Below are 112624 nucleotides of genomic sequence, written 5' to 3' on the forward strand. Positions count from 1 at the left end.
AGCTCGCTCCGGCTTCTCCGCGCAAAGAGTGAGCAGACAACCAACCTGCGTGGCCACGCGCATCGATTTTGAAAGTTGAAGCAGCAATGTCACCCTTTCACAAGGTCGCGCTCTTTATCGACGGACCCAATCTTTATGCAACCGCAAAGACGCTGGGCTTCGACATCGATTACAAGCGCCTTCTCAATGAATTCCAGAGTTGCGGCACGCTGCTTCGTGCGTTCTACTACACGGCGATCATCGAGGACCAGGAGTATTCGGTGATCCGTCCGCTGATCGATTGGCTCGACTACAACGGCTACACCGTCGTTACCAAGGCCGCCAAGGAATTCATCGACGCGAGCGGCCGTCGCAAGGTGAAGGGCAATATGGACATCGAACTCGCGGTCGATGCCATGGAACTTGCCGAGCACATCGATCAGATGATCCTCTTTTCCGGCGACGGCGACTTCCGCTCACTGGTCGAGGCCGTGCAGCGCCGCGGCGTCCGGGTCACCGTCATCTCCACGATTGCGAGCCAGCCGCCGATGATCGCCGACGAGCTACGCCGCCAGGCGGACGAATTCATCGACCTGGCACTATTGAAGCTGAAGCTGGGTCGCGATCCGTCCGAACGGTCAGGCCCACATCAGGAGGGCCGAGGTTCGAAGATCGCAATGTCGGAGAGCCTCTGAGCGATCTGCCGACGACTGACAAGCCGGCGGAAAGCAAACACCTTGCATAGCAGCGCTGTTCGGGAGTCGAACTGGAATCTTTTGAGCAGTGAGAGAATACGGCCCGCATACAATCAGGTAGGTCCATAACACGAAGCAACGTCACCATCGACGCGGATGCGGTGTCCGCTACCAAGATCGATCTCGATGATGCCCTGGCTCCCCCGTCGACGCGCCGGCGCCGTCATCAATGGCGCGTCGGCCACATCCGGCGGCGGCACAGACGGCCCAATCTCGACCGGCACTAACGGTGCTATACTCGTCTCACTGTGCTTGCAAAGCTCTTTGCGCCCACCTGAAGAGCTGGCTCGCATGAAGGCCGGCGCCATGCGAGCCAGCTCGGAAACATTGGCTCCAGGCTCGAGCGATGCTGCAACTAGCCGTTCCTTTTCATCCTGCGACCACCGACGCCGCCCCTCGACCGATGTGATCACCTCGGCCAAGTGCTGGGCACCGCCGTCGGAGCCTGCGAACAGCGCATTTTCCCGGATCTAGCGCTCGACGGGGTTGTTGTTGAGCTCGATAATCAAGCGAATTTGGAACTCACGGCGCGGGGCGCGAACAGTTCGCGTTCAGACGGCCACAGTGGCGACGTCGCGACAAGCGCGACGTCGCCCAATCAACCGAATATCAGTCGGCGTCGTGGCAATCGTCTTTGTCGCGGCCGCAGGAGCCGCGCCCGTCTGCGCGCTCGTCGTGATCGAAGTCGGTACCGGGGGTGAACGAGATGCCGCGAAGCACTTCGCCAAACCGGGCGCTGCGCGTCGTGGCGAAGCTTTCGTCCGCTGGCAGCGTTGTTGCGGCGATCTTGTCCGTGATCATCACGAGCTTGTTTGGGTCGGCGCCCTGGTCGCCGCTGCCGCTCACGGTCGAGGTGATGGCCCAGATGGTCGCGGTACCGTCGTGATTGACGCGTCCGGTAAGGTTGCGGAGGCCATCAGTCGCCGGTGACCAGGGCAGGCCGGTCACGCTGTTGGTGCCGGTCGGATAGTTCTCGACCGTATAGGGCACGCCAAGGCCAAGACCGGCCTGCAGCGTATAGGCCAGCGTCCATAAACCGGTCGTGCTGTTGAACACCCACTTCTGCAGCCCCGCAGTGGTCTGGGCAGCGGCCGCGGTATAGCTGCCGGAAGCGTAGGTCGCGGTGCCGTTGCCCTCGTCCGCGACATAGAGCGTCTTGGCATCCGCGAACCAGACGCCGAACGGGAAGTTGGTCGCGGTCTTGGCGAGATTGGTCGGAAACCCCTTCAGGACGCACATGTTGTAGGGCGCGACACCAAGCGTCTGCAAATTCGCGGCGTTGTAGGCGATCGGCGCGATCGGCAGCGTGGCGGTCGCACTTGGCAGCCCAACGCCATTGGGACAGGCCAGCGGCTTGCCCTTGGCGTCGAAGCCGGAATTGTCGATGAAGTAGACGGTGTTGATTCCGTTGCCACCACTGCCCTTCGTCACATAGATGACATTGTTGAAGACCGTGAGGCCGCGGAAATTGGTGTCCTTCCCGGTCTTGTCGGCCTTCAGGCCGAGCTGGGTGACGTTGAAGCTGCCGACCGGCGTTGGCAGGCCGGGATCGGGCTGCTGGGCGAGCGGAGCGCGCGCCTCCTGGTGCCGACCTCGTCGAGGCCCATGAGCCGCGAGTAGCCCGGCACGTCAGCCGCGACGATGGCTGCCAACCTGCGTCCGACCCTTTCTGATGCGCTGACGAGGTCGCCGGCACGCTCAAAGGGCTGACCCAACGCCGCGCAATCCTCGACAGGTTCATTGGGGAACACAGGGGCCGCATTGCGAACACGGCCGGGGGGGCAAGTTCGGCGCTTATTTAAAGCCGAGCAGGGTGCACTGGGGACCGAACCGTTCACGATTGAAATTAGGGAGTCTTCAGACCGTCCAACGGGGGCGATATCGGTTTGCGGCCAAGTCGGGAGAGAGAAGAAGCAGCCACCACCAGCACCACCAGCAACAGAATCAAAACCGCTCGATTTTCGCGTAAGGACTCTTGTTCGACGCCGAATCTACAAGTTGCGTCAAATCTTAACGAATTTGAAGGAAAGCTGGACCCAGATATCACCCGTGGGCCCGGCAATGGATAGAAATCAGCAACTCGGCGAACTTTGGATGGAGGCTTTGGCCGCCGAGCGAGGCGTCGCGGAGAACACGGTCGAGGCCTATGACGATCATCTCAATTGCTATTTTGGCTTCCTCGATTCACGTGGACTGACGCTTGACCAGGTCGATGGTCAGGTCGTGTCCGACTACTTGCAATTTCTCTTCGAAGCGGGCTTCGCCGACAAGACCATTGAAGGGCGGCGTGCGGTCGTCAGAGGTCTGCATCGCTTCCTGATCGCCGAGGGTATAAAATCCGACGATCCGACAAGCCAACTTACACCCATGCGACGGAAGCAGACACTTCCTACAGTGCTGTCGGTCGCTGAAGTCGAAAAGCTTCTGACAACGGCGCATTCCTTGGCGGAGCAGCGTGCCAAGGGGCTCTTTACCCAGGCAAGCCATGCTCGCCGAGCCGCCTTATTGGAGACGTTGTACGCCAGCGGGATGCGCATCAGCGAGGCTGTCCGCCTACCCGCAAGAGCGGCACGGACAAAGGTCCAGTTTCTCCTGATCAAGGGCAAAGGCGATAAGGAGCGGCTTATTCCGCTGAACGCGAAAGCTCTGGAAGCAATTGCTCGATGGCGCCAGCTGGCCCAAGAATACGGGACGAGCTCGGGGACGTGGCTATTCCATTCGGTGCGGGACGGAGGCAGACATCTGACGTCGCGGTCGGCCGAACGCGAGATTAAAGAAGCCGCTGCAGCGGCAGGCCTCGCGAGACCGGACGACGTGACACCCCACGTCCTCAGGCATGCTTTTGCCACCCATTTGCTGAACAACGGGGCGGATCTGCGCTCTATACAGACAATGTTGGGTCACGAGGACATCAGCACCACTGAAATCTACACGCATGTTTCGACCTCCCGAGCCATGGCGATGGTGATCGACCTCCATCCACTTAATGACGACGCGATCGAGACCTCGCCTCTGCCCCATTGCTAGGCAAGGAGTCGTTATCCCGCGAGGCATTTTATCTCGCTCCGCCCTCACTGTGCATCGCTGCGGCTCTCTCGGACACCGAGAGCCAGGCGGCGGTCGTGACCGCGGTTGATCGATCAGCGCTCGTCGGATCTATTGGCCGTGATACGAGTACACCGTCGATCTCCCTCAGTTGACGATGGTGAAACGCCGATCGAGGCATTGCGCCTTGCGGCACCGAGCTGCAGTGTAGGGCCATCATTAGAGGCTCCTATGATGTCTGTATCTCTCTTTGACCTGGTTGAACGCGACGGAAAGAAATTCACAGTTTGCGGCGCCGCAGCTGGCGGCCGGGTAAGGCTCATCGAGAAGTCTTGGCCGGTCGAATTTGGAGAAGTAGGAACGTTTGTTCCCCCGTCGGTGGTTGAGACGAAGGTCGATCTAGTTGAAGTCCTCGAGCGTGGTCAGGATCGACTGCTCGCAGTCGCGGACCTGTTGGTGGTCGCCGACGATAACGCGGCCGCACGCCTGACAATCGACTGGAGCGACGTCGAAGCGGCCTTGATGGCCGCATCCGAGGTTCTCCCCTCGAACCTCCTGGTCCTCAATCTGGACAAGGGGGAATGGCAGCTTTCAGAAGACGTTCCGGATGAGATGCTTCTTCTGGCCAATCCAGCGGCGCTGATCATTGCGACCCACGCAATCGGCGGTGGTGACGCCAATCTGTCGGATGTGGAAAGGGCCATCGACTTCGCGCGACAGGCCATTGCCCAGTTCAGGGGAGATGCGCCCCTTCCCGCCGCCTGATCCTGAGCGCTGTCACCATGGAAATGGAAATCGAAATCCCCTATTCGGTGACCGGAGTTCTTCCGCAGCGGCGAAATAGCGTCCAAGGTGCCGCATCCTTTCGGAAGTCATACGATCTCCGGGAGATTGCCGATGAAGTCGAACTGCCTCCCGCCTATACCTTGACGCGGCTCGGCTCGCTACTGAGTCTTAGTAGGAACGTGGAGAGGCATGACGTTCGCGCGACAGCGATCCTTGATGGACGTCCTTGGATGGCCGTAGAATTTGATGGGGCGCAACCTCCTGAGGTCGTCTTCCGTTACCTTCTGACCAAGGCGGTCCGACGTCGCGTTTCAAGATTCGTGGGGCTGAACAGGGAAGGAGCTGATCCGGTCGACCCCTCCAAATTTCGCTCAATCATCACGGATAGTCGGCTTCAAAGCGAACAGATCGCGGATGAAACCATCTCACGAATGATGATGTGGCGTGGGCAACTGTGGCAACGGGACGTCATTCCGATGTATGCCGTTCGTGTCGGCGATCGTCCTGACGTCAGCGTCGTCCCCTCCTCCAGTGCCCGGTACAATTTCTTTGATCACTTCCTCCCTGAAGACCGTGGGGCGGCCATGGATCTGTTCGCAAGTTCCGGCGGGAATGGCGAACTGCCTGTGATCACCGCAGGCGACGAGTTTTCGTACGAGCGCGAGATGTATCGCCCTCTGATTGCCCGGTCTGCCAAGGACCTGATCGAGGCAATGGAGGACGGCATCTACGCAGACTGCGTAGGCCGCTGGCGCCTCCGGCTTGGCGGAGAAAAGCTTCTCAAGGCGGCTGAATTGATCGAGTCCCGCTATGATGACGAGACCCTCCCCTTTGGCGATCTATCGCAAGCCCTCCAGGCGATCTTCAGCGTCGCGGCGGATTTGCGGCCCGCCCCCGACGACGGTCTGACTGCCGCCACCGCCATGGCGAGACATCGAATCGACACCCTCCTGCGCTTGCTGTCCGCCGAGCAGGCCAATCAATTGGCGCCCACACCTCGATGACCAAGACAGTCACCATACCTGCTCGTTTTATCTACCAGGCAGAAGTTCTGCCAGCGAGACACCGCGTCTCCAAACGGGCGCATATCGCTGAAAAAATCGAGTTCACGTTGGCTGCGCCTGCTCCGGGCAACTACGAGTTTGACGCCGTCATCGTCGAGCCGCGGCCAGGCAAGGACGCGGCTTTCCATTTCGCCGGCTGGAACGGCCGCCTTTGGCGCAGGGCAGAAGCTCCCTTCAGCACGCTTGAAACCTATCGGAGCACGTTTGCTGACCTGGACAAGTTCCTGAAGGATGACGATCCGAAGGTCGACCCGGTGATCATGGCTGCGCTCAAGGGCGCAAACCAATTTGGCACCCTGCCCCTTCACGGACAGATCATCAAAGCCGAGGAATTCGACGGCGAAATCTCGTCGTCCAACCGCGAGCAGATGCTGGCTCGTCAGCAGGAGGCGACGCGGCATATCGTCAGTCTGGATGGCGTGATTCATCACGCAGCCCATGACCCGATCTGGTATGCAATCGACGGCGGCGAGCAGGCAGAACTGCAGATCATGCTGCCCGTCCACAATGCCCATCACGGGCAGATCCACCTGCGTGATGGCGGGCCGCATTGCTACAATAATCTTTCATCAAGAACAGCGTTCCGGCTTGATCGTCTCGATGAAGCGCGGGAATGGCTTACCATGACCCGTCCCGGTGCAGCAGTGAGCGTTTCAGGCTCGGTGAAACGTTTGGACGATCGCTACCTCAGCCGGAACGACCTCGGTTACGAGCTCAGGGAGCACTTGCGCGGATCGATTCCTTCCGGGGAATTGCTTTCCCACCTACCACCGATCGCCGGCGCCTCCTGGAAGGCCGTCCAGGACGCCGTTGCCACGGTAACTCCGTACGACAACGGCGCCCTGGACACAGACCAGGACAACCTTCTGCAGCATGTGCGCACACTGGGGCAAGCCGTGGAAGCGCTTTTCCCGCCGGCTCACCTCGTCGATCAGAGGGTATCGACCCTGGCTGCTATCGATCGGCTCCTCCGCCGTGCGGAATTTGAGCAAGCAAAAGCTCTCCACGCGGCGAGAGATATGCTCGCCGGACTAGCCGATATCAGCTGGGCACCGCAGGTCTAGATCGCCGAATACTTCCTTCGCCTCGTTGGGCCGCGGTGCCATAAACGGATATCGGGTCTGCACATAGGCAAGGGAGACGGCCGTCTCCTGGATCATAAGGCCAACGGCCTTGGTCAAGCCGGGGTACATCACCGGCGTCGCGAGGGTTTTGGCGAGCAAGACGCGCCGGTAGAACGCATAGTGTTCCGCGCGCGGCGTCGCCAAGCCGTATTTGGCTCCGAAATGGAGCGCGGCCGCAATGGCCATGCGCGAGACGAGATAGGGCAACTCGGGAATTCGATCCGCGATCACCGGTTCCGCCACGAAGCGGTTTGGATCACAAATGAAGTTGCCAGCGTCGAGGTAAGGCGCGAGCAGTTCCGGGAAGGTCACTCCTGCGGACGACCTGCGCTCATTGCGCGAGATCATACAGATACGGATGGCCCCAACCAGGTGATCATCGTACCGCATGCCAATGCTGCAGGCGTTGGGCTGCTCATCGAAGGCATCGCAAAGCATGCCGGTGCTGTTCGGCTCGATGGCGCCCTCCTTGAGGTAGGCACGATAGCGGAGGCGGTAGATCGCTTCCTTCTCGGCATCCGTCCGCGCAACGGCGTAAGTGGTGTGATCGAGGGCATTAAATGCGCGCTCCGCAAATGTCCTCTGTGGATTACTACCGACATACTGATCCATCCCGCGCCCCGCCGAATAAAGGTTAAATAAGGGTTAAAGCGAGCTGAGAAGTAACACCCTCCGGCATGGGCGAAAAGATAAAACTGTAATCGAATCCTTGGAAAACTGTGCTGAGAATTGAGCGAGATTGATCGCGGAATAGATTCGAAGGAGTGCACGTCGTTCGGCCGGCATCAGCGTAATGCCGGAGGCGATGAAGTCGCTGTGCTCGCGAAGGCATGCGGCCATATGGTGTGTGCCGAGGTATCGCGGCGCGACCCCAAACAGTTTTCTTCGGAGGTTTCCTAGGCGAGCATCGCAGCCTTTCCGATGCTCGCCTGTTTGCTGGCGGAGGTCGCGCGACCCGGGAACAGGTGCCGCATGTAGACCTCGCGCGCGGCATCAATGCCGCAACGATGGCCAGAACAGGGTATTAATCCGATACCGCATCGTGGGACGTCGTCTACCCGCGATGCCGAACGTTTAGCGCGGCCCCATGGCGTAGGTCGGCAATCCGAGCTCGGCCCGGATCTCATCCACCTTGGCACCGAAGACCGCCTTCGCCTCCGCTTCGCTCTCGCTGATGTCTTCCATGCTGGATGATCCGGCGGTCGGCTTTTCAGGGTCGCAGTCCCAATGGATCGCCAGAGAATACTTGGTCGACGACATGTGGCCCGGCGCAATTAGGCAAAGCTCGACAAGCATATTGTCGGCCTCGATCCGTTCGGCCGCGACGATGCCTTCGTATCCCATCCGCTGGACGGTCTCAGGGTCGATCCGAAGTTGGGTCATGCCGTGGTTCTCAAGGGTTCGGTTTGATCCGATGCTATTTGCCCTCGAGGAAAGTGGCAACGGTTGTCACCGGGATAGCGCAGCCGACCTGGCGTCACGTTCGGGGTCCTGGCAGTCTCCCATTCGATTTGCCACGACGAGTTCGGCCCGCGGCAACGCTCCCGTCTTGAGCTCGTTCAGTTCTGTGTACGCCTCATCGCTCGTGACCGTGATCGTCGTGCTGACCGGCCCCAGGACATCGCAGCGATTGGAGAATTTGTACGTGTTGCCGAGCTTCTCTGGCTTGGCGGATACGCACTTCCCGATCGAGGGCGAAGAGAAAGTCCCTTTCATGGCAACGGTCGGGTCAACGCAAGCGGTCAGTTCCCTGGTGTAGAGCCGTTGTTTCAGCCGTTCGCTCACCACGAGGTCCATCGTCCGAACGAAATGCCAGCGTCCTTTCTTGAAGCTCGGACCAGCGAAGGGTTCGGCGGCCGTCGCCCCCTGACAGGCTGCGATCGCCAATAACGCCACGACGACTGCGGATGTGCAACTGCGGGAGAACAGGAAAGTCATTGTGCCCCTAGTCATCTGAAGGCCTTGCAGTAGCGCCCGGTCGAGAAGGTCCCGGAAGGACACGGCTCTCCCTTGATTTTCGGGAAGGCGACAGGGGTGTCTTTGTGGAGCGCCTCGCAAAAACGACCGAGACCAACGTAGCCTGTCGGGCAAGTGCCGTTCCTCAGGATGCCCGCTGTGCCGTCAACCTTCGGTGTCGGATAGGCGCCCTCAGCGGTGACCATCGCAGTGGGGCAAACCAAGACCGGCAGCCAGCCTATCCAATGGGCTGTTCTCAAAGTCGTTCCTTTGAAAGACGGAGACCCAGGAGCGCGCCGGTCAGTCCCGATGAGGTCATAAGTCCAAAGGCTGCACCAGCGTTGCAGCCGCAAAGCTTCAATGTGCAAGCTACCAAATAACGCGGCGAGGACGATGACCGTGGCAGATGCAAGCATCTCTCACCTCTCTCGACCCATCATCCGAACCACATTCGGCCGACAGGACCGCTATCGAGGTGAGTAAACGTTGGGTAGTGACCTATGCCACCGAGCCTAAATAGTTGCGCAACATTCGCAACTTGCGAGGAGTTGGCCTTGGGGATAACCAGGTCCATCGCCCTCGCCTTGAGGTGGAAGGATTCGGGAGCGGCTCGATATCCCATCTTGCGCAGCAGTTCGTTGGTGCGCTCGGTCCTGAATCCCGAATTGATCTGGATGTAGCCGTCGCTGTCAAAATAGCGCTGCAGGACATAGGCCGCTGCGTAGAGCTTGCGGTCCATCTGCACGACCTGCTTGTCGCGCCAGTCGCGGAAGATCCAGTGACAGATCATCACGCTGCGTTCATTCCATTCGCCGCCATTGAACAGGTCGACCGAATATTTCTCCTCGGTGTGCGGGTTGAACACCCGAAACGGCACGGATAGCCCCTCGGCGGAGGCCTCCGACACGATGAACTGAGAAAGCATTGCCCCAAGCGGGATCGCGCCGAGGCCGGCGGACCGAATGGCGTTCGCTACGCCGGCACGAAGCGCCAGAAGCCCTGCCCCACGCAATGCCGGCGGCAACAACTCAACGGTAGCTGCGCGTCCTGCGGCCGCAGCAAGCGTTCCGAGCACGGAACGTCGCGAAACCAAAGGATCCATTCAAAACCCCCAGAAATCGAATCCTTGAGAAGATCGGTGGACGCTAACACGAATTTTGTGGAATGGGCCAGCCTGGAACGCGCCTTGTCCAAGGATTCGATGTTAGCTGAGGTCCATGACGAACACGGCGAATAGCGCACCTCTTTCCGAGCGGATTGCCATCTTGCGGGCTGGGGATCCCTGGCGGTACCCGACGTCCCTGTCGGCACTCGCATGGATTTTCTGTGGATCAGGTCAGGCCCTGAGCTGGCAGAGCGGGCGGCTGGTCGACGATGGGGTCGGCGACCCCGACCAGCCGTATTTGGCCCCGGATGCGATCGAGGCCCTCGGCGCTGGCCGGGCACCTCTGCCCCTGTCTAACAGGCTGGCGGAGTTCCTGCCGACGCCAGGAATGATCGTGCCGTCCTTGCATACCCGGGACTTCTGCCCGCCGGGCTCGCTGCCGGCAGCCAGGATTCCTTTCGAAGCCGATCATGAACACCTTGCTGGGTCGATTATCGTTTGCAGGTTTATGCTGTCCTGCGCCGCGCTCTTGATCGAACCGGCGGGCGTGCCGCGCGGACGGATACGCACATTGCTGCGGTCATCTCTGAATGCTGCGTGCCTGATCGCGTCGGAACGGACGTGCGAGGATGCGGTTGCAGCCGAGGCTGAACGGCTCTTGCAATCGTCGAATACCGCTGCCGCTGGCGCTCCGTCGGAATTCGTCGACCCGATGCTTTCCGGAGATGGTCGGTGACTGAGCTAAGCTACCCGGTGGCCGTCGTCCGCATGACGGATCGTGTCGATTTGACGCCGGATTACCGTGGCCACGATGCGAGGGTCGGTATTGTCAGAGAATTCGCCGGTAAGGTCGTATCCGGTCACTTCGAATCGGCCGGCGTCATCGACCGCGGATCCCGACAGCCAGGCGACCTGGGAATCTCCCTCTCCGGGAATCTCCTCCGAGACCTGCACGGTGATATTTCCCTCGTCGGTCTCTCGAATGATCGAAGCTCTGAGCCTGGCTCCTCCTCGCGCCGGCAGCAGCCAGGTCGCGCCTTTGGCGACCTCTTCCGCGGTCACCCCGAGCAGTTCAGCAAGTTCAGCTTCGGACAGGATCATCAGCAAACTCCCCCTTTTGGGATGATGCCCCCAAACTGCGGCCGCGTCGAGACCCGGCTAACCGCCACGACCAAGGATAGCACAGCCAATGGTTAAGAACGTAGATCGTAGGGCAGTCCTTGGCGGTCTCGCCGCCGCTGGCGTGACGCTCGGCTGCGCAAGGGCCCAGAATCTGGTGATGCGGCCACCCGGATCGGGAACGGATCCGCGCTACATCCGCTATTCCCAGGCCGGACCCTATAGCGGAGGCGACAACCAGCGGGTCTTCACCATACCTGATCTGGGCTTCCGGGCCGCCGTGCACGTGCCACGGGCGGCCGAGGCATCGTTGGTTGTCTTCTCTCACGGCGCGCTTGCCGATCCGCAGGTTTATCGACCCCTGCTTAGCCACTGGACCTCTCACGGATTTGCGGTGGTAGCCCCGATCCATGATGACTCGGCGATCGAGCGTGGTCTGAGCGCCCGCCGAGAGGACCCTCACACCGGCACGCACTGGGAGCTTTCTCGGTTGCTCGGCGACCCCGAGTCCTGGCAGCTGCGCACCAACATGTGCTCGGATATCCTGAATGCGACCGAGGTGATCTCGAAGCTGACTGGCTGTCGCCTTCTAACAAAGCAGCCGATCATCGCTGGACACAGCCATGGGGCATATTGCGCGCAGCTGATCATGGGTGCCAGCGCCCAGGTTGGTGATGGCAAAACGCTCACCGCGACCGACAGTCGGTTCGCCGGCGGCATGTTCCTGTCTCCACAAGGCGAAGGCATCATGGGTCTTACGGAGACGTCCTGGGCTGGCCTGGACCGTCCAGGGCTGTCCGTGATCGCGGGTCACGAAATCGATACCAACGGCCAAGGGGTGAACGACAAGATGTCAGCGTTCCAGCGGTCCACGGCTCCCTACCAGCACCTGGCAGTCGAGCGGGATGGCGACAGGGACATGTTCACCGGCCAGGTGACGGCGACCACCCAAGATCAACAGATGCGCTTCGATGACCTGAAGGCTGTCACGACGGCTTTCCTGTTGGGTTATGTGCGCCACGAGGAAGCGGCGTTCGGTGACCTCTATGGTCAGTGGATGTCGATTGCGACGTCGAACCGGATGATGATGGCGAGCCGGTGAGTTTTGCCGCGTGGAGAAGCGAGCATTGCCAAACGGACCAAATTGGCGCGGAACGGCTGGTGCCAAACAAAGCTCAACGAAGTGCCCGCGGGCCCGGGCAACTAAAAGAGAACTTTTCTTTGTCAACGGTTGCCATGACAAGGCTGTACGGCGCCATTTTCCTTTCATCACAGTAAGCCATCGCCTGCCTCTGGGCCTGTTCACGGCGTGAATTCGCGAGTTCCTCATTGAACCGAGGGCCAGGGACGGGCGTTTTATCGAGGAATGACACCGCTATTCCACCGAAGAACACCAGCGAAAAGATGAAGACCGGCAAGGGATTTCGGGCGGTGGCATTGCTCAGGATCAAACTGAAGACTTTCAACATCGGAATTGGGTCCCGTACGGTGAGCAAGGATCCCCCAACATAACACCCGCCTGTTAAAGGCCGCTGTAGAGCGCGAGAGCAATTACACATTCAATATTTGCGAAGGATTAACTAGTCCTTCGGGCCGCCAGGTCGTTGCGCGCACCTATTGTCACGCCAGGCGCGCGTCAGTCGAAGCAAATTTGTTGACGAGAACCTGTGGACGGCAATCGAATCCTTGGAAATTGACTGGACCTCTCCGCCGAGCCGTGAGCACCTGACCCCGTCAACAAATTTGGAGCTGGCGTCTCGCCGGCCATATCGAAGGGGGCAATTCGTGAAGCGTTCTTTCCTCATCACCGCGGCGGTTTCCGTCCTTTTGGCGTCCCCGGCGCTCGCCGGTGATCTCGCGGCGGCTCCGCCGGAAGCGCCGATGGGATCCATCGTTGCGACCGCCCCTGCGGCTCCGCCCGCGCCGCCGCCGATCGTCAAGGCGGCTCCCCTTCCGACGGTGGATTGGACGGGCTCGTTCGTTTACGGCTTCGGCGCCTATGCCAACGGCGACGTCAGCGGTGACGACCGTAGCTTCACCGCTCTGAACCGCTCGCTCCGCCCGTCGACGGACGGCTTCCTCGGTGGCGTCGGCACCGGGTTCAACTATCAGTACAATCAGTGGATCTTCGGCGTCCTCGGCGACATCGGTGGTGGCCAGATCAACGGCAATCGCACCGATACCGGCGTGCTCTCTGCTGGCCAGGCCAACGGCTTCTTTGGTGTTCCCAACGGTACGTTTGGCGGTCCGACCTCCGTCTCGGCCCGTATCGAATCGTCGATGAACTGGATGTCCACGGTGCGTGGACGGATCGGCTGGAACTGGTTCGACTCGCCCTACATGTTCTACGGCACCGCCGGCGTAGCTTTCGGCGACATGAAGCTGCGCGCCAGCGCAACCGGCAACGACGGCATCAATCCGGCCCAGAGCTTCCTCCTTGTGGAAAGCAAGACGCTCGTCGGCTATGCGGTCGGCGGGGGCTTCGAGGCCATGCTCGATCGTAACTTCTCGGCAGGCGTCGAATACCTGTACACGAGCCTGCCCAAGGAGACCTACTTCTCGGGCAAGCTGTCGAGCCCGATCAGCGCCGGCTTGGACGTTCACCAGGTTCGCGTGAACCTCGGATACCATTTTTAGAGTCGTCTTTTCGAGAATCTAGTTCCGCTTCTAGGAGTTTTTGGGGATCTCCGAAGAAGTGGTTGGGGGCGGTCTCTTCAATGAGGCCGCGACTTGGGGCGGGGTACCGGGCCGCCGGAGGCGAAAGCTTCCGGCGGCCCACCTCTTTCAGCAGTCTTCGCTGTGGTCGTAGACGGACCTGAGCGTTTCGGGATCCATCTTCATGACGTCGCACTGGCGCCGCCCGTTCTTCCGGCTGTCGTTGGGCACTTTGATGATTCCGACCGTCGGCCGCTCGGTCCCGACTGAACTCGATACCGTCGTAGCCCCTCGCGAATTGAAGCCCTTCAGGCCAGCTCCCGCCGCGGGCTCCTGATATTGGAAAGCGGCCACGATGACACCCACCATTGAAAGCACGGCACAAGCGGCCGCAATCCACGGTCCCGGCGAGCTCTTCTGCTTCCGGACCGTGACGACGCGTTTCTGCACAGTTTGAGGCTGCTGGGTCGTGCCTCGACGCTCATGATAGCGGGTCAGGAAGACCTTGAACTCCCGGTCGATATCCACTGCGGTCATGTTGATCTCGGTGATCGCGGGCGGCGTGGTCTGACGGCCTGCCCGGTTGACCAAACGCTGATGAAATACGTCGGAGCCTCGGTCGGCCTCAACCTCGAACAGCATGATTGTGCCGTTACCGCCGACGATCGCGTCCTTCACGGCGTTGAAGCGCTTGTTGGCGGTGATCTGATCGCGATGCATCGAGTCCAGCCACCAGGTCTGACTTGCGGTATAGCCCTGACGGGTGAACTCCCTGAACGGCAGCGTCCAGACCACGTCGTAACGAACCGTGGTGGATGTCTTTGAAGTCGCCGATGTCTTCTTTGTCACCATGTAATCTAATCCTTGGATAGCCAACGTAATTCTCATGTGTTGAGATAGCGTTAATCGCCGTAAGGGAATTCTCCACAACCCGAAACTTGCTTTCTACCGCTGAACTGAATCCTTCTGAGGCGGGGGACAAACGTCACCCTCGGCAACCGCGGTGTTGCGACTTTCCAGCCGCTCTCTTAACCACCTCAATGTGAATTGCACGGGCAATCGCGCCGTTTAACTACTAGGATGGTTCGCCTTTCCCATGTTTGACCTGATCGAGATCGGCACCCAAGTTCGCGCAAATCGCAAGGCTATGAAACTGTCGCGCGACGAACTGGCGGCTTCTTGCCGCGTCCACCGGAATACGATCGCGTCTCTCGAGACCGGCAATGCCTCGGCCATCCAAGTCAATCTCCTGCTGCGGATCATGAATGCAGTCGGGCTCGATCTTCGCGCCACCGTGCTGAACGGCGGCCGGCCGACGCTGGAGGACGTTGCACGGGAAAATATCGAGTCGGAGGAGGAAGTCGGACATGCTCCGCGTATGGGCTGACGGTAAACCTGTTGGACTACTGGACCGGCATGGGCATCGAGGGGCGACCTTTGTCTATGATCGCGGGGTCGAACCGACAAATGCCGTTTCGCTGACGATGCCGGCCCGCTCAGCGTCGTGGAACTTCGACTTCGGCCTGCTACCGATCTTCGATATGAACCTCCCGGAAGGGGCTCTTCGCACGGAAATTCAGCGGCGTTTCGCCAAGGCGACCGGCTCGTTCGATGATTTCGATCTGATAGCGGTCGTTGGACGATCGCAGATTGGCCGTCTGCGACTGACCCCGCCGGACGTCGCGCTTGACGAGACCGTCCCCTTTACTGCGATCGACGAGATCCTGTCGTCGCGCCGTGGCAGCGATCTCTATGACTATCTCCTGGATCGATATGCCGGTGTGTCCGGCGCGTCCGGCGTCCAACCGAAGGTTCTCGCCCGAACCGGCGAAGAGAAAGACTCGAAGCTCACCGTCAAGGGCGCCACGCACATCGTCAAGGTCTGGAAGCCGGGTGAATTCCCGGAGCTCGCAGCCAATGAATGGTTTTGCCTGGAGGCTGCCCGCCGTGCTGGACTGGAGGTGCCGCGAAATGAGCTCTCGGCGGACGGCAGTGCTCTGGTCGTTGAGCGCTTCGACCTCAACGATGATGGCACCTACCGTGGCTTTGAGGATTTCTGCGTGCTCAATGCGCTGCAGACCCGCGACAAGTACAATGGAGGCTACGAGACGCGAATCTTTCGTCGCGCCGCTGAATACGTCGGCGCCGATCCCGCCTCTCGGCGGGCGACCCTGCGGGGCTTGTTCCGGCTTTTTGTTCTCAATTGCGCCGTCCAGAATGGTGACGCCCATTCGAAGAACTGGGGGTTGCTCTACGACGATGTCACTGGCGTCGCCCGTCTCGCCCCGGTCTATGACGTCGTCACCACCACGGTGTACGTTCCGAACGACAAGATGGCTCTGTCACTCGGCGGCTCGACGAACTGGCCGAATGTCAAAAAGCTCACCCAGCTCGGTCAGACCCGGTGCGACCTCACCCCGAAGGAAATTGGCGAGATACTCGAGCAGACCGCGGATGCGGTCACCGAGACAGCGCCCCGTCTTGCGGCCTGGTTTGCCGACCGCGGCGATCGGGACGAAGTAGGACGGCGAATGCTGATGGCCTGGGCCGACGGGGTTCGGCATAGCCTTGGCTTTGACGCCAGGTCTGTCTCTGTCCGGCCGATCGAGGAATTGCCCGCGCAGCCCTCGCCTTAAGGCTCAGCTGATCCGGACCTGGCCGCCTGAAGCGGACAGTGACGCTCCGGCGTGATGTGCAAATCCCGCGAGGGCTCCGCCGAATATGAACATTGCCACCAGGATGGCGATGAGGATGCTCACGCGCCGTGAGATCTGTGCGAAGGCCAGGATTTGATGAGCACCGAAGCCACAGAGCAATCCGCATACAGCGAACAGCATGATCATTATTGGAGGCATTTTCTTCTTGAACTCTAGTAGGAAGCCAAAGGACTCGACTATGGATGATGATTGTTATCCTTAACGTCGTCCTTGAGCCTTGTCATGAGAATTTGAGCTGCTTCCGCGACAAGATCCTCAACCGCTCCGGATTTCCATACGGCCTTGATCTGGTCCCTGCTGTTTGAGGAGAGGCGGAACTTCTCTTCGATCTCGTCAAACAGCAGGCGGGAGTACCCGCCGTCCGACAGGTAATACTCGCGCGAAGTGACGAACTTCGTGAGATCTTCAAAGAAGCTCGCCTGATTGTGCGCCATGTGCGCGGCATCGCTCACCGGCCTGCCGGTGAGCGTGCAGTCAATTCGGATCAGCAGTTCGCGCAGACGGTCGGCAGTCATTGTGTGTATTGGCTCGCGAGGTCGTTGGCGGTACCCCAGGTCCATTTCACCGAGGCGTTCCAGTCGGCAAAGCCCTGGTAGGGTTGCCAGGCTTGAGGCGGGGCGCCGATCGGGGATTGGTACATCCAGATCCACAGGTTGGCATCCGTGACGTTGCCGGTCATGGTGGCGCCGCCGCCAAAGCCCCCGCAGGCATCCGCCGGCTGCAACACAGGATCGCGCTTGATCACATCGGTGCCGGTATCGGTGTTCGGCACCACCGTCATGCTGCAGCCGATCGTCGTTGTGGCCGAGGCCTGGACCTGGTTTTTCCAGATGTCCCAAGTGTAGCGCTCCGTCAGGTTGGCTGCCCAGCGGTTCAGGTCGTGGTATTTAAAATTCTGCCACCAGCGCGCCGGCGACACTCCGTTCTGCTGGGTGGAAACGGGGTCGGCGTCGATCAGGCCCAACCCGAGCGTCGCAAATGCCTGGGCGCGGCGGTCGGCCTTGTTGAGGTCCGCGTCCGCAATGCAGTCGCCACCCCAGTACAGCATCAGCCACACCCACGCATCCGGGTTGGTCGGCAGGTCATAGATCGAGCTGTACGCCCCGCTCGAGAGACCCTGGGCGACCATCCAGGGCGAGACGTCATCGGCCGGCGGCAAAATCATGCAGACGGTTTTTCTGGGCGCCCGAGGTGCGGCCGACATAGGTGACGAGACGCGACCAGCCGAGCTGGTTGGTGGTGTCGGTAATACTCACGAGGTCATCGTCACACCAGTTCTCGCCGGTGGCCGAACAAAGCTTGGTGGCGGCCGCGTGCCAGAACACAGAGGGGTCAGTCCCTGGGTTGCGGTCGAGCACCACGATCGGGTAGCCGGCGATACCCTGCAGCGCGTTGATCAGGCTCAACGTCGCTCCTGTCATCGCGGATGTTAGTACCGAAGCCGCCATAACCCCTGCCCTCTCTGCTTTGCTATCGCAGCGCCTGGCTGCCGGCGCCGAAGATGTCCGAGTTGATCCGCGATCTAATGGCATCGGCAAACGCCTGATCGACCGCCGAGATGTCGGAGCGGTTCATGACGGCCGCAATGCCTTGCTCGAGCTCCGAAATCCCCTCGGCGCTCATACCGCTGCCTCGAATGTTTAATTGATTGAACCGGCGTATCACCATCTGCATGCGCTCGTGCGCGAGCCGCGGCGGAATGGCGAATCCGTCAATCTTCGCGACGACATCCGTCGAACGCTTCGGCTCCTTGTCATAATCTTCGCGCGCATCGGCAACGGCATTCACCACCTCCACGATGCGCGAGGTGATCCCAAACGTGCGCTCTTGCGGGATTTGGAATTTGCCGATGGCGTAGACCGCCAAGGCATTGGCGCAATCCGAGGCAAAGTTGGAGGCCGCTCGCAAATCCTTGGCGGACATTTCGAAGAGAGCTCCTCCGAAGACCTCGGCGGCATTGGAGGAGAACGATTTCGGCTCAAACCGCCAATCGAGTAGCTTCGGACAGGCCGGAATACGCATCACCGTTCTCGGGGTCTCGGCGGCATGTCGGACGGCTTGGGAAAAGCCTTCAATCACCGGCATGACGTAATTCCGCGCCTGGGTGATCTGGTCTTCCCAGTCCTTGTTCCACACTGTCGTGCCGTTCTTGCGAGACTGATAGGCGTCGCAAGCCTTGGCGGCCGTGAGGATACGGTCGAAATCCTCGGCCCGCCATTCGAGCGTGTTGCGACCGAGCACGTCCGACTGGAATGTCGACAGCTGGGTCCGGATCGACCATGATTGATTGGCTGCCAACACCTCGCATGCGCGCATTTCGGCCTGCGGCGACATGCCGGTCTGGGCCCTGGCGCCGCTCAAGAGCGCTGCTGACACGGCAAGGACAAGAATTGACGTCTTCCACATGGGGGGCCCCCTACATCTGAGGCGGCTTGGTAGCCGGATTCGGCGGTAGCGGGCTCTTCTGCGACTTTATCCCGATGGCCGATGTAACCTCGCCCATGAATGCCTCCTGGATGTACCTGCCGGCGTAGAGCGCCCCGGTTACCACGATCGCGGCGATGATGAGGACGCCGATCGTCCCTCTCGACCCTCTGATCCTTCTGGCCATGCGTCCCCCTAAGAATGCAAGGATTAGAATACAGAAACTACGGCGCGCCGAGACGACGAGCAAGGTGAGACGCCTCGCCCTCCCGCATTCTTTGATAGACGTCTTCCTTGCGTGCCATTTCCCGTCGGAAGAGCTCTTCGCCCGTCCGGTTCGGGAAGGCGCGTCCGTCATCGGTGACGAAGGCCAGTCCGCCGATCCTCTCCGGAGCCACGCCGGCCTCGTTGCCCACCCGGAAAACCGGTTCAGCGCCGCTCAGATGGCCGGCCAGGTGGGATAAATCCACGATCCAGTCGTCAATTCCGTTCGTGCTTTCCCAGTCCTCGCGATCAGCCTCGAGAAGCAGGCTGAGCTGGGTCTCGTCCATCCCGTTGACCAACCGCTGACGCTCGTGGATCCGGCGCGCGACCTCGTCCTGTAGGGCGGTGCCGGAATTGCGGGCGATTTCCACCGCAAAACCCTCGTGGAAGATCATGTGGCAATCGGAGCAAACCGCCATGAGCCGATTGAGTCGCTGGAGCCCGACGCCGGTCGACGGATCCTCGACCGTCCAGTTCCAGGTCTCATGGCATTCGACGGGGCCACGGTTGGTCGACTTCAGGACATTGCTTGCGAACCAGCCGCCTTTGCCGCCGCCGCCGCAGACAATGCAGCGACGTCCCGCGGATTCATAGGTGGCAAACCTTACCCGGTCCCAGGTCTCGCGGTCGAACATGGACCAGACGTTGTGCCGGGCGGCCCGCGCAGGGACCGGCGGAAAGTGCAGTTTGGCTCCGCCGGGCCTGTACGCGAGCGGCAACATGCGCGCGAAAGGCTTGAGATCGTCCTGGGGCGTCAGGAAGACCCGGCTGCCTGACGTCACGGTCGTGTCCACGTGAGCTCCCTTTTGCTGGGCCTGCCGTTCGAGCGAAAGAGGAATAGGGAGAAAGATCTTCACCTCGGGCTTGCGAACGACCGGCCTGATCGGAATGACCTTCGCGGCGTTCGACTTCACGCGAGCAACATCACGCTCGTGATCACGCCAATCCCGCAGGACCTCGATGAGTTGCTCGGCGATCGCGAGCAGATCGCGGACCTTCATCCGACCCTTGCTACGGGGCATGGTTGCAGCACTGGAGCATGCCGTTCGGACACGGGATTTAAGTTCAAAAGGCGGGATGCCGTACGCCGCGACCTCGATGGCATACTCTTCGAGCCGGCTGACGACCTCCAGGCACCTTCTCTCCAGGCGTGAAGCCGATGTCAGCTTCCGGTCAACGTCAGAAACCTTTTTGAGGCGCTCACCCCGGGTGATCCGCGCACTTTCCAACTGGCGGCGCGCCGGCCGGACCAACATGGGGCCAACCAGCGGAACTCGCTCAAACGGCGCCCGGAGGGCAACTGTCATCCTGGCTTCGCGCAGGGCGTCCGTGGCCTGGGCAAGCCGAAGCTGCGCGGCCTTGCGGTCTCGCTTGAACTTCCGACCAACGCCTCGCGCCTCGACGGCCACCGTCGAAATGACTGCGCCGAGTGCCGCGCAGGCTTCGGTCGCCCCAACGGCAAAGGCATTCGGCGCGTGTTTCATGGGTCCACCTTCTCCGGAACCTGGCAAGCGTCAATAGCCGGTAGTCCTCCGGAGCCGCGTTAACCCTGAGAATTTGATCGCACGCTTTGTGCGAAGGATTCGATAGCCGACCGCCTCATTTTGAGGACAACGACGGGGACAGTGTGGATACTTGTATTGACCCGTTGATCCACATGCGGCAACGATCCGGAACAACGCAGTGAGGGGGCTTCCAGAGCCGCCCAGGCGGGCTGGAGCAAGGAATGCGACATCGTTTGTCGATTGGGAATAAAGGATTCGTCTACGGTGTCTGCGTTGCCGCCCTGCTTCCATTGACGAGCGCGCGAAGCCAGGGCCCCAACGTAGCCATGCAGCCGCCGGCCCCGGTGGTGGCGCCGACATCACCCGCAGCCGCAACTCCCCTCCCCGTCGCACCGGCGACCATCAAGCCTGCGGTTCCGCCCTCGATGGAAGAGCGAGAGGATCCCTTTTCTCCGTCACCGACCGATGCCGAGCGCCGCGCCGAGGACGATCGCCGCGTTCGCGAGCTGGTCCAGCCGATGATCAATCAGATGCGCGATGCCATCAGCCAGGGCATGGGCGCTCAGATCGACCAGAGCATGCAGAAGGCGCTCGAAAGCATGAAGCGCCCGGAGGCCTCGATTCCCGGGGCGGGTCCGGGTGGCGCGGTAAAGGCTGGCGGTGAGCGCGCCGCCTCCCCCGAGCAGCAAAAGGAAGAGGAGGCTGAGGCGCGGGCTCAAGAGCAGTACGCCAAGGCGATGGCGCTCGTTGAAGATCCGGATCCGGCGAAGCGCAGCCTCGGGCGCGCGCTACTGGAGCAGTACGGCCGCAGAATCATGCCGCGCTGGTCGTCCGGCAGCGGCGTCTACTTCATCGGCTGCGTCAACAGGAAGCGGATGTACCGCGACAAGTTCGGCGACGTCTTTATTTCGGAATTCTGGTTCGACGGCTCTGCCGGTGCAGGAAATACAACAGGGGGTTCGGGTGTCACACAGACAACTGCCGCACGGCAGCCACAGCAGCGCGTCGCTTCGGGTGCTACGGGCGGGCATGGTTCGGCCCTGGCTGTCGATCCTTGCGCTGACTAGCATCGCGCTGGGTGGCTGCGCTCTTCCGAAGAGCGAGCAGTTGCCTTCGCCGACGGCGCTGAAAGACCAGCATGCGGCCAAGATGGCTCTTGACCAGGGCATTGCTGTCGAACGGATCCGCGTGCCCCGTGACAGCTTCAAGCCCAACCGGCTTGCGAGCCCGCTCCCGCTCAAGATGCGCTCGAAGCCCATTGAAGTGAAGTTCGGCGCCGGCGGAACGCTGGGCGACCTCGTGCAGTCGCTGTCCGTGCAGGACATCCAGATCGGTTTCAAGTTCAACGAGATCGCCGAAGGCGGATCGGGCGTAGGCGGGTATGGTCAGTCGGGAGGTTTCGGTTCGGGTGGCCGCAACAGCCGCAACAATGGGGGCATGAACGGGTTCGGATCCAATAATGGGTTCGGGAGCGGCGGTTTTGGCAACAGCGGCTTTGGAAATAGTGGGTACGGCGGTAACTACGGCTCCAATTCGTCTGGAAGCAACTACGGTCGTTCGAACTACGGCAGCTCGAACTACGGGTCCAATAGCTACGGCTCAACCACCTACGGCGGCGGTATCGGTAGTGGCAATGGTCTGTTCAACAACGGCAACCAATACGGCAGTGCGTTCGGGAATAACCGCCTCGGCGGCACGAACGGGCGCAACAATTCCAACGGCGGCTCGCTCCTTGGCGGCCGCGGCGTCGGTCAGGGCGTAGGTCAAGGACAGGTGGTCGACCGGCAAGAAGTGATGCTGCAGCGTCGGCTGCCGTTCACTCACTATTCAGGCACCGTTGGCGGCCTGATGGACTCCTTGCGGAAGGGCCTCGGCGTCGTGGTCAGCTACGAAGACGACATGGTGTTCGTCTCGGATCGCGAGAGATATTCGGTGACCCTGCCGCAGAACGAGGATGTCATCGGCGCGGTTGCCGATGAAATCCGATCGCTCGGCGGCGAAGGGATCGTCCCGTCGGTGCGTGGCGGCCGCATTATCTATTCCGCCTCCCCGGCAACCCAGGACTCGGTGATCGGGCCCTACCTCGATCGCCTCGCGCGCAATATGGCGGTCATCAACGTCCAGGCAGCCGTCGTTTCTCTGTCTTTGACCGACACGACATCGACCGGCTTTGACTGGTCGAAGTTCCAGGTGGCGCTCGAGGGTCGCAAGAGCCGTCTCACTCCCTCGACCAGCACCACGGACACCACGTCCAGCAACAGCACCAACGGCAATACCAACACCAACACGAATACCAACAGCAGCACCGGAACGAGCACGTCCGCCTGTTCGAACACCTTGCCGACGACTGGCTCTCCGCTCGATGCAACCGGTTTGTGCGCGATCGACCCCGGCTCGGTGGTCAATCTGAGCAACGCCGGCCTGGTGCTCGGGAAGACTTCGCTCGGCAATTATTTCGGGACCTACGGTGCCTTGTCGGTTGCGAGCGCGATCAATTTCCTCTCGCAGTTCGGCAACGCCAAGATCGATCAGAACGTACAGCTGAAGACCCTGTCAGGCACCGACGTGAACTTCCGATCGGGCCAGACCGTTCCCTACGTGTCTGGTGTTGCGGCAACCACGACCGCCAACTCATCGAACGTGACCGGCTCCTCGGCGACCGATAAGGTTGACACCGGTCTCACCGTCGCGATGACCCCGTATTACGACGCAGACACGCAGCTCGTAACCATGGAGGTGGCGCTCAGCCTGCGCTCGATCCTGCAGTTCGTGCAGCTGAACGCTGGTAATCAGCTCGGCACCTTCACGCAGCCCCTGACCCAGGACCAGGAGCTGACCGACATCGTGCGTACCCCCGCCGGTCGCACGATCGTCATCGGTGGCCTTCAGATCGACAATGAGCAGTTCAACGGCTCGGAGCCGGTTGGCCTGCGCAACCTCTTCGCTAACGCCGGCACCACTCCCGACGTTCTCTCGGGACGCAGCCAGCAGATCAAGCGCGACGCCCTGTTCGTCATTCTGCGCCCCACGGTGCAGGTCTTCGTGCCGGAGGGACGCTGATGGCGCTGTTCGCTTCCAAAGAAGCGGCTCCGGCCGAGAAGAAGCGTCGCCCGGCGGTGATCGAACCGCCGTTGACGGTCATCATCGGTTTTTCGCAGACGGGCTCGGCGCGCGACGCCGAGGGTGTCGCGAAGAGCTACATCAACAAGAACTTCGCGGCCGACATCTCATGGTATGCCGTGGCGCCGTTTTCAGGTGGCTATCTCCACGAAGTGCACCAGGGCGGTAACGGCATATCCTACCTTCCCGAAGTGCTCGAAGTGCTGAACGCCAATACGACTTCCGGCATTGCGCGCATTCCTAGTGGAACGCGGGTGATGGAGGTCTCAATGCGCGACGGCCGCCCGGTGCCGTTGCTCCTGTCGGAATCCGACTCCCGCCAGTTCCTATCCCATTCAGAGAACTTCCCCTTGCCGTCTGGCAAGATGAACGAAGCCGTCAAGTCCGGGCTGTTGTGGGTTCATGCCGGCATCGTCGGGATGGTCGTCGGAAGCGTCCTGCTGTTCGGGTCCATCGGCTACTACTTCATGTCCACCTCGAATGAAGTGTTATCGAAGCAGACCCCGCCCGAGCAGCTGCCTCACCGGCAGTGGGAAACGGTCCGAAGGTTGCGCACCGATCAGTACGTCAGCCGCCTGAAGTTCGAGAACAATCGTTGGTCGGTTGATTTTGCGGACTCGCCGGCAGATCCGGCGCGTTCCGTTGTTCGCGCTCCGGTGCAGCCGATACCCTCAACTGCCCCCGCGCCGCCCGCTCCGCCGTCGCCGCCCGCTGAACCGCCGCACACCCAGGCGCCTTCAGCTCCGAATGGTCAGATAACGGCTGTCCCGGCTGCACCCCTGCCTCTTGGTTCACCGGCCGCGACGCCACGTCCTTCCTTTCCAGCGTCGTCCATCGCTGTGATCAAGCAGCTTGGCCGCCCGATGGGGTCCACCCCTCCATCGACCGCATCGGCAACGCCTGCTGGTGCGCCTGGACCAATCTTGGCGCCAACACCTCAGCCGTCGGAGCCTAAGAAACCATGAAGACACGTCGTATCGTTCAGGGCCTGATCCTGCTCGCGGCGGGGGTCGTCTTTGGCGTAGTTGGCCTTTTGATCATCCACACTGCCAAGGACCAGACGCGGCTCGCGGAACAAAGCTTCCAGCGCGCCGAGGACACCTGCCGCGATAGCGCAAACTCGCTAGTGCGCTCGGTTGGCGGCCAAGGGCTGATCAAGGAAGTCAAGGACGGAGAAACCTGGGAGATCTCGTTGCGCTCGATTGGCGACAAGCGGATGGCGCTCGCCGATTCCTCCACGGTCGTTACCGCTTGTCCGACGAGGGCGCTCGAATACTACTGCCTGGGGCCGGCCTGTGGCCCGCAGGACAATCGACCCATCCATGCAGGCCGGCAGAACTCGGCGCTCATCATGCGGCTGACCTTGCGTCCCGAGGTCCCACTGGAACGCGTCGCCAAGCTGAACGCGCCGGCGGCAACGTCCGCGACCCCAGCACCAAATCTGCCTCCAGACGCGGCCCAACCCAAGCTTGCGCCGCGTCCGCCGCAGCCCGTCAAGCCGCCGGCACAGAACGTCCGCCCCCCTCTTCCTCAACAACAGCCCCGTACGATCGGCTCGCCGGCGGCTCTTAACGGAGTGATTTCACAATGATCCGGAACATGGTCGGCCGCGCGAACTTTTTCTCCATCGATTTCGATTCCAGGTCCGCCCGAATTGCGGACTGGGTTCTATCGGCAGCTTCGATTGCCTATGCCGTCTGGCTGCTTTGGAGCGGAGACACCACCTATGGCGTCGTTGCCTTCGCTATCGGCCTGATCGGCTGCTGGGCTTCCTGGTATCGCCCCCTCCCGCGGATCCAGCGCAAGCTGCGGTCTCGCTTTATCAAGCGTCGCGTCTGAGGCGGATCGATGAATCTGCATAGCCCACCGCCGCCTGAAATGCTGCCGGTCCCGGCCAGCGGTGGCATGCCCACGGCCAACAGGAAGCCTCTGCTTCTCGGTCAATATCTGCTGCAGAAGAATCTGATCTCCGCCGACGCTCTGCATTCAGCCTTGATGGAGCAGTCGGTCACCAACGACCGGCTTGGCGCCATCCTCGTTCGCACCGGTTTCCTTTCGTACAAGGACCTGATCGATGCGCTCCTGTACCTCGATCCTGCGCGCATTGCGACTGAACGCGTGGTACGCTCGCGGCTCGATCCAGGACTCCTTGAAGAACATCAGATCATCCTGACGGCCGAAACCGAGTCGGAAATCTACGTCTCAACGATGGGAAGCGAGGCGGTCGTCGCCGAGATCGTTCAGAAAGGTTATCCGGAAAAGAAGATCGTCTTTACGTCGTTCGCACCCGACAATCTCGATGACTTCGTCAATCGCGCCCGTGCGACGGCGTCCGTCAACGAAAGAGGAAGCGAAGACGAAACCCTTGATCGGCTGGTTCATCAAGCTATCTCAGAGGGCGCCTCCGACATCCACATCGAGCCGAAATACAAGTCGTATTCGGTCTTTTTCCGGCGCCTTGGCGTGCGCCGGCATGTCTATGAAGGCCGTATCGGCGAATATCAGACGATGACGGCGCAGATCAAGGACCGCTCCCGCATGGACCTTGCGGAACGCCGGCTCCCCCAGGACGGCGGCTTCCAGGTGGACTACGCGGGCAAACTGATCGACTTGCGCGTGGCCACAGTTCCGTCGGTCGAGGGCGAAAAGGCGGTGATCCGAGTTCTCGATCCCGACCGCGTGCAGCCACAGCTTTCCTCACTCGGGATCTCCCGCCTCGAAGAGTGGCGCAAGGGCTTCAACCAGATGTACGGGCTGTGCCTGTGCTGCGGCCCAACCGGTTCCGGCAAGACGACGACGCTCAACGCCACCGAACGCGAAGTCGACCGCTTCGGGCGCTCGATCTATACGGTTGAGGATCCGGTCGAATATCGGGTCGACTATGCAACTCAGGTCGCCATCAACGAGCAAGTGGATCTTAGTTGGGCGCGCGCGCTCCGAGCATTCATGCGTGCAGACCCTGATGTGATCGTTGTCGGCGAAATTCGTGACGAACTCACCGCCAAGATGGCTGTTCGGGCTGCCGACACGGGGCATCTCGTGCTCGCAACCCTGCACACCGGCGACATTATCGGCTCGATCTCGCGCCTGAGGGACCTCGACGTCCCGGAGAACCACCTGATCTACCTGCTCCGCTCAGTGCTGGTGCAGAACCTCGTGCGAGGGGTCTGTCAGACCTGTCGCGGCACCGACCCGCATAAGAAAGCAGAGCCGGATTGCCCGAAATGCTTCGGAACCGGATACTCGCATCGCACAATCGTCTCCGAATGCGCCACCTTCTCCGACGCGGAAGACTGGCTACGGGTGATCGAAGGCCACCGCTCGTGGCCGACCAAGCTCGACGATGCCATGGCAAAGCTTGACCAAGGACTCGTTGACGAACCGGAGCTGCGACGCGTATTCGGTTCAGCGATCGATACCTGGCGGCAGAAGAGAGGGCTCAAAGAGCTCCGGTAAGGGTTGGTAATTTCGAGATGGCCCAGTTGCTACTCACCGTTCTTGCAGTTGCGCTGTTGGCCATCGTCGCCACGGTGGGCATTTCCTACATCAACTACGGCACGGCACGCGCGCAAATGGTTGCCCAGATGGCATCCAGCGGCTTCTTGGCCTGGGAGCAGGCCTACGTCACGTATCGCGTCGCAAATCGCGCCTCACCGGCGACTTCCGATGAGCTCGCTCCCTACCTGGCAATCCGCAGCGTCAAGGCGCCGGTTGGTTTCTCCTGGACTTTCGGTTCGGATGGCAGCGGAGCCTTCGTCTGCCTTTTTGGCAATGTCCAGTCGGACGTCGAGTATGATGGGCTCCTGCGACTGGGCAATCCGGCCTCATCGACATCCGTTCTTCCGTCGGGGTCGATTTCCCTCGGCCAGACTTGCGGGAGCAATGCCTCCGCATCGGCGGGTCAGCCCCTGGCTGTCACCTACCGGCTGACAAATTGAGGCAAGCATGAGTCGCTATCTCGCACGCGTAATCACCCGCAATGGGGTCGAGCTTCTGGAATTGCAGGCGTCCGAGCGCTCGCAGGCCGAACGCTTGGCCGCACGCAAGGGCACGGTGCTAGACGTCAGGAAGCGCCGTGGCTTCGATTTGTCCCCCGGCATGAACGCGGCTGACCGTTATACCTTCATGGTGCGGCTATCGACCATGCTTGGGTCGAAGGTCGGCACGGCGGAATCATTGCGACTTCTCTCGCAGAACTTCGGCGGGACGATCCGCAAGGCCGCTAAAAGCATGCTGACCCGGGTCGAGTCGGGGTACGATCTGCCAACGGCAATGGAGTTCGACAGAAAGAACTTCCCCGCCACGCTGACGGCCCTGGTGAAAGCCGGAGGCGCCGGCGGGCAAACCTGGCGCGCCCTGAAGGACGCCGCAGACTTCGAATACAAGCTTTCCCAGCTTCGCAAATCGTCGAACAAGGGCATCTGGTCCGCGCTGATCTCATTCTTGATCGCCGGAGTACTCATGGTCACGACGACGCAGATCTTCGGCCCCTGGGTGCTCGACAATCCGATGTTCGCGGGTAGCGCTGACGTCCAGGTAAAATGGGTCGAGACCGCCGGAAACATCCTGACTGTCGTGATGGCCGTAATGCTGGCGGTCCTCGGCGGCTTTGTGTGGATGGCGACGATCGGGCGTCAGCTGTTCCCGAACTTCTTCGACCAGATCATCGTGAAGATCCCGTACTATCGAGAACTCGTCCTCGCGCAGAACAATTATGTCACGCTCTACAAACTCGGCTTGCTGGTCAGATCGGGGGTGCGGATCGAAGAATCCCTCCAGCTTACGTGGGAGGGCTGTCCGCGCGGCGCGCTGAGGACCGACCTGCAGAATGCGCTGACTGCGGTTCGCGGCGGCCGTTCCTGGGGCGCGACGATGGTCACCCTGCACTCCACCGACCGCGCCGCTCTTTCCGCGTCGGCCGATCGGGACGATGTGGCGCGCACGCTGGATGTCTTGGCTACCCAATACCGTGACATCTACGTTCAGCGCATCTCGTCGTTTTCCCCGGCGCTGCAGCTCGTAGCCGCTCTCTTCATGTCGCTAGCATCGGGCGTCCTGTTCGGTGAAACAGTACTGCCGATGCTTCAACTTTCCGCCGGCATAGCCGCCGGTCATTGAGCATTCCGCTCGGGAGCGACGGCTAGCCCCGTGGCCCGCTTATCTATCCGCACATCGCGACCACTTTCCCGTCAGACGCCATACCGGGCGACGCCGAAGTCGACGGCCGACCGGTCCGGCGGCGACCAACACAACGAGCTGTCCACAAACGGGATCAGATCAAGTCAGGTCGCCCTGGTGCCGAAACGGTCAGCCCGGATTCAGTGAATATCCGATCACGCTCTACCTTGCAGTGGAAGGCCGGTAGTCCGCGAGACCCTCATTGGAGTCTCGGTGCATCTCGCCCGCTTGAGCTGCTGGAGCGCGTGGTGCGGAAAATTTCGCCGGCGCGCGGTTAGTTGGTTTCGCCAGATTGGCCGCATCGATCGCCGGTCAGCCGCGGCTATGCCTCTCAAGCTTCCCTCGGGTCACCTTTCTTGTGGCGACAAAATCGTTCTTTCCACGACGTCCGCGCCATATTTTTTTCACCGTTGCTCAGGGCTTGAAGATAATCAAATCCTTGGAAAAATCCGTGTCTGTTCTGTGACTTGCACCTCTCCACAAAGATATTTTGCCTGTCGCAATCTGCCAACATACTGAAAATACGGCTTTTTCTGACAATTGGCCGCTTGACTTTAAGGCGACGTTAAACGAATCCTTGAAGCCAGAGAGATGCACGTCCAAGGAATTCTCCGGCCGACGCTAACGCAACTCTCGCCAACCCGGACCGTAGATACGGTTCGCCATTGAGAGGACTTCCACAACATGTTCCAGCTGATCGTCTCCGTCATCGCGATTGCCCTGGTTGCCATTCTGGCCGCTGCTTCGATCTACTACGGTGGTTCGGCGTTCACGTCGTCCAACACCAAGGGTGCGGTGGCTGCCCTGATCAACTCGGGTGAGCAGATCGCCGGCGCGAACGCGCTCTACAAGGTCGACAACACGGTCGACGTTGACACCATCGATCACCTGCAGCCGGTCTACCTCGCTGCTGCGCCGACCGCTCCGAAGTTCGCTTCGGGCGCCTGGACGATCACTCCGGCTGTGACCGGTACGACCCCCGTCGCCGGCTTTGCGTCGATCGATCTGTCGACCACCAACGCCTCGACCGCTGACCAGGTTTGCGCCGAAGTCGTGAACCAGGGCGGCAGCGACGACCGCACCGGCACGTCGGCTGCTCCGAGCAAGGTGTTCGGCTGCGTCAAGGTGGGCGGCGTGGCTGCCTTCGCCTATAAAATGTGACAACTTTACTCGATTTCGATCGAGTGGAGCTGAGATCAGGAAGGCGGGCTTCGGCCCGCCTTTTTCTTTCTAGGCTTGATTGCTGGAGCGACAAACGAATCCTTGGATGGCGACGCCGAATGTGGCTATTGTCTGTTGAAGGTAAGGAATCGTTAGCATAGCATCGGACTCTACCGGGCGACCTGCGACGGCTGCCCCGCGAACGGAGAAGCACAATGTTTCAGTTGGTTACCGGCGTCATCGCCATCATTCTGGCTGCGCTCTGCGCTATCATGGCGCTGTGGTACGGCGGATCGGTCTTCACCGACAATTCCGGCAAGGCGATGTACGCCAAGTACCTGAACGGTGGTCAGCAGATCCAGGCAGCTGTGCAGCTCTACACAAGCCAGAACGGGGTCTTCCCGAGTGGCACCAGTCAGCAGATTTTGAACTCGCTGATTGACGGGAATTACCTGTCGCAGATCCCGGATGGCAGGTGGATCATTCAGGAAGACAAGTTGGTCCGTGAGTTGCAGACTAATGATCAATGTAAGGCGATCAATGTCGCCGCGAACTACGACCCTTCGACTTTGCCGGCTGGAATGAATGGTTGCCCGCCCTGCGCCGATGACGCGTACAAGACCTGGCCCGCCTGTAATTCCCCCACCCAGTTCTGATTGGCTTCGCCTCAGATTTTAGACGACGACACCGACAAGAGACGACGAATAAAACCTCCGGTCGCTCTTAAGACCCCTCAGGATGCCCCCTGAGGGGTCTTTTTCATAGGTCTACCGAAGACCGCCTTATCGCTCTCCGGTACGAAGGATTTGATAGAAAGAGATAGATACGACGGACGCAATATTTCGAGCCGTGCGCTCGAAGATTTCGGCTATTCTGGCGTGTAACCTCGGGCCACCGCATCGGGCTTCAGGTTGCCCCCACGGCCGCAATGAGATCGAAACCGATGACAGAGGCTTATTGACGGCAGATCGCGCTGCTGCGTCCAATCGAGCATCGCGCCGAAGATTTCAGCCATTTGAACATCGAAAACGGCCCCAAGTGCTGCCTACTCGCCTACTGGCTTGGCACTTCCGAACAAATGGCGCGCGCGGTCCCGGGTGTTGAAGGCAGATTTGGTGCCGGATCTGGCCCGATCGACGCGACCGCGAACTTGCATTGCCAATCCGTCGGAAGGTTCGAGGCGTTTGCCAGCGCGCCGCTCTGGGTGATCACCACGACGCCGTCAGCGACCGCGTTTGCCTCACACGATCCGGACGAAGCAAACCAGGACTTTCCAAGGGTTATTGGCGGCCCACCAGCCATGCATTGCGCAACGCATGGAGTGCCGGTACAGGAAGTTTCCACGATCCGCTGGTCCCCGGCGCCGAAGGCCACGGGGAAGGTTGCTGACGTGCCGTTATAGGTCACGATGGATGACGGATTGACGGTCCCGAACCTGCCGCCACCGGACAGCTGGAGCCAGGCAATTCCCGAACTCGTGCCCGAGGTCCGGAGCTCGGTGCCATCGAAACTGGCAACGCCCCCGTTCAAGGAAATCGCATAAGGCATTGAGCCGCCGATCGGCTTGTAGGATGCGGTCTCGCGGATGACGAGATGGCCGCCATTGGCGTCGATCGCAGCGCGTCCTGGCAGGCCGGTTGCGTCCGCCGGGACGGCAACGACCTGGGTCCCGGCGTCAAGAAGCACATCGGACCCTTCGGCAAAGACGTAGCGCAGGTTCGTTCCGTACACCCGAACGTGCGCTCCGGGCTTCGCCCAAAGAGAGACCCCCGGCGCCATGGTGATTCCTTCGATGGAAAGATCCGCATCGGTTGCCAAAGGACCTGCGCCGCCGGAGCTCGCCAAAGTGGTCGCACCGGCCCCCTGGCCTATCAGCCTCAGGGAGTGGCCGGCCATGCGGATTGGACCGCCTGCAAACGACGACAAGTCGAGCTCCGATGGTGCGAGATTATGGACGTCGCTGGAAAGGGTTACGACGGCCGCCACCGGGCGCGTCGCCTTCCATTCCGCGAGCGCATCCGACAATGTCGCAGGAGACGCGATTGACCCGCCATCACCACCTCCGGCTGCGGTTGCGAAGCGAACCATGGTGGATGGGATTGGTAAGCCGGCGCGAGTGGAAACGTCGTCGGTGACGGCCACTACCGAGCCATTGGCGGCGCGGAAGACACTTCCATTCCAGGAAATTTCGTCGCAGGTCGGGGTGATGTCACTTCCGGGCAAAGGAGAAATGACAAAGGCCAGCACCTGCGGGACTGCCCCATTATCCGACGGATTCCCGGGCCTGGCTCCCGAAACGACGTAGGATTGAGGACCAGCATCCGGCGAGGTCAAATCGTGGACCTGCACCGACCCGTAAGGGAGTCCCTCCCCGGACGCAGTCGCGGCGATCGCTCCTCCCACGGGATTCGGGGCGTAGGCGCAATATCGGTAGGCAGCACCCCACGGCGTCCGGGCATTGACAGTAAGCCAGGCGGGCAAGGAATCTCCTTGTGGCGTCGGGGCGAAAAGCTGAGAAACATATCCCCCAGTGGTTGGAAAGGTGATACTGCGGATATTGGCTCGTACCAGTGCAGCAAGACCATCCATCTGGGATACGTTGCGTCCGACCTGGGTCAGCACCTGTGTTGACTGGACCGAAACCCAGACGGCATAGGCCCCCATACCCGCCATCAGGACGGAGATAATTGAGAGGATGAAGATAGCGATCACGGTTCGGCCCTCCAGCCTCGCAACTCGTTATCGCCAGTTGTCCGGGAATTCGGTAATCGACGCAAGCAACGGAGCACCTTAGACGACGGCTTTCGCCCGCTTTCCCCGACTCTCCGGAAATTGTCGCTTTCCGCAATCGGCGGCGTTAACCACCGGGGAAAAAGAATCCTTGGACTGCGGTGGCAAATGGAAAAACGCTCGACTTCCCCTACACATGGGAGGCAAATATTGACTTTCGTCTAAACAGTGAAATGATTACAAGAAAAAGTACTTTTCCGTCTAAAAGCAGAATACAGGAACCCCGACATGGCCACTTCAACTTCCAAGGCAAGCCGTACCGTGCGCGGTTCGGACTCCAAGTCGTCGACGACGACTCCTTCGGTCGCTCCGGCGACCGCTGGCGCCGCCGCTCCCAAGAAGCGCGGCCCGAAGGTCGGCGCTGCTCCTGCGGCCCAGACCAAGCGCTCCAAGAAGCGCGTCCTTAAGGCGACACCGACCCGCGTGACCAAGAAAGCCGCTGCCCCGCCGGCGGTCAAACCTGCTGAGCTGGTCGCCGCTGCGCCCGCTGTCGAGCGCTTCTACGTCACCATGGAAGGAAAGACCGCCCTCCTCCACCTCGGCAGGAAGTCCCTTCCCGCGAAGGCAGCCACCAGCAAAGCCATCCTGAGCATGATGCTCGAGCTTGAGAACCCCAAGCGACATGTCACGCTCAGTGGTTCACCGCAGGCGGCCGGTTCGATGCCCAAGGAAGTCGAGCAATACTTGGAGATCTACAAGAAGCCCGACATGCCGAAGGCCAAAATGACCCGGAAGTATTTCCGCGATCATAAGCGCTGGGGATATTCCCTCGCGCATGGTGGACAAGAAGTCGGCCAGCTGGTGTACGACTCCAAGCAGGTCTGGGCACTTTTCCCCACCTCCAAAGAGCTGGAGAAGGCCGGCATGGAACCCTCTGTCCACAGGAATCCTGTCGGAGCGTTCGTCCGGTTGACCACCACGTGGCATGAGGCGCTCACGCCGGACAAACGCCAGCACGCAGCCGCCTGATCCAAGGATTGAGGGCCAGTGGGAATCCTTCCACTGGCCCTCAACATTTTGAGGCCACCAAGGATCCGATTGATGTGGCTTCCAAGTATTACTTTCCACAAAACGTTTATTTGTTCTTGTTTTGGTCCTTGAAATCCAAGGAAAGCCAAATTTTTTCAATTTTCCTGCCGGAATCATAAAACCAAATCGCTCCGCCGCGCATATAGAACTCAGACGCAACTGAAAGCCTTGTCGGATGTTAACCGAGCAACAAGGACTTGTATGCAAGACCCCGGCATCACGATTGATAGGAGCTCGCCATTATGGCCCCCGCTGACACCGACAACGAAGTGCTGAAGGCCTACCTTTCAAACAACAAGGTTTCGCCGAAGGAGCTGCCCGACGTCATCAAGATGTTCGCTTCGCTGTCGAGCACCCCGGCCCCCGCTCCGGTCACGACCCCCGCCAAGGTGACCAGGTCGACGGCGAAGGATTCGACCGCCATCTCCACCGCCAAGGCTCCGGCCGCGACGAAGGCCAAGGCGCCCGCCGCGCCGGCGGCGCCCCCGAAGACCAAGCAGCCCAACAAGCGGACGAACAAGGCCGACGCCAAGGCAGCGGAGAAGGCCAAGAAGGTCGCCGCCGAGAAGACGAAGGACGCTGCCGCCGAAAAGACCGCGGCGCGGAAAGCCGAGCAGGAGCGCAAGGCCGCGGCCCAGGCCGAAGCCAAGGCGACTGCCAAGGCCAAGAAGGCTGAAGCCGCTCAGGCGAAGAAGCAGAAGAAGGCAGCCGAGCGCCAGGCTGAACGCGAAAAGAAGGCCGCCGCCAAGGAAGCGGCCAAGGCCAAGAAACTCGCGATCCAGAAGGCGAAGGAAGCGGCCGCAGAAAAGGTCGCGGCGCGGAAGGCCAAGACTGCAGCCCGGGCGGAAGCCAAGGCGGTTGCGAAGCAGAAGCGAGTGGCCGCCCGCCAGGCGGCCCGCGACGAGAAGGCGGCCGCGAAGCTGGCTGAGAAGGAACGGAAGGCGGCAGCCCGCCAGGCGGCGCGCGAACAGAAGGCCGCAGAGAAGGCGGCAGCCAAGGCTGCCAAGCTCGCAGCGAAGAACACCGGACCGGTCATGCCGGCCCCTCGGGGCGACAACGCTCCCTTTATGTTCGAGGCCCCGATCGCGACTGCGGCGATGCGTAAGGCCAGTCCGCCGGAGCAGCGCATGCTCGGCGTTCGGGCCGCGAACGATCCGTTCGTGCCGATTTCGGACAGCGTTCAGCGCGACTACATCGTCTGCCTGGAGGATGGAAAGCGCCTGAAGATGCTCAAGCGCCACATTCGAGCTTCGTATGGCTTCTCTCCCGAGACTTATCGGTCGAAATGGGGCCTTCCCGACGACTATCCGATGGTGGCGGCGGGCTACAGCGCAGAGAAAGCGAGCTATGCGAAATTTATGGGCCTCGGAAGTACCGCTAATAAGGCTAAAAAGCATACGACTGCCGCGAAGCTTTCCAAGCGCGCTGTCGGCGTCTGATCTGAGATAACGAATCCTTGTCAACAAGGCCGCGCACCTGGGCGCGGCCTTGTTTCGTTTTTCAGCTTTATAAGATTTCCGTGAATCCTTGATCGCCGGCCGCTTGTTCCACTCCAATGCGCCTTGCATGATGGCGGGGTCATTGGGGAGCATGGCAAGCCAAGTGTCGGAAACGGCAGTTGTACAGATAGGCGAAGCTGTTGATCAGGCCGCACGGCGCAAGACGATCCAAATCGTCACCGCGGCGCTGAAGCGTGCGGCCGTAGAGATTCAGAGCCTGCCCAATCCCAACCTGCTCTTTGTAGGGCTCTGGCACGCCGCGATCAGCAGTCTACTGATCAACATGGATGCCGCAGACGTCGCAGACGTTCTCGAACATCGAAGCGAAAAGCTCCTTCCGGCTTCGCCAAGTATCGATCCGGCCGCAGAGGACGAGCGACTGCGACAGATCAGTGACATCGCCGCGGTAATTTCGGCAGAGCTCGAGGTGGCGTTTACCGCCTGCGAGGCGGTCGGACTCGAGGAGCAGTTCCCCGAGTCCGTGCTCGATAAGGCGATCGAGATGCTTGAGCCCCGCTGGGGCGCCGACCACCTGCGCGCCGCGATGGCGAGCCAGGTCGCGCTGATTGCAGCTGGCCTGGGTGCCGTATTTCCCGCGAGCGAGCCCGCGCCGTCGGTCCGTTCTCTGCCGGCAAGCCGCCGCGAACCCAGCGCCGGTCGGCCGCGGGCCGCCGTCGTTCGGGTGGAAGCTGACGTAAGCGGAGATCAGCCCCTTTGGGCCTATGCGATGGTCGTCACGGCCGCCGACGGAAGTTCACGAGAAGATCTCCATGAGGCGCGTTGCCGGATGCCGGGAGCGAACCTGGCCCGAACCTTGATGGCGGGCGTCCTTGCGGCGCTCGAGACGATTTCTTGCGAGGGCCCCGGTGCGCACGTTCTGCTCGAGACATCGCACAACCCCTTTCTTCTGCAGGCGTCGTCCCCGGCGGCCCGTCCGTCAGTCGATGGCTCCGGCTGGGAACGGATCGAGCGTCTCCGCGAAACAATGCAACTCGACTTCCGTCGGGCTCAGCCGGATCAACATCAGGAAATCGCGGCTCGTTGCCTGAAATTGCTCAGGCCGGCCCATTGACCGGCGTTAAGCTGGCGTCGCCTGATTACGGCCGACCGCCGCCGCGATGAAGCCTGCTCTTGCGTCTGGATGGCGAACGCGGCGTGGTTCGAGGACGTTTCGAAGCAGGAATGTCCCGGTCAGATGGAACGCGTCGCATAGATCTTCGGGCCCCAACTCGCACCCTGCTCCGTCCGGCCGAAGAAACGGTGGCAAGCGCAGCATGCGATCATGCCAGGGCTCTCCGGCCGTTCTCGACACGGCACCTCCGGTCTTTGGCGAAACATAAACGAGGTCGCTTGTGGAGCCCGTGGCCGCGCAGCGGTCGAGCGCGAGCCCGAAGCCAAGTTCGGAGAGCATAACCATCTCGAACCTGACGATGTGGACCGCCGCCGCTTTCGGATCCTCGAAATGGTCGAGGATTTCTCCCAACGTATCGAACAGGCCAGGCTGCGGATCACGCTCTGGGAGCAACCTGACAAGGGTTGCAAGATAGGTCACGCCATAGACCGTGTGCGGCGACCACAACAGGCCGGTTGCCCGGAACTTGCTCACGTCGACCGCGGAATAGGTACCAAGATGCTCCTCCAGACGCGCGCGCCAGGTGACGCTGACGCCATTGCCTGGCTGCAGCAGCGGCCGCATGCTGGTGCCGGCTCCGCCGCGCACCAGCCCCAGATGACGGCCGTGATGCCGTGTGAAGAGCTCGACAATGGCGCCGCTCTCACCGTGCCGCCGCGACCCCAGGACGATGCCCTCGTCAGTCCATTCCATGGCCGCAGTCTACAAGGATTCGATAAATATGGACATCGCCGAAACGGCTCATTAATCCCAACGATTGCCGATCCGGATAAACGCGCACAGATCGGGGAAAAACCCTTTCTTGGTGCTACCCAAACGTTGACGAATCCTTGGTGTGCTGCAACGTTCCTTTTTGTTGGGGGACCCTCGGGTCCGGGATTGTTCCGGGGGATACGGAATGCGACCGCTTATCATTGTTTCAGTGCTGGCCAACGCGTGCCTCGTCTCGGCATGCAGCAGAGACATTTCGGGGGCCGTGGACAACCCGCCCCTGTTCCCGATCGAATCGGTGCAGCCGGCGGACGCCTACTGGCAGGAAGGCGCCTCCCACGCAACCGGTCATGGACTTCTCCGGAATGAAGAGGCGGCAGTCGTCGAATACGAGCGCGCGGCCGAGCGCAACGACGTGCGTGCGACGGTCGATCTTGGCATGATGTACGCCCAAGGACGCGGTGTCGCGCGCGACTACGGCAAAGCGGTCTCGCTGTTCCGGCGCGCTTCGGACGCCGGCTCCGCGGCCGCCAAATACAATCTCGCGCTCCTCCATCTGTCAGGTGAAGGCGTCTCTGTTGATCCTGCGCAGGCGGTGTCGCTGCTTCGGAGCAGCGCGCGCCAGGGTCACCTCAAATCCATGACCTTGCTGGCTGAGCTACTGGAAACCGGCGCTGCACCTCCGCGCGATGCCGGCGAGATTTCTTATTGGCGCCGCGAGGCGGCCTCCCGTGGCGATCGCGGCGAGATCGCCCGCATGGTCGACCCTGCCTATCGGTCCGATCCGCGCAGACCCGTAGTTACCGACGCCGTCAGGCGGATGGTCGCGGAAAGCTGTCGTGAATGCACGGCGCCAGAGATTGATCGTTCGACCCGCGAATATGCCTTCGTGACCACGGGCCGCAACGCCGGGACGATCTACCAACTCGCCATCCGCAATCGAGACGGCGACGGCATTCCGCGCGACCTTCGCGAGGCGGCCCGCCTATTCGCGGTCGCATCCCAGATGGGACATGCGCCCTCACAATACGAGCTCGCGAGGCTCCGGATCGATGGCATCGGCGTCGCGCGCGATTATCGCGAAGCAGAAGCCTTGCTGATCGCGGCATCACGTTCCGAGGGCAGTGAGGCCCGGCAGGCTCGCGATCTCCGCCGGCGGCTCGAATACTCCCTGTCGCGCAGCGAAATCGATGACGCCATGAAGCGAGCCGACCTCAGGCAATTCGGCGACATCGATCAGTACGGTCGTCCGCGCTGAAGGTTCGCATGTATTCCGTTCGTGTATCGTTCAGTTGCCTCCTGATTGGCATAACCGGCGCCCTCGCCGGCCTGGTCAGTCCATCGATCAGCCACGCCACGGAAGGTCCGGCGCCTATCGTCGAAGCCCTCCGCACAGCGGCAGCCAGCAAGACCTGCGGCCGACACGAAGCGGCCCTTGCCGGCACACTCGAGCGGCTCGGCAAGATGTCGATCCCGCTCGATGGCAAGTTGGTCCTTGTCAATATCGCGGCCCGGACCCTGGCCGCCTATGACAATGGCGAACCAGCGATGGAAAGTCGCGTCGTCATCGGTCGCGAGGGCTGGAAGACCCCGGACCTGTCGACAACGGTTGACTACGTTCGGGTCAATCCAACCTGGACAGTTCCAGAGAGCATCATCAAGGCGAATGGTTGGCGCGCCAAGCTCAGGTCCAACCCGGGCTGGTTTTCACGGAACGGCTTTGATGTCGCGGTCGGTGGAAAGACCATGGATCCCCGAGATGGGGCGTCTTTGGCCGGAGCGGCAACCTTCATTCAGCGTCCCGGGCCGGAGAATGCGCTTGGTCGGCTGAAGGTGGGCCTCGCCAATTCCGGCGGCATCTATCTCCACGACACCAACGATCCTGACGCCTACGAGCGGAAGGGCGTGGAATCCCACGGCTGTATCCGCGTCGAAGGCATCAACGAGCTCGCCGGCTGGATGCTTGGCAAGGACAAGTCGGAAGTCCGGGACCTCATTGAGAGCGGAGACCAGGCCAACCGGAAGCCGGCTGCGCCCATTCGAGTCGTCGTCGGATACTTCACGGCGTGGCCGGATTCTGCTGGGCAGGTTCACTACTACCGCGACTTTTACCACCGCGATCCACTGCCCGCTCCGTGCGACGCGCCGGACGGAATTGAGACCCCCTACGGCAACGAGGACGGCGCATCGACCGCGCCGGCGGGAGACAATCAATGGCCCTCGGAATGAACGGCGTACGCCATACCATGGCGAGAGGCATGGACCTTATTGGCGACGCGGCAAACGTCGGCCTGCTGATGTTCGTCCTGGCCGCGACATGGGCGAGCTGGCTCAAGACCCTCGCTGCTTACCATGCCGCCGGCGGCAAGCCCTGGCTTCCTCGATCGGAAGAGGATGTCCGCTACGCCATCACGTCGGTCAGAATGCTTCTGATGGACCAGCAACGCCGACATTTCGTCTGGGACTTCGCGGCCAACTGGCTCATGACCTGGACCTGGCTGGTCATCACTATCGCGCTTGCGCTGTTGTGCGTCGCGGGCCTGCGGTGGGCATGGGTCCGTCTGCGGGACATTATTGCGGGCGTCTAGCGTGTCACAAGTTGCCCTTTGTCACTGGACTCATTCGCGGTTCGGACAACTGACGCATAGCCCTTGCGGCTCGCAAGGATTCGCTTCTTCATGGGTGACGTGAGACGGACTACCCAGGGCGAATGAATCACAGCGCTGCAGACCTGATTGAGCGGCTCGAAAGCACCCTTGTGGGGCTCGGCACTGACTTAGCTGTGCTTTCGGCGTCCGCGGGACTGTCCGCTTCGACGACCGCCCGGATTTTGCGTCTCGATTACGACCCGCCGATCGGCGAGGTCATGACGCTTGCACGCTGCGCCGGGATGGCTGTTGCAGTCGTTCCGAGCTCATTCTCCGTGAGCGAGGAAAATGGGACAGTCCGCGCGCGCGGCGCTGAAACGTTTGCGGCGCAGGATCTGCTTCGGTTCAGGGACGTCTTTCGGGGTTACCGACACGCGATCGGTGTCAGCCCGACCAGGCTTGCCCAACTCTGTGATGTCAACGAAAAGGCTTTCCGGAGGACCGAAGGCGCGACACGATCTCCGTCACTCGGGCTCGCGTGTGACTGTGCCGAGCCGCTCGGGCTCACCATTGCTCTTGTTCCGGAATCGCAGCTGCCGGCCGTCGCTACAGCCGTCGAGGCCGATCGCAAGCGGCGCGCACCACGCCTTGCGTCGGAACTCGAGCGTTCGCTTCCGCCACCGACGGATCTTCCCGATGCCGTCCAGGCACTTGCGGCGATCCTCACGGACATCGCGGACCACCATGATCTCGGGGTACGGCAGATCGCCGCCGCAACGGGAATTGAGCTCGCAACACTGACCGGTGAACGGCGTCGCACAGGACCCCGCGCGCTTCGCCTCAATGCGATCGGATCATTGCCGACAACCGTTCGCGTTGCTGCATTTCTCGGCTGCGAACTGATAATTGTTCCGACCGGAGCGACTGACGAAGTCGCGCAGCTCGTTACGCAGTTCCCGCCCCGGCCAAGGGCGCCCGACGCCCGCGCGCTTGACCGCAGTGTTGAGCTGCAGCTCTCGACCATGCAGGCAGCGATTGAGCGGGCCCGCAGCGACTTGGCTCGTGCTGCGGCTTCCGCCAGCGACGTCCGCCAGCTCGATCGGATTGGCAGTTCGTTACGACATGCACATACGGCGCGCCTGTCTGCCCGCCTGATCGAGCTTGGATTCACGTTGATGGCCGTCTCCTCAGAGATGTCCGCCAAGGCGAGGCGGATTGCCGAGCGTGCCCGCTGGTCCCCTCGAAAGGACATGCGGAAGGAGGACCGGGAGACGACGGAGACGCGAAATCGACGGCTCACGGAGCGTTTCATCGTACGGCTGGAGAATGCCTGCCGCCATCACCGGCGGGGGACCACGGATCTCCCGCAGACCCGAACTCCCCTGCAGGTCGTCCTGGAACGCCTGAAGGAGTTCGATCTGGCGCTCGATCTGATTGATGTCGCTACGCGCGAGACCGTTTTGCGCTACCGCGGCCGCGATGCCGGAGAATTGGTTGGCCACATTGTCGGTCTTCGCATCAAGCGAGGCTTTTCTTTGCACTCGCTTGGCGCCGGCGTGCAACTGACGCACGCGGCTGTCCGGCGCGCCGAGAGGCCGGAGGCGCGCCGGAAAGCACTGCTGTCTTCGGTGCTCCGTTATGCCGAAACTATCGGACTGGACCTCGTTCCCAGCCGGCCTTGACCTCTGCGGGCCTTGGCCAGGTCTTAAAGGTTGAGCCGGAAGCGACCCGTCGATCACGGCTACAAGTCACCCGGGCACTGCATGGAGTCCAGCATTAGCGATTGCGGGGATATCGAAACATTGAAATTTGCGGAAACATTCAAGATAACGTATTCGTAATCGAATCCTTGAAGTGTCCCATAATTTTAGTTGAGCCCCCATGTTCACAATGATCCGTAAGTCTGCGACTTCGCTCTTGATTGCGGCGATGGTGTTGACTCCGACCCTCTCGGAAGCCGCCGGATATCCGTATTTCAGGATGTATGGTCACGGCGGGCAGATCGTTGATGGCGGACAGCCGCAGCCTGGCTCGCTGGGATACGCCATTCAAGCGCCGGTCAGTCCGACCGTCGGCGGGGCATTTTCAGGCACTTCGCAGGTATCAGGCGCGGTCGGCGCCCCGACATTCTCCGTGCAAAGCGGATCGCTGCCAGCCGGCACAGCTCTGAACTCATCAACTGGCGCGATCACGGGGACGCTCTCGGCCGCGGGCACATACTTCGCGACATTGAAGGTCGTGGACACCGTCAATTCGTCCGGTTTTGCCGATCTCCAGGTGGTGGTCTCGCCGGTGTTGACGGCAGGATGGGCTCCGGCCGCCGGCAAGGTCGCTGAGATTTACGTCCCAACCGCTCCGACCGCGTCTGGCGGTCGTGCGCCATTCTCCTATTCGCTGTCGGGCGTTGTGCCCGCTGGTCTCGTGTTCTCACAGGCGAGCGGGCTATTGACCGGCACGCCCACTGCGGAGGGATCTTATTCGCTCTCCGTTACCATCATTGACGCTGATGGCCGTTCGGCATCGACCGGAGTGAAAACACTAAGCATCGCGCCTGCTGACATTACGGTACCGACGGATCCCGCGTTGACAATTTCCGGCACACCAGGAGCCGTTGCTCAGGTCGGCGTCGGATATTCTGCCCACTTCTCCGGAATTGGTGGCACAGCCCCTTACGTCTTTGGTCTCGTCGCTGGCTCGCTGCCTCCGGGGCTTACTTTGTCGCCGGACGGCGTCATTTCTGGTGTGCCGTTGGCCATGGGCACCTACTCGGGCCTCCAGGTCCGTGTTACCGACGCGGCATCGACAAGCTCACTCTCTGCCATGTTCTCGATCGATGTGCAGCCCGAGCCGCAACTCCTGATCTCTGGAAATCCGGCCGGTACGGCATGGGTGGGCTCGAACTATTCCGCTACTTTTACCGCCCTTGATGGCTCTGGAGCAGGATATTCGTTCTCACTTGCATCTGGCTCTCTGCCGCCGGGCCTGTCGCTTGCAAAGGCGAATGTTGCAGAAGTGCAGATCGTCGGCACACCAACCCACGTTGGCACCTATTCCGACATCGTCATCCGTGTGACCGACTCGCATTCCAATGTTGCAGATTCTCCCCCGTTCTCCATCGTTGTGGCTCCGATCGCCGGCCAGCCCCTGGCGGTAACTGGAGCGCCCGCGGCCAACGGCGAGATCGGGTCTGCCTACCTGGCTAGTTTCTCAGCCTCCGGCGGCACCAATAGCGGCTATTCTTTCTCGATCGCGTCGGGCGCTCTTCCCGCGGGGCTCTCGCTCTCGCCGCTGGGATTGCTTTCAGGCACGCCTTCGTCGTCGGGCACTTTCAAGTTCGCGGTTGCGGTTGCGGATTCCTCGGGGGATCAGGCGCAGGCTTCCTATTCGATTACGATTTTGGACGCACTGACGGCGCCGACGGGGACATTTGCCAACGGCGAAGTTGGCCTCTCCTATACGAGCGCCGCCCCTTCTGCGCACGGCGGACTTGTCCCTTACGCCTGGTCACTCGCCTCGGGTTCGCTTCCGGCAGGTCTCTCGCTCGATCGGGCAACGGGGATGGTCTCCGGCCTGCCGACCACAGCAACCGCCGTTGTCTTCACCCTCCAGGTTACGGACGCGCTCGGCGTCGTTTCTCCGGCCTCGTCGGCGATGTCGCTCGCGATCAATTCGGCTCTCACGATTGCCGGCTCGCCAGCAGCCAAGGGTGAGGTCGGCGCCAGCTACGCGGCAACTTTCTCGGCCTCCGGCGGCACCGGCAGCGGCTATGCGTTCTCGGTCGTGTCGGGTGCTTTACCCGCGGGGCTGACGCTTTCGCCCGCCGGTGTCCTTTCCGGCGTACCGACGTCAGCGGGTAATTTTGGGTTCACGGTAGTCGTGACTGATCCCTTGGGAGGGCAGGCACAGGCTTCCTATTCGATCACGATTTTGGACGCACAGACGGCACCGACGGCGGCGTTCGCCAATGGCGAGGTCGGCGTTTCTTATGCGAGCGCTGCTCCGTCCGCACACGGCGGGCTTGCCCCTTACGCTTGGTCACTCGCTTCGGGTTCGCTTCCGGCAGGGCTCTCGCTTGACGCGGCTACGGGCGTTGTGTCTGGCCTTCCAACCACGGCGTCTTCCGCCGTGTTCACGCTCCGCGTCACGGATGCGCTCGGGATTGTATCTCCCGCATCCTCGCCGCTCTCGCTGACGATCAATTCGAGCCTCACGATTGCCGGGACGCCTGCAGCCAACGGTGAAGTTGCTGCTCCCTATTTGGCGACCTTCACGGCCGCCGGCGGGACCGGCAGCGGCTATGTGTTCTCGATCGCATCGGGGGCGCTGCCTGCCGGGCTGACGCTGTCAGCCGCTGGCAGTCTCACCGGCTCGCCGATCGCATCCGGCACCTTCGGCTACACGGTGGCCGTGGCTGACTCCCTCGGAGGACAGGCGCAGGCTTCCTATTCGGTTACGATCCTGGATGCATTGACGGCTCCGACGGCAGCTTTTGTCAACGGTGACGTCGGCGTCTCCTACCTGAGCGCGGCGCCATCTGCGCACGGTGGACTTGCGCCTTACGCCTGGTCCTTGGCGTCCGGCACTCTCCCTGCCGGGCTATCGCTCGACAGTTCGACAGGCGTGGTGTCCGGCATGCCGACCGCGGCTTCGACGGCTACATTCACCCTCCGGGTGACTGACTCGCTCGGGATTGTATCTCCCGCGTCCTCGCCGCTCTCGCTGACGATCAATTCGGGCCTCGCGATTGCCGGATCGCCCGCGGCCAATGGTGAGGTCGGAACGTCCTACTCGGCGACCTTCACGGCCGTCGGCGGCGCCGGGAGCGGCTATGTGTTCTCGATCGGATCAGGAGCGTTGCCTCCGGGCCTGACTCTTTCGCCAGCTGGAAGTCTCACCGGTACGCCGACGGCCGCCGGTGGCTTTAACTTTACGGTCGCGGTTGCTGATGCCTTGGGAGGACAAGCGCGGGCGTCCTATTCGATTACGATTCTGGACGCCTTGACCGCGCCGACTGCGACGTTTGCCAATGGTGATGTCGGCGTTTCCTATGTGAGCGCGGCTCCGTCTGCGCACGGTGGACTTGCACCCTACGTCTGGTCACTGGCGTCGGGTTCGCTTCCGACAGGGCTCTCGCTCGACGCTTCGACGGGCGTTGTGTCTGGCCTCCCGACCACAGCGTCCACCGCGGTCTTCACCCTTCGTGTCACGGATGCGCTCGGTGTCGTTTCCCCTGCTTCCTCGCCAATCTCCCTGAAGATCAATCCGGCCTTGGCGATTGCGGGATCGCCCGCCGCCAACGGCGAGATGGGCGTCGCCTATAATGCAAACTTTTCTGCTTCCGGCGGCGCCGGTAGCGGCTATGTGTTCTCGATCGCATCGGGAGCGCTTCCTGCCGGGCTGACGCTGTCAGCGGCGGGAAGTCTCACCGGCACGCCGACCGCGTCCGGCACCTTCGCCTACACGGTGGCCGTGGCTGACTCCCTGGGGGGCCAAGCGCAGGCCTCCTATTCGGTCACGATCCTGAATGCGTTGATGGCACCGACGGCGATCTTCAACAACGGTGAAGTTGGCGTCTCCTACACGAGCGCCGCTCCGGTAGCCCATGGCGGACTTGCTCCGTACGTTTGGTCGCTTGCCTCGGGTTCGCTGCCGACAGGCCTCTCGCTCGACAGTTCGACGGGCGTGGTGTCCGGCATGCCGACCGCGGCTTCGACGGCTACATTCACCCTTCGGGTCACCGATGCGCTCGCCGCCGTTTCTCCCGCTTCCTCGACAATCTCCTTGAAGATCAACCCGGCCTTGACGATTGCAGGGGCGCCGGCGGCCAACGGCGAGGTGGGTGTCGCTTACACTGCAACCTTCTCTGCTTCCGGCGGGAGCGGGAACGGTTTCGTGTTCTCGATCGCGTCAGGTGCTTTGCCCCCGGGGCTCGCGCTCTCGAGCGGCGGCGTTCTCTCGGGCGTGCCGACATCAGCCGGAAACTTTGGGTTCACGGTTGCTGTGGCTGATGCCCTGGGAGGCCAGGCTCAGGCCCCCTACTCCATCGCAGTGTCGGTCGCGCTTACGGCGCCGACCGGGACGTTCGCCAACGGTGAAGTTGGCGTCTCCTACACGAGCGCCGCTCCGGCGGCCCATGGCGGTCTTGCTCCGTACGTCTGGTCGCTTGCCTCCGGTTCGCTCCCGGCCGGGCTCTCGCTCAATAGTTCAACGGGCGTGGTGTCTGGCATGCCGACCGCGGGCTCTACCGCGACGTTTACTCTCCAGGTCACCGACTCGCTCGGTTCTGTTTCGCCGGTCTCTTCGGCGATCTCGCTAACGATCAATTCGGGCCTTACAATTGCTGGGACGCCTCCGGCCAACGGTGAAGTTGGGACCCCTTATTCGGCGACCTTCTCGGCATCGGGCGGTACCGGCAGTGGCTATGTGTTCTCGCTCTCGTCGGGAACTCTGCCTGCAGGGCTTGCGCTGTCGACGGCTGGAAGCCTCACTGGCACGCCGACGGCATCTGGCACCTTCGGCTTTACGGTCGCGGTAGTGGACGGCGCGGGTGGCAGAGGTCAGGCCTCACATTCGGTCACCATCTCTGATGCCCTGACGGCGCCGACGGCGGCGTTTGCAGGCGGCATGGTTGGCGTCTCCTATACGAGTGCGGCTCCCGCGGCGCATGGCGGATTGGCGCCCTACAACTGGTCGCTGGCGTCGGGTTCGCTGCCGGCCGGCCTCTCGCTTGATGGTTCGACCGGTATCGTGTCGGGCGTTCCGACCACAGCGTCGACTTCGGTGTTCACGCTTAAGGTAACGGACACACTCGGGGTCGTGTCGCCGGCTTCTTCGACGGTTTCGGTCACGATCGATCAGGTGCTCACAATTTCGTCGGGGACGTATGTCTTGACCGTCGGAAGCGCTGCGAACCTCACTCCGGCCATCGCTTCCGGAGGTTCCGGGAGCTACACGAACTATGCCGCCATCAACGGCACCGGTACGCTAGCGGCGCTCGGACTTTCCTTCAACTCGTCGGGCACCATCACGGGTACTCCGACAGCCACCGGATCATGGACTGGATCGGTCGTGGTGACCGACAGCCACGGTCACACCGCCACCTCGGGACAGATCACGATCTATGTCGATCAGCCGCTTTCCGTCTCCGGAACGCCGGCGGCCGGACAGGTCAATTCGTCGTATAACTTTACTTTGGCGGTTTCAGGTGGCACCGGCACCTATCCGACCTATTCGGTTGCTAACACCACCGGCACACTCGCCGCGCTTGGCCTTTCGTTCTCGGCTGGAAAGATCACAGGCCCGCCGTCGGCGAGCGGCACCTGGTCCGGTACGATCACCGTTACCGACAGCCACGGAACGAGCAAGACATCGGGATCTCTGACGATCAAGATTGACCCGGCGCTTGTGATCTCGGGTACGCCCGCACAAGGTAACGCGGGTGTGGCTTACAGCTTCATTCCCGCGGTTTCGGGCGGCTCCCTCAGCTACGCAAACTATGCGGCGGCGACAACGTCGGGTTCGCTCGGAACGCTTGGTCTCGTCTTTACGCAAACGAGCGGCAAGATCTCCGGCAGTTCGCCGGTCGCCGGCAGCTGGACCGGCACCATCACCGTAACCGACAGCGATGGCAATACGGCTACCTCTCCATCTTTGACCATTCAGATTGTCGGCCCGCTCACGATCTCCGGTACGCCAACGACGGGAGCCGTGGTAGGCAGTACATACAACTGGACGCCGGCGATTTCCGGCGGAACCGCGCCCTACACGGTGTCCTACACCACGTCCAGTGGCCCGACACTGACGTCGATGGGCCTGTCGTTCTCGGCAACGACCGGCACTATCAGCGGCAATCCAATGTCTGGTGGTGTCTGGAACGGTACGATCTCGGTCACCGATGCGGCCAATACGACCGTGGTATCATCCGCGCTGTCGCTATCCGTTGCAGGCGCCGCCCCCACCATTTCAGGCGGTCCGTTGAAGACGCCCTGGGCTCCCAATGTGGCAATGCCCCCCGCAACATTCACGGCCACAGGCGGTGTTCAGCCCTACACGTGGTCGCTGGTGGCTGGAACGACTGCGGTGCCTGCCGGCGTCTCGATCAGCTCATCCGGTGTTGTCTCCGGCACGCCGACGGCCAATGGCACCTATAACTTCAACGTCAAGGCGACTAACGCGACGGGCGGCCAGGCAGGCACAATGCCGGTCTCGCTGGTGGTGTCGTCGAGCGCATTCGTGACCACGTCCAATGGTTATGATGGGCTCACGGTCTTTCGGTGGCCTGGCTTCCCCGCGGCACCCTTGTTTACGCCGTCAGCTTATAATGCCAGTGGGTCAGTGACCTGGACAATGACTGGCCAGGGAGCTTCTGGACTCAGCATCAATCCATCGACTGGCGCTGTCTCCGGTACGTTGTCCTCAACTTACGGGACCTATCCGCTCACGGTAACAGGAACGGATTCAGCATCGCATACCGCGTCCTTTTTGGTGACCTTAGACATCAGTCATCGTAGCGGAAGCTCTGGTACCGATCCTTTGAACGCAACGATCTACTTGAACGGCGTCTCGTGCGGCACCGGTACGGTAGGAGCGGCGACTTGTACTGGTACGCTTACCGGGGCGAATTCGACGCTGGAACTTGTCTATCCGAATAACGTTCAGTCGTCGCAGGTAGTCTTCAACGCGACCACTTGGCCTTCGGCAGTCAATCTTGAAGTGTCGTACGGAGATGGTGTGAGCTACTCGACTTGCGCGACAGGAAGCGTTTCGAGTGGCACTCCGAGTCTCAGCTGTTCTGCGGGGGTCACCATGTATGCGACACATTATCGGGTTCGGGTGATCTCGATGACCGGCTCGATGAGCAGCCCGGGATTGAAGGTGAACGCTTACTTCGACCCGCCGTGAGCTCGGCCCCAAAGCGAGATCCTCTTGAATCAATAATACGGCCCGGACAACGTCGTCCGGGCCGTATTCGCAGCCCAACGTCGATCGATATCGTGGATCCGGAACCTTGAACCCGGCTGATTTTAGCGCCTGGCGATCACACAAATTTGGATTCGGAGCTCAATGCCATCGATCCAGACCTATGCTCACGCCGCGCGCTCCATCCCTTTTCGCGCCGGCAGGCGCGTTTGTCTAAGCGTTGATGATCTTCCGGCTTGCTGGGCGGGAGCATAACGTCGATGTCGAACTTCATGATCAGGAGCCCAATATGTCCGAACTCAACCGCCCGGCACCCTCGCCGCGCACGAGCCCCGATTTCGACGGGATGATCCCGGGCGAGGACAATCGGACAGAGTCCGACCTTGAGCAGATGACCGATGCGATCTCCGATCGCCTGGAGTACGCGCTGCCGCGAACTGGCCTGACCCCCCAGTTGAAGCTGATGATGGCGCGGCTCCGGCACGCCCGTGATGTCGGTCCGACGCCGTTCCAGCGACCTGGCGACCAGCTGTTGCGTTTCCTTGCTGCAGGCGCCCCGCTCGCCGTGCATGTGCCGCAACGTCCGATCCCAGTCCCCGTTCCGCCGATGCCGCGGTTTCGCTGAAAATCCGATGCGTACGGAAAAACTTGTTGCAATGGCCCTCTATCAGGCCGAGGTCGTGACGAAGCGACGGTCCTCGCAGCGGCGCGACGTCGTCTGCCATGCCGAGTTCGAGGTTAACCGCATCAAGCAGTGTGAAGCCGTCTTCGATGCGCTAGTAGCCACCGGATCCCGTTTTTGGGGTAATCCGTCGACGGGTCCGGTTTCCTATCTGGGCTACGATGGGGCACTCTGGCAGCCATTGCTGTCCTGGACCCGAGCCGGGCACGTTCGGGTCAGCATCGACGCATTCCGTGAAAAGCTCCGCCAATCGCCAACCAGCGATGCCCGTCGCTCCGGAAATTCAGACCCGATGAGGGAAGCCGACGATCCGGACGTCGGTTTTGCCGAGCAACATTACTATCCACAGCGAATGGTAAGCGAAGAGACATTCGACGGAGCGATCTACTGGACTAACAAGGCTCGCGCGCTCCAGCTGCAACAGGAAGCTGCCCAGCGCCTCCTCCTGATTGTGGGGGACGTGGTCTATCGCAGGTCCCTCGGCCCTGTCTGGGTCACATCGGGCCCAAAGAGCTATCGGCACGGCGCAGTCATGCTCAGGCAGCCCGATAGCTCAGACTACCACGGCGACACCTTCGCTCCTACTAAGCTGCAGCTGGCAAAGAGCTGGTGCGAACGCCGCTGGGGCGAATGCGTTGTGTCCGGCTCGATCGAGTACCTTGACGAGAGATTCGTCGATGACCGTCTTTATGGTGCGCGGCTGGTCGATCATTGGCTTGCCAAGCTCGTCGACAATGGTGCGAGATTTCTCCCCTATTGGCCGTCCGATGCCGTCTTGGACTACCTGGCTCTTGCGCGCGAGATGCGCACATCCAAGCCGTTGAAGATCTTTGGCGTCCGCGATCCCGGAACAGTCCGGGCGCTCGCCGCCGCGTTGCGGCCGCACATTGCCGCCCCGTCGGTTCCAAGCGGTCTTCGGAGGGTCGCGAAAGATTTACTCGCCGATCTTGATTACCTGACGGCCCTCTCCGAATTTGACCGGAGCCTCTTTGGAGGACTCAATCCGAACCAAGCAGAAGACCTGGCCGAGCTCGCGGTCGCGCCATAAGAGAGATCAAGACTCTCGATTCAATGAAGTCCTCTCGAAACGCGGTCGCTCTCCGCGGCGCCTTGCTAAGCTCGGTCGCTCGGAGAAATTGCCCAAACAGAGGAGCGTTTCCTTGACCAGACAGAGCTCGCCTGGCTGATCTTCCATTCGGGTTTAGACGGTTGCATTTGTCCGATCGCGATCGCGCCTGGCAACCGGAGACCCTACTGGAGTTCGGCGTCAGCGACCCGACATCGACTTGTCAGCGCTCGAGATATTGCGCCCCACCTCGAGCCGAGTACCGTGCCGCTTCATCCGCGCAAGACATCGATTGAGATGGTCCAGATTGACGCGCTCCTGGATCTGGAATCCGCCGCTCCGGCCCTCTTTGTCGCCTTCGGAACTTGCAGCCCTCGATGAACTGGACACGGTCACTCCCTGACCGGCTGCTCAGGCGGCCTGTTGCTCGATCTTCCGCGGCTGGACCGATAGTTCCTTGAGGATCGTCCCGGTCTGGTCGACCTCCTGGAGCACGACATCATAGCTCCAGAGATCCGCCAGGTGCTGCAGCACCTTGATCGCGTCGTCCTTGGAAAGCAGCTTCCCGTTGAGGACATGATGCCGCAGCAGGAGCTTGCGGTCGCCGGCGAGATCGACGTCCACCACCTCGATATTCGCGTCGGCGAAACCAACGTCATAGTGTCTGGCCAGCTGCCGACGCACCCTCCGGTAGCCGCGTTCGTCATGGATCGCATCCACGCGGATCCCTTTGGTCTCCGCCGGATCGTCGTGAAGGTGGAAGATGCGCATCTCCCGGATAAGGCGCGGGCTGAGGTACTGCGCAACGAAGCTCTCGTCTCGGTAATGCTTCCATACATCTCGAAGAACGGACATCGGGTCGCCGGTGCCTGCGATATCCGGGAACCACTCGCGATCCTCGTCGTTAGGCGATGTTACGATCCGCTCGATGTCACGCATCATGGCGAAGCCAAGCGCGTAGGGATTGAACCCGGAGAACCGGGGATCGTCGAACTTGGGCTGGAAGACCACGTTCGAATGGGAAGACAAAAATTCCAGGAAGTTGCCGTCCGAGATCATGCCCTTCTCGTGCAGGCTCGTCATGATGCGGTAGTGGACGTAGGTTGCCGTCCCCTCGTTCATGACCTTGGTCTGGCCCTGCGGATAGAAATATTGCGCGATCTGCCGGACCAGGCGGATCAGCTCCCGCTGCCACGGACGCAGCCGTGGCGCCGATTTCTCGACGAAATAAAGGAGGTTCTCCTGCGGAAGACCAAGCAACTGCTTGCGGCGATCGACATCGAGCTCAGCCTTGCTTCGATGCGGTCCCGCGGGCACAGTCCGCCAGAGATCGTTGAACGCGGTTTCCTCGTAGCTGCGCCGCTCGAGCGCGCGCCGTTCCTCATCCCGCAGGTCTGCCTTCTTCTTTCCGGGATAGCGGTGCACGCCGTGCGTCATGAGAGCGTGGGCGGCATCGAGGGTTCGTTCGACGGCGGCCTTGCCGTATCGCTCCTCGCAGCTGGCCACGTACTTCTTCGCAAAATCGAGATAGTCCAGGATGCCTTCCGCATCGGTCCATTGCTTGAAGAGATAGTTGTTCTTGAAGAAATGGTTGTGGCCGAAGGCTGCGTGCGCGACGACGAGAGCCTGCATTGTCGCGGTATTCTCCTCCATCAGGTAGGAAATGCACGGCGACGAATTAATCACGATCTCATAGGCGAGTCCCATCATGCCCTTTCGATAGGATGCCTCCTGGTAGGCGAACTGCTTCCCGAAGGACCAGTGCCGATAGTAAAGCGGCATGCCGACTGAGGAATAGGCATCCAGCATCTGCTCGGCGGTGATGATCTCGATCTGATTGGGATAGAAGTCGAGACCGAGCTCCTCGACGGCCACCTTCTCGCAGGCGTCATGGATACGCTGGAGCGTCGGAAAGTCCCAATCCGCCGAGCGGTACAGCAAATTGTCGGACGCCATCAGCCTGCCCTTTCCATTTCGCGACGCTGAAACAAGTCCCGGAAGACCGGGAAGATGTCGGATCGTTGGGTGACCTTGCGCATCGCAAGCGGAGCGCCGCCTTCGACCAATCTGGCATAGAGCCCCCAGAGAGCCGTTTCGGTCGAATAATCGCCGTGCATATAATGTCCTGCGTCGGGATGCCCGACCTCAAGATAGGCGAAATACTGCACCGTTGGCAGGACAACGTCTTTGACCAGCTTGGTGATCTCTCCGCTCTCGGAGAACCCGGTGTCGCCATCCGAGGCCTGGGCAACATAGATATTCCACTCGGGAGCTGCGAAGCGCTTCTTCACGATCTCGGCCATCGTCGCAAGGGCCGGCGATACCTTGGTCCCTCCTGTCTTGGGATCGTAGAAGAAGGTCTTCTCGTCGACTTCCTCGGCGGTGTCGGTGTGGCGGATGAAGACGATCTCGACGCGCTTGTATTTCCGCGTCAGGAATACGTAGAGCAGCATGTAGAAGCGTTTCGCCAAATCCTTCATGGTCTCGGACATGGACGCCGACACATCCATCATGCAGAACATGACGGCCTGGGACGCTGGTCTTGGGACACAATCGAAGCGGCGATAGCGGATGTCGATCGGATCGATGAAGGGGATCCGGTGCACCTTGGCTCTCAGTGCCTCGACTTCGTCGATGAGCACCGACCTGCGCTCATCGTCGGTCTCGGAAGCAATGGCCGTTTCGAGCTCAGTCATTCGCTCTTTGCTTGGCCTGCCGAGCGCGATCCGGCGGGTCATCGCTCGACGCACCGTCCGGCCGATCGAAATGTTGGCCGGCGATCCCGACGTCGAATATCCGGCACGTTGCGGCCGTTCTGCTTCCGCTTCCGCCAAGGCTCTCTTGGCAAGGTCCGGCAGCTCGAGATCGTCTAGGAAGAGATCCAGAAACTCCTCCCGCGTCAACACGAAGCGGAAAGCGTCCTCGGCCGTGCCCTCTGCAGCATTCCTGCCCTGCCCGGTGCCACCATTGCCCTGTCGCGGCAGGTAATCGCCTTCGACGAACTTGCTATTGCCCGGCAGCACCATGTCCCGGACGCCACCTTCGCGATGGAAGCGCGGTTCATCCATGCCTCCGATCGAAATGGTGACCTCGCCGCCCTCCAGCACATCCTTGATGTTGCGATCCTGGGAAGCCTTCCGTACGGCGTCCCGAACCGTCTCCTTGGCCCGACGCAGGAAACGCTGCCGGTTCTCAAGGCTCTTGCCCCCAGGGTTCAGACGGCGGTCGATGAACTGCATGACGTCCTCCCGACGAGTGCTAGCCGGCCTGCTTCACCCGCATGTACCATTCGACAAGACGGCGGACCTGACGCTCGGTGTAGCCGCGCGTGACCATCCGCTGGACGAAGTCAGCGTGCTTCTTCTCGGTTTCGCCGTCCTTCTTCGAACCGAACGAGATGACCGGGAGCAGATCCTCGACCTGCGAGAAGATCCGCTTCTCGATCACCTCGCGAACCTTTTCGTAGGAGGTCCAGCTCGGGTTCTTGCCGCCATTGTGCGCCCGCGAACGCAGCGAGAACTTGACGACCTCGTTGCGGAAGTCCTTCGGGTTGGCGATGCCGGCCGGTTTCTCGATCTTGGTCAGCTCCTGGTTCAGGAGCTCGCGGTTCATCAGCTGGCCGGTGTCGGGATCCTTGAAGTCCTGGTCCTCGATCCAGGCATCGGCGTAGTCGACATAGCGGTCGAACAGGTTCTGGCCGTAGTCGGCGTAGGATTCCAGATAGGCCTTCTGGATCTCGTTGCCGATGAACTCGGCATAGCGCGGCGCGAGGTCGGCCTTGATGAATTCGAGATAGCGCTTCTCGACCTCGTCAGGCAGCTGCTCGCGCCGGATCGCCATCTCCAGCACATACATCAGATGCACCGCGTCGGCGCCGACCTCTGTGGTGTCGTGATTGAAGGTCGATGCCAGCACCTTGAAGGCAAAGCGGGTGGAGACGCCGTCCATGCCCTCGTCGACGCCGGCGGCGTCCTTGTATTCCTGCACGCTGCGCGCCTTCGGATCGGATTCCTTCAGGCTCTCGCCGTCATAGACCCGCATCTTGCCGAACAGCGTCGAGTTCTCGTGCTTGCGCAGCCGCGACATCACCGAGAAGCGGGCCAGCGTTTCCAGCGTTGCCGGCGCGCACGGCGCGGCGGCAAGCTCGGAGGTCTGGATCAGCTTCTCGTAGATCTTCTGCTCCTCGGTGACCCGCAGGCAGTACGGGACCTTGATGACGCAGATGCGGTCGATGAAGGCCTCGTTGTTCTTGTTGGTCTTGAAGCTCTGCCACTCGGCTTCGTTGGAGTGCGCGAGGATGATGCCGGTGAAGGGAATTGCACCGATATTCTCGGTGCCGATATAATTGCCTTCCTGCGTCGCCGTCAGCAGCGGGTGCAGCATTTTTATCGGCGCCTTGAACATCTCGACGAACTCGAGCACGCCCTGGTTGGCGCGGTTGAGGCCGCCGGAATAGCTGTAGGCATCCGGATCGTTCTGAGCGTAGGTCTCGAGCTTGCGGATGTCTACCTTGCCGACCAGCGAAGAGATATCCTGGTTGTTCTCGTCACCGGGCTCGGTCTTCGCGATCGCGATCTGGCGCAGGCGCGACGGCATGATCTTGACGACCTTGAACTTGGTGATGTCGCCCTTGAATTCCTCGAGGCGCTTGTAGGCCCACGGGCTCATCAGCCCGTTCAACCGGCGCTTGGGGATGCCGTACTGCTCTTCCAGCATCTTCCCCATGCTGTCGGGATCGAAAAGACCGAGCGGGCTCTCGAACACCGGGCTCAACTCGTTCCCGGCTTTCAACACGAAAACCGGATGAGCCTCCATCAGCGCCTTCAGGCGCTCCGCAAGCGAGGACTTGCCGCCGCCGACCGGTCCGAGCAAATAAAGGATCTGTTTGCGCTCCTCGAGTCCCTGTGCGGCATGACGGAAGAAGCCGACGATCCGTTCGATGGCGTCCTCCATGCCATAAAAGCCGACGAACGCCGGGTACATCCGCACCGTCCGGTTCATGAAGATGCGGCCGAGACGCGGATCCTTGGCCGTGTCGATCGTCTGCGGTTCTCCAATGGCGGCGAGCAGCCGTTCAGCGGCATTGGCGTAACGGAGCGGTTCCGATCGGCAGCCTTCAAGGAACTCTGCCATCGACATTTCGGTTTCGCTGCGCGCTTCGAAGCTACGGGCGAAAGCGTTGAACAGAACATCGTGATGCATGGCTGCGAAACCTCTTCACTTGTTACGGTGTCCGACCGAATGAACCGGCCGGCGCTTCATCAACGATTGGACGCCCTTCATTGGCCATGCGGCAACGTGCAAACCGCAGGAACCCACAGCCCATCAACAGGCATTGTAAGAAAAGCTATCGGATCCTTCGGAAAGGTTAAAATCGAATCCTTGGAGCTTCTTCGACGTGAATCCTTGAAATCGCGCGACTTTCTCGCTTCGCTCGCCCCGAAAGCGCTACTCTATCCGTAATCTTGCGGGCAAAAATTGCACATTTCTCCGAGTTTCTTGGGTAACGTTCCGACATGCCGCCGCCCGTGTTACTTCCTGGCTATGGCATCCCGGCCGTCAGCTTCGATCAAACCGTAGAACGTCATGGCAAGCACTGTCAGTTTTTTGGGGGATTTCATCTATCAGGCGGACGCCAAAGTGCGTGGCGGCCGTGTCGCGCGGCGCTTTGACGTGGTCGGCCGCCACGAGTTCACAATTCCTTTGCTGAACCCGAACGAGGTCGATCGCGACGCTGTCGTGATCCGGACAGACGGTGGCAAGCGAACCATGCACATGACCGGCTGGGACGGGAGGCTTTGGCTCCCGATGGAAGCGCCGCGTCTATTGGCTTCAGAGGCTGCAGTCCCGCTCGACGTCAGGCGTCTGGCGGCCGGCTGTGTGTTCGACCCTGAGGCGCGACACTCGTTTCTTCGCGAAGATCCGATGCTGCTCGGAAATCGCTTATCCGTCGGACGCCTCGCGCCGCACAAGAAGTTCGATCCCGAACCCGGTACCACGATCAACGAGGCCACGTTCGCCGGGCAATTCTACTGGACAAACAAAGTCGCGGCGACGAGGCACTACGAGGATGCAGCAAGGAACCTGATCGTTATCGGAGAGACCGTGTATTGTCACACGCATCCACCTTGCTGGGCGGTCGTTGCTGGAGAGGACGCTCGCACATTCCTTTCCGTGCCCAGCTACCTCATTAACGACACCGCAGAAGTGATCCCGGAGTGCGGGGTCTATAGCATGCACAATCTCGAGACGTTCGGACTGCTCAACCGTGATTTAGCAGAAGCCATGACCGGCGACCGCCCCTTCCATGGCGAGGTCATTGCCTTTGACCGGACCTATGTGGAGCGCGACGATCTCGCCTGGCAAATCTATCCGCGGCTTTGGTTCTTGAAGGCCTGGGGACACAAGTTCTTCGACGACCTTAGCGCGGACGGTGTCCGCAGTCTGAAGGTACTTACCGATCTCTGGCGAGCGACCGATTTCCACGACCTGTCACCTTTGACCCGTAATCGGCAGGACATCCTCGCTCATCTGTCTCAGCTCGTCGATGAGCTGAAGTGCCGCCCGATGCCCGCTGTTCGGTTAAGTTGGCGAGATGGGATTGTGTCCCGTTTCGAAAAGGTCCTGCAAGCCAGTCGTCGTCCGGAGTTTGCCAACAGTCTCCCCGAACTATCGCCTGACGACGCCGAAGCACTCGCGACCATGGCGTCAATCTGAGGAAGGCTATGACCAATACGGTAAATATCGTCGGGGATTTCGTGTATTCCGCGGACGCCAAGCCGAAGGGAGCTCGCCTCGTCCGGCGTTTGCTGTTCCGTGCGCCGACGGAATACGCGTTCAGGAGCATCACATCAGCCGACGCGCCTGTTGCCCTTGAGGTCGAAGCGCACGATGGCAATGCTATTCGCAACCTCTCTTACCGGGCCTACGATGGCCGTCTGTGGCTGCCGGCAAGCCATGACGCCAATCCGCAGGCCTATGCAGCTCTCCTCGCTGATTGGCCGCGGCACGGCTGGAATACCACAGATGCCATCCAGGAGCTCGGCCAGGAGCGCTTTAAAGAACGACGAAGCCACGATGCCATTCTCAACGCTCATGTCCCGGGCGAAGAGCCATCCTGGCCCATGGAGCGCTGCTGGAGCGAGAACGAGTTTGCCGGCCGCATCTTCGATTCAAACCGGACTGAAGCTGAGCGAGCGTTCCTGAAGGCCGCCTCCGACCAGATATTCGTTGATGGGACCCTTCATCGTGCATTTCCCGCGCCGGTATGGGTTGTCGATCACAACACCGACGAGGCCTCGATCTGCCTCTATGCCCCTTCACCAAATCGGGAATTCTGGTCTGGCCACGTTCCGAACTACGGCGGGGATCTCCAGCACAGGGTTTGGCTCTCCTACGGAGACGCGTTCTCCCATGAGCGTCACGACGATGCTCTGGCTTGGGCGGCCGCCTATTCGCGATGTACCGGAGGCGTGGCAACCAGTGGCCGCATCATCGTTGACCGCGGTGGCTACGAGCCGACGCCGATCCTCGGGTTTGCGGCCCTCGCGAAGATGCGAGAAATCCTGCAATGGTCCATCGAGCTCACGGCGCATCTTACTCCTGAGGCCATTGCCGCCTGGGGACGCCTCAATGCCGCATACAGAGGTGTGACAGCGCACGATCCCGGCGCGGCCAGGGATTGGCCGGCCGTTTTTGCAGATATCCGGACGCTGGTCGCTCCGTTGCGAGAGGCCTTTCTCGCCACCGACCTCTATCGCTCGCGCGAGGCGTTGTTGGATGCAGCCGAACGACTGTTCACTCGTTCGGCGTTTGATGAAACACGTGCACCATTGCCCCGAGACGCCGCCCTCGCATCCTTGGCTACGTGATCAGTAGAGAGCGGCGAGACGGCCCTTCAGGACCAAGGTGCTGTGCTTCGCTTTCCGTAGTGGAAAGCCAGCTGTATAGGCGGTGGATTGCTTCACGCCGTGAGATCATGAAGGATGACCGAGACACTGATTGACATCCCCTTCTTCTTCGAGGCCCAGGCCGTCAGGCGGCACTGCCGGAACGAGGAAACCACGCTCCTGCGGGGCTCCGTCCCGATCGCTTTCCCGTGCATCGAGGATCAGGATGCGCCAGTCGCACTGGAAATCTCCATTCGCCACATCAGTGAGCCAAAGCGAGCCGACAAACAGATGCATTGGCGGAGAGATGCGCGCTCATATCTGCGGCCGGTCAACCTCCATGTCGGCCCCAGCAACCCGCCGCAGACCTTCGATTACAGATCCGAAGGCAAGCCTGCGACGGCCGGGCTCCTCGGCTCCCTCTTCTCGTTCAATCCCGAGGTCCATGTCCGTCGCGAAGAACTCCCCAATCGATGGGTCTTCGCTGGCCACCCGAAGCTCTCCGACATTCGTTACGACGGGCAGCGCCACACCGATTTCTCTCCATCGCGAGTGATGACGACCGACGCCTACGGTCTATTCGTGCGTGAGTGGAAGGCAACCGGAGAGCCGGCCGCCGCGATCGACGCGATCCGCTCGGCAGAGCAATTCGCGTTCGTTGCTGGGATCTTGCACCGGCGTGTGCCGCCGCCGGTGTGGCGCCTGTCGAACCTGTACCCCAATCTCGTTCACGGAGAGGATATTGAAACGTCTATCCGAGGCCCATACGGAATGAGCGGCACCTCTTTTCTCTGGCCGACCACGCTCAGCAATGACTTCGGCAAGCGCCTGGCCGCCGGCGGGGAGACGCTTTCCAGGCAAATTTCAGCGAGCGTCGAATATCGCTTGGATCCCGATGAGGACGCTGATCTCGCAGCCGTCGGACGGCTCATTCTCAAATCCATGCACGAAGACTTCAAGCGGCTAGTTCCTTACCTGACTGACGAGAATCTTGACCGCTTCAAGATTGTTCGTGCCTGCTACGACGCGCCCTTGCCGCTTCCGCTGACAAGATACCTCGAAGGATTCGAGTGCCTCGCCGACATGCTCCCGGATCCAGCCTTTGAGCTCGAGCCTCGCCACCACAATCCTCGTCGGTCATTGTCCGCGCAGGTCACGCACTGGCGCCGTTTGCTTCGTGCAGCCGTCCAACCGATATTGGACCCTTCCGAGGAAGAGGCGCTTGCTATTCTCGCGAGTTGAAAGGTCTTCATCATGGCGGGAACTCTCATTCTCGATTTTCCTTTTTGCTATAAGGTCAGCGCAGTCCCCGTCGGGTGCCGGCGCGCCAGACCCAAGGTGCTGCGCGACACGATACCGGCCGAGGTCAAGCTGCTGTCGACCTCGGAGGCTCCTGTCCGGCTGCAAGCGGCACTTACGTTCGCGCACAATTCGATGGCAACACAACACATCACCCTTCGCCATGACGGGTCGGGCTATCTTCGGGCCGTCGCTAACTTGCCGGCCAGGGCCGGCGGCGAGCCTCGACCGTTCACGTTCGACGACTTCGAGCGGATGCTGCGATGGGAGGCAGATCCCTGGGCCGCGGTGCATGGTGAGCTTGATTCCCCGAGCGCATTTCTAACAACACGAAGTGTCGAGCTTCGGGCATCCAGTGACCACGGCTACATGCCAGCTTTCGCAAGCGTTAGTCCGCAAGACCTTCCTCACCTCCGAACAATTCGCTCCATCGGTTCGTAAGTGGGAGGTGAACGGTCACGAAGCCGCGCGTATGGCCGCCATTCGGATGGCGTCCGAGTTCGTCTTCATCGACGGACTTCTGCACCGGCGAGTAGGCCCGCCAGTCGCAGTTTCGGCGAAGAACGGTTATCCGATACTAATCCAGTCGGATCAGTATGCCGAGTACCTCGCCGCGCTCGGTCCGGAAGCAAATTTCCTTCCCATCCAGCACGCTGACCTGCTGTTGTGACCCTGGTGTTCCTCAATTCAGGATTGAAGTTGACGCGCCATTGGAGACGGCCGACGAGCAGGCCCTCTCGTTTGTAGCAAAAACCATCGTTCCTCAACTTAAAGACGTCCTTGGTCCAGCCGTGGAGGAAATGTCGGCGACCGGAATGGAGGCATTCCGGGTCTGGCGAGCAAATCTCGGCGACGCGCTGGATGGCGATTTCAACGCTTGCCTAAGGATGATGGAAGCCCTGCGGATCATGGCCTACGATCAAACGTTGTTCGACGGAGAACTTTCTCGTAATTTTAGAGAGCGCTCCCGGCCAAAGGTCGACTTGTTCGATTCTGTTTTGGCACAAACTGCACACTTTCCGGTTTCAGAGAGTGATGCTGATCAGCTGGCGTCTATAGTTTAGACAAATACTCGATTCGCCTTTAGCAAGTTCTTCAATCGTTGTGACAGATACGGTCGCTGGAACTTCAAGAATTGGACAGCTCACTCATCGAGAGGATGTCAACCATTCGGTCGCGGACTCTGAACCTTTCTCTTCGTGCCCGCTTTTGTTCCTCTTGCAACAGAAGTTGGAAAAGAGGACTAATATGATGCCCCGCCAATCCTTGAGTTAATTCATAGTTTTGGAATGCCTGCCGGTTTTGCCGGAGAATAGTAGAATGTATGCTGAAGCCGGTCGTCGTAGATATTGAACTCCCCGACGATGCTCGTCCTGTCATCGCTTATCCCCGCGGGTCATTCCCGACTGATCCTATTTTTGCGGTCGTCATCCCACCCGGCGGGTGCGAGGAAGATGCGCGTATCTTCGCGATTTGTGTAACGCCACAACAGTCGAAGCCCGCCGTTCGAAAAGTCCGTCGGCCGTCGCAACAAAAGCCTCAGTGGTATGCTGTTGAAGCGCTCGATCCGGAGACCGTTCCGCGGCTATTCGAGCGCGGGATCCATCCCGGCGACTTCCGCATCCTCGGCACTTCCCTTGACCGTACCGGGGAGCGGACTGCCCCACTTGTCTTCTTCGACTTCTCGCTGGGGCCGGCGAGCAAGATGCGAAGCTCAACCAGCCCCGAACTTCGGCTTGCCTTGGCCCAGGCCTGCGAATCAGTCGGCACGAAAGCCTGGAAGGGCGCAGCTGAGGTCGCCGATCCGTCCGGACTCCTGCGCCAGGGCGTTGTTTCACTCCCCGAAACTTCCACGCAGACCGAGCTCACTCCCTCGTTCGAGGCGGCAAAACAACCGATCCGCGATTATCGGCTCTTGAGTAACATCGAACTACTTGATGAAATAGGCAGAGACGCCCGATCAATACTTTATGGTTGTCCGGATCTTCCGGCCAACGGTCCGTCCGCAGTCTTTCTCAAGAAGGACATCGATGCGTTCCTGAGTGCCTGTCGGGGGCGCAATCAAGATACCGAAGCGGCCTATACTGTTCTCGCTGATCAAATGGGGAAATTGCTGAAGTCCGGGAAGGACAAGGATGCCCTTGCACGACTTTCTGCGGGATATGGTCCGGGCGCTGTTCCGTGGCGCAATCTTTTCGCCGAAAGTGGTCTCATCGCGACGTTGATGGACCGGACAAGACACCCCAACCGGAAGCATCCAGCGACCGAGCAGGTCGCCGCTCTTCCGGAATGGGCGAAGGCCGCCTTTATAAGCCCCGCCGAAATTCTGCTTCGGCGCCCCTCTTCGCTCGAAGAGGCGGAATACGCCCTGGACACGCTAAAATACACCTATTTCCCCCTCAAACCGAACCGGCTGGCCGCTGCGCCAGGTCTTCGCCGCATCCTCAACAACCTGGACGATGCAAGGCTAAATCAGCTGGTCGACAACAATGAAGCGTTGATCAAGGCATTCGACGAGATCGAGAATTCTTGTCAGCTCCGCGACGAAGCGCGGGACGCCGTTGCCATCGGATGGCACGTGGTCGCCCATTCATTCGTCTCGCGCTTTCCCGAAGAAGCCGAAAGTGTCCACCAAAGAGCTCCAAGCTTCGTCACCGAAGACGCACGAAGCCGACCCTTCCTGGTACTGTCTCAATCAGCCGCCCCGTCGGCTACTCCCAGTCACCGACCCTGAACGCTCAGGCTTACAAAAGACCAAGGCTGGCCAATTCCTTCCGCATGCCTTCCGGCATTTCAGCGTCGGCGCTGCTCAAGTCCGGCGGGGCGTCGGCGGCTTCGAGGTAGCGCCATCCCTGGAACGGCTTTCTTGGCCGCGGCGTCGTACGGACAAGCGTCGGCTTCACCACGATGAAACAGCGTTTCACGCCGGCACCGTCCAGATGCGGCCGGATATCCAGGAGCTCCTGGCGTGCCACGATCTGCGATTTGATGATCCAATAGAGCGATCCGCCGGCCAGCAACTCGCTGGCTCGCTTCGGCTCCATCCTCGTCTGCACACCCATTTCCTCGACTGCTCCGGCCGATCGCGCGTGTGCCGCCCGTTCGGAGATGCGCGCCTCGAGCGCGTCGACCGAGTCCCAACCGTAACAGAGCTTGACGATGTGCAGTGCCATGTGATGGATCTCGCAGATCGGCCGGCCGGTTGAAAGCTCAAGGCCGCCGCGGACCGCGTTTGTCCACGCAATGCAACGCCTGAGGCTTACCGGCGCCGCCGATTGCGCGAGCGTTGCTCCCAATCCCTGGTCTTGCTCTCTTCGGGAAATCGCACATCCGGCACAATCCCCTCGGGCCGCATCCTGACATCCAGATCGACCGGCCGCCCCGGCATGGCCTCCATGACGATCCGATCGGCCGCATCGGCACGACCGGAGAATGTCTCCGACAGCGCGGTTGCTACAGCGGCGCTCATGCCGCCGCCCACGATATGAACCACTTCCGTGCGCTGCGTCATTTTGTCGCCTACGGTCCTAAGCGAGGTGTCGTGACTAACGAGTCCTTGGTGGGACGCCTCGGTTTTAGCCGCTCCGCGGCTGCGTCCACCAGATGACCGCAAAGTTCGATCCTGTCCCGCTGCTGGCGGGTCAGTCGGTACTGGCATCGCCAGCCGTGAATCCCAACGCGCGCCCAGCCGCCCTTTTCCACCTCTGCGGCCTCGAGCCCCATCCACGTGAGGAGCCGCTCGTGCGCACCATACACCGCCGAATGCATTCGCCCCTCGGGCGTGATCCAGCCCGACTTGGCCTCAGGGTAGAGAAAGCCGAATTCCGAGATCTTGTTCCAGCAGGTTTCTGGCGTCATCGTGCGATCGCCGAAGTCGCCCCGCCAAGCCATCAGACCGCTGACAAGCAGGCGCGCGTCCTCTTCTTCGCATCCTCCGGTGCGGACCAGATAGGCGATCAGATCGTCCTCAGTACGAAAGTCGTGGTCCATAAAGCTATTCCTAGGCCAGGACGCACAGAATTGCCGAGGCGCCTGTTGGGCTCAAGAGACGGGTTGCAAATTCACGTGGAGATTGGAGCGGCCGCTTTTGCAGTTTCCGAGCGATCCATGATCTCAAAAACGGAAAGCCCGGACGTCGGGCTCGCTCCCTCAAAGCTCTGCTTCCCCTTTAATGGCCAAGGGTCCGCCTCAAGGATTCGATCACCGGGTTGCCAGGTCCTCGAGTTCAAGGCAGATTGTGGTTAACGGGGAAAACTTTTCCGGGATTGTAGGATGTCCGATCTGAAATCACAGTGGCTTGCCGTCGACGAGGATCGCGGGGTGCTGTGCCTGTTTCGCTTCGGTTTGGCCCGCGGCTTCATGTCGGCCCATTCCCGGAAACTTGGCCTGCCCCTCGGATTTGACACCGAAACCGAGGCCCGCGAGATGATCGATATGCTTGCCGAGGATCCGCTGATCGATCCCGCGAGCTTCAACTATTTCGAGGTGCACCCCAAAAACGGCATACCGTCACCCGACGAGATGGAAGCGGCTGGCGTCGAAGCACGGTTTGCCGAGATCTTTCGCGGTGCGGAGCCCGAGCCCAGTCTGGACCCGGTCTTCGCGCCGTAAGCCTCAGATGCGCACAGGACGCGGCGCGGGCACGGCCTGGGGGGCGAGCTCGACCGGGATGGGAAGCTCCACCGGCAAGATGTCCTGAAGAACCTCCATCATGAGGTGGTAGCCGCGCTCCGCTATCGTGGAGGTGCTGGCGGGACCCGGCGTCCACTCCGCGCGGTGTTCGAGAGCTGCATCAGCGGCTCGCGTCAGCAGCGAGAGAAACAGCTCCTCTTCCTTGCGGAAGCGACTGACGTTGTCTGTCTTTCCGACAGCCGAAAGATCCAGGTACCGCTCCTGGGCGGCAATCCAAACGAGATAATCGACCAGGCGATAGATCTTGGGGACCTGTACCGCGGAACCGTCCTGATGGTGCATCGAGACCGCGCCTTTCATTGTCGGGTTCGTGGCAAAGGCGGCCAGCGCCGCTCCGGCGAGGATGCTGATGCGGCATTCCCACGTCGGGAAGCCGGCGAAGTTTCCGTAGTGATGGCGGCAGACAACCTGGCCGACGTCGATTGCGGCCCAGAGATCCGGATCGCTGATGCCAGATTTTGTCATCATCGCGTAGCCGATGCCGACAAGCACGTCCTGGGGCTCGAATTTGCCGCCTGTTGCCTTGGCGATATGCGCAGCGAACGCTGGCGCATCGGCAACAATATCGAGGTCGCGGACGTTTTCAGTATCGGAGCTCTGATAGACATAGAGCTTGAACCAATCCATCAGCACCGTGTTCTGCCAAAACTCGGCGTAACGGCTTTTCGTGTAACGAACCAAATTGCCATGTACGTCGCCGGTCATGTCGCTAAGGTCCGACGACGCGATGGCTTTCTTCCAGGTCGCCTTGTTCTTCGCCATGAAATGCCCCCCTTAATTCCGGCTACTGGAACCGTCTGTTCCAAGCCAGAAATTGACGTTCGAATCCAAGAAGTAAGAAGTTGCTAAAGATACCGATCCCGCTCAGCAGACCGATTGCCGCAAAGGTTCTCGCTGCGTTGAAGGATCGGGCCGAATGAAGAATGTCGCTGCCCAGACCGTTCTGGGCGGTAATCATCTCGCCCAGCACGGCAAGGATCAACGCAATGGAAAGCGAAAGCCGCATTCCGGCAACGATCCCGGGCGCCGATCCTGGAAGAACGATTTTGGTCACGAAAGCACGCTGTGAAAGGCCGATGCAGCGCGCGACTTCGTGCAGCCTCTGGTCAATCATCGAGAGCCCCTGGACGGTTGACAACAAGGGCGGCCAAATTGAGCCGAACACGACGACGAACAGAACCATGCCTTGTCCGAGTCCGAACATGGCGATCGCCAGAGGTACTGTTGCGGACGGCGGCAGCGGCCTGAGAAACTCGAGCGTCGGCTCGAGATAGGCGCGAACGGTAGCCGACAGACCAACCATCGCGCCGATCAGAACGCCGATCAGGCTTGCCAGCAGCCACCCCTCCAACATGCGACCGGCGGTGTAACCGGTTTGCTGAAGCAAATTCCCCTGGAAGAGACCCTTCTTCAGCGCCTCGAGCGTCGCCGAGGGGCTCGGCAGGAAGGCATGAGAAAGGAGCCCGCTGGACGAGAGACCACTCCACAGGAGCAGCAAGGCTGCCACGCCGGCGAGCCCTGATGCCGAGGTCATGAGCCAATCGGATTGGCCAGTACGGGAACGGGTGGTCATGCCTGACGCCCCTCCCTGACGCGATGCGCATACAGCGAGCTTTGCAACTTCAGCAGGCCCGCATTGAGCGACCATCCAACGATGCCGACCCACAGCAGCATCGCCAGCATAAGGTCGGGGTGCAGCGTCTGCTGAGAGATAATCAGCGCGTAGCCCAGACCTTGCGGATTGCTGAAGATCTCGACGGTAACCGCCACGACAATGGCGTATCCGATGCAAAAGCGGAGACCTGAGAAGAGCCGCGGAGCCGCCGCCGGGAGGATAATCGAGAAGAATTGCCGAAGACGCGAGAGACACAGCGAACGGCTCGCCTCGACGAGCACAGCCGGTATTTCTTCGATGGCGTGCTTCGAGAGGATCACGGCCGGCCAGAAGGTCGCGAAGGCGACGATCGCGATCTCCATTCCGTAGCCGAATCCGAACAGTAGCATCGCCAGAGGGATCAGCGCGACGGCAGGGACAGGGCGCAGGATCTCCAGCGACAGAAACGCCGCTGCTGATGCAAATCGTGAGAGCCCGAGACACACCCCGGCGGCAATGCCCGGAACGGCACCGACAACCAGGCCGCCGAGTGCGGCAAGCAGCGTATCTCGTGTGGAGGAGAGCATGGTTCCGTCCGCAAGAGCGCGGATAGCGCCCATGAACACGGCTGACGGCGGCGCAAACACGTCGCTGTCGGCGAAGAATTGCCTGAACGCCAGCTCGGCAATGAGTATTGCCGCTACTGGAAGGCAAAACGCGCGCCAATACTTCATGCGCACCTCCTCTCGACCGTCGAGAAGAGCTCGCGGCGCAGGCGAAGGAATTCGACGTTTTCCCGAGTCGCGAGCTGGTCGCGCGGCCGTGTCAGCGCGACCTCGACGACCTTGCCGATGCGCCCCGGATTGGGAGACAACGTCACAACGCGATCTGACAGATAGATCGCCTCGTCGATGTCATGTGTGACGAAAAGCGTGGTCACGCCGCGCGCCGCGGCCAGCCGAAGGACCTCGTCTTGCAGATTCTGCCTGGTCATCGCATCGAGCGACCCGAAGGGCTCGTCCATCAACAGAATATCGGGATCCTGAGCGAGACAACGCGCGATCTGCAGCCGCTGCTGCATGCCACCCGACATCTCTGCAGGGTATTTGTGCGCATGGGCGGCCAGGCCGATGACATCGAGCAAGCGCTGAACGGTCTTCTTTCGTTCGTTGGCAGCGACGCCCTTGGCCTCGAGGGGCAGCGAAACGTTGCCGAACGCGGTCCTCCACGAGAGCAGCGCCCGGCCGTAGTCCTGGAAGACGAACCCGATATGTGAGGACGGTGCCCGAACTAACTTGTCGTTGATCCGCACCATCCCACCGGTCGGCGCGACCAGCCCGCCCAACATTCGCAACAGGGAGGTCTTCCCGCAACCCGACGGTCCGATCAGGCAGACGAATTCGCCCTTCCGGATCGTCAGGTTGACGTTGCGAATGACGGTCTGGCTTCCGAAAGCCAGGCTGACATCATCGAACTCGATCATGTCTGTTGCTTGCGCTGCAAGATAAAGGCGGGAACGAACTGGATCTGGCGTTACTTCACGATCAACTGCGACGGATCGGGCTTCTTCGTCAGAAGCTCCTGACGCTCAAGCATCTGGACCCAGACAGCGACCTTGTCGGCCGTCACATCTGCCACGACCGGCGGCAGATAGACCTTGGCAAGTATCTCCGGCGGAAACTTCAGGAATTGCCCAACATCCGTCCTGGCCTGATCTGGATTGGCCTTTACGAACGCAGCTGCTTCCGCGATCGACGCCTTGAAGGCGCCGACGGCATCGTGATGCGCTTCGGCCCATTTTCGGGTCGTCGAGTAGATACTGGTCGGGAGCCCCTCCGGGAAATCCTGCACGAAGTAGGAGATCAACGTGCCGGTGTTCGCCTGGATAATCCGGGTCGTCATCGGATCGGCACTGATCACCGCATCCACAGTTCCTGCCTTCAGCAGATCGTTCATCTGGGAGAACGGCGTCTCGACGAACTGGACCTTTTTGGAATCGACGCCGCGCTGGTCGAGCCATTCGCGGAACAGGATGTGAAGAGTTGCACCCAGACCCGGAACACCAACCTTCTTGCCAAGGAAGTCGGCTGGCTTCTCGATCCCGGATCCGGTCTTGGAGACGATCGCGTAGTTCGTCGCCTGCTTGCTGGTGGTGGCCCCGCCGGCAATGGCCACGAGGTCCAGTCCACCGTCGATGGCCTGCAGAACAACCGACGTGCTCGGGCCGGCGATCTGAACGGAGTCGGACTGCACCGCGGCTGGCAGGGTGGAATTCAGCGCGATCAGCTGCAGCTCGACAGCGAGCCCGTGCTTGGCAAAAATCCCTTCCTTCTGGGCAACGAAGAGTGCGTTGGAGTCGGTGCTCGCGGTGTAACCGATCTTGATGGAGGTCTCACTATGGGCCGGGACGGCGGCAAGAGAGACGATCGTGGCCAAGGCCGCGAGAAGGCAGTTCCGCATCGTAGAGGTCTCCTGAGTACTTCTGGTTATTGTTGTCGTGCCAAGCTGCTTTTTGGATCTGTGTTTGGCGACGATTTATTTGCTCCGTCGGAGGCAAGCTGTCTTATGCCTGCGGCGACAAATGGGATGACGCGATCAACGACCTTGCGAAGATCCGCGTTGCTGCAGGCGCCTTTGGACAGGCGCGCAGCGCGATCGTTGTGGGAATGGACGTGGGCGCGCGCTCCGAGCGCGAACATGTAAGCGAATACGGCGTCCGCCAGCGTAAGACCGGGAACGCACTTCTGGAACGCGTCGATGAAGATCAGCGCGATACCGTCGAAGAACCGTTCAGTCAGGATCTTCGAGCGCTCGTCGGGAGCGATCGTGACGGTGGCGGCCAATTGCGAGTAAGGAACCATTGTCTCTTTCGAGCCGCCGTAGGTGTAGGCCGTCGGGGCGTAGAACGCCTCGAGCAGTTCCTCCAGTGCAGGAGTGGCGCCGTCGGCGAACAGCTTATCAACGAATCCTTGCCGGAATGCGTTGATTGCCGTCGATCTCCGACGGAGAACCTCCTCGAAGAGCCTTTCTTTGGTCTCGAAATGATAGTGGATCAGCCCCTGGGTGACCTTAGCCGTCTTGGCGACGGCCTTCATGGGAGCGCCTTCGTAGCCATGTGACGCAAACACGACTTCAGCAGCATCCAGAATAGCTTGCTTGGTGGCGTCGCCATCCTTGCGCGGGGCGGCCTTTGGCTGCTTCCCCTTGGACACCAACTGCTTTTTCACTGACGCCACCACAACCCCGACCCGACACCGCAACCTGTCCTTGTTAGGAATAGACTTTGACTAATTGACCAGTCAAGTGCATCTTAGGTCGGAGACGGGAAACCTAGAACGGCAACGTAAACTTTTGGTTGTTGCGATGTTTGAATTCTAAACCTTCAATTGTATCCATCATTTTATCCTTCTTATTTACTCCTAAAAATCAACAACATAAGGAATGCACTAAATGCCGCGCAGGATCGTGGATCTATCGGTTGCTCTGCAAAATGACGTGCCTGCCGACCCGCCTGGGTACGAATTGTCAATCGACTACATCAGCCACAAGGATACCCTTGATATCTGGCTCGCTCGCTGTCCGGACCTCGACACGTCTCGCCTGCCCAACGGTGAGGCCTTTGCTCTGGAAAAGCTCACACTGAGCTCGCACAACGGGACCCATGTTGATGCGCCCTGGCATTATTCATCGACGTCATGCAACGGCGAGCGCCCGGCGAAGATTGACGAACTGCCGCTGGAATGGTTCCTCGGCAATGGCGTGAAACTTGATTTCCGAAATTTTGAGGATGGCTACGTCGTCACCAGCGCGGACGTCGAGGCGGAACTGGCAAGGATTGGTCACGAGCTCAAGCCATACGACATTGTCCTTGTGAACACATCGGCCGGGGCTCGTTTCGGCCAAAAAGATTACACCACGAAGGGCTGCGGCATGGGAAGGGAGGCGACGCTTTACCTCACCGAGCGCGGCGTTCGGGTGGCGGGCACCGACGCATGGTCCTGGGATGCACCCTTCAAGTTTATTGCCGAGCGCTACATGGCCACTGGCGAAGTGTCGCATATCTGGGAGGGCCATCGCGCCGGCCGCAAGATCGGCTATTGCCACATCGAAAAATTGCACAATCTGGAAGTGCTCCCCTCAACCGGATTTCAGGTGTCCTGCTTCCCGGTGAAGATCGCCGGCGGATCGGCGGGCTGGACCCGCGCGGTGGCCATCTTCGACGAGTAGTGAACTGTAGGCAGCGCCGATCGATCATTCGCCTGGCGCTGCCCCGCTGCCAAATCCTGACCGTCGGCTCAACCTTTGCTGAAACCTGGCGCGCCGCAGGCCGCGATTAACGCTTCTTTTGCTTGCGAAACGTTCACCCGCAAACTACCCAGAGATCGCCCAAACCTGGAGTAGCCGCGCTGTTGAACAAGAAAGATCTATTCCAAAAAATCAGCCCCAAATTGACCGAGAATGCGCCCCTGGCCCTTGAGATGATCAGGACCGCGTTGGGCGGCCGACCGACCCTGAACACGCTGCAGACCTTCGTCCTCATCGCAGAGTACGGAAGTGGCGACGCGCGAGTTATGGAGCGTTTGCTCAATGTCACGACTGGGACAATGTCGCGCGCCCTTGCGTTCTGGACCGACAAGGAGCTCATCGATAGGGAGCACGTCCTTCGTAACCTGCGGATTCGCCGTTTCAGAGTCACATATGAGGGCCGAGCCTTCTACCGGAGGCTGAAAGTTGCGTTGGACAGTGGAACAATCCCGCCTCCAGACCCCGAAGTCGTTGAGACTGAGGGAGAGCCTGAGATCGGCGATCCGTGGCTGAAGGCATGGCTCGAGTCGGACGAGTTCAAGGAGCAGAAGCGGAAGGACGAGGAAAAACGCAAGCGCGAGGACGCGAAGCACCAAGAGTGGCTCGCGCGCCGCGAGGAGCGTCGACGCAATCCCAAGACCCCGATCGATGCCTATCGCAACTGGATGGAGCTGTGCCCTCACCCATCCGGGTCGAAGAAGCGCAAGGAATGGAAACAGGCCAATCCGCTGGTGTTCAACAGCGTCACCTATGTCGACCATTGGTCGCCTCAACTGTCCAACAGCGGCAAGACGACCCGCTGGCACGGATGCCTGAGCGGATCTGATGGTAGCCACCACGAGATCATCGACGAGCACATCAACAACCGGCGCAATGATCCAAATCGAAACTGGGGATTACCGGAATGAAGGCCGAGTCCGCTGAGGTGCTAGCTATTGAACTGGTTATGGCGCTCGCCAATCCGCGGCTGTTTCCTGGCCGGGTACTCGAGCTGCTCGGTGGAAATCTGGTCAGCCGCGACGGCGAGACGGAGTCCAACCGCGTTCTGCGGCAAATATGCGCGACGTAATAGTATCTTGCCGATATCCCCCGCAACCGCACTGACATGGAACGGCGCCAAACGGCAGAACACCGAATTCAGGTACGAACCTCACCTTCTCCCGCGGGAGGAGGTTGACCACGCAGGTTTGCTCGACGGTGTCCGGCTGCTGTTGGTTGTCTTGACCATGAATTTCGATAACCATGACTATGAGGCAACCATGGCCGGTAGCCTGGCGCAAGGGGTATCCTGTACGCTTTGGTTAACTGCCGAGCATTTGGGGAGCCCTAGGTTCTTGATGAGACGGAGCTTCGACCCCTCCTCTGACGGCAAAGGAACACTCTTCCGGGGTTGCCGATTTCGCGGCCTGCTGGGAAGCTAGATCGGTGACAGTTCAAACGCGGACACTAACTTGCGAAAACCCAGATCCAGGTATTTTCGAGAGGACGAACGCGGTCGTCGCTTTGCCGTATTCTCAGTACCGTTCCCTTACAAGATTATAGGAGGCTATGGAGATCCCGGCAGAAGCGCCGCAGTCCACGTCATGGCGCGCGAGGAGGTTGAAATTAGGGTCTTCGATGCCAAAGTCCTGCGGCCCGTTCTCTCTGTTCGCCGGCAGAATTCTTCGTGGTCATATTTTTCGGTCGGTGGGACATTCGCGACGACGAAAATCGAGTCCATCGACAAGATCTATTCCGTTCAGGAAGTCCTCGATTCATTCGCGGAACGCGACGATCCGTCCGAAACAACCCGTATCCTCCTAGGATACGTGGATATGGAATATTCATCGAGAGCTCGCCACTACTCTGAAGCAGAGGTCGAAAGCGCAAGTAGAAGCATCGACTCCAGCAGGGGAACATGGGGCGCAGGTTATCCCAGTTCGTGGGACACGTTAATGAAGGTTGTGTACGGGGCGAAGAAGCGCGGCGAGCTTGGAGGTTCGCGGGATGACAATCTCAATTTGGTCAATTCTCGCCTCTCCAGGATGGCGTTTGTCGGAGACACGCTGGTGCGGTGCGCCTATCCCATTTGCTGGGTTGTCATACCGCCAGGAGGGAAGCAAAAGCGCTCCTTGGTCGAGACCTACGAACTGAACCCGGATGATCTCTTCATCCACGAATCCTTGCGAAACGGCTTGGTCTTCCTTCTCGCCGAGAAGGAAGAAGCTCTTGCGCGGGCCGCGCAGTTCGGCCACGTGAGCGATAATGAGGTCGTCGAAATTCACGATCCGAATGCGGAATGCGCGAATCCTGCGCTCATTCTCTGCAACATCGCAGGGAAAGAGCTGTTGGATCTAGCCGACGAGGCATTTCCCGAACTGTTCGACGTTCCGGAATTTGCCGAGTCCGCCGAACAGTTCGATCAAAATGTCGACGAAAATGCTGACCCCTCCGTCATGGCTTCTAGCCTGGATCGCTTGATCTCGCTGTTCGTCGCGAATGCGCCCGTCGCAGAACAGCACCCGGAGTTCAATTCGTTGCGGACCGTCAGTGACAAAGCGATTGCGCGCATCCGCGCCGCGCACCATCACTCGTCCACCCCCACCGTGTAATTACTCGGCGGCGTATACTGACCAACTAATGGAGGGTCTGCTTGGACGGCGGCTATAGGCAATCGCGACAAGCCCCGTCTTCACAGTTTCACTCATCAGTGGTCCGTAAGGTTTAACGTTGTTCATTGTTCATTCTGATAGAAACGAAGGTCTGAAACCTTCCGTCCACGACGCTTGCGCGGGCTCGTCGGCCATGGCCGCTTTCATCTTGTCGCCCAACGGCCAATCCGAGGCGTTTTCCCCTTCCAGACCCGCGCGACTAATTGTATCGCTTGCGTCGCTGTCATCCCTTGACGCAGGAGCAGCAGGGCCTGCCGTAACTGTGAACGGAGGAGGCGCCGGCGCTAGTTCGTCGTTACGTTCATCCATCATGCGGCCAGCCTCGACCCGCAGGACCTCGCCAGCCCGATAATAAATGGCCGCCGTGTTCACGTCCTTATGGCCGGACAGGTTCATGGCCTCTATCATGCTGATGCGTCGGTATCCCGCCTCGGTCATAAAACCTGCCCGCAGGCTGTGACCGCCGAACATTTCGGGGTCTAGTCCGGCCAGCTCGGCGCGTCGCTTGATGATCCGCGCAACCGTGTCGACGCTGATCGCGTCCTCCATGACCTTGCCGCTGTCCCAGACCGCTCGGAAGAGCGGGCCCTCCTGGATCCCAGAGGCGGTCAACCACTTGTCCATCGCCTTCGCCGCCCTGCCTGCGATCGGCACCGGCCGCTCGCTCCCCTCCTGCTCAGTTTTGGTTCGGCCCATACGGTAGATATATTCCTCGCCGACCCGCTGCAGACGCTCCAGGGTAGCCTCGGAGATCTCGGATCGCCGGCGACCACCTGTCGCAAAGCCGAACAGCAGCAAGGCCCGGTCACGCAGCCCGACCAGGCGGTGATCGCAGGTCGCGAGCATTTTCTCGAGCACGCGGCGTTCTGTCGCGGCCTTGCGCTGGGGCACCCACCCACGAGCCACACAAGCCCGCCTGGCGCGTCCCACGACCTCGGTGACCTGGGGGTGCGCCGTTGGAGACGGCAGGCCACGCATGCGGTGGGTGCTCGCCAGCGCCGCGACCCGCCGCTCGATCGTCGACCAGGAGTGCGAGCCGACCTTCTTCTTGAATCCTTGCCGCACCAGCACCTCGTCGACCGGCGGCGGCATGCCTTCGACCTGCTCGGCCACGAACCGGATCAAGACGTCGGCCGGCACCGGCCAAACATCGGGGAAGCCCGAAGCCGTTCGCCAGGCCGTGAAGTACCGCAGATCGGTCGCATAGGCTCGCCGGGTGTTCGCCGGCGTGCCGTCGGTCAGCACCTTGCGGACCTTGGCCAGCGTCGCCTCGTCCAGGGCGCCGCCCAATGTCACCGCCTGGGAGAGCACTGGGTCCATCTCAGCCATCCCAGGCTCTCTTTTGACGATCAGTATTTCATTGAGTTCGCTCATCTAAATCCGATCCCACAGTATTTTACTAGCATTCCGCCAACACGATTCACGCGCAACTCCCTTGGGCTGATCGTCGTGATGGGCAGTATTTTCCCGTCTACTTCCCATTTGATGTCCTGCTTTCAACTGCCTTCCTGGTTGTGCTCCTAGGGAGTGTACTCGTCATTGGTGTAGTCTACCTACCTTTGCTTGATAAGGAAGGTTATCGTGCAAAGTGTCCCCCGAAATCTGGCAAGAACCAACGCCGTTTTTCACTTTCAGAACAGTGAGTTCGATGCATCGGAAGGGCAGTAAATCACCGTTTGCTGCCCGACGTCGTTTCAGGCCAGCCCTACGCCGTCGCCTATGCGGTGACCGCGGTCGACCTGCTATCGGGAAGGTTTGCGCCTGTTGCTGCCTATCCGCGCCATCACTCGATTCTAGCGGCCCCATGCCCTGGCCGAGCCCTTGACGCGCAGCGCCAATCCGCGACCGGTTTGGGCAGGATGCAATTCAAGTCTGCCGGACGACCCAGACGTCGAGCGCTGTCAGGATCGACGCTGTGCTGCTCACCCTCAAGTTGGGCAGATTTTTCTCAACTACTGCCCCTACCTAAGCACCGACCATCGCCTCAATCCTTGGGCACCTCCGGCCAGTCCAGCCTGGAGAAACCACCCTGACCAACTCTCCGCACCTGCTCCTTTGAAGCGCGCGAAAGAGCAGCATTCGTAGATTTGCTGCCCGGCTTTACATGGGCCATTAACTGCCGGCAGGCGAAGGTGGCTCGTCACAAAGCCCAACTAGCTGGGCAGTGTTTTGCTTTTTGCTGCCGCATCGACCGCCCGCGACACCAGATCATCGGCGTTCAATATGGGAGCTGCGACACAAGCGGCTTCACTATCACTTCAGAGGGCAGCAAACGCCTGAATACTGCCGCTGCCGATGAGGACACACCGCGTTAAGGTCACTGGCTCTCGCATCACGCTCGCGGTAATCTGCGCGAATACGCAAAAAATCATTCTCCAACCAAGAGGGCAGCAAATCGTCAATTACTGCCGTCCGTTCAGCTGTGGCGACCTCCCGGCATGCATGCAAAATGCCATCAGAATACTGTGCGATCGGATTTTCGCGAGTCATCGCCGAGACTTGGCGCATTGGAATTCCGTAGATTCACGGGTCCATCCCGGTTCCCGCGCAAGGCGTGGTCGGAGCCTGCCACACCTCAGCCTATGCGAATCCTTGACAGGAACCTTCGGTAGTGCGGAACTCAAACCACGCCTTAACCATTTGTGTTGTGGCTTTGGGTGTTATGCGGAGATCAACGCCACGTGCCTTGACAGGGGGGCCTTGGGGTGAAGAGAGTTGAAGTAGTAGAAGTCAAAAGAATGCCTCAATGTCGCTCCCCTCAAGAGAACCGGCGCCTGGCGTGAGTACCCTCCAGGCCGCCCATCAGGATCGTTGGAACGTAGCGCGGCGGCGTTACGCCGGCTTCTGGCAGGGCGCGGTTCTGCAGGACTGGTTTAAGGTTTTCATCTTCCCGAGCTCCGACAGCGAGTATCTGCGGGAGATCGACATTGCTTCTTCGGTTCCCGAGCTCGCAGAAGCAGTCGCCAACTTGCGCGGCGGCGTGCCGCCGCAACCACAAGACCTGCTAATCGGAATCGGCAAGCGCATGGGCAACGCTGACGAACCGAATGACCCGGAGGCATGGGCTGCGATCGATGCTGGTCAGTTTGTCTGCCACATCCACTACGATGGCGGCGATCGCCGGCGGGGGTGGAAGCAGAGGAATTTACTGCTCTCGGCGGCTTCTTGCGTAGCATTCGCCTCGCATCCTGCATGCCGGGAGATGACTTATACCGTGGTGGATGGCGGCAATAGCTCGAGCAGCGCCCTCCCCAAGATCCAGCTGCTGATTGACTATCTCGTCATCGTCGCGGCCGGCGAATGCTACAGGGAAGATGGCCCCGCTGCAGAACCAAAAGATCAGGTGGCTCGCTTCTGCGAGGAGCACGAACTCACCTGGCAGACGATCCTGATCATGGGGCAGATCGCCCAGGCGCGTCAGATGCAGTGGTCCGGCGAGGGGCCGCTGGAGACGATCCGCATCGCCTCGCTGGCCGCCGAGCTCCTGACCGAGGCGCAGCGTCGCGCCACGATCCCTCCGGTGGCAGCCACCGCGCAATCCTAGCGGTCGCGCCATTTCGCGGCAGCCCTTGCCTGTTTCTCCCCTGGACTATTGTCAGAAGGGGAGAAACGCCGAATGTCCCGCCATACCAGAGACCACAAGCGTCATCGTAACGCGGCGACCTCCGTTGCGATGAAGAGGCTCGCGGAAGTCAGGAAATGTCCTGCCTGCGGGAGAAAGCGCGCCCTATCTGCGTTCGAGCTGGATCCTTGGACGACCATCGGCCGGTGCCGCTACTGCGGTCACGAACAGCAGCTAAGGTGTCACACTCGTGCGGACCTGCGCTGACGGCTGCGATCCCTGTCGAATTGCTCTATTCCCCTGCTGCAGCACGTGGAAAACAAGTGACATATTTGCCTCACCTTCCTTTGAACAGCTATCGAATCCTTGGATTTCACCAGAACTCTCCGGAGAGCGGGAGAGCACAATCTTTTCCCTTCCGAGTTGCCGTGTTTAATGACGACCAGTTCCGGACTTGCCGGGATGGAGAACGTTAATCGAATCCTTAGAAAGGAAGTTCAATGAAGAAGTTTCTGCTGGCAGGCGCCGCGTTTGCGCTTTTGTCGTCGGCGGCAGGCGCCGCAGATCTGCCGCGTGCCATGGCGAAGGCTCCGATTGCGGCTGCAGCGCCGTATGCCCAGCCGTTTTTCAGCTGGACGGGCGGCTATGTTGGTCTGTTCGGAGGTTACGGCTTCTCTGGCGACGACACCAAGGTGTCGGTCGGCGGCGCACCGCTCGTGACCGGGCTGAAACCGGAGGGCGGCTTCTTCGGCGCGGAGCTCGGCTACGATTATCAGTTCGCCCCGAACTGGGTGATCGGCATCGCCGGCGACGCTGCTCTGTCGGATATCAACGACAGCAAGACGATTGCCGCGATCGGCGGCTACAGCGTCGGCGCAGGCTCGAAGCTCGACAAGTTCGGCACCGTTCGCGGCAAACTGGGCTATGCGATCGATCGTGTGCTGGTTTACGGTACCGGCGGTCTCGCCGTCGGCTACAACGAGGCTACGGCCAATATCCGCTATCCGGGCGGCAGTGTCAGCGCGTTCGATTCACAGACCCATGTGGGTTGGACAGCTGGCGCCGGGCTCGACTGGGCCTTCACTAATACGCTCTCGTGGAAGACCGAGTACCTGTACGCCGACTTCGGCAAGAAGAGCTACTTCTCGAACGTCGGGCTCGGCTCCGTGGAAGTCCACCCGACCACCCACATTGTGAAGTCGGGCATCGACTTCAAGTTCTCGGCGTTCTAGGCGTCGGATCCAAGCATCTATCCAAAGAGCCCCGGCGTATTGCCGGGGCTTTTCCTTTTTTGGTCCCCAAGGACTCGACACTTGCATGACCCTCACCGAGAGTTGTCGTCAGTCCAGATCCAACGGAGATCGAACAATGGGCATTTACAGTCCCGTCGCTTTGGCCGCGCTCGCGACCGCGACCCTGATCGACAAGCTGACTTTTGGCGTCCTCTCCCGAATTGCTGATCGGCCTCGAGAGAACAATGGGCCGAGCGAGCCAAGCGCGCCTGTTCAGTCCAAGGCCCCGAACTGGTTCTCAGCCTCCTCCGTCATGCGACAAGTCGCCGCCGGCGAGGCCCAGCCGGATAGCCAGTCCGCGACGCAAACGTCAGACCACGTGCGCCAACCCGACGAGAAGAGCGTGGAACCCGCGCCAGGCCCGCGCTAAGCATGTTCGATGGTCCGGAGGGGCGGCCCATTGACTTTGATGATGTAACATAATCCAATCCTTGACATATTTCGTGCGGTTGAGAGTATCTGCGTCAGATTTGGTTCAATATTTGGGGGCGGGAAATGCATTATGGATCGGACATCCGCCGGTGAATTTCAGAGCTTCGTTCTTCTCCTCGAAGGGTACCTCCGTGCGGCCGCACGGGAGCTCTCGTTAACCCCGCCGCGTAACCGCGTTGCTTACGCTGCCTACCTGGCCATTCCACAGCTCCGCCCCCTTCTCGGTCGCCCCGGAGGAATGGGCCCCATGCCGGGACTTGATCCGGAGATCATCGACAGCGCGCTTAAAGACGGATCGGTTTATCCCTCTTCCGGCGCCCTGGTGACCATCGACCCTCATGATCAGTGGGAGGGCGGATTGCTCGATTCTGCGCGGATCCTCGGCCGGATCGAGAAGGAACGCGGCAACGAGATTGGTGCGCTGTACCGGGCGTGGTTGTCGGCCGAACGTCGGCGGGATACGCCGCCGGCCTGCAAGCTGTTCGTGGCGAAGCTGGCCGCCCGCACCGTCGGTACCGATGCTTCTCCTGTGCCTGGATTGGGGCCCCTGTCACATGATTGCTGGTGGACAGTGCCTTGGGAAGACCTGGAGTCCGCCGCATTCTCTGAGGCGGCCGGCGAGGTGTTCGAGAAGCAGGGCCGCAGCTCGATCGAAAACTACGGCTACGCCGACAATTTTGCCGATCGTTTGCTCGGCGCCCGGCTCTGCGGACATGTCGAGGGGCTCATGAAGGAGCCGATGCGCGAGTTGATGTCCTTTTTGATCGAGAAGTTCGGCCGGCAGCATATGAACGAGCGGGCCTTGGTGGCGCGGGAATTCGGCGCCAAGATCGCGAGATCCGCGCTCAACAGTCAGCGTCTCTGGAACGGTGAAGTGCAGTGCCTACTGGACGGCCTGCACGAGCATCTCGCAGTGATCAAAGCGGCTCAGAATGACGTCGCGGCCGCGAGCATCGCGCCGTAAGGATCAGCCGGCGCGCGCGCCGAGTTCGCGTCGGACGCGCAGGAACGCGTCTCTCGCCGCGCCCTCGCCCGCGTTCGGGATCCGGACATCGACGGCGATCAACAGATCGCCTCGCCCTCCGTTACGCACGGGCATGCCCCCGTCCGGGACCCTCACGACGGACCCCGGCTGACAACCTGCCGGAACCTCGTATTCGAGAAGTCCACCATCAATGCCCCGAATAGACCGTTTCACGCCGAGCGCCGCATCCCAGACGTGGATTTTAATGCGGTGCAGGAGGTCGTTTTCTTCGCGCCGAAACGCCGGATGCTCCAGAACCCGTATTTTCACAATCAGGTCACCAGCGGCCCCGCCAGAGGTCCCAGGGCTACCGTAGCCCTTGAGGAGGATCTCCTCCCCGGATATGACCCCGCGCGGGACGTCGACGGCCGCCGAGACGGCACGGACCTGCCCGGCGCCGCCACATCCTCTGCAGATCACCCAATTGACCCATCCCCGCGCCTCACAGGTGGGGCAACCCATCTCGACCTTGATCCGCGACTGCGATGATCGAACCGATCGGTCGCCGGCACAGGTCGGGCATTGTTGCCGTTCCGCGGCTTGTATCCGGCCGGCGCCATGACATCCGCCACATCTCGCCGCCGGATACTCCATCGAGAACGAACCGCCTCGATAGGCCTGCTCGAGGGTGATGGACATCTCTCTCAGCACATTGGCGCCGTTGGAAGGCACGTTGTAGCGCTTGCCCCAAGCGGGGGTATGGCTGTCCATGATCTTGTAGAATGAGGAAAACGCACTGTTTAGCTCGGCGGTCCCCGGCGCCGCCGTCACCATCATGCCGTACTCAATGGCCACCGCGCGTCGCATCGCCGTGGTCTTGATGCGGTCATAGGCCGCGCGGACGACTATGAAGCGGGCCGCGGCGGTTTCATCGCCTGGCTTTTTGTCGGGGTGGCAATCCATCGCCACCCGATTGAATGCGTCCCGGACGCGCTTGTCGTCGGCGTCAGGACCAACGCCGAGAACCTCGAACGGATTGGGTGGTTTTTTCCCGGCGTGCAAATGCTGGCCCTTTCACAAGGGAGCCATCCTAGGTCCTCGGGACCAAATTCTCAGTGCACAGCGTTCGGTTTTCCACGTTTTCCGCCCCTCAGGGCAGAAGGGAGGCTCCGGGCGCCGGCCGGTCTTGGGGCATCCCCGCGTTGCCGAGATCTTCGTCAAGATCTGGCCAATGGACACACGTAGGCATCAGCGAGAGCGTCGCACGCTCGGACGCGCCGGCGGCGTGCAACCGCGGATCCAAGACAAGCGGCGTGGACAGGCGGCGTCTCCATCTGCGACCTGCCCCGAAGTCATTCGTCGATTGTGGCACACCAATGCTAGTGAGCAATCACCTTGCAATCTCGACTAGGACCGCAACAAGGCGGTCACCTCTTCCGCTGTCGTGGGGCTCGCGTAGAGGGCCCCCTGGCCGAAATCGACGCCGATACCGGCCAATGCCTCCGCCGCAACGCGCGTGTCAACGCCATCAGCGAGCGTGGAGAGGCTTGTCGCCTTCGCCATGGCGACGACGCCCTGGATGATCGACCACGCCGACGTCGACCGGTGAAGGTCTGCCACGAATGACTTCGAGATCTTGATTTGCCCGAAGGGAAAATTGCGCAAGAGCGACAGCGAGGCCCAGCCGGTCCCGAATTCGTCGAGTGCGAGTCCAACTCCCTTGATCGACAGGCGAGCCATCACGTCGGACGTCACCGGCATATCGGCAAGCGCCGCACCTTCCGTGACCTCGACACAGAAGTTTTCCGGGCGCATCCCTGCGCACTTGAGCTTCACCGCCAGGCGATCGGGGAATTCCAAATCGGTCAGGACACTCGACGGCAGGTCGACCGCGACCTGCAGGTCCGGTCTGGACTTGCACCAACGGCTGCCTTCACGCAGCGCACAATCCAAAATGCGTTCCGAGAGCGCACAAGCGAGGCCTTCGGCTTCCGCCAGCTTGGCGAAGACTTCCGCAGGAACTTCGCCGTGCTTTGGACTGACCCAGCTCGGCATCACTTCGACACCGACGACCTCTCCGGTCGCAAGCGAGACTTGCGGCTGAAAGACCGGCACAATTCGGCCCGACACCAGTGCTTCCGCCAACTCCTTGCGGGCCACGTTCGCTACACCGGTCAGCCCCGCCTTGCGGTCCGCACGTTGCGTGGCGCCGGCCAGGCACCTGCGCAGATCGCCTGGCTTGACCGGCTTCTTGAGGTCGCCCAGGACCATAAGGCCATTGGCGGCCGCCATGCGTGCAACGGCGTCGCGGATCCGGTTATCGAACCCGGACATGACTATCACGTCCGGTCGCTTTCCAGAGCTGACAATGCGGCGGATCACCTCGACGCCGTCATGGTTACCAAGCGCAAGGTCCACCACCACGGTGTCGTAGTCGCGCTGATAGATGTATTCGAGGGCCTCCTCGAGGGAGGGAGCTTCGTCGACCGCAAAGCCCGCCGGCTCGGCGACTTCGCGTACAAACATCCGCTGGACCTTGTCGTCCTCGATGACGAGCAGGTTCTTGCCGCCGGCGACCGCTTCGCCGTCTCCCTTGACGTCCTTCTGCAGGGCGTAATTCATTGCAATCTTCCCTTATTTTCTAATTAGGCGGCCGCTCTGGCGGCGGCGCAGGTTTCTTCAAAAGTCTTTGCGATCGCGGTGATCATCGGTTCAAGTGCGTTCTCCGGTCCGCCCTCTTCGAGCTCGGCTGCCAAGGCCGAGAGCCGTGAAAATCCAAACAAAGCGGCTGACGACTTCAGCGAATGCGCCGCACGCACGATCTTTATGCCGTCACGCTCATGGCGCAGATCGTCCATCGACTTCTCGGTCTCCGCCATGAAGGTCTCGACCATGCGATGGGCCGCGGGTCCCATCTCCGCGTTGAACTCCTCGAAGGTACTCCGATCCACGATCGGCAATGCTGCCGCGCCGTTCGCCGTGAGGTCGACGCTGGTTTCTGCGGAGATGTTTTTGCCGAAAAGGCGGTGCAGCCCCTGTTCCAATCGATGCCGAGAAATCGGTTTCTGGATCACGAACTCCATGCCGGCGGCGACGGTCGCATCGTGGCGGTCACGCTGAGCGTTCGCGGTCAGCGCGATGATGGGAACCGTACGACCCTTCTCCGTTGCCTTGATGACGCGACTTGCGGTCAAGCCATCCATTTCCGGCATCATGACGTCCATCAGAACGACATCGAAATCCTGCGCGGCGATCGAGTCCACCGCTTCCCGGCCGTTTGCGACAGCCACGACCTCGTGCCCCATGCGGGTCAGGAGCTCGGTCGCGACCAGTGTGTTGGTTGCGTTATCCTCGGCGAGCAATATGCGCTTCGGTTCAATCGCGGCAATACGGAGCGCCACAACCGAGTCCACCGTCGTTTCCGATGCAACCGGCAGCTCAACCTCAAAAGAGAATGCACTGCCCCGTCCCACGGTGCTTTCCACCTGGATCGCGGCCCCCATTTTCTCGATGATCTTGCGGCAGATCGCGAGCCCTAGGCCCGTCCCGCCAAAGCGGCGAGACACCGATGCATCAACTTGAGTAAAGGCGTCGAAGAGAGAGTCTCTCGCCTCCTTCGGAATGCCGATGCCGGTGTCGCGAACCTCGAAGCGAACCTTGGCCCGGCCATTGCCGGCCGGCGCGCTCGATGCCGATACGGTCACGCGACCCGCGTCGGTGAATTTCACGGCGTTCCCGAGAAGGTTGAGCAGCACCTGCTTGAGTCTCGCCACATCTCCGATAACCGTAACTGGGGTTGACTCCGTAATATCGACCCTGAGCTCAATATCCTTTGCTTCAGCCTGGGCGCGAACTGTGGCCGCGGCCGCCCCAACGGCACGGCGAAGATCGAACGGCGCCGTCTCGAGGTCAAAGGCTCCGCCGGAGTTCATCTTCGAGAAATCCAGGACGGCATTGATAATTCGAAGCAGGTCATCCCCGCTCTCGCGCAGGACATCCAGATGCCGGCGCTGCTCGTCGGTCATCGGTGTATCTGCCAGAATCTCCGCGATGCCGAGCACCCCATTCAGCGGTGTGCGCATTTCATGCGACATCATCGCAAAGAACTGTTCCTTGGCGAGCGCGTCCCGTTCTGCCTGTTCCTTTTGCTGAGCCAGGAAAGCGGCTTCCCGATCGCGCGCGGTGACATCAATCATAGTGATCACGCTACCGCCGTCCCTGTTCTTCAGGGGAACGTAGTGAATTTCCAGGACCGTGCCGTTCGGACGGACATACTGGAACTTGCCGTTCCTGGAGGCCATGGCGCCGGATTGAACGAATTCGCGGTGCTCCGGCTTCGCCGCTGCATACTCCCCGTTATCCATCTGCCAGGTCATGAGATCGCGGAAGCGACACGGCCCATTGATCAACCACGCGGGCAGTTCAAGCAGCCTGATCGCACACACGTTAACGAACCCGATCCGACCATCCGGCCGAACGAGAATAAATCCTTGGCTCACGAGCTCAAGTGCTTCTCCGAGCCCTACGGCGTCAGTATCCTGTATGCGATGCAACATGCTGTACACGAGACGGTCTTCTCCCTTCGAGAACGACCGTATTTGCCGGCATGTTAAGGGTTCCCTAATGGATCAAATCCAATCGTCGGAAACCTCCGGAGACCTCCCGGTGGTTGGCAGACGAATCCTTAAGACCGTTAACGAAAGATGACCGCTATCTAATCGAGAATTGCGGGGGAAAGGCATGCTCCAAGTTGACCCCAGGACCGGTCTCTCCGAGGTTGCAGAACCCTTATCGGAGACCCGAAATGAAGCTCGTCCCTGCCCTCCTACTGGCATCCCTACAGGCCACCACCGGACTTTCATCCGCTCCGGCTGGTGAACTGCGAGAGAAGGCACCGGACGCCACGCGCACGCAAGCTGACGGATTTGCGAATTCCGTAGACCTCAAGTCGCCCTTGTCTGTTTCGAAGGCTGATCTCGTTGGAGTAAACCCGGCGGCACCGGCGGCAACATCCGACGATGCTGCAGATCCCGGGGTGTCTCCCGAAATGATCGACCTGCTCGCCGATGCAGTGATCGCAAAATTGAGGGCAAAGCCCGAAATCCTGCTCGACATCATCCTGAGCTACGAGGAACGCAGTAAGCCCGCCCAGCGCATGATCCGGCCAGAGGATCCAGCCCTAGGCCCGAAGGATGCTGAAATCACCCTCGTTCACTTTTTCGACCCCGGCTGCGCCCCCTGCCGCGCCACGGCAACCGCCGTCGAGCAAGCCGCTGCAGCCGACGGCAAAGTCCGCGTCGTCCTGAAGGAGTTTCCGACCTCTTCCGAGGGGGTGGCGATGTCGGTGAACGCTCTTGCGGCCAAGGATTACAATGCTGCGCATACCGCCGTTCTGGGCGGATTGACGCCGCCGGCGGCAACAGACAAGGAGGCCATTGCGAAGGCCTCTGCGATCATCGCCGCAAATCGAGAGACCGCAGCGCGCTTCCGGGTCAGCGTCTTGCCGACCGTATTTGCCGTAGGCGACGGATTTGCCGCCCGGATGGAAGGGCCGTTGAGCGTCGCCCAGGTGACTGAGAAGCTCAAGACGATCCGCACCAAGGCGTCTGCCAGAGCTCACTCAAACTAGAACGAGGATGGCGCCGGACGCTACCGACATGCCGATCCCGATGCGAAAAGACTGAAATGCCGAAGAAGGGTAGTCCTCATCCACCAAGCTTCACGGTGCGCTCGAAAAGCGCCCAGGAGGCGCTCACGCGTCCTGGTGCGCCGACGCGTCCGGCCGTCCGCTGGCACGGCGGAAAATGGTTGCTGGCGCCGTTCATTCTCGATCACCTGCCACCGCACCGGATCTATGTTGAGCCGTTCGGCGGTGGCGGAAGCGTACTGCTCCGGAAGGAGCGTAGCCATTCTGAGGTCTACAACGACTTGGACGGCTCCATCGTGAACCTGTTCCGGGTACTGCGCGATCAAGAACTCGGCTCCAGGCTGGTTTCCGCCGTTGAACTGACGCCGTTTGCCCGAGACGAGTTCGTGGACGCCTACGAGCCGACCGACGACCCCGTCGAGAAAGCCCGTCGCCTGCTCGTGGTCTCGTTCATGGGGTTCGGTAGCAACAGCAATTCGGGGCGCACCACCGGTTTCCGGGCCAACGGAAATCGGAACGGAACGGTCCCTTCCATGGATTGGCGATCCTTGAGTGATGCGCTTCCGTTGATCATCGACCGTCTGCGGGGCGTCACGATCGAGAACAGGGACGCGCTCGAAGTCATCGAGCAGCACGATGCAGATGAGACACTCTTCTACATCGATCCTCCGTATCTGTTCGACACGCGAGCGAGCGCACCGTCGTATCTGCGCTATAAAGAAGACTATGGAACGGAAAGCGAACACAAACGCCTGCTGTTGCTGGCGAGACGCCTCCGCGGAGCTGCGGTCGTATCAGGATATCCGAGCGAGCTCTACGATGAGGCGCTTCCCGGTTGGAAAAGGGTTTCGTGTCGAGCCTATGCCGATGGTGCGCGTGACCGCACCGAGGTGCTTTGGATAAACCCGCGTGCCTGGAAGCGGCTCGAGCACCTTCACGGAGCTTACAAGCAGACGAGCATATTCGACGTTCTGGGCAAGTCGAATATTGCTCCCGCTGGAGATACGGACGGAACGAACGCTCCCTGACGGCGGATGCCTCATTCAGGGAGCGGGCGGCGGGACCAGTTCGTCGTCCGCTCCGGAACTGAAGGCCAGATATGCCGGCGGGACGTGGTCCGTCAGCCAGACGCCGTTATCGGCCTGGTAAAACTTGAAGCCCTCCCGGTGCATGGCATCCGCGTCGATCACCAGCACAACCGGCTTGCCGTGACGCTGACCTACCCGCTCGGCAGTCTCCCGGTTGAGCGAGAGATGGACTTGCTGGCGTCTCTGCGGACGTATGCCGTCGGACCAGATCGCATCAAGGGAGCGAGACGCAGTGCCGTGATAGAGCCGTGGGGGCGGCTCGAGCGGTTCGAGCCCCAGCTTGACCGCAATCGAGTGCCCTTGCGCGGCACGAATACGCTGGCCATCCGGCGAGAGCGTGAATCGCTGCTTGTCGTTAGTTGCGATGACCTCGAGCAGATCGTCCCGCCGGAAACCCTTCCCCACGGCCTTTGCCTTCCGCATCAACTCGTCGATCCTGACCCAACCCTCTTCATTAAGCTGAAGGTCGATCGAACCCGGGTTGTGCCGCAAGACGAAGCTCAGAAATCGGCTCAATTTGCTCTTATCGAGTGGCATAACAGCGCTTTCGGTGCCTTTCCATCCTTTAGCGACCCCGCCTTACGGGACACCCGCCAATTCCCTTCTTTGTGGGCCACCAGCCCTTCCGGTGTCGCCCAAACAATATCCGGCTCTTCGGTGCCGCATAACCCTTCGCTTGCCAGTGTCAGAAGACCCCAACCAAGATCGACGCCGAACATTGTCTGGGAGATGCCAGGGAGCTTTTCAAGGTGAAAGGCCTGTCCTTCAGGAGAATGCTGCGCCACGAACTGCAAAAGGAGACGGCGCTGCGCATCGGTGATTTCTGCCGGCATGAGATGATCCGAACGACTGCTCAAGCCTCGGCGAACTCGGTACGCGAGCTGCCCCAGGTCAACACGCCCATGAGCGCGCACAGAATGATCAATCCGGCGAGCCCATAGGCGACCAGGATACCTGGCGTCCAGCCGAAGAACGCGTAGGCCGACAAGGTTACGCCGGTCCCGACGGCAATACAGATCGCTCCCAAGGTGGCCCAGCGCAAGTGCCAGAGCGCTCCCAGCGTTCCGACCAGCGCAACGATGGCAACGAGAACCCGCATTTCGTCCGGAACGAGCACCTCCGCTCGCTCAATCAGGGTGCCTGCAAGCACGCACATCGCGCAAAATGCGATCGCGCCGGAGGCTAACCGTGCCAGCAGGCTTGGCTGGCCGATGGTGACCAGTGGTCCGAAGATGAAAAACAGGATCGCAGCGGCAACCAACGGCAGCGCCACTCCTATTATATATGCGCGCCAGCCCTTCGGCGACAGGTCATCCTGAGCGAACTGGATCGGCTCGCCCATGCGTCCTGCGGAGACCCGGACCAACTCCATCGCAGAGACCAGGTCATTCCAGCGGCGCTTGAAAGTGTCACCCTTGCTCTGGTCCACGACCGGCGCCGTGATGATTGCGGTCAGCACGCAGTTTTCCGAAACATAAATGCCGTACTCTCCGACAAGGCGCCCGTCATAACGGGAGAAGATACGCCATTGGACTGGATCGTAGGGGTCCACGGCAACCTCGGCCCCAGTCCGACCGTAGCCAGCCCGTGCATAGGTGTTGATCTGGTTCTGAATCCGGCCGGCAAAGATCTGCCTGGATGTTCCGGTCGGAGGCGGCGGAACGAGAGAGGTCAGGAATTTGGCGGTGATGCGGGGATCGTCCCGATGCACGTAGTCCACCGAGCTGCCGCCGGTGGTTTCAACCGACATTTTCTCTTGAAAATAGGCCACGCTGCTCGTGATTTCCGAAGCCGAGCAGGTCAATGCCTGTGCCGGTCGCGCCATGAGCGGCGCTGCGACCAGGACAGCGACCATGGCCGCTAGACGTAAGACCCCCAACATCAATTCCCCCGATGGCGCCTGCCAACATTGCCGGCATTAGGCCATCAGAAGACCTTCTCCGTCAACGTCCCCGAGTTAGTCGAATCCTTGGACGTATCTGTGTCGGTGGAAAAGGTGCGAACCGACGCTTTCTGTTTTGACCTATCCGATGCCAATGTTAGGCGTAGGATTAAGTTAACCGAGTTCCAGGCTTCAGCATGCTTCCCCGCCTTCCTCCTGCAAGGCAGTCCAGTCAACCAACGGCAACCCGGCCGGCAACGGCGGCTCCGCTGCGGGCTACTCAAATCCCGCAGCGCATGCCGCGCGTAACCAAACCTCGCATTGTCCAGCCGACGCCGGAGGCTGCCCTCGCCCCCGCGGCATTGCAAAACGACCTGTTCGCGGACGCCCAGGCGAAGCCCGCCGTCCAGTCGCCCTCGTTGTCGCCGGACGTCCCCGTCGAGGCCGCTGCCGAGCCCGCGATGGCCTCAGCGACCGCCGCTCCCGCTATGCGCCTCGGAGGTTTGGGCAACCTGCTTGCCATTGCCGCCGCCACGGCCCCTCCTGACGAAGACGTCGCTGACGGTGGGTCCGACCTTCCGCCAAGCCAGGCCATGATCGAGGCAGCACTCGACGACGAGGAGCAGACCATCGAAAGCATCCTGGTGAGGGAGATCTGGGCGAGCGACGACCGGAGAACTCTGGTCCTGATCCTCAAGCAGGCCAAGACAAAGCAGGAATTCAGCTGCAAGGTGAAAAATGCGGCTTTCGATTTCGTCAAGCACGACAAGCTGATCGTGAAGGGCAAGTGGGGCGTCTACCAGAACAAACGTCAATTTCAGGCGACATCGGCGGTGCCGGTAATCCCGAAAGATGCGATCGGCATCGTCTCATGGCTCAAATCGGGCAAGGTCAAAGGCGTCTCGGTCGGCACCGCGATGAAGCTTTCCGATACTTTTGGCAAAGACATCGAGGCCAAAATCAGCGACCCCGAAGCCATGATCGCGGCCGGCATTCAGCCCAAAAAGGCCTATGCGATCGCTGAGGCATGGCTGTCGAGCGCTGGCCAAGCTGAACTGTTCAGCATGCTGGCGCAGCACGGGCTCGGGGATGCCATCATCTCCCGGATCATTCGACGCTACGGCGCCGCCGCTGGCAAGGTAATCGAAGAGAATCCCTGGATACTTTCGGAGACAATCGACGGAGTCGGTTTCGATACGGCAGACAAGGTAGCCATGCATGCCGGCCGGCCGCGCAACGATCCGATGCGCCTGTGTGCGGCCCTCAGGGAGGTGATCGACCGGGCAACGCAACAGGACGGACATTGCGGCATCCCTCCGGTCACCGCGCGCGAGCTCGCCCAGCGTCTTCTCGGTCAACCAACTGTGCCTCAAACTGAGCTCAACAGCGCGCTGAAGAAGGTATGTGACAGCCTAACCCACGTGTTCGACGAAGATGCTGGGCTTGTCTATCCGGCATCCCTTCATCTTGCGGAAGTTCGCCTCGCTGGCTGGATTGCCAAGATGAAGGCTGCGGCCGAAGCAAACCAGGTCCCGCACGAAAAGGCCGTCGCCGTGATCGACGAGGCCTGTCGGGAGCTCGAGGTTACGCTCGACCCGACGCAGATGAAAGCCGCCGTCACCGCTCTTACTGCGGGTGTCAGCATCATCACCGGCGGTCCTGGTACAGGCAAGACCACGACACAGCGGGTCATCGTCAAGGCGTTGCACAAACTCGGCCGGAACGTCGCTCTGGCTGCTCCTACGGGACGTGCCGCCAAGCGCCTGGCGGACGTTTCCGGCGAGTCCGCATCCACCCTCCACCGTCTGCTTCAACCGTCGGCAGAAACCGGCGGGTTTGCGTTCAACGAAACGAACCCCCTCCCCGAAAACTGGGCCGTGGTCGACGAAGCGTCGATGATCGGCGTCAAGCTCGCCGACTCGTTCTTCTCGGCGCTGGCAACGGGCGCCTGCACCACGATCGTCGGAGACGTCGATCAGCTTCCAAGCGTGGAGTCCGGTCAGGTGCTGCGAGATCTGATCATCTCGGACTTCGTTCCGGTGACCCGCCTCAACGTGGTGCACCGTCAAGGCAACGACAGTGGCATCGTCACAGCGGCCCACCGCATCAACAAGGGCCAGTGGCCCGTGCAGCCCGGCGAGACCTTGAACGGTTTCGAGTTTGAGGCGATCGAGGACTCCGGCGAGATCATCAGACGCGTACTTCGGCTGGTTGCCGAGGAACTCCCCAACCGAGGCTACGACCCGTTGAAGGGCGTCCAGGTGCTGGCTGGTATGCGCAAGGGCGATCTGGGCGTCACTGCGCTCAACAACGCGATCAAGCAGCGACTGAACCCGGTTCGCGACGATCCCGAGCACTCTATCTCATTCGGCTTCCGCGTGTTCTCCGTCGGCGATCGCGTAATGCAGATGAAGAACAATTACGCCAAGGGCGTCTACAACGGCGAGGTCGGCTTCATCAAGGCTGTCGGTCGCTTGAAAGCCGACGACGCCAAGACGAACTTCGTCGTGGCCGATTTCTCCGGTTATGAGGCGACCTACTATACTGGCGATCAGAACGAACTTGAACAGGCCTGGGCGTGCACAGTGCACAAGAGCCAGGGCTGCGAATTTCCGGTGGTCGTGTTCGTCTGCCCGTCCTCCCACCGGATCATGCTGAAGCGCAACCTCCTCTACACCGCGGTTACCCGCGCCAAAACGGATTGCATTGTGGTTGGCGACACCGCGGCGCTCGAGACCGCGATTGCGTCAGTCGATACCAGCCGCCGCAACACCTGGCTGGTTCGCCGTCTCGCCGTCGGGACGACGCCTGAGCTCGCGCCTCCAAGCATGCGGATTTGACGGATAGACGACGTGGCACGCACGAAGAAATTACCGGACGTACCGACTCCGAAGAAGAAACCGCTGCTCCCCAAGGGGGCCGGTGCGGTTATGCAGCAACGCACCGAGGCGCTGGATTCGCTCGACTATTTCCCGACACCGCCATGGGGTTCTCGGGCTTTTTGCGAATTCGTTCTTCCCAAGCTCGGCATCTCGCTCGCGCAGCAGAAAAAGCTGGTGTGCCTGGAGCCGGCGGCCGGCGAAGGCCATATGGCCGAAACATTCAAGGAATACTTCCGCGAAGTTCGCTGTTCGGACGTTTGGGACTATGGCAAGGGATATCAGGTTGGGTCATATACCGGCGCCGGTTCTGATGTGCTTCCCGACATGACCGACGTCGATCTCGTCGCCACCAACCCGCCGTTCAACGAAGCTCTGGAGTTTGCCGAGCGTGCGCTTCGCGAGGCACGTCTCGGGGTTGCTCTCCTGGTGCGACTTGGCTGGATCGAAAGCGATACCCGCTGGAAGCTGTTCCGCAAGGCAATGCCTACGGCGATCTGCACGTACGTCGAGCGGCTCCCAATGCACCGCGGAGTCTGGATCCCCGATGGCTCAACGACGACGCCCTATTGCTGGGTGGTCTGGTTGAAGCCGTATATCAGCGCCGATATCCGCGATGAAGCGCGCGCGATCTGGATCCCACCCGGACAACAGAAGCTCCATCACCGGCAGTCCGACGTCGAGAAGTTCGTGAAGTACGAGCCGATGCCGCTGTTCGATGGACTTGGCCCCGCAGTTCCCGCACCAAGCATCGAGCCGGAGTTGATTTAAGGGGCCCGGCGCCCGCGCGTTGGCCAGCTCGCTCTACCGGCCTTCTGTCGGTCGTCCTAGAATGCCGGCGAACGGGTCCACCGGCTCCAGCAGCATGAAACCGTGCGCCCAGTTTTGCTGGTAGGCGCATGTCGGGCAATGCCATCCGTCGCTATGCGCGATCAGGACGCGGCTGGCGGTGCCATGATCATTGATGCACGTGAACTCATGGACGAAGCCGCTGACCTGAAAACGGTTCAGAGCCGCGACCTGGTCGGCAGTCCAGGGAGCTGTTATCTTGTCGCCCATGACGGTCACATCCTGAAACCGGCTGACATCTCATCCTCCGGCTCTTCCGGCTTCTTGAAGACACGCTGGCTCGTCAAGCACTCGGCCGGATCAATGTCGGACCGCTTGCCGAGATAGATCGGCTGGAACAGCGAACCGCCATCAAAAGCGTAGAGATAGCTAACCTCGACGACATCATCGACACCGGGGACTTCCTCGCTGACTGGTATCGTCACGTTGCCCACCGACAGCCTGGTGCCATCCTCCTCCAGAAGCACCAGCGCCACGCTCCGCTTGACGTTGACCTTTTCGATGATGCAGGAGCAGCTCTGCCAGAACTTGAATTTGAACCATGTCGCGTCCGATCCCGGCTTGCCTGGATCGTAGGTCGCGTCGAGCCTCTTGAACACAATCCCTTCGCCGCGGCCGGCCCTGACACGATCAACCAACTCTCGCTTTGCGGCCGCCCCTATCGCCCGTTCGACCATGACGATATTCCTTCCACGATCGAAGTTTCCCGATCGCATAAGGGAGCCACGTTCCTCCAATGGTTTCTGCCGGAGATCGCGGCCATCGAGAGACAAGATGTCGAAGTAGACGAATCTGTTGGCGACCTGCTCGCCATCGAGCACGACGTCGTGTTCGAATGTTGCTGCAGGCTCGGCAATGGCCTTCGTGACCGCGACGGTCTGGCCCTTGCGGTTCCCTCCGATGACGGTGCCGGCCTCGACGATCAGCATCCGCCGCTCGCCATCATGCTTAGGCTCGGCAACCCAAGCATCGTCGTTGATGAGCCGTTCGAGCAACTCCTCGTCGGCAACACCGGGTAGCTGCGGCAGGTAACCAGAAGCATCGCGCGCAATCGTGGCGATCGCCTCAGCTTGCATACTTTTCTCCAAAACGCGATCCAGCTGTCGGAACATAGCCACTGGCAACCTTCTCGAACAGCACTCCGTTGCAGATCTTACGGGCTGCTTCGTAGGCCACGGGGTCCTTGGTCTTGGTCCCGGTGGCAAGTGTCCCGCCACGGCGGCCGTTTGCATAGTTGACTACCCAGGCACAGGCATCGCCTGCCGGCTCGATCGAGATATCGTAGACCTTGTCGCTCCCGCCGGCCTGACTCCACAGACTGATCGAATAAGGACCCGCGGCTTCGGGTGCTTCGTAAGGCAGGGACTTTGGCTTTGCCACAATGCTGTCTCCTCATGTGCGGTCTTACCGTGATGCCTCCCCGCCCTGGAGAGCGGAGCTACCGGTCGACTGGAGACCGAGCGCCGCTACATCCTCACCCTGAAGGGAGGCGGGCTTGTGGCACAAGAAGTTAACGGGCCAGGCGGCAAGCCGCGAGCGTCCAAAGTGTTACTCCTCATGGTTACTGGCCGGCTATTGCTTTTTCACACCCTCGCGGAACCGAGCCGCCAAACGTTGCCTCGAAGAGCGCATGTCAAGGATTCGATAGAGCCTCCGCGGCTCAATCAACCGGGACGGCTTCTCTCCCAAATTAACAGGTAAAGCGTGTTTGGTTAATGGTCTAACGTGCTGAAATTGCGAGCGAAGTGCCCGTCAACCCCGTCTCCACGTAAATCTTTCAAGGATTCGATATTGCCCGAGAAGGCTGTGTCTGGCACCAGCCTCCGCATCCCATTCGGGATCAACAACGCCGGTTACCCTGGCGTTTTTTTTCTTGGAACGGTCCGTCCTCTGGGGACGACGGACCGTCAGACAGATGAGGTTGATGTTGAAAGTCAGTACCGTTTCGTCGCTCGGCCGCAAGATTGTCTTGATTGCAGCAGCGTTTCTGTTTCTCGGCGGCCTGTCCGCCGAGGCACGGCCTCGGCACGCGCATTCCGTCCGACACGGCGCGCCGGCAGCGGAGCCCTGCTTCTTCTTCTGCTCAGAAACCGAGGAGATCGTCCGAACGCGGAACAAACGTGCCGCGCGCGTGAAGCTGCCGGAGCAGACCTGGAGCGCAACCCAGTCTCAGTCCCTCAGTCAGCCTGCCACGTCGAGCCGCTCGCAGGATACCGTCGTCGGTAGTCGGCCGGCCGGTTGCCCTTCCAGATGGTGCGGTTGTCAGGCCTCTATCGAGGTCTTCGGGAAAATTATTCCCTTCTTAAACCGGGCGGCTAACTGGCTGGCCTTCACACACGTATCGCACGCCTCGGCGTCTCCCGAGATGGCGGCCGTTCGCGGCCGCAATCACGTTGTGATTCTCAAGCGACAGATCTCAGCCACCCGCTGGGTCGTGAAAGACGGCAACTGGGGCGGCAAGACCCACATCCGGGAGACCGATCTCTCGGGCTACACGGTCGTCGATCCGCACAGCGGGAAGCTGGCCATGAACTGACGCAACCCCATGGAAGGAACCGCCATGGTTTTTGGGGTGCGGGAAGTCGTCGCGACCTTCTGCGCCGGGCGGTTGTCGTTTGCCGAGGAGACCCATACCCTTGGCCATCGATCGCACGATCACTCACGGAGCCGCCTTATGTCGACCGAACAGACCGCCACGAAGCTCGACGGACTCGTCAGGGATCTCGAAGACTACGGCATGCTGGAAGGGTACGCGGCGCAGCACGCCGCCGCCACCCTGGTGGGAAACTGGAAGGACGCGCTCCGCGACGGCTCCCGGCTTTCCGATCTGATCGGCGACGTCGACCGCACCATGGAGCTGCTCGCCAAGTTCAAGTCGTCAGCCGAAGCACTCGCCGATCTCGAGCCGGCGTCCGGCCCCAAGCCCTGACCTTCTCCATCCGAAGAATATCGATAATGCCGAAGTGGCCCGTACCGACCGACCGCGACGGTCCGGTCCGACGACCAGCAGGTTCCCGCATCCGCCTCCACAGGGAATAGAACGCGAAAGCCCACCTCCGTCAGACGTGGGACGCCGCGTGCGCAGCCAACATTCCCGCCGCGCCGCCCCCTGTTCGTCTCGGCCGGGGACCGCAACTACTATCCTCCCGGAGTCCGGGCACGTCGCTGATTTCAGTCTCCGGGTCGAACCGCTCGATGCGCTTTGCCACCTTGCGATGACGGTCGAGCAACTTCTCCATTAGCCGTTCCGCATAGGCCCTGTCGCCAAGTTTGCGCGACGTGAACCCATTCTCTTTCCCGGCCGTATACAGCACGTACGGAGCGAGTACGGGCGCGGGCGCGGGCGGCGTATGGCAATCCCAAAGGCGGTCCGGAAGCTCAGCTTCCGCCTTTACGAAATAGGGCGAACTGCGCTTTCCGAAGAAGTCGACGTCCCAGGCGATCTCACCATCGATGAATTTGATCCGGCTCTTGACCTGCTGATCAAGAGCGCAATCCCAGAGGCGCTCAAAGTCTTCAAACGAAATTGGGGTTTCGATCTCGACGACGTGCCCCGTGACATCGTTCTTGTATGCGAACGACCATTCGACGCGCGAGGTGCGCTCGTCTTCGGTCCGTCGGATGCGGGTACCTTTAGCCAGATAGGCCTGATGGATACGCTGAACGGTGATCCCGGACAGTGATAACAGGCGCCGGCGAAGCTTCCCTTCGTTGTCGTGAACGACGTAGCGGTGCTCATTCTCAACGGGCATCGGCAGTTTTCTTTCCGGTGACTGCCGATGCCCTATCCTGTGGCGCTGCAAGTCGAGAATGAAATTTAGATGACAGCGTAGGTCATCCCGACGGTGTGCACCGACCTCTCCTCGGTCGAGGAGACATTGGGGTTCCCGAGGTCCGGGAACGTGTCGCCGATTGCTACATGCAGCTTCGTTCCGTCCGCGACCAGCATCACGGCAGCGCGGCCGTGCGCGGCATAGACGTCCTCGATCTTCGCTGCGACGGCCTGGCCGATCTCGGGGTCGTTGACCAGGGTCCAGAGAACGAACCCGACGCCGATGAACTGGCGTGCGCGCATTCGATCGAAACCCGCGTGCCGGAAGTAATGGAACGCCTTCGGATCGGTTGCAGGATCTCCGCGCAGGATGCCCTTCATCTTGGACACGGCCTGGGTAGACGGGATTGCCGCACCCTCCACGAAGGCCTGCTTTGCGATATGCTGCACGGAGATCAAGGTGCCCTTCTCGTGCACCGCCAAGCCGACATGCCCGGCGGGCACCTCTGCCTTTGCGAGCATCTCCCGATGGCGGATCTCATCCTTGGTTTCACGCTTCGGCTTGTCGCCGGCGGCCGTCACGCGGTCCTGGAGCGAGCCCCGCAGCTTTGCCTGTCCCATATCCTAATCCTTCAGATGGTAATTGGTGAATGTCCACTCCTTTGATGCCGCGCCGGCCCAAGCCGATCAACGAGACCGGAAGAAAATTGGGTGACTTAACCACCGAATCCTGCGGCCCACTGGGACAAGTGATTTCGCGCCGGGAGGGTCTTGGCGCTTGCTGTGGAAGGTCGCTATATTATCGTCGCCTCCTTCGTCCGAAGAGCTCGCAGATGCCCAATAGATGTCCGCAGGTTGCGCGGAACCCGCACGTTGTTCCGTTCGCCCCGCGGATTTGGAAGGAGAACGGCAGCACATTCTACGAAGATGGCCGAGTATTCGGTGCAATCGACGAATTTGAGGAAGCTGGTAAGACCGGTCTTGTGATCCATGAATGGACGTCACATGCGCCGGGTTACGGGCACACGATCGAGGCCCTTCGCTGGCTGAGGGACCGCTACGGCAATTTGACGGCTAACGGGATTGGATCCATCGACGACGAGGGTGCGGCCGACATCGCGACCGCTTATTGGGAGCACATGCGCGACAAAGGCCTGGTCGACCTGCTGATCCTGGACGACGGGACCGAATTAGCGGTCGGCCGCGCATTCCCTTGATTTTTTAACGGATGTTGGCGAACGGCGACGGACACGATTCCGCGGCCTGCGATTAGGATCGGAGGCCCGGCTGGAGGGCCCGAGCCGGATCAGTGATCATATCTCCGTTTGGAGCCTCGTATTTGCCGTACATGCCGAGGTCGAAAACCATGTCGCGATATTGGTCTTTCGTCAGCCCGTAATCGTGGCGATACTGCTCCGCGGTGGAGGTCGTGCCATTGACCAGGATCTCGGTTGAGTTTGAGTTCGCCATTCGTTTCACTCCATCATGACTGGGCGGCATCAGCGGCGATACCAGCCTGCACGAGGTCGTTAATCTCCTCTCGCATGCGCGTCCGCTTTTCCTGCTCGCCAGACAAGGCCGCAAGTAACGCGCGCGTCAGTCCGACGAAGTCGACCAGCATCGATCGATCAGGCCCCACCGGAATATCCCGCAGATACTGATCGAAGCGCGTCAGGAGCGCATCATGTTCGCTGCCGCCATCGAGGATCATGAACTCGTTGGAAATGTCCATTCCGCCGGCCTCGTAAAGCGGTGCGTAGGCATCCGTTTGAAAGCCGAGCCGGCCGTAGATCAGTCCACGGAATGACCCGCCATCGGTGGCGTGGCCGAGAAGCTCCCGGAATACCTGTTTGGTCACCTTCAATCTGGTCTGGTAGTCGACCTGCGGCACCTCAAGTCCATACTCGATATCGTTGCGCAGCCTTGCGATCATCTCGTTGGCTGCGTGATATCCTTCAGCGTCGCCGCCCAAGATCTGCTCCATCGCGTAGCGATCAAGCCGGGCGATGGCGGCCCTGATGCCGTCCTGGAACGCAAGCTTCTGGTCGTTGGATCGTTCACTCATTGTCACTTCCCCTTGCCCTGTTGCCGGACAGCAGGAGGCTTGGCGATCTTGATGAACTTGTCGTTCCGCTCCCAGCGATAATACGTTGTTGTGGTCGGACCTCGCCCGCCAGGACCGTCCGACAAGACAGCAATCTCCGGTCGCTCTCCCGACTTTTGAGGAGGCTTGATCCCGAGAAGAGATGCGTTAACGACGAACAATTCTTTCCACTGCCGCTCCATCAGGTCGAAACGGTAGATATGGACGGGACACCCGAGCTCGCACTGCGTCCAATGCATGACGCGCAGGAACAGCTCCGGTCCACCGTCGCCGTCGAGATCCTTCATGGCGTAAGTCCAGCCCGGCGCTGGCTCGGGAAGTGTAGTGGCGATCTTTGCGACAAATTCCTTGGCAATGAGGGCCGATAGTCCGGTCTCCTTGTTGTCGTCAAACTGAATAATTTGGAACCCTGCCCCCTCCGCTTGCGAAGGGTCCGTGAAGGCTTCCTGATCACTCCTCACCTCGGGCAGAGCCTGCGCCGCCACCTGGACAGACCCGCCCCCCGCGAGCAGCAAGGCCACCGCGGATATGCGCAACAGAGACCGGATAGTGGTCCGACAGGCTCTCATGGATCCTTACCTAATGGGGCCGGCCGCGGCCCGCATCGTCTTGGCGATCTTTATCCTAATAGGGTGAATTGTCGTTCGACCCTTAGCCGGTTTCAACAGCTTCGGCCGGTGCCGAGGGCCTCGACCGTTTCGCGCGGCGGATTCAAGGGATGGAGTGGCCGGGCCCCCAGCAGCCCCGACGCACAGTCGGGGCAGCTATAGTAGGCCTGTCCAGACAACGCGAGCCCGATAGCCCACTTTGCCTCGATCGCCTTCTCGTCAACCTCGGCTAGGTCCTTCCCATCGATCGACGCATCGCAACTATAGCAGATCATCCCGTAGCTCATCGAAAGCTCCTCATCAGGCGCGTTTGTAGTTGCCGCCGAGATCGGTCGGCTCGTTGAATTGTCGGCATGGATCTTCAGGCCAAACCATCACGTCCGGCAGATTGCCATGCCGGAATCCTTCGTAGTCCTCTCGGCCATCCTCGATCGAGCGCCGGAGCATTTCTCGACAGCGCGGGCAGACCATTTTCTCAAGCGCGCGTCCATAAGCGACGTGGCCACAGGCCAGATTTACCAGGCGCTTTCCATCCCGGATCATCTTCTCGGCGTTGAAAATCATCACGAAGACTTCACTCGAAACGATCTGTTCCGGTGGCGTCGAAATCTTGATCTTTGGCAACCTAGCCATTGGACGCCTCACCATTCGGTCGGTACGGTAGCGCCCATGGAACGTCCCTTGTTAGCTGACGCTCTCTGGCAATCCACTCAGTCTTCGACGGAACCTCGGAAGCGTCATGCGTCTTCGCGCAGTCCTGGCACACAGCGACATCCTTTGGCCGGTACCAAAAACGCGTCTTCTGCCGACAGATTCCGCAGTTCTCAACCGGATCGAATCGTCCGGAGCCATCGTGTACAACCTCAAATGGCATTAGGTTCTCGTCCCGACTGTCACGTCCACCCCGTTGACTCCTCCAAGTCGTCGTCTGAGATCGAAACAGCCAACGGAGGCCAGCGCGGAAAGGATGCCAACGATCACCGCCCAATTCATCATCAAGCCTCCAGAAGAAAGGGCAGAATCTTTCCGGCCAAGCTGGGGGCAACAGCAACTTCGGGCGAGGCGATAGCGATCCAGCGAAGCTCGGCGATTTCAGACCTCGGCGCCGGGTCACCGGAGATCTCTCCGCGGTAGAGCCTGACGGTCACGGTGGTATCGGCCAGGTCCGCAGCTGGAGCGGAAAAGTCTCCAAGATACTCGGCGGATACCAGGCGGCAGCCGAGCTCCTCGTCAAGCTCGCGGATCAGGGCTTCGAGTTCGCTCTCGCCGGCCTCGAGCTTACCTCCCGGCAGGATGAAGGACAGCCCATTGCGTTTGCGCACCATCAAAATGCGCGCGTCGCGTACCACCGCCAGTCCAACTTTTACAATGTGCCGCATGGATTTCCTTGTTTGTCGACAAGAGCCTGTCCTGCCGTCCTCTGGCAATTAGCTGCGCACCTTTATGGTAAATCCTTGGGGACTACTGTGGATGAGCGCTTCCCGAGCCCTGGTCCGACCGCGCCGCGCCCGCGGCGGACAGGACCCACGGCATTGTCGAGTTAGAGACCGGGAGCGGAGACCGGGTTGCGTTCGACGAAGCCGTCAGCACCGACTTCGTAAGCGACATCGAGTTCACCTGCGTTGACGGCGGAAATGTAGTCCTCGAGGGCCTCGATGGCTTCCATGGTTGCAGGGCGGTCGAGTCTGCCCCTTATTGCAATGGATTTGAGCTTCCCCTCCGCTGCCTCGAGTTCGCCGCAGGCAATGGCCTCGCCTCGGCTGCGGATCAGGAAGATATGTTCCCGCCCCTCGATGATCCGGTGAGCGTAGTAAGCGGCCACGCTGTTCTGGCTCAGGATGTTGTTCATCCGCTCGCCGATATCGAGCAAATCTTCAATGGTCGACGCGATCTCGATCGTCAGCTCGTTTGCCGCCTGGTAGCTTTCGGAAAGCGGGGTCCAGGTGGCCCCAGCCTCGATGTCATCGCGATGACCCTCGATCCAACGCCCGCCACGCACAGCGGCCAAGGCCTCGCGATCGCGAATGAGCTGGGTGCGCACGCGGGCCGCCGCGGGACCATCCAGGGCGTCCGCGAACCCCTCTGCCGCGGCGAGCTCATCGTGCACACCTGGATTTCCAGCGAGGAGATAGCCCAGCAGCATGGCTTCAACCTCCCGGAGCCGATCGTTATTCAATGTAGTGAAGCCGTGGCTCTTGAGCGCTGCCATGACCGCATTCGAAGCTTCTCCGACCGCGTCGGCGACGTCTTTCGTGCGCATGAAAGTGCCGGCCGGCGCCTCCTCGGCCGCTCGCTCGATCCGGGTGAGCCTGTTGTTCAGTTCGGTAATGTGAGATGAAATCGACATGGTCTCGCCCTTGGTTCACCCCCATCCTTGCGAAGCGCGCTGCAAGGCGCCAGATCTCCCGAAACCAGTTAGCTTTTGATCTCCAAGATTCTCCAAGATGCACCAGCTCACCCGCCGGCCAGACAAGGATCCGCACCACAAGGACGGATGGTTTGTCTATTGCGGCGATGTCCGTGTCGGCCACATCGGCCGTCGTTCAGGCGTCCCTACCCATGCCGCGCAATGGGGGTGGAGTTGCGGCTTCAACCCTGGATGTGATCCCGGCCAGGCCACGAACGGAACCGGCGAGACGTTCGAGGAGGCACGTGAAGGCTTCGAGAAGGCGTGGACAAAGCTCGCCGCTACCCGCACCGAGGCTCACTTTGAGATGTGGCGGCAAAGCCGCGACTACCATGCCTGGAAAGACCGAATGCACGACGAGCGCCTGTCGCTGCCGTCACAGTCGCGCGAAGACAGGGGGCGCTGTTTTTGCGGCGCAGAGATCAGTAGCCGATCGGTACCAGATCATATCCGGACGACCCACCGTGGGCTTGGCGCTTGAACAGGCTGTCACAAACGACCGCTCTGTTTGTGCTTCCCGAGAGTGCAGATCGCAGATCTCTCTGGGAGACGATGCATACGCGCCACTACCAATCGATCGATCGATGACCTAGACCATGTCCCCGGGGGGATTTCTAAGGCTTGGTGCATGATCCCAATCGACACCCGAAAATACGTGGAAAAGCAGGCTATTCGGATTTCAGTGTTGAGTCCCGCTGCGATTAACCATGACCACCGGTGCATCGTTGACCGCGGGCGGAGCCGAACCCACATCGTGTGGCATGCAGACCATCTCGGTCCCGTTCAGCTGCTCCCCGAAGGATTGGCGTTTCTCAAGGACTGCCGGAGGATCTTCTCCGCGGCGGTGCGCACCGCCTATGCGAATGCGGCCGGCGTCGACGGCAAGCTGCTCAAGCAGAAGCCGCTGCGTGATCTCGTGAAGGCGCGCTTCGCCGGCGGCGTGGTCGACGCCTGGACGCTGCATTGCGCCACGCTCGAGGGAATGGATCTGCGGCGCGCCCGGCCCGACGGGCGGCTGGTGTTCGGCACGGCGCCGCAAGGGACTGATCGATCAGACCCAGTGGCGTCAGGCGCGGCTGCGGCCGCTGACCAGCCGCGGCGACAAGCTCTTCCTCGGCAACCGGCACTTCCGGCTGGCGCTGGATGCGCGCAGCTGCACCTTCCAGATGTACGGGCGCAAGGTCGACCTGGCGCTGCCGGCGATCACCGGCAATGCCGGCGAGATCCTGCGGCAGGCCGCGGCGCTGGCGGCCGCCAAGAAGATCAACATCACCTTCCGGATCGACGATGCGAAGCTGCACGTCACCATCAAGGATGTCCTGCCGGCCTTCGATGAAGGGTGGCGCGCACGCCTGCGGAAGGATGTGCCGCTGCCCGCTGAAGCCGGAAACTGGGTAGACGTCCAACGGGGTCTCAAAGCGGCGAAGACGTTTGGCTACCGCCGCCCGCATCCGGAGCTCGCTCCGGATCCCGGAGGCCGCATCAGCGGCCTGGCGGTGCGACGGCTCGGCCGGCGCCGGCGACCCGGGCTCATCGCCCGGCCCGTCGGGACCGGCCAGCCCAGGCAAGCAAGTTCGGAAAAACGTGAATCCCTCCGTGGATCTACACCGAAATCCGAATAGCCGAAAAGCACGGCCACGAGCCTATGGGCCGGCGCTATTGGTCGTTCCGAATGGTGACAAACACCAACGCGGTGAAGTTCCGCACGGCGACCGCGGTGACCTATATGGCGGCCTGCGAGGACGTCCAGAAGCGAGCCGAGGCGCTTGGCGCCGCCGCGATTGTGGTCGACGAGTGAATCTGGCCTAGCCGCTTAAGCCCCCACCACCAACATATCCTGACGTTCCCGCTCGCCCCACCCCCGCGACAGCCTCTGCTTCACGTCGTGCCGAGCGAGCACCTTCTCACAGAGCTCCCATCGATCGCCCTTCGGTGTCACGTCGCCGGCGTAGCGCAGATCGAAGGCGGTGGCCTTGGTCCTGCGCTCGGTGTACTCCCGCAGACGCGCCTCGAGCTCCTCCTCGTCCTCGATCCAGTCGGCCTCGATGACGTCCGGCAGAGTGCCGAAGATGTCGAAGCGGTTCCGCATGCGCTCTGAGAGCTTGGCGTAGACCTTTTCGTCGACCGTCTGCTGCGCCACCCCGTGGTAAAGCAGGTTCAACATGTCGACGCGGTCGCGGCGCTGACCGAAGCGTTTGATGCGGCCGATGCGCTGTTCCAAGCGGGAGGGATTCCACGGCAGGTCGATGTTGATCAGTGTACCCAGCGTCTGGAGGTTCAAGCCTTCGCACGCCGCGTCGGTAGCCACCACCAGGCGGATCGTCCGCTCTCTCACGGCGCGCTTGATCTGCTCGCGCTCGACGCTCTTCCACTCGCCGCTGATGAACATGCCGGACTTGCCGGCGCCGGCATAGACCGCGATGGGCTCGTCCGGGATCCGTTGTGTCAGCGCCTCGCCGACCCATTTGGCCGTGTCGAAATACTGGCTGAAGACGATGCATCCCTTCGGCAGCCAGGGATCCGGGCGCTCCAGAAGATAGTAGAGGACCGCGTCCAGCTTTGGGTCGGTCGGATGCGGCGACAGGACGTCGATGATCGCCTGCAGCTGTCGGACCTCCTCGCCCACGAAATCCAGGTTCTCGTCGCCGAGTTCGAGTTGCATCTCCTCGTCGTCGAGAACGCGCCCGGACAGCAGCTTCTCGGCGGTGGCCAGGCCGCTGGCGTAGCTCGAGCACAGCCGCTGCAGCATCAGGCTCCGCATGAAGCCGGCCGACTTCTTGCGCTTCTGCAGCGCTTTCGTGAATTTTTCCGCGGCCAGATACGCGGCATCAAAGGCGCTTGATGTCCGGAGCCCCAGCCCGTCGAACATCGGCGGCATGTGGGCGCCGGGCAGCGGGTGGATGTCGACCGGGATCCGAGGGATCAAGCCCATTTCCTCAAGGGTCGAGCGTTTCCTCAGCACGACATACCGGACCACCGGGTTGTTGCGCTGGAAGAATCCCAGCGCCCCGCGCGGCGTCAGGACGTCGTCGACGAACTGATCGCGGTAGAACTGGTCGTCGATGTCGCTGAAGGCGATCGACGAGACGAAGCGGTTCTTGGGCAGCGCGATGGCGGCGCGCATGTGCCCGAAGATGACCTCGGTCTCGGCCGCAGCAGGAAGCGGATTCCGGAACAAGGTCCAAGCTTCACGTTCGTCGGTGACCCTTTGTTTGCCGCTGATGACCGGCACGCTCTTTTCGGCCGACCGCCATTCGCTCCAGGCGTCGCCGAGTACGTGCTCCGCCCCCATGCCGAGGACCTTGAGGAGGTCCCAGAGGTCCTCCACGTCGGTCTGGATGGGGGTGGCGGTGCCGAGCAAGACGTGCCGCGCCCTCTTGGCCACCTCGTGCATGAAAGACAGCAGGTTGTTCGGCGTCCGCTCGTCGGTGTTCATGTCGTCCTTGCCGCGCGCCCGATGGGCCTCGTCCAAGATGACCATGCCGAAGGACTTCGACATCAAGAACCGGCGTTCCTCGGTGTTGTGGAAGATCAGGCCGGTCGAGACCAGGGCGATCTGACGGGGGCACTTGATCACACCCTCCGCACCGATCGACGGCATCGGGATCTCGTCCGGATCAAGGCGCCATGCCTTTTCCGACGAGAGCCAGACGGCGGAGGGGATGTTCAGCTTGTCCTTGAGCTCGATCTGCCACTGCGTCGTGAGGGTCGCGGGACACAGGATCAGCACGGGGCCGTCACCCAGGAGGGCCGACACCAGGGCCGCGCCGGCGAGCGACAGCGTCTTGCCGACGCCGACCTCATCGGCGAGCAACAATCTGACAGCGCCGTAGGTCTCCCGATGCTCGAGGAACAGGCCGACGAAGGCCCGCTGCCACGGCATGAGCTCCTCGCCCTTCCTGTAGATGTCTGCTTCAACGAGAGCTGCCGGGGCCACCTCCTCTGGCTTCAAGTCCTCGAGCTGGACCTCCACCCGCCTGGCGCTGCGGCCGATCTCCTCGACGATCGCGTCCGGAAGCGGCTTGCCCCGTTCCCAGAGCGCCTCGAACTCCTCCTCCACCCAGGCCACGCCGTCGGCCGAGGTATCCTCCCAGACCATCTCGTAGTTGCTCGTCCACCCTTCCCGCGTCTCGTTGAGGCTGCCCATAAAGGCCGACGCCGCGCCATCCGAACGGCGGATGACGCCGGCCTTGCCGTGGACGAACGGCGCGTCCCGCCGGGAGACCACCCTGATCTCGACGTTGCCGCGCGTCAGGATCTCATAGAGCCGCTTGTAGCGGGGGCGTCGGAAGAAACTCTCGACGGCGTCGTCGACCTCGTTCCACTTCTCCTTGAGAAGCTGCTCGCGTGCCTTCTGGGCGGCATCGATGTCAAGCTGGTCGAGGTCGGAGTTGCAGACGATCCGGACCTTGCCGATCGTCTCGATCTCCTCGTTGATCAGATCGAAGATCGATGACCGGAAGTAGCCCGCGATCCGAATATATTCGGAAGCGCCCTTGAGCTGGTCCTTCAGGTAGACGTGCGAAAGACGGTGAGTCCGGGACGAGAAGCGCTGCAGGTTGCCGCCCCCGATAAGGCCGGTCGAGCGGCCAGGCGCCTGCGTCTCCATATTTCTTCTACCCCAAGCGTTCGTTCCGGATCAGTCCGTGGAGAATACGCGCTGCGCGGGATTCTGTCTCGTCCACCTTTTCGCGCTTCCGAGCAATATACTCCGCGATGGCGGCCACGTCGTCCCGCTTGGAGTGGTAGGACGGCAGCATGTCCCTGAGGTGCGAGAGGACTTCGTCTCCCTCGGCCTCGCTCTCCAGCTCGTAGATGGCATAGAGAATAACTCTGGTCACCGACGGGCCGAACTCGGGAATCTCGAAGCCGGATTTCTTGAATTCCCTCGCCGCCTTCAATCGCGCCTTGTTCGGCTCCAGGCTGCCCATCAGAGAGCCGTAGTCGTCCACCCGGAAGGCCTTGGCGAAGTTCTGATAGTTGTCGAGCTTTCTGAGTGATGTCGTCTCGATGTCCATCATCTTGAAATAGAAGCGCTCGGCGCCGGACAGACCTTCCCACAGCCTGGGGGCCATTTGCTCGGGAACCATGTGCTCGTTGGCGATCTGCACCGCGAAGTCGATGATTTCCCCGACGAGATTTTTCTCGCCAATTCGGCGGGGGCGGAGCGCCTCCATCGTCATGTCGATGCCGTCGATTTTCTCGTACTTCGTAAGCACTCGAAGCGCAGCGGCGTAGCCCGCCATTTGCAGATCGGCATCCTCGAACAAATTCTCGATGCGCCCGTGTCCCTTGAGCTGCTGATTGAGCCCGATCAAAGTGTCGATCTGATCCGCCACTTCGGCTTTAACCTCCTGAACGATCTCGTCCTTGTATCCGACCTCGCGTGCAACTCGCTTGCGAAGGACCAGGGTGACGGTGCCCTGAATGTATCCCCCTTTTTTGGTTTCAGACGTCGTCTCCGTCGCAACGTACCACGCCGACACTACCTGAAGACCGGCTCCCCAGAAGATCTGGGCCATGTCCGCCCACACTCGCCCGTCCTGGTGCGTGAACATGACGATCTGAAGTCCGTTGTCTGGCATGTGATTGGTCGCCGCTCGATATGCGTCGACCATCGCCTTGCGAAATTCGTCACCATTCCCTTTGATTGCCAACGGCCGTCGCGAATCCCAGATCCATTCGCGAAACGGACTCGCTGGATTCTTCCGCAGCCAAGCGATAAAGAACTCCGTTATCTCGTGATAGTTTACGGCATCGGCGTAGGGTGGATCGGTCACGAAGATATCCGCCGGGACGTCCATCCGATCTGCCCGTTCGGTTTTCACTTCCGAATTCGTTCCGATCGAGCAGTATTTATAGGTGACGTTTTCACCAATCCTCAGACCCGAAAACCCACGAGCCCCGAAATTATAGAAGGGGTTGAGCGCCTGATTGTAGAAGACGTTCTCGACACCGTCTGCCGACGGGGCACGCCCATCGCGTCCGGGCGCGCCCAATCTCCAGTGTGACAAACGCGAAGACTTGTCAGCGAGGAACGTGCGGTCGAACGAAAGACATGCGCGAACCTCTGGATCTTTGATTTTCTCGATTTCTTCTGCAACTAAGGCAGCAATCAAAAGCTGCCTAGCGCAGTAAAGATGATGCCAGTAAGTCCATCCGCGTTCCCGCAGGAGACGCGCAGTCTCGATCCCAGTCTGAATCTCCATGTCGGGCACGAAACCGCTGCTCTGCCAAGATGCCAGGTTCTTCTTCACGACAGAGAGTACCTTGGCCTCGCGGACCCTATCCTCGTCAGTCGGCGTCGCGAAGAAGGTCTCCTGACGACCCTTGGAGACTGAATCCGCACTGATCCATTGGACGCAGTAGAGACTCTCTCCGAAGATATCGTCGGACTTGGGGACAACGTCTCCTTTGTCCCACCTTCGGAGATTGTTGCCGATCTCGCCGTTCTTTCGGTAGTCGCCGCGAATTGAAGCGATGGGCGTCCTGTACGTACGACCTTTGAGTTCGTAAACCAACGCCCGCTCCTGAACCGTTCCGCGCTTTGCAGCTTCGAGTTCCTCCGCGGAGACGCCGGAAACGATTTCCACCTCCAGACGTTTTTCAGACTCGTTCGGTCTTAATCGTACGATGGCCTTCTTGATTTTGCTCACGACCAACGATGGAAGGAGAGGAACGATCCACCCCGTCTCCGGGCATCGCGCTTCCAGACAATACAGGTAGGCTTTGGCGCGATTGCCCTCACTGTCGTGTTCGACGCCAAGCTTTGTAAGCTGCTCATCAACAGCGTCGGCCACGCGTTTTTGGGCTGCCACAAGCTGACTTTTCAGTCTGTCGCCGCCTCCAACGAGGTGGATCGCACCCCAGGTGAGCATACACGCAATCGGGTTCAGATCCGACGCGTAGATGTCGCATCCGACCCGGGCCGCCTCGAAGGGAATCGAGCCTGCACCGCAGAATGTATCCGCGATTTTCGGCTTGTGTCCGAATCTCATGATGCCGAGTTGCTCGACAAGCTGCTGGATCGAGCAGGCGCGCGTCCCAAGATGTCGGTTCACGCCGGCCCAGATGTCAGCATAGACATCATCAGACAACTCTTCCGGTCGTAATGAGCGGGCGACCTTGTCTTCGTAAGACCACCTAGAATATGCGGCGAGCCGCAACGTCTCGATCGCGGCGGGATCGGCAGCCCAAGTCAATCCACCTTCACGCAGAGCAGTCTTGTAGTCGTCCGCGGCGGGGTCCGATTTGCCACGAATTTCGAAGTAACTGGAAAGCTCTTCTTCCTTCAGCGCACCAGCTTCGATGGCGAGTCTCGCGATTTCGGCCGGTTTGGCCTTGATCTCGCGCGACAGAAAAGCTCGATCATCGATGCACATAAGTTGCTCGAAGACCTTCAGGTCCGCTTCCGGATCTTCCGTTGCGGGAAGCAGCGCGCCTAAGATGCAGGCGCGGATATAGATTAGGCGCTTGCGTCCCTTCCAGTAGGAGCCAAGGGCGGTCAACGTTTGGGCCCCGTGCGCATCGAACTCGCGCTTTGTCTCGACGGAGATCTTCTGCGCCGGCCACACCCGCTCAATCAGCGATGGCGTGTCTTTCAACGAAAACGGAACGACGGCAGACTTGGGGCTGACTGCATCCATGGCGACACTCTTCACTTGACGCGCTCGAATAGAGGGAGCGCAGGACGCTCTTCCGGCCGGCGGGGGTTCTTGGCGCGGATCGCTCCGACCTCCTCGCCCGTCGGATTCTCGGTCATGGCGATCCGGATCGCCTTGCGCCAGCCGACGTCGACATCGTCGGATGTCCCCGTCACCGACGCCGCCATGGCGAACAGCCACCAGCGCTCCTCGGGCTTGAGCGCGCTCCAGTTGCGGATCGCGTTAGGGACTGCCTCCTTCGGCGCCGCCTCGACCGCCCAGAGCAGGACGCAGAGTTCGCGCCCGAGCAGCCGCTCGACCTGGTTCTTGCCGCTCTTCCAGCGGCCGGTGGTCAGCTTCTTCTCCTTGAGGCGCTCGTTGAGCACGCGCTCGAGCTCCTTGCGGACAGCATTCCAGTGGTCTTGAGGCAGCTTGCAGCGCACGACGGTATCGGGCAGACCATTGGTGCCGCCGGCGAGACCGAAGTGCTCGGTGACCACCACGGGGTTCGCGCGCGCGGCCGGAATCTCCACCACAAAGTGGTGTGGATCGATGTCGTTGGGCACGCCGAAGCCTGTGGTCTTTCGATCGTTCACTGCTGTTCAACCTCGTTGGGCTGCACTTCCCAGCCGACGGCGGAGATAAACTCCTCCATCTCGCGCCCGGTGGAGAACTGCACTTCCGAGAAACCGACCTCTACCTCGGCCAACTCGTTGGCGAGGGCGGCGCGGCCGGCACTGAGAAAGCCTTCCAGTATCTCCGCCGAGAGCTCCGTCTTCGGCCCGAAGCGGGTCGTGGCGTTGACGTCGCCCTGACCTACGGTGGCCGACAGGCTGCCGCGGACCTTGCCGTGGGCGGCTTTCAGCGCATTGATCACCACGAAGACATCCTTGGTTGAGGCGATCTTCAGGCGCTTCTTGATCACCACCGGCCTGTCCGGATCGATCTGGACCTCGCCGCCCTTTACCGGCCGGATTGTGAAGGTCTTCTGGGTCTCCACACCAGCGTCTTCGGCGTAAGCGTAGATCTTCACTTCGTCATTGCCGTTGATCGGGATCGGCCCGGTGTAGGGTTTGCCCTCGCGCGGATTGGTCCCGTCGGTATTCCAGCGGATGTTGCCGCGCGGCTTGACCGTCAGCGCAACGCTGCGCTTACCCATGACCTCCCGCGGCTCATACGTCAGCGTCAGCGTGTTGGTCCACTTCACCGGCTCGCCGGTTTCGTGCTTGCCGTCGGGATCCACCGCGACGAACCAGAGCACGGTCTCGTCCCGCTCCATGATGAGGTCGGGCACGATCGGCGACTTGGCGGAGACGTCGGAGGTCTGGGCGAAGTGGATCTTCCCGTTGGGACCGGCGTCGGTCGCCGTCAGCTCGATGGTCGCGACGCCCGTCTGGTCGTCGTAGTTGCGGGCGAGGACCTTCACCGAGGTCTTGGCGGCGGGGAACGGCCCCTTCTCGATGTAGCCGTCGCCGTTGTCGCGCCACTGCCCGTTGGCGAGCGCGGCCCGCTTGACCTCGTCGAGACCGCGCAATGGCAGCCACGGCCAGCGCACGTTGCAGATCGCCCGCTCCTCGACGTCCTTCCACCGCGTCTTGCGTTCCGTCGTGCCCCAGAGCTGGTCCTCCGCCCTGGTCCGCAGGCCGGAGAGGGTCTGCTCGGCGGAGATATCCAGGATGAGCTTGGAGGCGCCGGTGGCGCTCAACGCTTCCTCGACGGCGGCCTCGCCGTCAATGGTGGCGGGACCGCCGTCCTTGCTGCGGCGTTCGACCAGCTTGAGGGCGGCGTAGGCGAGCCCGTCAACGCCGCTCTTCGGCAGCCTAGCGGGATAGTAGACGCGATTGAACAGGTTGATCAGCGCGGAATTGAACTCGAACTCGGCCGTCTCGGCCTCCTCCTCGAGCTCGGCGAGGTTGGGCGAACGCTCGCCGCCGTCCTCCTGCATGACTTTGGCGGTCGCCCAGATGCGGCGGACCTTGTCCTCGAGCTTGGCAAGGTCGGTGCCGTCGCCCGTGACGACACAGAAGTTGTTCTTCTCGGCGATCGCGTTGAACAGGCGCTCCGCCTCCTCCGGCGGGACACGCTTGTCGGGACTGAGAACCAACAGGATGCGGTCGCCGTTAGTCTTGATGTCCTCGACCTTCGGCAACGGCAGCACCGTTGAGTAAGCGTTCCGGCGCTTGGCCTCGAAGACCATGGTGAGCCGACGCTCCATTTCGGAGTCGATCTTCGGCTGCGGCGCGGTGACCGCGTACTTCTCGATCTTCTTCTTCAGGTTCTCGTTCTTCGAGAAGTACCACGCATCGTTCTCCTTGCGATGCAGGTACCAGCACTCTATGCGCAGCTTCTCGAAGGCCTCGTCGAATTCAATAGGCGAACGGTGGGGCGCGACGAGGTTCTGGACGACCTCCGACTTGGTCAGGCCCTTGACGGCGTCGTTCGCTTCCGAGAGCGAGGCCATGAGGACGAGGCGCGCCACCTGGCTGGCCGAGTCGTTGTCCATCTGATCGTCGATCGTCTGCGCATGCGCCCGCTCGGCGCCGGTGCCGGCGATGTCATGCGCGATGGCGCCGGACAGGTCGTAGACATTGGTGACCACATCCCGCACGTCCGGATTGGACAGGTCAATGTGCTGGCAGCCGACCAGGAACACGTCGTTGGTAGACCGGGCGAGAGCCGACTTGACCATGAGGGCGGCCATCGTCATCAGGCCGCGGGTCTGACGAAAGCGCTCGTTCTCTTTGAACAGCGCCAGAATGTGCTTGAACGACGGATGGAAGGGATAGCTCGCGGCGATCTCGTCTGCGATCTGGGTCGCGGACTTGGCGACCGCCTTCGATTTCACGGCGTCGGAGATGGCGTCGGAGAACGCCGTCGCCACGGAATTTACGACCTTGGAATTTGGCTGCTCGTTCAGCAGACGCGTCCGGAGGATGCTGTAGATCTCGTCCGATCCGAGCTCGACGGGGGTGATGCCCTTGGCCTGGCGGCCGGTCTCGTTCTGCAGATCGCGGGTCGCCTTCGCGACCATCGCGGTGATGTCCTTCGTCGCGCCTTCGTAGGCACCTGACAGGTTCGAGATCACGATGCAGAGATGGGGCAGCTTCAGGGCCGCCGAAAGCAGGTTCGAGACCGCGTAGGTCGTGACGTCGGCCAGCGTGCCGCCGCCGACCGGCTGGGTGATGGCGTTGCGGAAGTACGGCGGGAGCTCGTCCAGGAGTATCAGCGTCGGCTCGTCGCCGATCAGTGCCATCCAGTCCTTCTCGTTGGGAGCGGAGGGCGCCCCCTTGTAGAAGGACAAGAATTGTTCGGCCTTGCCGAGCTGCTCGGCGATGTCACCCCACAGGTGTTTCTCCCGGGAGATCGACCGGCCGGAAATGGCGACGACCCTCGCCGGCGAGGTCAGCTTGACGCCCTTCGTGATCTCGCCGTCGACCAGTGAGAACAGCGAAGGATTTGCGGCCAGGTAACCGAGCGCGAGCATCGAGTGGGTCTTGCCGCCGCCCATCGCCTGCTTGAGCTCGAACACGGCCTGGCTCGATGAGCCGGCGAGCCGCTGCAGGCCCTGCCGCAGCAGGGTTTTCATCCCGCCGGTGACGTAAGTCTTGTCGAAGAACTCCTTCGCAGCCTTGGCATCGTGGCCGATCAGATCCTCAAGATTCTCGATCTGGTCGCTTAGTGCATAGTCGATCGCCGTTGGATCAAACCGGCACGCGTCTTTCACAGTCTGAAGCATCTGCCCTGATACCCTGCCCTACGGCCAATTCCTCTTGACCTCGAAAATCATTTTCACGTCCTTCGACCGCTGCGTTCTTGAGGCTTCGGATGATGCTCGAATGACTTGACCAAAGACCTTTCCACGCGGTGCTGGCGTCGGCAAGCTCAATCACCAAGAGTGCTCGAATTGTTTTCAACCCTGCTCGGGTACCTAAAGTATTGAATCAAACCGTACTTTTGGACTCGTACTATATATCTATATAGACCTATGTCGAATCATCCTAGCCGGAAGCAACGCCATTGGTTAACGGCACCGAGCCCTCCCTCGCGAACTCGAGCTTTCGACATCCGATCAACGTTTCCGGCCGCGCTCAGCCTTCCGACGTTCCAGAAATTCCTTGGTGGCAGTCTCAAGGTATTCGGAAGCGGTAGTGTCGTCCTCAAGCGCGGCCGTTTTCAACGCCTTGATCACTTCTGCGTCCATAGTTGCAAGAAATTGTCGGCGGAGCCCCGGCGGAGCCTGCCGTCCTTTGCGCGGCTTGATCTCTGCCAATTTTCGTTCGGCCATCCCAGATCCTCCCACGGCTTACGGACGCACCTTGATTCGATCCGGCCATCATAATTGACCCCGCGTCGATATGCATAGCGGTATATGGATATATAGCCCTATCTAGTCTGGAGGCCTAAGAGGTGCTCCCTGCAGGCGCAGGAACAGTTGGAACGGCACAAAAGCCTACAATCGCGGTCCAACGATCACCTGGCCGACTTTTTGAGGTTCTTCTTGAGCTCGGCCAGGACTGCGATTGCAGCATCAGCCTCGGCGGACTTCCTGGTGGCCCCCTTACCCGTCGCGCGTAGCGACCCAGAGCTCATTGCGACAGACACCGTGCATACGAACTCCGGCAGGTGAGCTGGACCTGACCTCGTCACCTCGAACGAAGGTTGGGTGATCTTCTTTTGCTGCCAGAGCTCCAA

General features: G+C 60.9%; 112 protein-coding genes (1 of these 112 cut by a window edge). 55 read left to right on the forward strand and 57 right to left on the reverse strand.

The features are described 5' to 3' along the window. Nucleotides 1–86 precede the first annotated feature (86 nt). Nucleotides 87–674 (forward strand): LabA-like NYN domain-containing protein, encoded by a 588-nt coding sequence (locus ACVIGB_RS01825; RefSeq protein ID WP_456717367.1) that lies wholly within the window; start codon nucleotides 87–89, stop codon nucleotides 672–674. Between the two features lie 113 nt (nucleotides 675–787). Here the strand turns inward: ACVIGB_RS01825 and ACVIGB_RS01830 are convergent, their stop codons facing one another. Together ACVIGB_RS01830 and ACVIGB_RS01835 are read right to left on the reverse strand one after the other, a co-directional pair. Further along, nucleotides 788–1147, reverse strand: a complete 360-nt coding sequence (locus tag ACVIGB_RS01830) for a transposase (protein ID WP_456718238.1) — start codon at nucleotides 1145–1147, stop codon at nucleotides 788–790. A 196-nt stretch (nucleotides 1148–1343) separates the two neighbouring features. After that, nucleotides 1344–2165 (reverse strand): hypothetical protein, encoded by an 822-nt coding sequence (locus ACVIGB_RS01835; RefSeq protein ID WP_456717366.1) that lies wholly within the window; start codon nucleotides 2163–2165, stop codon nucleotides 1344–1346. Between the two features lie 630 nt (nucleotides 2166–2795). Between ACVIGB_RS01835 and ACVIGB_RS01840 the strand changes: the two genes are divergently transcribed. From ACVIGB_RS01840 to ACVIGB_RS01855, 4 genes are all read left to right on the forward strand, one after another. After that, nucleotides 2796–3761, forward strand: coding sequence for a tyrosine recombinase (locus ACVIGB_RS01840; RefSeq protein WP_456717365.1), 966 nt, complete (start codon nucleotides 2796–2798; stop codon nucleotides 3759–3761). Between the two features lie 249 nt (nucleotides 3762–4010). Then, nucleotides 4011–4544: a hypothetical protein gene (locus tag ACVIGB_RS01845; protein WP_456717364.1), complete on the forward strand. Its 534-nt coding sequence runs from the start codon at nucleotides 4011–4013 to the stop codon at nucleotides 4542–4544. Between the two features lie 17 nt (nucleotides 4545–4561). After that, nucleotides 4562–5569, forward strand: coding sequence for a hypothetical protein (locus ACVIGB_RS01850; protein WP_456717363.1), 1008 nt, complete (start codon nucleotides 4562–4564; stop codon nucleotides 5567–5569). Next, nucleotides 5566–6693, forward strand: coding sequence for a hypothetical protein (locus ACVIGB_RS01855; RefSeq protein WP_456717362.1), 1128 nt, complete (start codon nucleotides 5566–5568; stop codon nucleotides 6691–6693). The genes ACVIGB_RS01850 and ACVIGB_RS01855 overlap by 4 nt, the downstream gene beginning before the upstream one ends. Here ACVIGB_RS01855 and ACVIGB_RS01860 read toward each other — a convergent pair. The 4 genes from ACVIGB_RS01860 to ACVIGB_RS01875 all read right to left on the reverse strand — a co-directional run bounded on the left by ACVIGB_RS01860 (nucleotide 6661) and on the right by ACVIGB_RS01875 (nucleotide 9811). After that, complete coding sequence (locus tag ACVIGB_RS01860; RefSeq protein WP_456717361.1) at nucleotides 6661–7365, reverse strand: N-acyl amino acid synthase FeeM domain-containing protein; 705 nt, start codon at nucleotides 7363–7365, stop codon at nucleotides 6661–6663. The genes ACVIGB_RS01855 and ACVIGB_RS01860 overlap by 33 nt on opposite strands. A gap of 462 nt (nucleotides 7366–7827) precedes the next feature. Next, nucleotides 7828–8136, reverse strand: coding sequence for a hypothetical protein (locus ACVIGB_RS01865; RefSeq protein ID WP_456717360.1), 309 nt, complete (start codon nucleotides 8134–8136; stop codon nucleotides 7828–7830). A 66-nt stretch (nucleotides 8137–8202) separates the two neighbouring features. Beyond that, complete coding sequence (locus ACVIGB_RS01870; protein WP_456717359.1) at nucleotides 8203–8691, reverse strand: hypothetical protein; 489 nt, start codon at nucleotides 8689–8691, stop codon at nucleotides 8203–8205. 454 nt (nucleotides 8692–9145) lie between these two features. Beyond that, nucleotides 9146–9811, reverse strand: coding sequence for a YcbK family protein (locus ACVIGB_RS01875; RefSeq protein WP_456717358.1), 666 nt, complete (start codon nucleotides 9809–9811; stop codon nucleotides 9146–9148). A 115-nt stretch (nucleotides 9812–9926) separates the two neighbouring features. Between ACVIGB_RS01875 and ACVIGB_RS01880 the strand changes: the two genes are divergently transcribed. Next, nucleotides 9927–10550 (forward strand): hypothetical protein, encoded by a 624-nt coding sequence (locus ACVIGB_RS01880; RefSeq protein WP_456717357.1) that lies wholly within the window; start codon nucleotides 9927–9929, stop codon nucleotides 10548–10550. A gap of 5 nt (nucleotides 10551–10555) precedes the next feature. On the opposite strand, the gene ACVIGB_RS01885 is transcribed toward ACVIGB_RS01880, so the two are convergent. Continuing rightward, complete coding sequence (locus ACVIGB_RS01885) at nucleotides 10556–10915, reverse strand: hypothetical protein (RefSeq protein WP_456717356.1); 360 nt, start codon at nucleotides 10913–10915, stop codon at nucleotides 10556–10558. A gap of 88 nt (nucleotides 10916–11003) precedes the next feature. Here ACVIGB_RS01885 and ACVIGB_RS01890 point away from each other — a divergent pair, with 88 nt between their 5' ends. Then, on the forward strand, nucleotides 11004–12035 hold the full coding sequence (locus tag ACVIGB_RS01890; protein WP_456717355.1) for an alpha/beta hydrolase family protein: 1032 nt from the start codon (nucleotides 11004–11006) through the stop codon (nucleotides 12033–12035). Nucleotides 12036–12108: 73 nt separating this feature from the next. On the opposite strand, the gene ACVIGB_RS01895 is transcribed toward ACVIGB_RS01890, so the two are convergent. After that, nucleotides 12109–12402, reverse strand: coding sequence for a hypothetical protein (locus ACVIGB_RS01895; protein ID WP_456717354.1), 294 nt, complete (start codon nucleotides 12400–12402; stop codon nucleotides 12109–12111). Nucleotides 12403–12550: 148 nt separating this feature from the next. Here ACVIGB_RS01895 and ACVIGB_RS01900 point away from each other — a divergent pair, with 148 nt between their 5' ends. After that, entirely contained in the window at nucleotides 12551–13570 is a 1020-nt protein-coding gene (locus ACVIGB_RS01900; protein WP_456717353.1) for an outer membrane protein, read from the forward strand. A gap of 147 nt (nucleotides 13571–13717) precedes the next feature. Here the strand turns inward: ACVIGB_RS01900 and ACVIGB_RS01905 are convergent, their stop codons facing one another. Continuing rightward, nucleotides 13718–14440 (reverse strand): hypothetical protein, encoded by a 723-nt coding sequence (locus tag ACVIGB_RS01905; RefSeq protein WP_456717352.1) that lies wholly within the window; start codon nucleotides 14438–14440, stop codon nucleotides 13718–13720. A gap of 244 nt (nucleotides 14441–14684) precedes the next feature. Here ACVIGB_RS01905 and ACVIGB_RS01910 point away from each other — a divergent pair, with 244 nt between their 5' ends. Both ACVIGB_RS01910 and ACVIGB_RS01915 read left to right on the forward strand, forming a co-directional pair. Beyond that, a complete protein-coding gene (locus ACVIGB_RS01910; protein WP_456717351.1) occupies nucleotides 14685–14975 on the forward strand; it encodes a helix-turn-helix domain-containing protein in 291 nt (96 codons plus the stop codon). Beyond that, a complete protein-coding gene (locus ACVIGB_RS01915) occupies nucleotides 14956–16224 on the forward strand; it encodes a type II toxin-antitoxin system HipA family toxin (RefSeq protein WP_456717350.1) in 1269 nt (422 codons plus the stop codon). The genes ACVIGB_RS01910 and ACVIGB_RS01915 overlap by 20 nt, the downstream gene beginning before the upstream one ends. 3 nt (nucleotides 16225–16227) lie before the next feature. Here the strand turns inward: ACVIGB_RS01915 and ACVIGB_RS01920 are convergent, their stop codons facing one another. From ACVIGB_RS01920 to ACVIGB_RS01950, 7 genes are all read right to left on the reverse strand, one after another. Further along, entirely contained in the window at nucleotides 16228–16431 is a 204-nt protein-coding gene (locus ACVIGB_RS01920; RefSeq protein ID WP_456717349.1) for a hypothetical protein, read from the reverse strand. A gap of 50 nt (nucleotides 16432–16481) precedes the next feature. Next, on the reverse strand, nucleotides 16482–16820 hold the full coding sequence (locus ACVIGB_RS01925; protein ID WP_456717348.1) for a hypothetical protein: 339 nt from the start codon (nucleotides 16818–16820) through the stop codon (nucleotides 16482–16484). Then, on the reverse strand, nucleotides 16817–17470 hold the full coding sequence (locus ACVIGB_RS01930) for a hypothetical protein (RefSeq protein ID WP_456749077.1): 654 nt from the start codon (nucleotides 17468–17470) through the stop codon (nucleotides 16817–16819). Before ACVIGB_RS01930 ends, ACVIGB_RS01925 begins: the two co-directional genes overlap by 4 nt. Continuing rightward, a complete protein-coding gene (locus ACVIGB_RS01935) occupies nucleotides 17448–17711 on the reverse strand; it encodes a hypothetical protein (protein ID WP_456749078.1) in 264 nt (87 codons plus the stop codon). The genes ACVIGB_RS01930 and ACVIGB_RS01935 overlap by 23 nt, the downstream gene beginning before the upstream one ends. A gap of 64 nt (nucleotides 17712–17775) precedes the next feature. After that, entirely contained in the window at nucleotides 17776–18390 is a 615-nt protein-coding gene (locus ACVIGB_RS01940) for a hypothetical protein (protein WP_456717346.1), read from the reverse strand. A gap of 331 nt (nucleotides 18391–18721) precedes the next feature. Further along, nucleotides 18722–18916: a hypothetical protein gene (locus ACVIGB_RS01945; RefSeq protein WP_456717345.1), complete on the reverse strand. Its 195-nt coding sequence runs from the start codon at nucleotides 18914–18916 to the stop codon at nucleotides 18722–18724. A 37-nt stretch (nucleotides 18917–18953) separates the two neighbouring features. Continuing rightward, nucleotides 18954–20477, reverse strand: coding sequence for a hypothetical protein (locus ACVIGB_RS01950; RefSeq protein ID WP_456717344.1), 1524 nt, complete (start codon nucleotides 20475–20477; stop codon nucleotides 18954–18956). A gap of 446 nt (nucleotides 20478–20923) precedes the next feature. On the opposite strand from ACVIGB_RS01950, the gene ACVIGB_RS01955 reads away from it, so the two are divergent. The 10 genes from ACVIGB_RS01955 (at nucleotide 20924) to ACVIGB_RS02000 (ending at nucleotide 30613) form a co-directional block, all read left to right on the forward strand. Continuing rightward, nucleotides 20924–21565 carry a hypothetical protein gene (locus tag ACVIGB_RS01955; protein WP_456717343.1) on the forward strand — a complete coding sequence of 214 codons (642 nt, stop codon included), beginning with the start codon at nucleotides 20924–20926 and terminating at the stop codon, nucleotides 21563–21565. Further along, entirely contained in the window at nucleotides 21528–23558 is a 2031-nt protein-coding gene (locus ACVIGB_RS01960; protein WP_456717342.1) for a type II secretion system protein GspD, read from the forward strand. Before ACVIGB_RS01955 ends, ACVIGB_RS01960 begins: the two co-directional genes overlap by 38 nt. Continuing rightward, nucleotides 23558–24583 (forward strand): hypothetical protein, encoded by a 1026-nt coding sequence (locus ACVIGB_RS01965; RefSeq protein WP_456717341.1) that lies wholly within the window; start codon nucleotides 23558–23560, stop codon nucleotides 24581–24583. Before ACVIGB_RS01960 ends, ACVIGB_RS01965 begins: the two co-directional genes overlap by 1 nt. Continuing rightward, nucleotides 24580–25209 carry a hypothetical protein gene (locus tag ACVIGB_RS01970; protein WP_456717340.1) on the forward strand — a complete coding sequence of 210 codons (630 nt, stop codon included), beginning with the start codon at nucleotides 24580–24582 and terminating at the stop codon, nucleotides 25207–25209. Before ACVIGB_RS01965 ends, ACVIGB_RS01970 begins: the two co-directional genes overlap by 4 nt. Before the next feature lie 8 nt (nucleotides 25210–25217). Then, nucleotides 25218–25457 (forward strand): hypothetical protein, encoded by a 240-nt coding sequence (locus tag ACVIGB_RS01975; protein ID WP_456717339.1) that lies wholly within the window; start codon nucleotides 25218–25220, stop codon nucleotides 25455–25457. Between the two features lie 9 nt (nucleotides 25458–25466). Further along, nucleotides 25467–27074, forward strand: a complete 1608-nt coding sequence (locus ACVIGB_RS01980; protein WP_456717338.1) for a GspE/PulE family protein — start codon at nucleotides 25467–25469, stop codon at nucleotides 27072–27074. A 17-nt stretch (nucleotides 27075–27091) separates the two neighbouring features. Then, nucleotides 27092–27556: a hypothetical protein gene (locus ACVIGB_RS01985; RefSeq protein ID WP_456717337.1), complete on the forward strand. Its 465-nt coding sequence runs from the start codon at nucleotides 27092–27094 to the stop codon at nucleotides 27554–27556. 7 nt (nucleotides 27557–27563) lie between these two features. After that, nucleotides 27564–28736 (forward strand): type II secretion system F family protein, encoded by a 1173-nt coding sequence (locus tag ACVIGB_RS01990; protein ID WP_456717336.1) that lies wholly within the window; start codon nucleotides 27564–27566, stop codon nucleotides 28734–28736. A gap of 744 nt (nucleotides 28737–29480) precedes the next feature. After that, complete coding sequence (locus ACVIGB_RS01995; RefSeq protein ID WP_456717335.1) at nucleotides 29481–29957, forward strand: hypothetical protein; 477 nt, start codon at nucleotides 29481–29483, stop codon at nucleotides 29955–29957. A gap of 215 nt (nucleotides 29958–30172) precedes the next feature. Next, nucleotides 30173–30613: a type II secretion system protein gene (locus ACVIGB_RS02000; protein WP_456717334.1), complete on the forward strand. Its 441-nt coding sequence runs from the start codon at nucleotides 30173–30175 to the stop codon at nucleotides 30611–30613. Between the two features lie 397 nt (nucleotides 30614–31010). On the opposite strand, the gene ACVIGB_RS02005 is transcribed toward ACVIGB_RS02000, so the two are convergent. Beyond that, nucleotides 31011–32669, reverse strand: coding sequence for a hypothetical protein (locus tag ACVIGB_RS02005; RefSeq protein WP_456717333.1), 1659 nt, complete (start codon nucleotides 32667–32669; stop codon nucleotides 31011–31013). A 306-nt stretch (nucleotides 32670–32975) separates the two neighbouring features. Between ACVIGB_RS02005 and ACVIGB_RS02010 the strand changes: the two genes are divergently transcribed. The 3 genes from ACVIGB_RS02010 to ACVIGB_RS02020 all read left to right on the forward strand — a co-directional run bounded on the left by ACVIGB_RS02010 (nucleotide 32976) and on the right by ACVIGB_RS02020 (nucleotide 36347). Further along, nucleotides 32976–33716, forward strand: a complete 741-nt coding sequence (locus tag ACVIGB_RS02010; protein ID WP_456717332.1) for a hypothetical protein — start codon at nucleotides 32976–32978, stop codon at nucleotides 33714–33716. Between the two features lie 302 nt (nucleotides 33717–34018). Then, on the forward strand, nucleotides 34019–35215 hold the full coding sequence (locus ACVIGB_RS02015) for a MucR family transcriptional regulator (RefSeq protein ID WP_456717331.1): 1197 nt from the start codon (nucleotides 34019–34021) through the stop codon (nucleotides 35213–35215). Between the two features lie 151 nt (nucleotides 35216–35366). Then, nucleotides 35367–36347 (forward strand): hypothetical protein, encoded by a 981-nt coding sequence (locus ACVIGB_RS02020; RefSeq protein ID WP_456717330.1) that lies wholly within the window; start codon nucleotides 35367–35369, stop codon nucleotides 36345–36347. A gap of 6 nt (nucleotides 36348–36353) precedes the next feature. On the opposite strand, the gene recO is transcribed toward ACVIGB_RS02020, so the two are convergent. After that, entirely contained in the window at nucleotides 36354–37100 is a 747-nt protein-coding gene (gene recO, locus ACVIGB_RS02025) for a DNA repair protein RecO (protein WP_456717329.1), read from the reverse strand. Nucleotides 37101–37242: 142 nt separating this feature from the next. On the opposite strand from recO, the gene ACVIGB_RS02030 reads away from it, so the two are divergent. The 7 genes from ACVIGB_RS02030 to ACVIGB_RS02060 all read left to right on the forward strand — a co-directional run bounded on the left by ACVIGB_RS02030 (nucleotide 37243) and on the right by ACVIGB_RS02060 (nucleotide 50355). Then, nucleotides 37243–38376, forward strand: coding sequence for a tetratricopeptide repeat protein (locus tag ACVIGB_RS02030; RefSeq protein WP_456717328.1), 1134 nt, complete (start codon nucleotides 37243–37245; stop codon nucleotides 38374–38376). 8 nt (nucleotides 38377–38384) lie between these two features. Further along, nucleotides 38385–39347 carry a L,D-transpeptidase family protein gene (locus ACVIGB_RS02035; protein ID WP_456717327.1) on the forward strand — a complete coding sequence of 321 codons (963 nt, stop codon included), beginning with the start codon at nucleotides 38385–38387 and terminating at the stop codon, nucleotides 39345–39347. After that, nucleotides 39332–39706 carry a hypothetical protein gene (locus ACVIGB_RS02040; protein ID WP_456717326.1) on the forward strand — a complete coding sequence of 125 codons (375 nt, stop codon included), beginning with the start codon at nucleotides 39332–39334 and terminating at the stop codon, nucleotides 39704–39706. Before ACVIGB_RS02035 ends, ACVIGB_RS02040 begins: the two co-directional genes overlap by 16 nt. 122 nt (nucleotides 39707–39828) lie before the next feature. After that, nucleotides 39829–41388: a hypothetical protein gene (locus ACVIGB_RS02045; protein WP_456717325.1), complete on the forward strand. Its 1560-nt coding sequence runs from the start codon at nucleotides 39829–39831 to the stop codon at nucleotides 41386–41388. A gap of 199 nt (nucleotides 41389–41587) precedes the next feature. Beyond that, nucleotides 41588–48607: a putative Ig domain-containing protein gene (locus tag ACVIGB_RS02050; RefSeq protein WP_456717324.1), complete on the forward strand. Its 7020-nt coding sequence runs from the start codon at nucleotides 41588–41590 to the stop codon at nucleotides 48605–48607. A 307-nt stretch (nucleotides 48608–48914) separates the two neighbouring features. Beyond that, nucleotides 48915–49250, forward strand: a complete 336-nt coding sequence (locus ACVIGB_RS02055; protein WP_456717323.1) for a hypothetical protein — start codon at nucleotides 48915–48917, stop codon at nucleotides 49248–49250. Between the two features lie 7 nt (nucleotides 49251–49257). Next, nucleotides 49258–50355 carry a hypothetical protein gene (locus ACVIGB_RS02060; RefSeq protein ID WP_456717322.1) on the forward strand — a complete coding sequence of 366 codons (1098 nt, stop codon included), beginning with the start codon at nucleotides 49258–49260 and terminating at the stop codon, nucleotides 50353–50355. Between the two features lie 429 nt (nucleotides 50356–50784). Here ACVIGB_RS02060 and ACVIGB_RS02065 read toward each other — a convergent pair whose 3' ends face one another. From ACVIGB_RS02065 to ACVIGB_RS02075, 3 genes are read right to left on the reverse strand one after another with little or no spacing between them, the layout of a single operon-like run. Continuing rightward, entirely contained in the window at nucleotides 50785–52329 is a 1545-nt protein-coding gene (locus ACVIGB_RS02065) for a SpoVR family protein (protein WP_456717321.1), read from the reverse strand. Then, nucleotides 52329–53612 (reverse strand): YeaH/YhbH family protein, encoded by a 1284-nt coding sequence (locus ACVIGB_RS02070; RefSeq protein ID WP_456717320.1) that lies wholly within the window; start codon nucleotides 53610–53612, stop codon nucleotides 52329–52331. The genes ACVIGB_RS02065 and ACVIGB_RS02070 overlap by 1 nt, the downstream gene beginning before the upstream one ends. Before the next feature lie 19 nt (nucleotides 53613–53631). Continuing rightward, complete coding sequence (locus ACVIGB_RS02075) at nucleotides 53632–55575, reverse strand: PrkA family serine protein kinase (RefSeq protein ID WP_456717319.1); 1944 nt, start codon at nucleotides 55573–55575, stop codon at nucleotides 53632–53634. 384 nt (nucleotides 55576–55959) lie between these two features. Here ACVIGB_RS02075 and ACVIGB_RS02080 point away from each other — a divergent pair, with 384 nt between their 5' ends. The 7 genes from ACVIGB_RS02080 (at nucleotide 55960) to ACVIGB_RS02110 (ending at nucleotide 62295) form a co-directional block, all read left to right on the forward strand. Then, nucleotides 55960–57090: a hypothetical protein gene (locus tag ACVIGB_RS02080; protein WP_456717318.1), complete on the forward strand. Its 1131-nt coding sequence runs from the start codon at nucleotides 55960–55962 to the stop codon at nucleotides 57088–57090. A gap of 8 nt (nucleotides 57091–57098) precedes the next feature. After that, nucleotides 57099–58244: a hypothetical protein gene (locus ACVIGB_RS02085; protein ID WP_456717317.1), complete on the forward strand. Its 1146-nt coding sequence runs from the start codon at nucleotides 57099–57101 to the stop codon at nucleotides 58242–58244. A 114-nt stretch (nucleotides 58245–58358) separates the two neighbouring features. Further along, nucleotides 58359–59504: a hypothetical protein gene (locus ACVIGB_RS02090; RefSeq protein ID WP_456717316.1), complete on the forward strand. Its 1146-nt coding sequence runs from the start codon at nucleotides 58359–58361 to the stop codon at nucleotides 59502–59504. Nucleotides 59505–59516: 12 nt separating this feature from the next. Then, the gene (locus ACVIGB_RS02095; protein WP_456717315.1) at nucleotides 59517–60002 is read left to right on the forward strand and encodes a hypothetical protein; all 486 of its coding nucleotides are present in this window, start codon (nucleotides 59517–59519) and stop codon (nucleotides 60000–60002) included. Between the two features lie 31 nt (nucleotides 60003–60033). Beyond that, a complete protein-coding gene (locus ACVIGB_RS02100) occupies nucleotides 60034–60231 on the forward strand; it encodes a hypothetical protein (RefSeq protein ID WP_456717314.1) in 198 nt (65 codons plus the stop codon). A gap of 40 nt (nucleotides 60232–60271) precedes the next feature. After that, the gene (locus ACVIGB_RS02105; protein ID WP_456717313.1) at nucleotides 60272–60625 is read left to right on the forward strand and encodes a hypothetical protein; all 354 of its coding nucleotides are present in this window, start codon (nucleotides 60272–60274) and stop codon (nucleotides 60623–60625) included. A 260-nt stretch (nucleotides 60626–60885) separates the two neighbouring features. Next, nucleotides 60886–62295 carry a hypothetical protein gene (locus ACVIGB_RS02110; RefSeq protein WP_456717312.1) on the forward strand — a complete coding sequence of 470 codons (1410 nt, stop codon included), beginning with the start codon at nucleotides 60886–60888 and terminating at the stop codon, nucleotides 62293–62295. A 10-nt stretch (nucleotides 62296–62305) separates the two neighbouring features. Here ACVIGB_RS02110 and ACVIGB_RS02115 read toward each other — a convergent pair whose 3' ends face one another. From ACVIGB_RS02115 to ACVIGB_RS02125, 3 genes are all read right to left on the reverse strand, one after another. Continuing rightward, nucleotides 62306–62734: a DUF1489 family protein gene (locus ACVIGB_RS02115; RefSeq protein ID WP_456717311.1), complete on the reverse strand. Its 429-nt coding sequence runs from the start codon at nucleotides 62732–62734 to the stop codon at nucleotides 62306–62308. An 86-nt stretch (nucleotides 62735–62820) separates the two neighbouring features. Continuing rightward, nucleotides 62821–63072, reverse strand: coding sequence for a hypothetical protein (locus tag ACVIGB_RS02120; protein WP_456717310.1), 252 nt, complete (start codon nucleotides 63070–63072; stop codon nucleotides 62821–62823). 8 nt (nucleotides 63073–63080) lie between these two features. Then, entirely contained in the window at nucleotides 63081–63551 is a 471-nt protein-coding gene (locus tag ACVIGB_RS02125; RefSeq protein WP_456717309.1) for a hypothetical protein, read from the reverse strand. Between the two features lie 282 nt (nucleotides 63552–63833). Here ACVIGB_RS02125 and ACVIGB_RS02130 point away from each other — a divergent pair, with 282 nt between their 5' ends. Continuing rightward, nucleotides 63834–64172, forward strand: a complete 339-nt coding sequence (locus ACVIGB_RS02130) for a hypothetical protein (RefSeq protein WP_456717308.1) — start codon at nucleotides 63834–63836, stop codon at nucleotides 64170–64172. 3 nt (nucleotides 64173–64175) lie between these two features. Here ACVIGB_RS02130 and ACVIGB_RS02135 read toward each other — a convergent pair whose 3' ends face one another. Genes ACVIGB_RS02135 through ACVIGB_RS02160 form a run of 6 tightly spaced genes read right to left on the reverse strand, consistent with a single transcriptional unit; the run spans nucleotide 64176 to nucleotide 69074 of the window. After that, nucleotides 64176–65015, reverse strand: a complete 840-nt coding sequence (locus ACVIGB_RS02135) for a hypothetical protein (protein ID WP_456717307.1) — start codon at nucleotides 65013–65015, stop codon at nucleotides 64176–64178. 22 nt (nucleotides 65016–65037) lie between these two features. Further along, nucleotides 65038–65826: an ABC transporter permease gene (locus tag ACVIGB_RS02140; protein WP_456717306.1), complete on the reverse strand. Its 789-nt coding sequence runs from the start codon at nucleotides 65824–65826 to the stop codon at nucleotides 65038–65040. After that, complete coding sequence (locus ACVIGB_RS02145) at nucleotides 65823–66581, reverse strand: ABC transporter permease (protein ID WP_456717305.1); 759 nt, start codon at nucleotides 66579–66581, stop codon at nucleotides 65823–65825. Before ACVIGB_RS02145 ends, ACVIGB_RS02140 begins: the two co-directional genes overlap by 4 nt. Beyond that, nucleotides 66578–67330: an ABC transporter ATP-binding protein gene (locus ACVIGB_RS02150; protein WP_456717304.1), complete on the reverse strand. Its 753-nt coding sequence runs from the start codon at nucleotides 67328–67330 to the stop codon at nucleotides 66578–66580. The genes ACVIGB_RS02145 and ACVIGB_RS02150 overlap by 4 nt, the downstream gene beginning before the upstream one ends. 50 nt (nucleotides 67331–67380) lie before the next feature. Continuing rightward, nucleotides 67381–68307, reverse strand: coding sequence for an ABC transporter substrate-binding protein (locus ACVIGB_RS02155; RefSeq protein ID WP_456717303.1), 927 nt, complete (start codon nucleotides 68305–68307; stop codon nucleotides 67381–67383). A 26-nt stretch (nucleotides 68308–68333) separates the two neighbouring features. Further along, complete coding sequence (locus tag ACVIGB_RS02160) at nucleotides 68334–69074, reverse strand: TetR/AcrR family transcriptional regulator (RefSeq protein WP_456717302.1); 741 nt, start codon at nucleotides 69072–69074, stop codon at nucleotides 68334–68336. Nucleotides 69075–69297: 223 nt separating this feature from the next. On the opposite strand from ACVIGB_RS02160, the gene ACVIGB_RS02165 reads away from it, so the two are divergent. The 4 genes from ACVIGB_RS02165 (at nucleotide 69298) to ACVIGB_RS02180 (ending at nucleotide 72743) form a co-directional block, all read left to right on the forward strand. After that, nucleotides 69298–70074, forward strand: a complete 777-nt coding sequence (locus ACVIGB_RS02165; protein WP_456717301.1) for a cyclase family protein — start codon at nucleotides 69298–69300, stop codon at nucleotides 70072–70074. Between the two features lie 182 nt (nucleotides 70075–70256). After that, entirely contained in the window at nucleotides 70257–71060 is an 804-nt protein-coding gene (locus ACVIGB_RS02170) for a hypothetical protein (protein ID WP_456717300.1), read from the forward strand. After that, the gene (locus ACVIGB_RS02175) at nucleotides 71057–71221 is read left to right on the forward strand and encodes a hypothetical protein (protein ID WP_456717299.1); all 165 of its coding nucleotides are present in this window, start codon (nucleotides 71057–71059) and stop codon (nucleotides 71219–71221) included. Before ACVIGB_RS02170 ends, ACVIGB_RS02175 begins: the two co-directional genes overlap by 4 nt. A gap of 514 nt (nucleotides 71222–71735) precedes the next feature. Further along, nucleotides 71736–72743 (forward strand): hypothetical protein, encoded by a 1008-nt coding sequence (locus ACVIGB_RS02180; RefSeq protein ID WP_456717298.1) that lies wholly within the window; start codon nucleotides 71736–71738, stop codon nucleotides 72741–72743. Nucleotides 72744–72872: 129 nt separating this feature from the next. On the opposite strand, the gene ACVIGB_RS02185 is transcribed toward ACVIGB_RS02180, so the two are convergent. Beyond that, entirely contained in the window at nucleotides 72873–74177 is a 1305-nt protein-coding gene (locus ACVIGB_RS02185) for a site-specific integrase (RefSeq protein ID WP_456717297.1), read from the reverse strand. A 1405-nt stretch (nucleotides 74178–75582) separates the two neighbouring features. On the opposite strand from ACVIGB_RS02185, the gene ACVIGB_RS02190 reads away from it, so the two are divergent. From ACVIGB_RS02190 to ACVIGB_RS02200, 3 genes are all read left to right on the forward strand, one after another. Then, a complete protein-coding gene (locus ACVIGB_RS02190) occupies nucleotides 75583–76347 on the forward strand; it encodes a hypothetical protein (RefSeq protein WP_456717296.1) in 765 nt (254 codons plus the stop codon). Between the two features lie 518 nt (nucleotides 76348–76865). Further along, complete coding sequence (locus tag ACVIGB_RS02195) at nucleotides 76866–77597, forward strand: outer membrane protein (RefSeq protein ID WP_456717295.1); 732 nt, start codon at nucleotides 76866–76868, stop codon at nucleotides 77595–77597. 739 nt (nucleotides 77598–78336) lie between these two features. Then, entirely contained in the window at nucleotides 78337–79053 is a 717-nt protein-coding gene (locus ACVIGB_RS02200) for a hypothetical protein (RefSeq protein ID WP_456717294.1), read from the forward strand. A gap of 3 nt (nucleotides 79054–79056) precedes the next feature. On the opposite strand, the gene ACVIGB_RS02205 is transcribed toward ACVIGB_RS02200, so the two are convergent. The 3 genes from ACVIGB_RS02205 to ACVIGB_RS02215 all read right to left on the reverse strand — a co-directional run bounded on the left by ACVIGB_RS02205 (nucleotide 79057) and on the right by ACVIGB_RS02215 (nucleotide 83609). Further along, nucleotides 79057–80115: a DnaJ C-terminal domain-containing protein gene (locus tag ACVIGB_RS02205; RefSeq protein ID WP_456717293.1), complete on the reverse strand. Its 1059-nt coding sequence runs from the start codon at nucleotides 80113–80115 to the stop codon at nucleotides 79057–79059. A gap of 345 nt (nucleotides 80116–80460) precedes the next feature. Beyond that, nucleotides 80461–81675 carry an EAL domain-containing response regulator gene (locus ACVIGB_RS02210; protein ID WP_456717292.1) on the reverse strand — a complete coding sequence of 405 codons (1215 nt, stop codon included), beginning with the start codon at nucleotides 81673–81675 and terminating at the stop codon, nucleotides 80461–80463. A gap of 23 nt (nucleotides 81676–81698) precedes the next feature. After that, nucleotides 81699–83609 carry an ATP-binding protein gene (locus ACVIGB_RS02215; protein ID WP_456718237.1) on the reverse strand — a complete coding sequence of 637 codons (1911 nt, stop codon included), beginning with the start codon at nucleotides 83607–83609 and terminating at the stop codon, nucleotides 81699–81701. A 248-nt stretch (nucleotides 83610–83857) separates the two neighbouring features. Here ACVIGB_RS02215 and ACVIGB_RS02220 point away from each other — a divergent pair, with 248 nt between their 5' ends. Together ACVIGB_RS02220 and ACVIGB_RS02225 are read left to right on the forward strand one after the other, a co-directional pair. Next, the gene (locus ACVIGB_RS02220; protein ID WP_456717291.1) at nucleotides 83858–84682 is read left to right on the forward strand and encodes a thioredoxin domain-containing protein; all 825 of its coding nucleotides are present in this window, start codon (nucleotides 83858–83860) and stop codon (nucleotides 84680–84682) included. A gap of 56 nt (nucleotides 84683–84738) precedes the next feature. Next, entirely contained in the window at nucleotides 84739–85728 is a 990-nt protein-coding gene (locus tag ACVIGB_RS02225; RefSeq protein ID WP_456717290.1) for a DNA adenine methylase, read from the forward strand. Between the two features lie 15 nt (nucleotides 85729–85743). On the opposite strand, the gene ACVIGB_RS02230 is transcribed toward ACVIGB_RS02225, so the two are convergent. From ACVIGB_RS02230 to ACVIGB_RS02245, 4 genes are all read right to left on the reverse strand, one after another. Further along, nucleotides 85744–86325 (reverse strand): RNA 2'-phosphotransferase, encoded by a 582-nt coding sequence (locus tag ACVIGB_RS02230; RefSeq protein WP_456717289.1) that lies wholly within the window; start codon nucleotides 86323–86325, stop codon nucleotides 85744–85746. Then, nucleotides 86301–86621 (reverse strand): hypothetical protein, encoded by a 321-nt coding sequence (locus ACVIGB_RS02235; RefSeq protein WP_456717288.1) that lies wholly within the window; start codon nucleotides 86619–86621, stop codon nucleotides 86301–86303. The genes ACVIGB_RS02230 and ACVIGB_RS02235 overlap by 25 nt, the downstream gene beginning before the upstream one ends. A gap of 20 nt (nucleotides 86622–86641) precedes the next feature. After that, nucleotides 86642–87643 carry a hypothetical protein gene (locus tag ACVIGB_RS02240; protein WP_456717287.1) on the reverse strand — a complete coding sequence of 334 codons (1002 nt, stop codon included), beginning with the start codon at nucleotides 87641–87643 and terminating at the stop codon, nucleotides 86642–86644. A 494-nt stretch (nucleotides 87644–88137) separates the two neighbouring features. Next, nucleotides 88138–88434: a hypothetical protein gene (locus ACVIGB_RS02245; RefSeq protein ID WP_456718257.1), complete on the reverse strand. Its 297-nt coding sequence runs from the start codon at nucleotides 88432–88434 to the stop codon at nucleotides 88138–88140. On the opposite strand from ACVIGB_RS02245, the gene recD2 reads away from it, so the two are divergent. Both recD2 and ACVIGB_RS02255 read left to right on the forward strand, forming a co-directional pair. Beyond that, nucleotides 88315–90510, forward strand: a complete 2196-nt coding sequence (gene recD2 / locus ACVIGB_RS02250) for an SF1B family DNA helicase RecD2 (RefSeq protein WP_456718236.1) — start codon at nucleotides 88315–88317, stop codon at nucleotides 90508–90510. The two genes, ACVIGB_RS02245 and recD2, sit on opposite strands and share 120 nt — an antisense overlap. 12 nt (nucleotides 90511–90522) lie before the next feature. Continuing rightward, nucleotides 90523–91320: a hypothetical protein gene (locus ACVIGB_RS02255; protein WP_456717286.1), complete on the forward strand. Its 798-nt coding sequence runs from the start codon at nucleotides 90523–90525 to the stop codon at nucleotides 91318–91320. Between the two features lie 33 nt (nucleotides 91321–91353). On the opposite strand, the gene ACVIGB_RS02260 is transcribed toward ACVIGB_RS02255, so the two are convergent. The 3 genes from ACVIGB_RS02260 to ACVIGB_RS02270 are packed head-to-tail and all read right to left on the reverse strand — an operon-like array spanning nucleotide 91354 to nucleotide 92778. Next, complete coding sequence (locus ACVIGB_RS02260; protein ID WP_456717285.1) at nucleotides 91354–91608, reverse strand: hypothetical protein; 255 nt, start codon at nucleotides 91606–91608, stop codon at nucleotides 91354–91356. Nucleotides 91609–91613: 5 nt separating this feature from the next. Further along, a complete protein-coding gene (locus ACVIGB_RS02265) occupies nucleotides 91614–92474 on the reverse strand; it encodes an ATP-dependent DNA ligase (RefSeq protein ID WP_456749079.1) in 861 nt (286 codons plus the stop codon). Next, on the reverse strand, nucleotides 92464–92778 hold the full coding sequence (locus ACVIGB_RS02270; protein ID WP_456749080.1) for a hypothetical protein: 315 nt from the start codon (nucleotides 92776–92778) through the stop codon (nucleotides 92464–92466). The genes ACVIGB_RS02265 and ACVIGB_RS02270 overlap by 11 nt, the downstream gene beginning before the upstream one ends. A 544-nt stretch (nucleotides 92779–93322) precedes the next feature. Here ACVIGB_RS02270 and ACVIGB_RS02275 point away from each other — a divergent pair. Then, complete coding sequence (locus tag ACVIGB_RS02275) at nucleotides 93323–93934, forward strand: hypothetical protein (RefSeq protein ID WP_456717283.1); 612 nt, start codon at nucleotides 93323–93325, stop codon at nucleotides 93932–93934. A gap of 138 nt (nucleotides 93935–94072) precedes the next feature. After that, nucleotides 94073–94327 carry a hypothetical protein gene (locus ACVIGB_RS02280; RefSeq protein ID WP_456717282.1) on the forward strand — a complete coding sequence of 85 codons (255 nt, stop codon included), beginning with the start codon at nucleotides 94073–94075 and terminating at the stop codon, nucleotides 94325–94327. Between the two features lie 130 nt (nucleotides 94328–94457). Here the strand turns inward: ACVIGB_RS02280 and ACVIGB_RS02285 are convergent, their stop codons facing one another. Continuing rightward, a complete protein-coding gene (locus ACVIGB_RS02285) occupies nucleotides 94458–95150 on the reverse strand; it encodes a hypothetical protein (RefSeq protein ID WP_456717281.1) in 693 nt (230 codons plus the stop codon). A gap of 65 nt (nucleotides 95151–95215) precedes the next feature. Beyond that, nucleotides 95216–95791, reverse strand: a complete 576-nt coding sequence (locus tag ACVIGB_RS02290) for a hypothetical protein (protein ID WP_456717280.1) — start codon at nucleotides 95789–95791, stop codon at nucleotides 95216–95218. Between the two features lie 29 nt (nucleotides 95792–95820). On the opposite strand from ACVIGB_RS02290, the gene ACVIGB_RS02295 reads away from it, so the two are divergent. Further along, entirely contained in the window at nucleotides 95821–96387 is a 567-nt protein-coding gene (locus ACVIGB_RS02295; protein WP_456717279.1) for a hypothetical protein, read from the forward strand. Nucleotides 96388–96439: 52 nt separating this feature from the next. On the opposite strand, the gene ACVIGB_RS02300 is transcribed toward ACVIGB_RS02295, so the two are convergent. The 7 genes from ACVIGB_RS02300 to ACVIGB_RS02330 form a co-directional block, all read right to left on the reverse strand. Continuing rightward, on the reverse strand, nucleotides 96440–96640 hold the full coding sequence (locus ACVIGB_RS02300) for a hypothetical protein (RefSeq protein ID WP_456717278.1): 201 nt from the start codon (nucleotides 96638–96640) through the stop codon (nucleotides 96440–96442). Nucleotides 96641–96653: 13 nt separating this feature from the next. Continuing rightward, complete coding sequence (locus tag ACVIGB_RS02305; protein ID WP_456717277.1) at nucleotides 96654–97235, reverse strand: hypothetical protein; 582 nt, start codon at nucleotides 97233–97235, stop codon at nucleotides 96654–96656. Nucleotides 97236–97237: 2 nt separating this feature from the next. Further along, the gene (locus ACVIGB_RS02310; protein ID WP_456717276.1) at nucleotides 97238–97795 is read right to left on the reverse strand and encodes a hypothetical protein; all 558 of its coding nucleotides are present in this window, start codon (nucleotides 97793–97795) and stop codon (nucleotides 97238–97240) included. A gap of 140 nt (nucleotides 97796–97935) precedes the next feature. Further along, nucleotides 97936–98169, reverse strand: coding sequence for a hypothetical protein (locus ACVIGB_RS02315; RefSeq protein ID WP_456717275.1), 234 nt, complete (start codon nucleotides 98167–98169; stop codon nucleotides 97936–97938). A 13-nt stretch (nucleotides 98170–98182) separates the two neighbouring features. Continuing rightward, nucleotides 98183–98515 carry a hypothetical protein gene (locus ACVIGB_RS02320; RefSeq protein WP_456717274.1) on the reverse strand — a complete coding sequence of 111 codons (333 nt, stop codon included), beginning with the start codon at nucleotides 98513–98515 and terminating at the stop codon, nucleotides 98183–98185. Between the two features lie 362 nt (nucleotides 98516–98877). Continuing rightward, nucleotides 98878–99261, reverse strand: a complete 384-nt coding sequence (locus tag ACVIGB_RS02325) for an NUDIX hydrolase (protein ID WP_456717273.1) — start codon at nucleotides 99259–99261, stop codon at nucleotides 98878–98880. A gap of 161 nt (nucleotides 99262–99422) precedes the next feature. Continuing rightward, nucleotides 99423–100229, reverse strand: a complete 807-nt coding sequence (locus tag ACVIGB_RS02330; protein WP_456717272.1) for a hypothetical protein — start codon at nucleotides 100227–100229, stop codon at nucleotides 99423–99425. Nucleotides 100230–100326: 97 nt separating this feature from the next. Between ACVIGB_RS02330 and ACVIGB_RS02335 the strand changes: the two genes are divergently transcribed. Beyond that, nucleotides 100327–100770, forward strand: coding sequence for a hypothetical protein (locus tag ACVIGB_RS02335; protein WP_456717271.1), 444 nt, complete (start codon nucleotides 100327–100329; stop codon nucleotides 100768–100770). 198 nt (nucleotides 100771–100968) lie between these two features. Here the strand turns inward: ACVIGB_RS02335 and ACVIGB_RS02340 are convergent, their stop codons facing one another. After that, a complete protein-coding gene (locus tag ACVIGB_RS02340; RefSeq protein ID WP_456717270.1) occupies nucleotides 100969–101328 on the reverse strand; it encodes a hypothetical protein in 360 nt (119 codons plus the stop codon). Nucleotides 101329–101455: 127 nt separating this feature from the next. On the opposite strand from ACVIGB_RS02340, the gene ACVIGB_RS02345 reads away from it, so the two are divergent. Continuing rightward, nucleotides 101456–101911, forward strand: coding sequence for a hypothetical protein (locus ACVIGB_RS02345; RefSeq protein WP_456717269.1), 456 nt, complete (start codon nucleotides 101456–101458; stop codon nucleotides 101909–101911). 50 nt (nucleotides 101912–101961) lie between these two features. After that, nucleotides 101962–102087, forward strand: a complete 126-nt coding sequence (locus ACVIGB_RS02350; protein ID WP_456717268.1) for a hypothetical protein — start codon at nucleotides 101962–101964, stop codon at nucleotides 102085–102087. 15 nt (nucleotides 102088–102102) lie between these two features. Here the strand turns inward: ACVIGB_RS02350 and ACVIGB_RS02355 are convergent, their stop codons facing one another. The 6 genes from ACVIGB_RS02355 to ACVIGB_RS02380 all read right to left on the reverse strand — a co-directional run. Next, the gene (locus tag ACVIGB_RS02355; RefSeq protein ID WP_456717267.1) at nucleotides 102103–104898 is read right to left on the reverse strand and encodes a phospholipase D-like domain-containing anti-phage protein; all 2796 of its coding nucleotides are present in this window, start codon (nucleotides 104896–104898) and stop codon (nucleotides 102103–102105) included. Between the two features lie 7 nt (nucleotides 104899–104905). Continuing rightward, nucleotides 104906–107935, reverse strand: a complete 3030-nt coding sequence (locus ACVIGB_RS02360) for an anti-phage-associated DUF1156 domain-containing protein (protein WP_456717266.1) — start codon at nucleotides 107933–107935, stop codon at nucleotides 104906–104908. Nucleotides 107936–107946: 11 nt separating this feature from the next. After that, complete coding sequence (locus tag ACVIGB_RS02365; protein ID WP_456717265.1) at nucleotides 107947–108528, reverse strand: anti-phage-associated DUF3780 domain-containing protein; 582 nt, start codon at nucleotides 108526–108528, stop codon at nucleotides 107947–107949. Next, nucleotides 108525–111668 carry an anti-phage-associated DUF499 domain-containing protein gene (locus tag ACVIGB_RS02370; RefSeq protein ID WP_456717264.1) on the reverse strand — a complete coding sequence of 1048 codons (3144 nt, stop codon included), beginning with the start codon at nucleotides 111666–111668 and terminating at the stop codon, nucleotides 108525–108527. Before ACVIGB_RS02370 ends, ACVIGB_RS02365 begins: the two co-directional genes overlap by 4 nt. A 333-nt stretch (nucleotides 111669–112001) precedes the next feature. Then, a complete protein-coding gene (locus ACVIGB_RS02375) occupies nucleotides 112002–112217 on the reverse strand; it encodes a hypothetical protein (RefSeq protein ID WP_456717263.1) in 216 nt (71 codons plus the stop codon). Nucleotides 112218–112402: 185 nt separating this feature from the next. Next, nucleotides 112403–112624 carry the 3' end of an RNB domain-containing ribonuclease gene (locus ACVIGB_RS02380; protein ID WP_456718235.1) on the reverse strand. It continues 1545 nt past the right edge of the window, so only the last 222 of its 1767 coding nucleotides appear in the window; the start codon falls outside the window, past its right edge — the gene reads right to left on this strand; its stop codon occupies nucleotides 112403–112405.

This window comes from Bradyrhizobium sp. USDA 4341, assembly GCF_054063755.1.

Bases quoted from the DNA above. Each gene is read 5' to 3' on its own strand.
- ACVIGB_RS01825 (WP_456717367.1), top strand. From the start codon at position 87: ATGTCACCCTTTCACAAGGTCGCGCTCTTTATCGACGGACCCAATCTT.
- ACVIGB_RS01840 (WP_456717365.1), top strand. From the start codon at position 2,796: ATGGATAGAAATCAGCAACTCGGCGAACTTTGGATGGAGGCTTTGGCC.
- ACVIGB_RS01845 (WP_456717364.1), top strand. From the start codon at position 4,011: ATGATGTCTGTATCTCTCTTTGACCTGGTTGAACGCGACGGAAAGAAA.
- ACVIGB_RS01850 (WP_456717363.1), top strand. From the start codon at position 4,562: ATGGAAATGGAAATCGAAATCCCCTATTCGGTGACCGGAGTTCTTCCG.
- ACVIGB_RS01855 (WP_456717362.1), top strand. From the start codon at position 5,566: ATGACCAAGACAGTCACCATACCTGCTCGTTTTATCTACCAGGCAGAA.
- ACVIGB_RS01860 (WP_456717361.1), bottom strand. From the start codon at position 7,365: ATGGATCAGTATGTCGGTAGTAATCCACAGAGGACATTTGCGGAGCGC.
- ACVIGB_RS01865 (WP_456717360.1), bottom strand. From the start codon at position 8,136: ATGACCCAACTTCGGATCGACCCTGAGACCGTCCAGCGGATGGGATAC.
- ACVIGB_RS01870 (WP_456717359.1), bottom strand. From the start codon at position 8,691: ATGACTTTCCTGTTCTCCCGCAGTTGCACATCCGCAGTCGTCGTGGCG.
- ACVIGB_RS01875 (WP_456717358.1), bottom strand. From the start codon at position 9,811: ATGGATCCTTTGGTTTCGCGACGTTCCGTGCTCGGAACGCTTGCTGCG.
- ACVIGB_RS01880 (WP_456717357.1), top strand. From the start codon at position 9,927: ATGACGAACACGGCGAATAGCGCACCTCTTTCCGAGCGGATTGCCATC.
- ACVIGB_RS01885 (WP_456717356.1), bottom strand. From the start codon at position 10,915: ATGATCCTGTCCGAAGCTGAACTTGCTGAACTGCTCGGGGTGACCGCG.
- ACVIGB_RS01890 (WP_456717355.1), top strand. From the start codon at position 11,004: ATGGTTAAGAACGTAGATCGTAGGGCAGTCCTTGGCGGTCTCGCCGCC.
- ACVIGB_RS01895 (WP_456717354.1), bottom strand. From the start codon at position 12,402: ATGTTGAAAGTCTTCAGTTTGATCCTGAGCAATGCCACCGCCCGAAAT.
- ACVIGB_RS01905 (WP_456717352.1), bottom strand. From the start codon at position 14,440: ATGGTGACAAAGAAGACATCGGCGACTTCAAAGACATCCACCACGGTT.
- ACVIGB_RS01910 (WP_456717351.1), top strand. From the start codon at position 14,685: ATGTTTGACCTGATCGAGATCGGCACCCAAGTTCGCGCAAATCGCAAG.
- ACVIGB_RS01915 (WP_456717350.1), top strand. From the start codon at position 14,956: ATGCTCCGCGTATGGGCTGACGGTAAACCTGTTGGACTACTGGACCGG.
- ACVIGB_RS01920 (WP_456717349.1), bottom strand. From the start codon at position 16,431: ATGATCATGCTGTTCGCTGTATGCGGATTGCTCTGTGGCTTCGGTGCT.
- ACVIGB_RS01925 (WP_456717348.1), bottom strand. From the start codon at position 16,820: ATGACTGCCGACCGTCTGCGCGAACTGCTGATCCGAATTGACTGCACG.
- ACVIGB_RS01930 (WP_456749077.1), bottom strand. From the start codon at position 17,470: ATGATTTTGCCGCCGGCCGATGACGTCTCGCCCTGGATGGTCGCCCAG.
- ACVIGB_RS01940 (WP_456717346.1), bottom strand. From the start codon at position 18,390: ATGCCGGTGATTGAAGGCTTTTCCCAAGCCGTCCGACATGCCGCCGAG.
- ACVIGB_RS01945 (WP_456717345.1), bottom strand. From the start codon at position 18,916: ATGGCCAGAAGGATCAGAGGGTCGAGAGGGACGATCGGCGTCCTCATC.
- ACVIGB_RS01950 (WP_456717344.1), bottom strand. From the start codon at position 20,477: ATGAAACACGCGCCGAATGCCTTTGCCGTTGGGGCGACCGAAGCCTGC.
- ACVIGB_RS01955 (WP_456717343.1), top strand. From the start codon at position 20,924: ATGGAAGAGCGAGAGGATCCCTTTTCTCCGTCACCGACCGATGCCGAG.
- ACVIGB_RS01960 (WP_456717342.1), top strand. From the start codon at position 21,528: ATGGTTCGGCCCTGGCTGTCGATCCTTGCGCTGACTAGCATCGCGCTG.
- ACVIGB_RS01965 (WP_456717341.1), top strand. From the start codon at position 23,558: ATGGCGCTGTTCGCTTCCAAAGAAGCGGCTCCGGCCGAGAAGAAGCGT.
- ACVIGB_RS01970 (WP_456717340.1), top strand. From the start codon at position 24,580: ATGAAGACACGTCGTATCGTTCAGGGCCTGATCCTGCTCGCGGCGGGG.
- ACVIGB_RS01975 (WP_456717339.1), top strand. From the start codon at position 25,218: ATGGTCGGCCGCGCGAACTTTTTCTCCATCGATTTCGATTCCAGGTCC.
- ACVIGB_RS01980 (WP_456717338.1), top strand. From the start codon at position 25,467: ATGAATCTGCATAGCCCACCGCCGCCTGAAATGCTGCCGGTCCCGGCC.
- ACVIGB_RS01985 (WP_456717337.1), top strand. From the start codon at position 27,092: ATGGCCCAGTTGCTACTCACCGTTCTTGCAGTTGCGCTGTTGGCCATC.
- ACVIGB_RS01990 (WP_456717336.1), top strand. From the start codon at position 27,564: ATGAGTCGCTATCTCGCACGCGTAATCACCCGCAATGGGGTCGAGCTT.
- ACVIGB_RS01995 (WP_456717335.1), top strand. From the start codon at position 29,481: ATGTTCCAGCTGATCGTCTCCGTCATCGCGATTGCCCTGGTTGCCATT.
- ACVIGB_RS02000 (WP_456717334.1), top strand. From the start codon at position 30,173: ATGTTTCAGTTGGTTACCGGCGTCATCGCCATCATTCTGGCTGCGCTC.
- ACVIGB_RS02010 (WP_456717332.1), top strand. From the start codon at position 32,976: ATGGCCACTTCAACTTCCAAGGCAAGCCGTACCGTGCGCGGTTCGGAC.
- ACVIGB_RS02015 (WP_456717331.1), top strand. From the start codon at position 34,019: ATGGCCCCCGCTGACACCGACAACGAAGTGCTGAAGGCCTACCTTTCA.
- ACVIGB_RS02020 (WP_456717330.1), top strand. From the start codon at position 35,367: ATGGCAAGCCAAGTGTCGGAAACGGCAGTTGTACAGATAGGCGAAGCT.
- recO (WP_456717329.1), bottom strand. From the start codon at position 37,100: ATGGAATGGACTGACGAGGGCATCGTCCTGGGGTCGCGGCGGCACGGT.
- ACVIGB_RS02035 (WP_456717327.1), top strand. From the start codon at position 38,385: ATGTATTCCGTTCGTGTATCGTTCAGTTGCCTCCTGATTGGCATAACC.
- ACVIGB_RS02040 (WP_456717326.1), top strand. From the start codon at position 39,332: ATGGCCCTCGGAATGAACGGCGTACGCCATACCATGGCGAGAGGCATG.
- ACVIGB_RS02045 (WP_456717325.1), top strand. From the start codon at position 39,829: ATGAATCACAGCGCTGCAGACCTGATTGAGCGGCTCGAAAGCACCCTT.
- ACVIGB_RS02050 (WP_456717324.1), top strand. From the start codon at position 41,588: ATGTTCACAATGATCCGTAAGTCTGCGACTTCGCTCTTGATTGCGGCG.
- ACVIGB_RS02055 (WP_456717323.1), top strand. From the start codon at position 48,915: ATGTCCGAACTCAACCGCCCGGCACCCTCGCCGCGCACGAGCCCCGAT.
- ACVIGB_RS02060 (WP_456717322.1), top strand. From the start codon at position 49,258: ATGCGTACGGAAAAACTTGTTGCAATGGCCCTCTATCAGGCCGAGGTC.
- ACVIGB_RS02065 (WP_456717321.1), bottom strand. From the start codon at position 52,329: ATGGCGTCCGACAATTTGCTGTACCGCTCGGCGGATTGGGACTTTCCG.
- ACVIGB_RS02070 (WP_456717320.1), bottom strand. From the start codon at position 53,612: ATGCAGTTCATCGACCGCCGTCTGAACCCTGGGGGCAAGAGCCTTGAG.
- ACVIGB_RS02075 (WP_456717319.1), bottom strand. From the start codon at position 55,575: ATGCATCACGATGTTCTGTTCAACGCTTTCGCCCGTAGCTTCGAAGCG.
- ACVIGB_RS02080 (WP_456717318.1), top strand. From the start codon at position 55,960: ATGGCAAGCACTGTCAGTTTTTTGGGGGATTTCATCTATCAGGCGGAC.
- ACVIGB_RS02085 (WP_456717317.1), top strand. From the start codon at position 57,099: ATGACCAATACGGTAAATATCGTCGGGGATTTCGTGTATTCCGCGGAC.
- ACVIGB_RS02090 (WP_456717316.1), top strand. From the start codon at position 58,359: ATGACCGAGACACTGATTGACATCCCCTTCTTCTTCGAGGCCCAGGCC.
- ACVIGB_RS02095 (WP_456717315.1), top strand. From the start codon at position 59,517: ATGGCGGGAACTCTCATTCTCGATTTTCCTTTTTGCTATAAGGTCAGC.
- ACVIGB_RS02100 (WP_456717314.1), top strand. From the start codon at position 60,034: ATGGCCGCCATTCGGATGGCGTCCGAGTTCGTCTTCATCGACGGACTT.
- ACVIGB_RS02110 (WP_456717312.1), top strand. From the start codon at position 60,886: ATGCTGAAGCCGGTCGTCGTAGATATTGAACTCCCCGACGATGCTCGT.
- ACVIGB_RS02115 (WP_456717311.1), bottom strand. From the start codon at position 62,734: ATGGCACTGCACATCGTCAAGCTCTGTTACGGTTGGGACTCGGTCGAC.
- ACVIGB_RS02120 (WP_456717310.1), bottom strand. From the start codon at position 63,072: ATGACGCAGCGCACGGAAGTGGTTCATATCGTGGGCGGCGGCATGAGC.
- ACVIGB_RS02125 (WP_456717309.1), bottom strand. From the start codon at position 63,551: ATGGACCACGACTTTCGTACTGAGGACGATCTGATCGCCTATCTGGTC.
- ACVIGB_RS02130 (WP_456717308.1), top strand. From the start codon at position 63,834: ATGTCCGATCTGAAATCACAGTGGCTTGCCGTCGACGAGGATCGCGGG.
- ACVIGB_RS02135 (WP_456717307.1), bottom strand. From the start codon at position 65,015: ATGGCGAAGAACAAGGCGACCTGGAAGAAAGCCATCGCGTCGTCGGAC.
- ACVIGB_RS02140 (WP_456717306.1), bottom strand. From the start codon at position 65,826: ATGACCACCCGTTCCCGTACTGGCCAATCCGATTGGCTCATGACCTCG.
- ACVIGB_RS02145 (WP_456717305.1), bottom strand. From the start codon at position 66,581: ATGAAGTATTGGCGCGCGTTTTGCCTTCCAGTAGCGGCAATACTCATT.
- ACVIGB_RS02150 (WP_456717304.1), bottom strand. From the start codon at position 67,330: ATGATCGAGTTCGATGATGTCAGCCTGGCTTTCGGAAGCCAGACCGTC.
- ACVIGB_RS02155 (WP_456717303.1), bottom strand. From the start codon at position 68,307: ATGCGGAACTGCCTTCTCGCGGCCTTGGCCACGATCGTCTCTCTTGCC.
- ACVIGB_RS02165 (WP_456717301.1), top strand. From the start codon at position 69,298: ATGCCGCGCAGGATCGTGGATCTATCGGTTGCTCTGCAAAATGACGTG.
- ACVIGB_RS02175 (WP_456717299.1), top strand. From the start codon at position 71,057: ATGAAGGCCGAGTCCGCTGAGGTGCTAGCTATTGAACTGGTTATGGCG.
- ACVIGB_RS02180 (WP_456717298.1), top strand. From the start codon at position 71,736: ATGGCGCGCGAGGAGGTTGAAATTAGGGTCTTCGATGCCAAAGTCCTG.
- ACVIGB_RS02185 (WP_456717297.1), bottom strand. From the start codon at position 74,177: ATGAGCGAACTCAATGAAATACTGATCGTCAAAAGAGAGCCTGGGATG.
- ACVIGB_RS02195 (WP_456717295.1), top strand. From the start codon at position 76,866: ATGAAGAAGTTTCTGCTGGCAGGCGCCGCGTTTGCGCTTTTGTCGTCG.
- ACVIGB_RS02200 (WP_456717294.1), top strand. From the start codon at position 78,337: ATGCCGGGACTTGATCCGGAGATCATCGACAGCGCGCTTAAAGACGGA.
- ACVIGB_RS02210 (WP_456717292.1), bottom strand. From the start codon at position 81,675: ATGAATTACGCCCTGCAGAAGGACGTCAAGGGAGACGGCGAAGCGGTC.
- ACVIGB_RS02215 (WP_456718237.1), bottom strand. From the start codon at position 83,609: ATGTTGCATCGCATACAGGATACTGACGCCGTAGGGCTCGGAGAAGCA.
- ACVIGB_RS02220 (WP_456717291.1), top strand. From the start codon at position 83,858: ATGAAGCTCGTCCCTGCCCTCCTACTGGCATCCCTACAGGCCACCACC.
- ACVIGB_RS02225 (WP_456717290.1), top strand. From the start codon at position 84,739: ATGCCGAAGAAGGGTAGTCCTCATCCACCAAGCTTCACGGTGCGCTCG.
- ACVIGB_RS02230 (WP_456717289.1), bottom strand. From the start codon at position 86,325: ATGCCACTCGATAAGAGCAAATTGAGCCGATTTCTGAGCTTCGTCTTG.
- ACVIGB_RS02235 (WP_456717288.1), bottom strand. From the start codon at position 86,621: ATGCCGGCAGAAATCACCGATGCGCAGCGCCGTCTCCTTTTGCAGTTC.
- ACVIGB_RS02240 (WP_456717287.1), bottom strand. From the start codon at position 87,643: ATGGTCGCTGTCCTGGTCGCAGCGCCGCTCATGGCGCGACCGGCACAG.
- ACVIGB_RS02260 (WP_456717285.1), bottom strand. From the start codon at position 91,608: ATGGGCGACAAGATAACAGCTCCCTGGACTGCCGACCAGGTCGCGGCT.
- ACVIGB_RS02265 (WP_456749079.1), bottom strand. From the start codon at position 92,474: ATGCAAGCTGAGGCGATCGCCACGATTGCGCGCGATGCTTCTGGTTAC.
- ACVIGB_RS02275 (WP_456717283.1), top strand. From the start codon at position 93,323: ATGTTGAAAGTCAGTACCGTTTCGTCGCTCGGCCGCAAGATTGTCTTG.
- ACVIGB_RS02280 (WP_456717282.1), top strand. From the start codon at position 94,073: ATGTCGACCGAACAGACCGCCACGAAGCTCGACGGACTCGTCAGGGAT.
- ACVIGB_RS02285 (WP_456717281.1), bottom strand. From the start codon at position 95,150: ATGCCCGTTGAGAATGAGCACCGCTACGTCGTTCACGACAACGAAGGG.
- ACVIGB_RS02290 (WP_456717280.1), bottom strand. From the start codon at position 95,791: ATGGGACAGGCAAAGCTGCGGGGCTCGCTCCAGGACCGCGTGACGGCC.
- ACVIGB_RS02295 (WP_456717279.1), top strand. From the start codon at position 95,821: ATGTCCACTCCTTTGATGCCGCGCCGGCCCAAGCCGATCAACGAGACC.
- ACVIGB_RS02300 (WP_456717278.1), bottom strand. From the start codon at position 96,640: ATGGCGAACTCAAACTCAACCGAGATCCTGGTCAATGGCACGACCTCC.
- ACVIGB_RS02305 (WP_456717277.1), bottom strand. From the start codon at position 97,235: ATGAGTGAACGATCCAACGACCAGAAGCTTGCGTTCCAGGACGGCATC.
- ACVIGB_RS02315 (WP_456717275.1), bottom strand. From the start codon at position 98,169: ATGAGCTACGGGATGATCTGCTATAGTTGCGATGCGTCGATCGATGGG.
- ACVIGB_RS02320 (WP_456717274.1), bottom strand. From the start codon at position 98,515: ATGGCTAGGTTGCCAAAGATCAAGATTTCGACGCCACCGGAACAGATC.
- ACVIGB_RS02325 (WP_456717273.1), bottom strand. From the start codon at position 99,261: ATGCGGCACATTGTAAAAGTTGGACTGGCGGTGGTACGCGACGCGCGC.
- ACVIGB_RS02330 (WP_456717272.1), bottom strand. From the start codon at position 100,229: ATGTCGATTTCATCTCACATTACCGAACTGAACAACAGGCTCACCCGG.
- ACVIGB_RS02335 (WP_456717271.1), top strand. From the start codon at position 100,327: ATGCACCAGCTCACCCGCCGGCCAGACAAGGATCCGCACCACAAGGAC.
- ACVIGB_RS02345 (WP_456717269.1), top strand. From the start codon at position 101,456: ATGTACGGGCGCAAGGTCGACCTGGCGCTGCCGGCGATCACCGGCAAT.
- ACVIGB_RS02350 (WP_456717268.1), top strand. From the start codon at position 101,962: ATGGTGACAAACACCAACGCGGTGAAGTTCCGCACGGCGACCGCGGTG.
- ACVIGB_RS02355 (WP_456717267.1), bottom strand. From the start codon at position 104,898: ATGGAGACGCAGGCGCCTGGCCGCTCGACCGGCCTTATCGGGGGCGGC.
- ACVIGB_RS02360 (WP_456717266.1), bottom strand. From the start codon at position 107,935: ATGGATGCAGTCAGCCCCAAGTCTGCCGTCGTTCCGTTTTCGTTGAAA.
- ACVIGB_RS02370 (WP_456717264.1), bottom strand. From the start codon at position 111,668: ATGCTTCAGACTGTGAAAGACGCGTGCCGGTTTGATCCAACGGCGATC.
- ACVIGB_RS02375 (WP_456717263.1), bottom strand. From the start codon at position 112,217: ATGGCCGAACGAAAATTGGCAGAGATCAAGCCGCGCAAAGGACGGCAG.